The 115,343-nt window shown below is 70.4% G+C and carries 83 protein-coding genes and 2 pseudogenes (1 of these 85 running past the window's edge); 59 read left to right on the top strand and 26 right to left on the bottom strand.

What is annotated here, in order from left to right:
* Together ACH47Z_RS35675 and ACH47Z_RS35670 are read right to left on the bottom strand one after the other, a co-directional pair.
* Positions 1 to 1,016, bottom strand: partial view of a methylmalonyl-CoA mutase family protein gene (locus tag ACH47Z_RS35675; RefSeq protein WP_399081282.1) — the 5' portion only. Its footprint begins 784 nt before the window's first position; 1,016 of the gene's 1,800 nt are visible here — the first part of the coding sequence; the start codon lies at positions 1,014 to 1,016; its stop codon lies beyond the left edge, outside the window.
* 106 nt (positions 1,017 to 1,122) lie between these two features.
* Positions 1,123 to 1,626 carry a MarR family winged helix-turn-helix transcriptional regulator gene (locus tag ACH47Z_RS35670; protein ID WP_399081281.1) on the bottom strand — a complete coding sequence of 168 codons (504 nt, stop codon included), beginning with the start codon at positions 1,624 to 1,626 and terminating at the stop codon, positions 1,123 to 1,125.
* 135 nt (positions 1,627 to 1,761) lie between these two features.
* On the opposite strand from ACH47Z_RS35670, the gene ACH47Z_RS35665 reads away from it, so the two are divergent.
* Positions 1,762 to 2,277, top strand: coding sequence for a YceI family protein (locus ACH47Z_RS35665; protein ID WP_399081279.1), 516 nt, complete (start codon positions 1,762 to 1,764; stop codon positions 2,275 to 2,277).
* A gap of 33 nt (positions 2,278 to 2,310) precedes the next feature.
* Here ACH47Z_RS35665 and ACH47Z_RS35660 read toward each other — a convergent pair whose 3' ends face one another.
* The gene (locus tag ACH47Z_RS35660) at positions 2,311 to 4,074 is read right to left on the bottom strand and encodes a hypothetical protein (protein WP_399081277.1); all 1,764 of its coding nucleotides are present in this window, start codon (positions 4,072 to 4,074) and stop codon (positions 2,311 to 2,313) included.
* A gap of 225 nt (positions 4,075 to 4,299) precedes the next feature.
* Here ACH47Z_RS35660 and ACH47Z_RS35655 point away from each other — a divergent pair, with 225 nt between their 5' ends.
* The 4 genes from ACH47Z_RS35655 (at position 4,300) to ACH47Z_RS35640 (ending at position 7,058) form a co-directional block, all read left to right on the top strand.
* A complete protein-coding gene (locus ACH47Z_RS35655; RefSeq protein WP_399081275.1) occupies positions 4,300 to 4,689 on the top strand; it encodes a cell division protein SepF in 390 nt (129 codons plus the stop codon).
* 93 nt (positions 4,690 to 4,782) lie between these two features.
* The gene (locus ACH47Z_RS35650) at positions 4,783 to 6,051 is read left to right on the top strand and encodes an AAA family ATPase (RefSeq protein ID WP_399081273.1); all 1,269 of its coding nucleotides are present in this window, start codon (positions 4,783 to 4,785) and stop codon (positions 6,049 to 6,051) included.
* Positions 6,035 to 6,403: a nucleotide pyrophosphohydrolase gene (locus ACH47Z_RS35645; RefSeq protein WP_399081271.1), complete on the top strand. Its 369-nt coding sequence runs from the start codon at positions 6,035 to 6,037 to the stop codon at positions 6,401 to 6,403. The genes ACH47Z_RS35650 and ACH47Z_RS35645 overlap by 17 nt, the downstream gene beginning before the upstream one ends.
* Positions 6,404 to 6,569: 166 nt before the next feature.
* Positions 6,570 to 7,058 carry a DUF6099 family protein gene (locus ACH47Z_RS35640; RefSeq protein WP_399081269.1) on the top strand — a complete coding sequence of 163 codons (489 nt, stop codon included), beginning with the start codon at positions 6,570 to 6,572 and terminating at the stop codon, positions 7,056 to 7,058.
* A 63-nt stretch (positions 7,059 to 7,121) separates the two neighbouring features.
* Here the strand turns inward: ACH47Z_RS35640 and ACH47Z_RS35635 are convergent, their stop codons facing one another.
* Complete coding sequence (locus ACH47Z_RS35635; RefSeq protein WP_361187078.1) at positions 7,122 to 7,268, bottom strand: hypothetical protein; 147 nt, start codon at positions 7,266 to 7,268, stop codon at positions 7,122 to 7,124.
* Between the two features lie 237 nt (positions 7,269 to 7,505).
* On the opposite strand from ACH47Z_RS35635, the gene ACH47Z_RS35630 reads away from it, so the two are divergent.
* The 5 genes from ACH47Z_RS35630 (at position 7,506) to ACH47Z_RS35610 (ending at position 14,631) form a co-directional block, all read left to right on the top strand.
* Positions 7,506 to 8,429, top strand: a complete 924-nt coding sequence (locus tag ACH47Z_RS35630) for an LLM class F420-dependent oxidoreductase (protein WP_399081267.1) — start codon at positions 7,506 to 7,508, stop codon at positions 8,427 to 8,429.
* A 74-nt stretch (positions 8,430 to 8,503) separates the two neighbouring features.
* Complete coding sequence (locus tag ACH47Z_RS35625) at positions 8,504 to 9,442, top strand: CbrC family protein (RefSeq protein WP_399081265.1); 939 nt, start codon at positions 8,504 to 8,506, stop codon at positions 9,440 to 9,442.
* Positions 9,443 to 9,541: 99 nt separating this feature from the next.
* Positions 9,542 to 10,477 (top strand): hypothetical protein, encoded by a 936-nt coding sequence (locus tag ACH47Z_RS35620; protein ID WP_399081263.1) that lies wholly within the window; start codon positions 9,542 to 9,544, stop codon positions 10,475 to 10,477.
* A gap of 84 nt (positions 10,478 to 10,561) precedes the next feature.
* Positions 10,562 to 12,040 carry a 3' terminal RNA ribose 2'-O-methyltransferase Hen1 gene (locus tag ACH47Z_RS35615; RefSeq protein WP_399081261.1) on the top strand — a complete coding sequence of 493 codons (1,479 nt, stop codon included), beginning with the start codon at positions 10,562 to 10,564 and terminating at the stop codon, positions 12,038 to 12,040.
* Positions 12,037 to 14,631 (top strand): polynucleotide kinase-phosphatase, encoded by a 2,595-nt coding sequence (locus ACH47Z_RS35610; RefSeq protein WP_399081259.1) that lies wholly within the window; start codon positions 12,037 to 12,039, stop codon positions 14,629 to 14,631. Before ACH47Z_RS35615 ends, ACH47Z_RS35610 begins: the two co-directional genes overlap by 4 nt.
* A gap of 6 nt (positions 14,632 to 14,637) precedes the next feature.
* Here the strand turns inward: ACH47Z_RS35610 and ACH47Z_RS35605 are convergent, their stop codons facing one another.
* Positions 14,638 to 15,528 carry a hypothetical protein gene (locus ACH47Z_RS35605; protein WP_399081257.1) on the bottom strand — a complete coding sequence of 297 codons (891 nt, stop codon included), beginning with the start codon at positions 15,526 to 15,528 and terminating at the stop codon, positions 14,638 to 14,640.
* A complete protein-coding gene (locus tag ACH47Z_RS35600; protein WP_399081256.1) occupies positions 15,525 to 16,700 on the bottom strand; it encodes an SPFH domain-containing protein in 1,176 nt (391 codons plus the stop codon). The genes ACH47Z_RS35605 and ACH47Z_RS35600 overlap by 4 nt, the downstream gene beginning before the upstream one ends.
* A gap of 142 nt (positions 16,701 to 16,842) precedes the next feature.
* Here ACH47Z_RS35600 and ACH47Z_RS35595 point away from each other — a divergent pair, with 142 nt between their 5' ends.
* The 3 genes from ACH47Z_RS35595 (at position 16,843) to ACH47Z_RS35585 (ending at position 20,761) form a co-directional block, all read left to right on the top strand.
* Positions 16,843 to 18,066: an arginine deiminase gene (locus tag ACH47Z_RS35595; protein WP_399081254.1), complete on the top strand. Its 1,224-nt coding sequence runs from the start codon at positions 16,843 to 16,845 to the stop codon at positions 18,064 to 18,066.
* 98 nt (positions 18,067 to 18,164) lie between these two features.
* Positions 18,165 to 19,181 carry an ornithine carbamoyltransferase gene (gene argF, locus ACH47Z_RS35590; RefSeq protein WP_399081252.1) on the top strand — a complete coding sequence of 339 codons (1,017 nt, stop codon included), beginning with the start codon at positions 18,165 to 18,167 and terminating at the stop codon, positions 19,179 to 19,181.
* Positions 19,182 to 19,294: 113 nt separating this feature from the next.
* Positions 19,295 to 20,761, top strand: a complete 1,467-nt coding sequence (locus tag ACH47Z_RS35585; protein ID WP_399081251.1) for an amino acid permease — start codon at positions 19,295 to 19,297, stop codon at positions 20,759 to 20,761.
* Here ACH47Z_RS35585 and ACH47Z_RS35580 read toward each other — a convergent pair.
* Complete coding sequence (locus tag ACH47Z_RS35580) at positions 20,718 to 21,173, bottom strand: ATP-binding protein (protein WP_399081249.1); 456 nt, start codon at positions 21,171 to 21,173, stop codon at positions 20,718 to 20,720. The two genes, ACH47Z_RS35585 and ACH47Z_RS35580, sit on opposite strands and share 44 nt — an antisense overlap.
* 331 nt (positions 21,174 to 21,504) lie before the next feature.
* Between ACH47Z_RS35580 and ACH47Z_RS35575 the strand changes: the two genes are divergently transcribed.
* Both ACH47Z_RS35575 and ACH47Z_RS35570 read left to right on the top strand, forming a co-directional pair.
* Positions 21,505 to 22,332, top strand: coding sequence for an enoyl-CoA hydratase family protein (locus ACH47Z_RS35575; protein WP_399081247.1), 828 nt, complete (start codon positions 21,505 to 21,507; stop codon positions 22,330 to 22,332).
* A 6-nt stretch (positions 22,333 to 22,338) separates the two neighbouring features.
* A complete protein-coding gene (locus ACH47Z_RS35570) occupies positions 22,339 to 24,606 on the top strand; it encodes a bifunctional salicylyl-CoA 5-hydroxylase/oxidoreductase (RefSeq protein ID WP_399081245.1) in 2,268 nt (755 codons plus the stop codon).
* Between the two features lie 16 nt (positions 24,607 to 24,622).
* Here ACH47Z_RS35570 and ACH47Z_RS35565 read toward each other — a convergent pair whose 3' ends face one another.
* Positions 24,623 to 25,435, bottom strand: a complete 813-nt coding sequence (locus ACH47Z_RS35565; protein WP_399081243.1) for a PaaX family transcriptional regulator C-terminal domain-containing protein — start codon at positions 25,433 to 25,435, stop codon at positions 24,623 to 24,625.
* A gap of 15 nt (positions 25,436 to 25,450) precedes the next feature.
* On the bottom strand, positions 25,451 to 27,043 hold the full coding sequence (locus tag ACH47Z_RS35560; protein WP_399081241.1) for an AMP-binding protein: 1,593 nt from the start codon (positions 27,041 to 27,043) through the stop codon (positions 25,451 to 25,453).
* A 536-nt stretch (positions 27,044 to 27,579) separates the two neighbouring features.
* Here ACH47Z_RS35560 and ACH47Z_RS35555 point away from each other — a divergent pair.
* Positions 27,580 to 28,716, top strand: coding sequence for an acyl-CoA dehydrogenase family protein (locus ACH47Z_RS35555; RefSeq protein WP_399081239.1), 1,137 nt, complete (start codon positions 27,580 to 27,582; stop codon positions 28,714 to 28,716).
* Entirely contained in the window at positions 28,713 to 29,111 is a 399-nt protein-coding gene (locus tag ACH47Z_RS35550) for a RidA family protein (RefSeq protein WP_399081237.1), read from the top strand. Before ACH47Z_RS35555 ends, ACH47Z_RS35550 begins: the two co-directional genes overlap by 4 nt.
* A gap of 4 nt (positions 29,112 to 29,115) precedes the next feature.
* Here the strand turns inward: ACH47Z_RS35550 and ACH47Z_RS35545 are convergent, their stop codons facing one another.
* Positions 29,116 to 29,310, bottom strand: coding sequence for a DUF5999 family protein (locus ACH47Z_RS35545; protein ID WP_399081235.1), 195 nt, complete (start codon positions 29,308 to 29,310; stop codon positions 29,116 to 29,118).
* A 254-nt stretch (positions 29,311 to 29,564) separates the two neighbouring features.
* Between ACH47Z_RS35545 and ACH47Z_RS35540 the strand changes: the two genes are divergently transcribed.
* On the top strand, positions 29,565 to 29,993 hold the full coding sequence (locus ACH47Z_RS35540; protein WP_399081234.1) for a DUF6299 family protein: 429 nt from the start codon (positions 29,565 to 29,567) through the stop codon (positions 29,991 to 29,993).
* Positions 29,994 to 30,201: 208 nt separating this feature from the next.
* On the opposite strand, the gene ACH47Z_RS35535 is transcribed toward ACH47Z_RS35540, so the two are convergent.
* Entirely contained in the window at positions 30,202 to 30,696 is a 495-nt protein-coding gene (locus tag ACH47Z_RS35535; protein WP_399081232.1) for a hypothetical protein, read from the bottom strand.
* A gap of 254 nt (positions 30,697 to 30,950) precedes the next feature.
* Between ACH47Z_RS35535 and ACH47Z_RS35530 the strand changes: the two genes are divergently transcribed.
* Positions 30,951 to 32,852 (top strand): galactose oxidase-like domain-containing protein, encoded by a 1,902-nt coding sequence (locus ACH47Z_RS35530; RefSeq protein ID WP_399081230.1) that lies wholly within the window; start codon positions 30,951 to 30,953, stop codon positions 32,850 to 32,852.
* 112 nt (positions 32,853 to 32,964) lie between these two features.
* Complete coding sequence (locus ACH47Z_RS35525; RefSeq protein ID WP_399081228.1) at positions 32,965 to 35,271, top strand: Dyp-type peroxidase; 2,307 nt, start codon at positions 32,965 to 32,967, stop codon at positions 35,269 to 35,271.
* 14 nt (positions 35,272 to 35,285) lie between these two features.
* Here the strand turns inward: ACH47Z_RS35525 and ACH47Z_RS35520 are convergent, their stop codons facing one another.
* Positions 35,286 to 36,020: a GntR family transcriptional regulator gene (locus ACH47Z_RS35520; protein WP_399081226.1), complete on the bottom strand. Its 735-nt coding sequence runs from the start codon at positions 36,018 to 36,020 to the stop codon at positions 35,286 to 35,288.
* 292 nt (positions 36,021 to 36,312) lie between these two features.
* Between ACH47Z_RS35520 and ACH47Z_RS35515 the strand changes: the two genes are divergently transcribed.
* The 14 genes from ACH47Z_RS35515 to ACH47Z_RS35450 all read left to right on the top strand — a co-directional run bounded on the left by ACH47Z_RS35515 (position 36,313) and on the right by ACH47Z_RS35450 (position 60,460).
* Positions 36,313 to 37,593, top strand: coding sequence for an extracellular solute-binding protein (locus ACH47Z_RS35515; protein WP_399081224.1), 1,281 nt, complete (start codon positions 36,313 to 36,315; stop codon positions 37,591 to 37,593).
* An 82-nt stretch (positions 37,594 to 37,675) separates the two neighbouring features.
* Positions 37,676 to 38,674 (top strand): carbohydrate ABC transporter permease, encoded by a 999-nt coding sequence (locus ACH47Z_RS35510; RefSeq protein ID WP_399081222.1) that lies wholly within the window; start codon positions 37,676 to 37,678, stop codon positions 38,672 to 38,674.
* Positions 38,671 to 39,501, top strand: coding sequence for a carbohydrate ABC transporter permease (locus ACH47Z_RS35505; protein ID WP_399081220.1), 831 nt, complete (start codon positions 38,671 to 38,673; stop codon positions 39,499 to 39,501). The genes ACH47Z_RS35510 and ACH47Z_RS35505 overlap by 4 nt, the downstream gene beginning before the upstream one ends.
* 8 nt (positions 39,502 to 39,509) lie before the next feature.
* Positions 39,510 to 41,000 (top strand): glycoside hydrolase family 3 protein, encoded by a 1,491-nt coding sequence (locus tag ACH47Z_RS35500; protein WP_399081218.1) that lies wholly within the window; start codon positions 39,510 to 39,512, stop codon positions 40,998 to 41,000.
* Positions 41,001 to 41,120: 120 nt separating this feature from the next.
* Positions 41,121 to 42,155 carry a phytanoyl-CoA dioxygenase family protein gene (locus ACH47Z_RS35495; RefSeq protein ID WP_399081216.1) on the top strand — a complete coding sequence of 345 codons (1,035 nt, stop codon included), beginning with the start codon at positions 41,121 to 41,123 and terminating at the stop codon, positions 42,153 to 42,155.
* Positions 42,152 to 43,465 (top strand): DUF6271 family protein, encoded by a 1,314-nt coding sequence (locus ACH47Z_RS35490; RefSeq protein WP_399081214.1) that lies wholly within the window; start codon positions 42,152 to 42,154, stop codon positions 43,463 to 43,465. The genes ACH47Z_RS35495 and ACH47Z_RS35490 overlap by 4 nt, the downstream gene beginning before the upstream one ends.
* Positions 43,462 to 44,646: a type III PLP-dependent enzyme gene (locus tag ACH47Z_RS35485; protein ID WP_399081212.1), complete on the top strand. Its 1,185-nt coding sequence runs from the start codon at positions 43,462 to 43,464 to the stop codon at positions 44,644 to 44,646. Before ACH47Z_RS35490 ends, ACH47Z_RS35485 begins: the two co-directional genes overlap by 4 nt.
* A 1-nt stretch (position 44,647) precedes the next feature.
* Positions 44,648 to 45,151 (top strand): GNAT family N-acetyltransferase, encoded by a 504-nt coding sequence (locus ACH47Z_RS35480; RefSeq protein ID WP_399081210.1) that lies wholly within the window; start codon positions 44,648 to 44,650, stop codon positions 45,149 to 45,151.
* Entirely contained in the window at positions 45,151 to 46,353 is a 1,203-nt protein-coding gene (locus tag ACH47Z_RS35475) for an MFS transporter (protein WP_399081208.1), read from the top strand. Before ACH47Z_RS35480 ends, ACH47Z_RS35475 begins: the two co-directional genes overlap by 1 nt.
* Before the next feature lie 128 nt (positions 46,354 to 46,481).
* Positions 46,482 to 46,763, top strand: coding sequence for a polyprenyl synthetase (locus ACH47Z_RS35470; RefSeq protein WP_399081206.1), 282 nt, complete (start codon positions 46,482 to 46,484; stop codon positions 46,761 to 46,763).
* A complete protein-coding gene (locus tag ACH47Z_RS35465; protein ID WP_399081204.1) occupies positions 46,756 to 47,808 on the top strand; it encodes a polyprenyl synthetase family protein in 1,053 nt (350 codons plus the stop codon). Before ACH47Z_RS35470 ends, ACH47Z_RS35465 begins: the two co-directional genes overlap by 8 nt.
* Before the next feature lie 59 nt (positions 47,809 to 47,867).
* Positions 47,868 to 49,031 (top strand): oxygenase MpaB family protein, encoded by a 1,164-nt coding sequence (locus ACH47Z_RS35460; protein ID WP_399081202.1) that lies wholly within the window; start codon positions 47,868 to 47,870, stop codon positions 49,029 to 49,031.
* 229 nt (positions 49,032 to 49,260) lie between these two features.
* Positions 49,261 to 59,796, top strand: a complete 10,536-nt coding sequence (locus ACH47Z_RS35455; protein ID WP_399081298.1) for a LamG-like jellyroll fold domain-containing protein — start codon at positions 49,261 to 49,263, stop codon at positions 59,794 to 59,796.
* 40 nt (positions 59,797 to 59,836) lie between these two features.
* On the top strand, positions 59,837 to 60,460 hold the full coding sequence (locus ACH47Z_RS35450) for an SMI1/KNR4 family protein (RefSeq protein ID WP_399081200.1): 624 nt from the start codon (positions 59,837 to 59,839) through the stop codon (positions 60,458 to 60,460).
* Positions 60,461 to 60,645: 185 nt separating this feature from the next.
* On the opposite strand, the gene ACH47Z_RS35445 is transcribed toward ACH47Z_RS35450, so the two are convergent.
* On the bottom strand, positions 60,646 to 61,659 hold the full coding sequence (locus ACH47Z_RS35445) for a carbohydrate kinase (protein ID WP_399081198.1): 1,014 nt from the start codon (positions 61,657 to 61,659) through the stop codon (positions 60,646 to 60,648).
* Entirely contained in the window at positions 61,652 to 62,710 is a 1,059-nt protein-coding gene (locus tag ACH47Z_RS35440; protein ID WP_399081196.1) for a LacI family DNA-binding transcriptional regulator, read from the bottom strand. Before ACH47Z_RS35440 ends, ACH47Z_RS35445 begins: the two co-directional genes overlap by 8 nt.
* A 149-nt stretch (positions 62,711 to 62,859) precedes the next feature.
* Between ACH47Z_RS35440 and ACH47Z_RS35435 the strand changes: the two genes are divergently transcribed.
* From ACH47Z_RS35435 to ACH47Z_RS35420, 4 genes are all read left to right on the top strand, one after another.
* Positions 62,860 to 63,987, top strand: a complete 1,128-nt coding sequence (locus ACH47Z_RS35435) for a substrate-binding domain-containing protein (protein WP_399081194.1) — start codon at positions 62,860 to 62,862, stop codon at positions 63,985 to 63,987.
* Positions 63,988 to 64,135: 148 nt separating this feature from the next.
* The gene (locus ACH47Z_RS35430) at positions 64,136 to 65,170 is read left to right on the top strand and encodes an ABC transporter permease (RefSeq protein WP_399081192.1); all 1,035 of its coding nucleotides are present in this window, start codon (positions 64,136 to 64,138) and stop codon (positions 65,168 to 65,170) included.
* The gene (locus tag ACH47Z_RS35425) at positions 65,167 to 65,949 is read left to right on the top strand and encodes an ATP-binding cassette domain-containing protein (protein WP_225095757.1); all 783 of its coding nucleotides are present in this window, start codon (positions 65,167 to 65,169) and stop codon (positions 65,947 to 65,949) included. Before ACH47Z_RS35430 ends, ACH47Z_RS35425 begins: the two co-directional genes overlap by 4 nt.
* Before the next feature lie 17 nt (positions 65,950 to 65,966).
* Complete coding sequence (locus ACH47Z_RS35420; protein ID WP_399081190.1) at positions 65,967 to 66,974, top strand: aldose 1-epimerase; 1,008 nt, start codon at positions 65,967 to 65,969, stop codon at positions 66,972 to 66,974.
* Between the two features lie 49 nt (positions 66,975 to 67,023).
* On the opposite strand, the gene ACH47Z_RS35415 is transcribed toward ACH47Z_RS35420, so the two are convergent.
* Entirely contained in the window at positions 67,024 to 68,127 is a 1,104-nt protein-coding gene (locus ACH47Z_RS35415) for a sugar ABC transporter substrate-binding protein (RefSeq protein WP_399081188.1), read from the bottom strand.
* Complete coding sequence (locus ACH47Z_RS35410) at positions 68,114 to 70,654, bottom strand: SpoIIE family protein phosphatase (protein ID WP_399081186.1); 2,541 nt, start codon at positions 70,652 to 70,654, stop codon at positions 68,114 to 68,116. Before ACH47Z_RS35410 ends, ACH47Z_RS35415 begins: the two co-directional genes overlap by 14 nt.
* A gap of 287 nt (positions 70,655 to 70,941) precedes the next feature.
* Between ACH47Z_RS35410 and ACH47Z_RS35405 the strand changes: the two genes are divergently transcribed.
* The 4 genes from ACH47Z_RS35405 (at position 70,942) to ACH47Z_RS35390 (ending at position 75,342) form a co-directional block, all read left to right on the top strand.
* Positions 70,942 to 72,030: a substrate-binding domain-containing protein gene (locus tag ACH47Z_RS35405; RefSeq protein ID WP_399081184.1), complete on the top strand. Its 1,089-nt coding sequence runs from the start codon at positions 70,942 to 70,944 to the stop codon at positions 72,028 to 72,030.
* A 36-nt stretch (positions 72,031 to 72,066) separates the two neighbouring features.
* Positions 72,067 to 72,846 carry an ATP-binding cassette domain-containing protein gene (locus ACH47Z_RS35400; RefSeq protein WP_399081182.1) on the top strand — a complete coding sequence of 260 codons (780 nt, stop codon included), beginning with the start codon at positions 72,067 to 72,069 and terminating at the stop codon, positions 72,844 to 72,846.
* Positions 72,847 to 72,851: 5 nt separating this feature from the next.
* Positions 72,852 to 74,123 carry a sugar ABC transporter permease gene (locus ACH47Z_RS35395; protein WP_399081180.1) on the top strand — a complete coding sequence of 424 codons (1,272 nt, stop codon included), beginning with the start codon at positions 72,852 to 72,854 and terminating at the stop codon, positions 74,121 to 74,123.
* 115 nt (positions 74,124 to 74,238) lie between these two features.
* Entirely contained in the window at positions 74,239 to 75,342 is a 1,104-nt protein-coding gene (locus tag ACH47Z_RS35390) for a sugar ABC transporter substrate-binding protein (RefSeq protein ID WP_399081178.1), read from the top strand.
* A 49-nt stretch (positions 75,343 to 75,391) separates the two neighbouring features.
* On the opposite strand, the gene ACH47Z_RS35385 is transcribed toward ACH47Z_RS35390, so the two are convergent.
* Positions 75,392 to 76,285 (bottom strand): alpha/beta hydrolase, encoded by an 894-nt coding sequence (locus tag ACH47Z_RS35385; protein WP_399081176.1) that lies wholly within the window; start codon positions 76,283 to 76,285, stop codon positions 75,392 to 75,394.
* 67 nt (positions 76,286 to 76,352) lie between these two features.
* Between ACH47Z_RS35385 and ACH47Z_RS35380 the strand changes: the two genes are divergently transcribed.
* Positions 76,353 to 76,829, top strand: coding sequence for a MarR family winged helix-turn-helix transcriptional regulator (locus ACH47Z_RS35380; protein WP_399081174.1), 477 nt, complete (start codon positions 76,353 to 76,355; stop codon positions 76,827 to 76,829).
* Positions 76,830 to 76,924: 95 nt separating this feature from the next.
* Here ACH47Z_RS35380 and ACH47Z_RS35375 read toward each other — a convergent pair whose 3' ends face one another.
* Positions 76,925 to 78,454, bottom strand: a complete 1,530-nt coding sequence (locus tag ACH47Z_RS35375) for a helix-turn-helix domain-containing protein (RefSeq protein ID WP_399081172.1) — start codon at positions 78,452 to 78,454, stop codon at positions 76,925 to 76,927.
* 346 nt (positions 78,455 to 78,800) lie between these two features.
* On the opposite strand from ACH47Z_RS35375, the gene acnA reads away from it, so the two are divergent.
* Entirely contained in the window at positions 78,801 to 81,518 is a 2,718-nt protein-coding gene (gene acnA / locus ACH47Z_RS35370; RefSeq protein ID WP_399081170.1) for an aconitate hydratase AcnA, read from the top strand.
* 140 nt (positions 81,519 to 81,658) lie between these two features.
* Positions 81,659 to 83,230 (top strand): ATP-binding protein, encoded by a 1,572-nt coding sequence (locus tag ACH47Z_RS35365; protein ID WP_399081168.1) that lies wholly within the window; start codon positions 81,659 to 81,661, stop codon positions 83,228 to 83,230.
* Positions 83,231 to 83,262: 32 nt separating this feature from the next.
* On the opposite strand, the gene ACH47Z_RS35360 is transcribed toward ACH47Z_RS35365, so the two are convergent.
* A complete protein-coding gene (locus ACH47Z_RS35360) occupies positions 83,263 to 85,956 on the bottom strand; it encodes a SpoIIE family protein phosphatase (protein ID WP_399081166.1) in 2,694 nt (897 codons plus the stop codon).
* Between the two features lie 397 nt (positions 85,957 to 86,353).
* Here ACH47Z_RS35360 and ACH47Z_RS35355 point away from each other — a divergent pair.
* Positions 86,354 to 86,521 (top strand): annotated as a pseudogene (locus tag ACH47Z_RS35355) (transposase); the annotation flags it as partial.
* A gap of 100 nt (positions 86,522 to 86,621) precedes the next feature.
* A pseudogene (locus ACH47Z_RS35350) lies at positions 86,622 to 86,926 on the top strand (hypothetical protein); the annotation flags it as partial.
* Positions 86,927 to 86,976: 50 nt separating this feature from the next.
* Here ACH47Z_RS35350 and ACH47Z_RS35345 read toward each other — a convergent pair.
* Positions 86,977 to 90,780, bottom strand: a complete 3,804-nt coding sequence (locus tag ACH47Z_RS35345) for a GH92 family glycosyl hydrolase (RefSeq protein WP_399081165.1) — start codon at positions 90,778 to 90,780, stop codon at positions 86,977 to 86,979.
* Positions 90,781 to 91,130: 350 nt separating this feature from the next.
* On the opposite strand from ACH47Z_RS35345, the gene ngcE reads away from it, so the two are divergent.
* From ngcE to ACH47Z_RS35300, 9 genes are all read left to right on the top strand, one after another.
* Positions 91,131 to 92,576, top strand: coding sequence for an N-acetylglucosamine/diacetylchitobiose ABC transporter substrate-binding protein (gene ngcE, locus ACH47Z_RS35340; RefSeq protein WP_399081163.1), 1,446 nt, complete (start codon positions 91,131 to 91,133; stop codon positions 92,574 to 92,576).
* Between the two features lie 30 nt (positions 92,577 to 92,606).
* Positions 92,607 to 93,533 (top strand): carbohydrate ABC transporter permease, encoded by a 927-nt coding sequence (locus ACH47Z_RS35335; RefSeq protein ID WP_399081162.1) that lies wholly within the window; start codon positions 92,607 to 92,609, stop codon positions 93,531 to 93,533.
* Positions 93,534 to 93,538: 5 nt separating this feature from the next.
* Positions 93,539 to 94,465, top strand: a complete 927-nt coding sequence (locus ACH47Z_RS35330) for a carbohydrate ABC transporter permease (RefSeq protein WP_399081160.1) — start codon at positions 93,539 to 93,541, stop codon at positions 94,463 to 94,465.
* Between the two features lie 201 nt (positions 94,466 to 94,666).
* Positions 94,667 to 95,878: an ROK family transcriptional regulator gene (locus ACH47Z_RS35325; RefSeq protein ID WP_399081158.1), complete on the top strand. Its 1,212-nt coding sequence runs from the start codon at positions 94,667 to 94,669 to the stop codon at positions 95,876 to 95,878.
* Between the two features lie 121 nt (positions 95,879 to 95,999).
* Entirely contained in the window at positions 96,000 to 97,118 is a 1,119-nt protein-coding gene (locus tag ACH47Z_RS35320; protein WP_399081156.1) for a substrate-binding domain-containing protein, read from the top strand.
* Positions 97,119 to 97,333: 215 nt separating this feature from the next.
* On the top strand, positions 97,334 to 98,125 hold the full coding sequence (locus ACH47Z_RS35315; protein WP_399081154.1) for an ATP-binding cassette domain-containing protein: 792 nt from the start codon (positions 97,334 to 97,336) through the stop codon (positions 98,123 to 98,125).
* Positions 98,122 to 99,432, top strand: a complete 1,311-nt coding sequence (locus tag ACH47Z_RS35310) for a sugar ABC transporter permease (RefSeq protein WP_399081152.1) — start codon at positions 98,122 to 98,124, stop codon at positions 99,430 to 99,432. Before ACH47Z_RS35315 ends, ACH47Z_RS35310 begins: the two co-directional genes overlap by 4 nt.
* A 127-nt stretch (positions 99,433 to 99,559) precedes the next feature.
* Complete coding sequence (gene dxs, locus ACH47Z_RS35305; protein WP_399081150.1) at positions 99,560 to 101,488, top strand: 1-deoxy-D-xylulose-5-phosphate synthase; 1,929 nt, start codon at positions 99,560 to 99,562, stop codon at positions 101,486 to 101,488.
* A 151-nt stretch (positions 101,489 to 101,639) separates the two neighbouring features.
* The gene (locus ACH47Z_RS35300) at positions 101,640 to 103,148 is read left to right on the top strand and encodes an amino acid permease (RefSeq protein WP_399081148.1); all 1,509 of its coding nucleotides are present in this window, start codon (positions 101,640 to 101,642) and stop codon (positions 103,146 to 103,148) included.
* Here the strand turns inward: ACH47Z_RS35300 and ACH47Z_RS35295 are convergent.
* The 5 genes from ACH47Z_RS35295 to ACH47Z_RS35275 form a co-directional block, all read right to left on the bottom strand.
* On the bottom strand, positions 103,145 to 103,561 hold the full coding sequence (locus ACH47Z_RS35295; protein ID WP_399081146.1) for an NTP pyrophosphohydrolase: 417 nt from the start codon (positions 103,559 to 103,561) through the stop codon (positions 103,145 to 103,147). The two genes, ACH47Z_RS35300 and ACH47Z_RS35295, sit on opposite strands and share 4 nt — an antisense overlap.
* Positions 103,562 to 103,834: 273 nt before the next feature.
* On the bottom strand, positions 103,835 to 105,964 hold the full coding sequence (locus tag ACH47Z_RS35290; RefSeq protein ID WP_399081145.1) for a 3-hydroxyacyl-CoA dehydrogenase NAD-binding domain-containing protein: 2,130 nt from the start codon (positions 105,962 to 105,964) through the stop codon (positions 103,835 to 103,837).
* A complete protein-coding gene (locus ACH47Z_RS35285; RefSeq protein ID WP_399081143.1) occupies positions 105,961 to 107,178 on the bottom strand; it encodes a thiolase family protein in 1,218 nt (405 codons plus the stop codon). Before ACH47Z_RS35285 ends, ACH47Z_RS35290 begins: the two co-directional genes overlap by 4 nt.
* A gap of 99 nt (positions 107,179 to 107,277) precedes the next feature.
* Entirely contained in the window at positions 107,278 to 108,315 is a 1,038-nt protein-coding gene (locus tag ACH47Z_RS35280) for a LacI family DNA-binding transcriptional regulator (RefSeq protein WP_399081141.1), read from the bottom strand.
* 25 nt (positions 108,316 to 108,340) lie between these two features.
* Positions 108,341 to 110,725 (bottom strand): glycoside hydrolase family 2 protein, encoded by a 2,385-nt coding sequence (locus tag ACH47Z_RS35275; RefSeq protein WP_399081139.1) that lies wholly within the window; start codon positions 110,723 to 110,725, stop codon positions 108,341 to 108,343.
* A 181-nt stretch (positions 110,726 to 110,906) separates the two neighbouring features.
* Here ACH47Z_RS35275 and ACH47Z_RS35270 point away from each other — a divergent pair, with 181 nt between their 5' ends.
* Genes ACH47Z_RS35270 through ACH47Z_RS35260 form a run of 3 tightly spaced genes read left to right on the top strand, consistent with a single transcriptional unit; the run spans position 110,907 to position 113,916 of the window.
* On the top strand, positions 110,907 to 112,226 hold the full coding sequence (locus ACH47Z_RS35270) for an extracellular solute-binding protein (protein WP_399081138.1): 1,320 nt from the start codon (positions 110,907 to 110,909) through the stop codon (positions 112,224 to 112,226).
* On the top strand, positions 112,226 to 113,089 hold the full coding sequence (locus tag ACH47Z_RS35265; protein ID WP_399081136.1) for a carbohydrate ABC transporter permease: 864 nt from the start codon (positions 112,226 to 112,228) through the stop codon (positions 113,087 to 113,089). Before ACH47Z_RS35270 ends, ACH47Z_RS35265 begins: the two co-directional genes overlap by 1 nt.
* Positions 113,086 to 113,916, top strand: a complete 831-nt coding sequence (locus tag ACH47Z_RS35260) for a carbohydrate ABC transporter permease (RefSeq protein ID WP_399081134.1) — start codon at positions 113,086 to 113,088, stop codon at positions 113,914 to 113,916. The genes ACH47Z_RS35265 and ACH47Z_RS35260 overlap by 4 nt, the downstream gene beginning before the upstream one ends.
* Before the next feature lie 2 nt (positions 113,917 to 113,918).
* Here the strand turns inward: ACH47Z_RS35260 and ACH47Z_RS35255 are convergent, their stop codons facing one another.
* Positions 113,919 to 115,211, bottom strand: a complete 1,293-nt coding sequence (locus ACH47Z_RS35255; RefSeq protein ID WP_399081132.1) for an HRDC domain-containing protein — start codon at positions 115,209 to 115,211, stop codon at positions 113,919 to 113,921.
* Positions 115,212 to 115,343 lie beyond the last annotated feature (132 nt).

Raw genomic sequence — 115,343 nt, 5'->3', positions numbered from 1 at the left:
AGCACGGTGACGGAGTCGGCGCCGCCCACCCCGGCGGCCAGCGTCGCGACCGTCGTACGGAGCATGTTCACCCACGGGTCGCGGCGGCTCATCATCACCGGCGAGGTCACCACGTGCTGCACCTGGGCACCGGGCGCGCCGCAGACCTCCGCGACCCGCGCCCACAGCCGGCGCGCGGCGCGCAGCTTGGCGACGGTCAGGAACTGGTCGGCGGTGGCCGCGTACCGGAACTCCAGCTGCCCGGCCGCCTGTTCCACGCTCAGCCCGGCCTCGGTCAGCGCGCGCAGATAGGCCACACCGGTGGCGAGCGAGGCACCCAGCTCCTGCGCGGCCGAGCCGCCCGCCTCGTGGTACGGCAGCGCGTCCACCGTCAGCGCGCGCAGACCCGGGAACTCCGGGGCGCAGCGCGCGGCCAGGGCGGCGTACGGCGCGAGGTCCAGGGCGGTGCCGGTACGGGCCTCGTACCCGAGCGGGTCGCCGCCCAGGTTGCCGCGTACGGCCTTCGGGTCGACGCCCTTCTCCGCGTACAGGCTCAGCAGCGCCTCGGCGGCGGCCTCGGTGTCCCGGCCCGCGTCGAGGACGACCGGCGCCAAGTCCAGGTAGACGCCCTCGAGAGCGCGCGGGAGGTCGGTGACCGGGAAGCCGCCCTCGCCGAGCACCAGCCACAGGGAGGTGCCGCCGTTCTCCAGGTCGGTCAGGACGGCACCCTCGCCGAGCGCCGCGTGCCGCTGCCGTACGTCCCAGCCGCCCGCGGTGGTGCCCTCGGGGCGACTGCCACGCACATACGGGGCGAAGCCGGGCAGACCGGCGTCGGGCGCGGTATCGCGCGCGGTGTAGAGGGGCCGGGTGCGCAGCCCGTCCTCCAGTGTCGTGGACAGGGCGTCCTCAGCTGCCGCGCCCGAGACTTCCTCGCCCGACTTGCGCAGTACGCCCTCGACCAGGCGTTGCCACTGCTCGTGCGTCGCGTCAGGGAACTCGGCGGCCAGTGAGAGCCCGTCGTCAGGCAGGACCGTCATGTTCGGATGCTAGGGCAGGGGGCTCAAGTGAGGGTGATGCGTGGGCTGTGAGGTTTCCCTCCTTGCGCCTGTGACCTGCGCCTCCCGGCCGACGGCCGACGGTCTTTCAGTCCTCTGTGTCCGCTACGTCCGGTACGAGCGCGCACATCGCCGCCCGCTGCTCGGTGCCCATCGAGTCGACGAGGGCCTGCCGCACGGTCCCGGCGAGCAGGGCCGACGTCTCGCGCAGCAGCTCGCGTGCCTTGTCGGTGAGCGCGACCTCCACGCCCCGCTTGTCGCCGCACACGGAACGGCGGCTGACCAGGCCGGCCCGCTGGAGGCAGGCGATCTGGTAGGTGAGCCGGGTCTTGGGGCGGCCGAGGAGGTCGGCGACCTGGGTCATGCGCAGTCCGGTGCGCGGCCGTTCGGCCAGCAGACACAGGATCAGGAACTCGTCGTGGGAGACATCGAGGGTCTCCTTCACGACCGTACGCATCCGCTGCTCCACCGCTCCGGTCGCGGCCAGCAGCACCATCCACGCGCGCAGCTCGTCCGGGAGCAGCCGCTCACCGCTCTCGGCCAAGGGACACGCGGGCTGCTGGTCGGCGGGGTGTGCGTCGGGCGCGGACATGCGTCGAGTGTACCCGTTGTGCAAATTTGGACGACTGGGTTGTTCAAATTTGGATGAGGGGTTAGCGTGTGCCCCTCGAGTAATCCAAATTTGAATCACCAGCTGGAAGCAGCTGGCAGAACCGGGAGTACGACCATGACCGTCGCCGTCGAAACAGGCACCTGGCAGCTCGACCCCGTCGCGTCCACCGTGGCGCTGCGGCACAAGACCATGTGGGGCCTGGTCACCGTGACGGGCACGTTCACCGCGATCAGCGGCGTGGGCGAGGTGCGGCCCGACGGCTCGGCCACCGGCACCGTGACCCTGGACGCCACCTCCCTGGACACCCGGCACGCCAAGCGGGACACCCACCTGCGCTCGGCGGACTTCTTCGACACCGACCGGCACCCGGAGATCACCTTCGCCGTCCGGGGCGCCGACCGCCTGGACACGGACGGCGTACGGGTCACCGGCCAGCTGACGGTACGGGGCATCAGCCGGCCGCAGACCTTCACGGCGCGCCTGGCCTCGGCGGAGGCCGACGGGGTCACCCTGGAGGCCGAGTTCGCCGTGGACCGCGAGCAGTTCGGCATGGGCTGGAACCAGCTCGGCATGATGCGGGGCCTGACCGCGGTGACGGCCACGCTGCGCTTCACCCGTACGCAGGCGTGAGGACGCGTACCGCGCCCGGGGCCGGGCCTGGGGTCAGCGCTTCAGGCCCAGCTCGGCCCGCGGCACGTCCTTGGTGGAGAGCGTCTGCGGGGTCGCCGTGAAGGCGCGCAGCCGGAAGTGCGTGCTCCTCTTGGCGGGCAGCGGATAGCTGCCCTCGGGCGCCCGCAGCACGACGGTCGCCGTGCCGTGCGCGGGGATCGTGGCCGGGCCGCGCGCGAGCGACCAGTACTTGCTCATGCCCTGGCCCGTCGTGAGCATGTAGTGCGGGGTGAGCGGGCTGCTCCCCGTGTTGGTGACCCTCAGGGTCAGCGCGGACAGCGAGTCCGCCTTGTCGTGCCGGGCCTTGGTGATGTCCATCCGCAGCGGCGGCCTGCCGGTCGCCGCCAGGGTCGCGCTCACCAGCGCGGGCAGCACCAGCACCACCACGGCCGCGGCCAGGGTCTGCCTGCGGCGCGGGCCCGTCAGCCACTTCGGCCGCGGCTGCCACGCGCGCGAGAACTCCGACAGGGGCGTGGTGATCGCCGCCGTGAGCCACAGCGGCGTCATCATCAGGTAGTAGCCGTCCTGCGAGCGGGTCGCCAGATAGAAGGCGCACCAGGGCAGCACGGTCGCGGCCGGGCCGAGCCGCCGGACGAACAGCACGAACAGCGCCAGCAGGGCCGCGGCGAGCAGCATGCTCGCGTGGCCGTACCAGTCGAGCCGGTCGCTGCCGTGGGTGAAGTACAGGGAGATGCCCACCAGGCCCTGACCGTGCAGCACCGCGCCCTGGATCAGCGGCAGGGCGATGCCCCGGATCCAGGGGCCGGGCTCGGTCACGATGAAGTACGCGTTGATCACGAGCCAGGTGAGCACCGCGATGCCCGTGATCCGCAGCACGACCCGCGCCGCCTCGCGGCCCCCCAGCTCACCGCGGCGTACGCAGTAGATCCCGGCCAGCAGGAACGGCGTCACGAACCACGGCAGTTGCTGTGCCGCGCACGCGGCCCCGAGGCAGACGGCCCGGGTGATCCCCCAGGCACCCAGCCGGCCCTCGGCGCCGAGCCGGGTCCAGCCCACGACCACGGGCACCAGCAGGACCATGCCGACGATCGCCGGGTAGCCCTGACGGGCGTACATCGGCAGGAAGCCGAACCCCAGGAGGACCATCGTGCCCGCCGAGCGCCACTGCACCGGCAGCAGCCGCCACATCAGGACCGCGCCCACGACCAGCACGACGGTCACCGCCGCCGTCGCCGGGATGCCGCCGTGGCCCACCCACAGGAACGGCAGGGTGAGCAGCGGGGTCAGCGGCGGATAGCCGTACGTGAAGTCGTACCCGCCGTTCACGGTCGGCGTCAGCGCGACGCTCGGGTCGCGGAACAGCCACGGCCAGGGATGGTCGTACACCTGGTGGCCGTTCATGATCTCGCGCGCGGCCTGGGTGCTGAGGACCGCCTCGTCGCCGCCGGCGTGGTTGAGCGCCCAGGTGCACAGGACGAGCACGATCGCCGTCACCAGGACCACCAGGTCCAGGCGGGCCAGCGAGCGCGCCCGGCGTACCGTGAGCGCGAGCACGCCGGTCACCAGGATCGCGGCGTAGCACACCGAGATGACGGCCGCGAGGACCAGCCGGTGCGTGGCCGCCTGGGTCCACACCGTTCGGGTGCCGATGAACAGGCTGACGTCGGCGAGCAGGGTCAGCACGCGATGCCACTGCGCGGGTGCCCCGGGGGCCTCGGCGCGTGGTCCGGGAACGGCGGACACCGCCGACTGCGTCTGCCGGCCGGGTGTCACCTGCGGTGTTTCTGCCAAGTGCACGGCCCGGACGGTAGCGGCGGGACATGAGCGGCACATGGACGCGCATGAAGATTTCGGTGAGGGGGAGGTGACGAGCGGGCGCACATCGCACATGTGCCCCGGATTGCGTCGGTGTGCGGGGCACCGGATCGGTCGCAGACCGTGTCGTTGTTGGGCCGAACGGGTGACTTGGCGTAAGAATTGACCGGTGCAGGCATTGAGTGCGAGTCAGGTCGGGGGGAGCCGGTGAGCCGTTACGACGTCACCGATGAACAGTGGGAAGGGCTCGCCCAGGTCGTGCCGCTGCGGGGCCGGGACGCCTGGCCGTCCGCGGTGAACCACCGCGCGCTTCCGGACGCCGAGACCGAGACCCGGCGCCGCTTCGTGGTCCTCCGCGTCAACGTCTTCGCGGACGCCCGGGAGGTCGCCGAGACGCTGATGGCCGGTGCGCCGGTCCTGCTCGACCTGTCCGGCGCGGAGACCGAGGTCGCCAAGCGCGTCCTCGACTTCAGCACGGGCGTCGTCTTCGGCCTGGGCAGCGGCATGCACCGCGTCGACCGCAACGTGTTCCTCCTCACCCCGCCCGGCACCGAGGTCAGCGGGCTGATGGAGGGGGCGGGGATCTCCGGGGGCTGAGCGTTCCCCGTGAGTCCGGGGCTGTCCCCCGATCGTAGGAAGGTCCACGGGACAAAACGGTTCGCCGGTCGGGCGGAGTTCTACCGTCCGCACATGGCCGTGCCTTCCGTCCCCGCCCAGTCCCGCGAGTCCCTCGACGTGCGGACCACCTCCGCGCAGTCCCGCGAGGCCCCCGGTGTGCGGGCATCCTCCGTTCAGTCCCGCCGTGCTGCCTCCGTGCAGGCCTCCGGGGCCGTCGATGTGCGGGCCCGGATCACCGAGTTGCGCCTGTCGGCGTTTGCCGGGCATCGACGGGTCGGGTTTCCGCTCGGGCCCGTCACGCTGTTGGCGGGGCCCAGCGGTGCGGGGAAGACGACCGCGTTCCTGGCGTTCGAGGCCCTTGCCCGGCTCGGCGGCGGGGCTCCGCTCGCGCGGGCGTTCCCGGATCCGCTCGCCTGTGTGCCGCAGCGGGCGCGGCCCGACGCCGGCGGGCGGCGCGGCTTCCGGATCGGGTGTACGGCCGACGGGGTCGAGGGTCCCGTCCGGCTCGACATCGCCGTACAGGCCGAACCCGACCTCAGGATCGCGGGGGAGCGGCTGAGCGCGGGCGGGGTCGTCCTGCTGCAGACCGCGTTGCGCGACCCGTCCCGGCGGACCGTGCAGGCCGCCTGGCACACCGCGGGCTCCGCCTCGGTGACCCGCGCCCCGCTCCCCGACGACCGCCTCGGCACCGCCCTGCTGCCGCTGCGCGTGGCCGGCAAGACGGACGGGCAGCGGCAGGTGCTCGCGGCGGCCGAGCAGATGCTGGTCGCCCTGCGCTCCGTCTTCCCCTGTGACCCGCACCCCGAGTACATGCGCACCCCCGTCCCCACCGGCTCCGGCCGGCTGCTGCAGGGCTGCGACAACCTCGCCGACGTGCTGTGGCGCACCCGCGCCGAGTGCGCGCGCCGGCACGGCCTGCTGGTCGAGGCGCTGCGCGCGGGCTGCGCCGGGCCGGTGTCCGACCTGATCGCCGAGCCCATGGCCGACGGCACGGTACGGGCGCTGCTCGACCGCGGCGACGGCCACCGCACCGAGCTCGCCCGGCTCGGCGACGGCGAACTGCGCTATCTGGCACTGGCGTTGGTGCTGCTGACCGGTCCCGGCGTACTGGACCTGGACACCCCCGGCGAGGTGCCCGACGCGCTGCGCAGCCTCACCGTCCTCGCCGACGGCTTCGACCGCAGCCTCGATCCGGCCCAGCGAGTGGCCCTGCTGCGGACGGCGGCCCGGATGGGGGAGCGCGGGCACATCCGGTGCCTGGGCGCGGTGAGCGACGGCTCATGGGCCACCGGGACGGACGGGGTCACCGTGGTACACCTGGACCGTGACACGTCCCCCTGACCTCGCCCGACTCCAGCGCAGGCTCGCCGAGTTCGCGGCCGCGCGGAACTGGCAGCCGTACCACACCCCCAAGAACCTCGTCGCAGCCCTCTCGGTGGAGGCCTCCGAACTGGTCGAGATCTTCCAGTGGCTGACCCCGGAGGAGTCGGCCCGGGTGATGGACGACCCCGGCACCGCGCACCGCGTCCAGGACGAGGTCGCCGATGTCCTCGCCTATCTCCTGCAGTTCTGCGAGGCCCTCGGCATCGACCCGCTGACCGCCCTGGACGCCAAGATCGAGCGCAACGAACGGCGTTTTCCGGTCGCCGGGGAGCAGGACGGTCGGGAGCCGGGCCAACTCCCGGAATCCTGAAGTCCGTTATCACCTTCCGTAGTCAAATCGCCTGCCGAATCCGAATTGTTGTCCACAAATTTCCGTTCAGCTCTGGCTTTCCGTCTCACGCACCCTCACTCTGGGTAGTGGATACGGTAGTCCACACGGACGTGCGAGAAAGCATGTGGAGGGACGGGGGCGACGTATGGATGCGATACGGCTCATCCTCACGAGCAGGCGAGCCCTGGCGAACGGCGCGGACGCAGGCGAAATCATGGCGGAGGTCTGGCAGGCCCAGTCCCTGGCCCAGGCGATCGGCAGCCGGCTCGCGGTCTCCGGCCCGCCGGAGCTGCGCGGCGAGGCGCTCGGCCTGACGGAGCTGGCGGGCCGGGGCTGTGGCGTCCTCGACCCGCCCGAACTCGACCCCGGCGATCTGCGCGCCGCTCAGCTCACCGAGCTGGACGACGCCCGCGAGACCCTGCTCTGCCTCGGGGGTCTGCTCGCCGAGGTCGGCATCGCCCTGGTCGGCGTCGCGAGCGCCGCCGCCGACGAGACGACGTACTGGCAGTGCATGGAAGCCATCGACGCGGCCGACGAGTCCCGCGACCGCGTCCTGGAGATGCTGCGCAAACTGGCCGCGCGGGAGGAGGTGTTACGGGAGAACGGGAACGAGAACAGCCCGTCCGGCGTGTGAGGACGGACGAGGGCCGCAAGGCCCGAAGCGGGGGTCTGCGGGCGGCCGCCCCCGGACGGTGCCTCAGCCGAGGCCGGCTTCCTCGGTGCCGCTCTGACCGGCGTGCAGATCCGCCAGCTCCGACAGATCCGCGTTCAGCGCGGCCATCAGCTCTTCCATCTGTTCCAGCAGCCCCTTCGGCTGACCGGCGGAGCCACTCTCTTCGGACACTACGGCCTCCTCGGCCCCCGGCCCGGCAGGGCCGGCGCGTTGACGCGCGACGGCGGCCACCGCCCGGCGCGGGTGCCGGACGGCCCGGCTCCGACGTCCCAACGATCATCACCGGGGCCGGTCACTGGCCCACGCGGCGCCCACGGCGCCCCGCTCCCGAATTTCACCCGACCGGGGACCGCCGCACCTGGCGGTACCGGCGAGGTTGACACGGGCCGCGGCAGGCAGGATGGGTGTATGGACCTTCGAATCTTCACCGAGCCCCAGCAAGGGGCCACCTACGACACCTTGCTCACCGTGGCGAAGGCGACCGAGGACCTCGGCTTCGACGCCTTCTTCCGCTCCGACCACTACCTCCGCATGGGCAGCGTGGACGGCCTGCCCGGCCCCACGGACGCCTGGATCACCCTGGCCGGCCTGGCCCGCGAGACCCGGCGGATCCGCCTCGGCACCCTGATGACGGCCGGCACCTTCCGGCTGCCCGGTGTGCTCGCCATCCAGGTCGCCCAGGTCGACCAGATGTCCGGCGGCCGGGTGGAGCTGGGCCTCGGCGCCGGCTGGTTCGAGGAGGAGCACAAGGCGTACGGCATCCCGTTCCCGAAGGAGAAGTTCGCCCGGCTGGAGGAGCAGCTCGCCATCGTCACCGGGCTGTGGGCCACCGAGGTCGGCAAGACCTTCGACTTCCACGGCACCTACTACGACCTCACCGAGTCGCCCGCGCTGCCCAAGCCCGCCCAGGGCAAGGTCCCGGTGCTCATCGGCGGCCACGGTGCGACCCGTACGCCGCGGCTGGCCGCGAAGTACGCCGACGAGTTCAACATCCCGTTCGCCTCGATCGAGGACAGCGAGCGGCAGTTCGGCCGCGTGCGGGCCGCCGCCGAGGCGGCCGGCCGGGGTGCGGACGAGCTGACGTACTCCAACGCGCTCGTGGTCTGCGTCGGCAGGGACGACCAGGAGGTCGCCCGGCGCGCCGCCGTGATCGGCCGTGAGGTGGACGAGCTGAAGGCCAACGGCCTGGCGGGCTCCCCGGCCGAGGTCGTCGACAAGATCGGCCGGTACGCCGCGATCGGCTCCCGGCGGATCTACCTGCAGGTCCTGGACCTGGACGACCTGGACCACCTGGAGCTGATCTCCGCCCAGGTGCAGTCGCAGCTGTCGTAGGTCTGCCGTGGCCGGGGCTGCCCGGGCTGGTCCCTGGGGAGCCCTGCCGGTACCGGTGTGATGGAGTAGGGGACATGGGATACGGCATCTACGTCCACGCGTTCCGCGACGGCGACGTCGTGCCGATGGATGCCGCGGCCGTCCGCGAGGTGCTGATGCCGTACGCCCCGTACGACGTCCCCGACGGTGAGCCGGTCGAGTGGGTGCGGGCCGCCGACGGCAGTCACGCCGACGTGTATCTGCACCACGGGGTGTCGTTCGACCGGCCGGGTGCCGGCGTGCTCGACATCGTCGCCGAACTGGCCCGCCGCACCGGCGCGGCGATCGTGCTGCTCGGGGATCCGACGGTGATCGTGACCAGCGGGGAGGACGTACGGCACCTGCCGGAGGAGCTGCGGGAACGGGCGGTCGTGGTGCCGCCCGCCGCGCTGACCGGACAGGCGATCGAACAGGTGGTCAACCCGCGGCCGGAGCCCCGGCGCCGGCCGATGCTGCCGCCGTTCCCCTACCACCCGGACCCGGTGGCCACCGGATCGGTCACCGCCGCCGACGAGCCGTGCGCGTGCTGCGGACACGATCAGGGCTGGCTCTACACCGGCCCGGTCCACGGCGAGGACGTACCGGACGGGCGCCTGTGTCCCCACTGCATCGCGTACGGCACCGCGGCCAGGCGGCTCGGCGTGTTCTTCAACGACGTCGAGGCGGGCGGGATGCCGGACGAGGCGGCCCGGCGGATCTGCGAGCGCACCCCCGGCTTCGCCACCTGGCAGGACTGGGGCTGGCCGGAGCATTGTGGCGACGGCGCGGTGTTCCTCGGCCCGGCGGGCGCCCGGGAACTGCGGCCCCACCCGGACGCGCTCGACCATCTGCGCGGGCAGTGCGCCGAGTGGGGCTGGGCGGCCGGTCCCACCGAGGAGTTCCTCGCGGCGCTGGACAAGGAAGGGCAGCCGACCGGCTACCTCTTCCGCTGCCGCGTCTGCGGGACGCATCTCGCGCGGGCCGACTTCACCTGACCCATGAGGCCGGGCGATGGCGGAGCGACTGTGCGGTCCTTGTAGCGGAACTGTGGGCTCCATCACGGCGCCCATGATCCGCGCCTGATGGAATGCCCCGTGCGCAAAGTCCTGCCCCTTGCCCTCACCGCCCTCTTCGCGGTGTCGGCCTGCCACTTCGCCGGAAGCGACGACACCGCCGGCGACGCCCACCGCCTCAACACCAGGGCGGCGTTCCCGCTGCACGAGTACCTCCCGGAATCCGACTCGGCCGACGACAAGGCCGTCAGCAGGGCCCAGTGGATCCTCGCCAAGAAGTGCATGGTCGGGCTCGGTTTCGCCGGCTTCGCGGTGCTCGACACCAGGAACCTGGAGTCGACCGACCCGATCCGGCCGGGCACGCTCGACCTCACCAGCGTCAGTGACGACAGCCCGTACGGGGTGGACGACCCCGACCTGGCGTCCGAGCACGGCTACCACCACCGCAAGACCGCGGACTCCACCCACAGCCAGGAGTGGCCGGTCGACCAGTTCCTCGCCCTCACCGGCGAGTTCCAACCCGGCGACAGCCACCTCGCGCACGCAAACCGCATCCCCGAGGGCGGCTGCCTGGGACAGGCGATGCGGAAGATCTACGGCGCCCCGCCCAAGGCGACGAAGGTCGGCGACATCAGGGTCCGCATGTACAACTCGCTCGCCCTGGCACTCTGGTACGAGTCCCGCAAGGAGGCCCAGAAGGACCCGGCCTGGAAGAAGGCCGACCGGGCCTGGTCGGACTGCATGAAGAAAAAGGGTTTCCACTACGCCGACCCTGACAAGGCGTCGACGGACTTCGCCTGGTACAGGACGGATCACCCCTCCGACAAGGAGAAGAAGACGGCCGCCGCCGACGCGACGTGCAAGCTCGACACCGGGTACATCCCGGCCGCCCACGACCTCGAGGTGCGCAGCCAGAAGACCGCCATCGACAGGAACAAGCGGCAACTGGACGACCTGCGCGCCGCACAGAGGCAGGCCACACAGAACGCGCGCACGATCATCGCCAAGGAGTCGTGACGGACCCCGGCAGGAGGCCGTAGCCGGGGCGGTCTCCGGGAAATCCGGTGGTCACCGGGGTCGGGGCCCGGAAGAATCAGACGGGTGTTCCTGACGATCTCGACGCGCGGCGACGCCGCCCACCCGGCCACCGACCTCGGGTACCTGCTGCACAAGCACCCCGACAAGGCGCAGAAGTTCTCCACGTCCTACGGCACCGCCCATGTCTTCTACCCCGAGGCGGACGACCAACTCTGCACGGCCGCGCTGCTGCTGGAGATCGACACGGTCGCGCTGGTCCGGCGGGGCAAGGGCAAGGGCCGTGGCGGCGCGCCCGACGCGGCGCTCGCGCAGTACGTCAACGACCGCCCCTACGCGGCCTCCTCGCTCCTCGCGGTCGCGCTGAGCGGCGTCTTCTCCAGCGCCGTGCGCGGGGTGTGCGCCGCCCGCCCGGAACTTCCCGGGCAGGCACGGCCGTTGCGCGTGGAGGTGCCCGCGCTGCCCGCACGCGGCGGCCCGGACCTCGTCCACCGGCTCTTCGAGCCCCTCGGCTGGACGGTGTCCGCGGTACCCGTGCCGCTCGACAGCGAGTTCCCCGAGTGGGGCGACTCGCGCTACGTCCGTCTCGTCCTGGAGTCGGAGAAGCTGACCCTCGCCGAGGCGCTGCGTCATCTGTACGTGCTGCTGCCGGTCCTCGACGACGCCAAGCACTACTGGGTCTCCTCCGACGAGGTCGACAAGCTGCTGCGGGCGGGCGAGGGCTGGCTGCCCGGACACCCCGAGCAGCGGCTCATCACCACCCGGTATCTCACCCGCCGCTGGTCGCTGACCCGGCAGGCGACCGAGCGGCTGGAGCTGGTCCGGCTCGCCGAGGCCGACGACAGCGAGGTCGAGGAGATCGACAACGCGGTCGCCGAGGAGACGGAGACCGAGGAGAAGCCGACCCCGCTCGCCGTGCGGCGCCGGGACGCGATCCTCGCCGCGCTGCACGCTCACGGTGCCGCCCGCGTGCTCGATCTCGGCTGCGGAGAGGGCCAGTTGGTGCAGGCGCTGCTGAAGGACGCGCGGTTCACGGAGATCGTCGGCGTCGATGTGTCGGTGCGCGCCCTGACCATCGCCTCCCGGCGGCTGAAGCTGGACCGCATGGGGGAGCGGCAGGCCTCGCGCGTCACGCTCTTCCAGGGCTCGCTCGCCTACACCGACAAGCGCCTCAAGGGCTACGACGCCGCCGTGCTCAGCGAGGTCATCGAGCACCTCGACCTGCCCCGGCTGCCCGCCCTGGAGTACGCGGTGTTCGGCGCGGCCCGTCCGCGCACGGTCCTCGTGACCACCCCGAACGTCGAGTACAACGTCCGCTGGGAGACCCTCCCGGCCGGCCACGTCCGGCACCGCGACCACCGCTTCGAGTGGACCCGGGAGGAGTTCCGGGCGTGGGCGGACGCGGTGGCCGAACGGCACGGCTACGACGTGGAGTTCGTGTCCGTCGGACCGGACGACCCGGAGGTCGGGCCGCCCACCCAGATGGCCGTCTTTGAAATGAACACAGCTGACATGACCACAGAGAAGGAGGCGAAGGCGGCATGACCGAGGCAACCGAGAAGGCGACGGAGCGCAGGGGACGGGTCCTCCCCGTCACCGACCTCTCCCTCGTCGTCCTCGTCGGCGCCTCCGGCTCCGGCAAGTCCACCTTCGCCCGCCGGCACTTCAGGCCCACCGAGGTGATCTCCTCCGACTTCTGCCGCGGCCTCGTCTCCGACGACGAGAACGACCAGAGCGCGACCCGGGACGCCTTCGACGTGCTGCACTACATCGCCGGCAAGCGGCTGGCCGCCGGCCGTCGCACGGTCGTGGACGCCACCAGCGTGCAGCAGGACAGCCGGCGCCAGCTGATCGAGCTGGCGAGGAAGCACGACGTGCTGCCCATCGCCATCGTCCTCGACGTGTCCGAGGAGGTGTGCGCCGAGCGCAACGCGGCCCGTACCGACCGCGCCGACATGCCCCGCCGGGTCATCCAGCGTCACATCCGCGAACTGCGCCGTTCCATAAGGCACTTGGAGCGCGAGGGTTTCCGTAAGGTGCACATCCTGCGCGGTGTCGAGGAGGTCGACGCCGCCACCGTCGTCACCGAGAAGCGCTTCAACGACCTGACGCACCTCACCGGCCCCTTCGACATCATCGGCGACATCCACGGCTGCGCCCTTGAACTGGAGTCGCTGCTGGCCAAGTTGGGCTATGCCGAGGGGGTGCACCCGCAGGGCCGTACCGCCGTCTTCGTCGGCGACCTGGTCGACCGCGGCCCCGACTCCCCGGGCGTGCTGCGCCGCGTGATGTCCATGGTCGGGTCGGGCAACGCGCTGTGCGTGCCCGGTAACCACGAGAACAAGTACGGCCGTTACCTCAAGGGCCGCAACGTCCAGCACACCCACGGACTCGCCGAGACCATCGCCCAGATGGAGGGCGAGAGCGAGGAGTTCAGGGCCGAGGTCCGGACCTTCCTCGACGGCCTGGTCAGCCACTACGTCCTCGACGGCGGCAAGCTGGTCGTCTGCCACGCCGGCCTGCCCGAGAAGTACCACGGCCGCACCTCCGGCCGGGTCCGCTCGCACGCCCTGTACGGCGACACCACCGGCGAGACCGACGAGTTCGGGCTGCCGGTGCGCTACCCGTGGGCTGAGGACTACCGGGGCCGCGCGGCGGTTGTCTACGGTCACACCCCGGTTCCGGAGGCGACCTGGCTCAACAACACCATCTGCCTGGACACCGGCGCCGTCTTCGGCGGCAAGCTGACCGCGCTGCGCTGGCCGGAGCGCGAGCTGGTGGACGTACCGGCCGAGCGGGTCTGGTACGAGCCGACGCGCCCGCTGCGTTCCGCGGCGCCCGGCGGGCACGACGGCCGGCCGCTGGACCTCGGCGACGTGCACGGCCGCCGGGCGGTCGAGACCCGGCACGCGGGCGTGGTGGCGGTCCGCGAGGACAACGCGGCGGCCGCCCTGGAGGTCATGAGCCGGTTCGCGATCGACCCGCGCCTGCTGCCGTACCTCCCGCCGACCATGGCCCCGACAGCGACTTCGATGGTCGAGGGCTACCTGGAGCACCCCGAAGAGGCCTTCGCCCAGTACGCGCGGGACGGTGTCACGCGGGTCGTGTGCGAGGAGAAGCACATGGGCTCGCGGGCCGTGGCCCTGGTGTGCCGGGACGCGGCGGCGGCCGCGCGCCGCTTCGGGGTTGGGAGTACCTCCCGCTCCAGCGAAGCCGAGAGCGGGGGAGGACCCACGGGTTCCCTGTACACCCGTACGGGGCGGCCGTTCTTCGACGACGAGCGGGTGACCGAGGAGATCCTCGGCCGGCTGCGCTCGGCGATCGAGGAGGCCGGACTCTGGGACGAACTGGCCACGGACTGGCTGCTGTTGGACGCCGAGCTGATGCCGTGGTCGCTGAAGGCCTCGGGGCTGCTGCGCGGCCAGTACGCGGCCGTGGGCGCCGCCTCGGGCGCGGTGTTCCCGGGCGCGCTGGCCGCCCTGGAGGCCGCCGCGGCTCGCGGCACCGACCTGGGCGGCCTGCTGGACCGCCAGCGCGAACGCGCCGCCGACGCGGCCGCGTTCACCGACGCCTACCGCCGCTACTGCTGGACCACGGACGGCCTCGACGGCGTACGCCTGGCCCCCTTCCAGCTGCTGGCCGTCCAGGGCCGTAGCCTCGCCGCGCTGCCGCACGACGAGCAACTGGCCCTGATCGACCGGCTGGTGGAGCACGACGGCACCGGGCTGCTGCAGACGACCCGGCGGCTCCACGTCGACACCGGCGACCCGGAGTCGGTCCGCGCGGGCGTCGACTGGTGGCTGGAGATGACCGGCCGCGGCGGCGAGGGCATGGTGGTCAAGCCGGTCGGCGCGCTCGTCCGCGACGGGGACGGCAGGCTGGTGCAGCCCGGCATCAAGTGCCGGGGCCGGGAGTACCTGCGGATCATCTACGGCCCCGAGTACACCCGGCCGGACAACCTGGCTCACCTGCGCAAGCGGTTCCTGAACCACAAGCGGTCCCTCGCCCTGCGCGAGTACGCCCTCGGCCTGGAGGCACTGGACCGGCTCGCCGAGGGGGAGCCGCTGTGGCGGGTGCACGAGGCCGTGTTCGGGGTGCTGGCCCTGGAGTCGGAGCCGGTCGACCCACGGTTGTGAGGCAGGTCAGCCGACCAGCCGCAGCCGCTGCTCGCACACCCCGACCCGGACCGTCTGCCCCCAGGTCAGCTGGAGTGCGTCCGTCTCGATGCCGTCGCCGAAGGCGATGAGGCGGTCGGACTCGACGGTGAGCGTCAGCGCCGCCGAGGCGCCGAGCTCGCCGGCCACCAGGCTCGTCCCGGTGGCCGGCGACGGCCAGGCCTCGCGGACGAACCACACCAGCCGGTCCTCGGTGGGGGAGGGCAGCGCGATCCGGCTGCTCCGCTCCTGCCACACGGAGCGGAGCCAGCCGGTCGCGCCGGTGCCGGTTCCCACCAGCACCCCGGAGGAAGCCTGGGCCTCGACAACACCCCCGTCGTCCTCGAGACCCAGGCGGTAGCGGGCGGTCTGATGACCGGGTGTGCCCAGAAAGATCTCGTTGAGCGCGAGCAGCCGCTGGGTGTCGTCGGCGACGGCCTCCACCATGGTGAGTTCGTCCACCGAAGTGCCCGTCGACGCCAGCAGTCCGGCCGCGTCGTCCGGCCCGTGCCGTACCAGCACGCCCGGGTTGCGGCCGGGGTCGGTGTCGATGCCGATCACCGGCTGGCCGGTCAGGTACTTGGCGGCGTTCGCGACCAGCCCGTCCTGGCCGATCACCACGACCACGTCCTCGGGAGCGAACAGGAACCGGTCCAAGTCGCCCCGTTCCACCCGGGCCTGACGCCAGGGCAGCGGGACCGCAGAGGTCACCTCGGCCAGCGCGGCGCGGGCGCGGCGGTGGCGTGCGGCGACCTCCTCGATGTCCCGGCCCCGGGAGGCGAGGAAGAACGCGGCCTGGCCGTGCGTGCCGTGCCGGGCCACCAACTCCTCGTACTCCGTGGTGCGGTGGACCAGTACGGCGCGCGGGGCGAGGCTCACTCGGATCCTGCCGTGAGCCTGGCGAGCAGTCCGGTCAGCACGTCCGGCGAGACGGTCACGCTGTCGATGCGCGGCAGGTTCTCCGCGAGCTTGGCCGTGGTCAGCGCGTGCAGGGTCGTCGCGCCGTCGACGCCGGCCTCGGCGTGCGCCCGCAGCCAGGCGGCCTGGGCCTGCGCCCGCGCCTCGCCGACCTCGCGCGCGCCCTCGGCCTCGGCCCGGGCGACCCGTACGGCCCGCGTGGCCTCGGCGTCGGCCAGCAGGGCGGTCCGCGCGGCTTCCGCCTCGGCGAGCTGCCGGGACCGGGCGGCCTCGGCCTCCGTGAGCTTCAGCGAGCGTGCCGCCTCGGCCTCGGCGAGCTTCACCGACCGCTCGGCCTCGGCGTCGGCGAGCAGTACCGAGCGCTCCGCCTCCGCCCGGGCGCGCACCGCGTCCGCCGCGGCCTGCTCCTCGGCCTCACGCCGGGCGTTGGTGCCCCGCTGCTCCACCAACTGCTCCTCGCGGCGGGCGAGTTCGATGCGGCTGGCGAGTTCGTTCTCGGCGATGGTCCGCTCCCGCTCGACCGCCACGGCCCGCCGCTCGTACGTCGCCCGGTCGGCCTCCTGCTGGATCTGCTCCCGGGCCGGGGTACGCAGCGCCCGCTCGACCTCCGGCTCCGGCCGCAGCGCCATCACGCGGACGGCCACCACCTCGATGCCGGTGGCGGGCAGCCGCGGCTCGGCCGCGAGGCCCGACGCGATGCGCTCGCGTATGGCCGTCACCCCGTCCACGAGGGCCACCGACAAAGGCGTACGGGCGAGCACGTCCAGCGCGTGCTGCTGCGCCGTCTCGGTGAGAAGGGTGCCCAACTGCTCCAGCGGGGTGCCGCGCCAGGCGCCGGTGTCCGGGTCGACGGAGAAGTCCAGGCGGGCGGCGGCCACGGCCGGGTCGGCGACCCGGTAGGTGACCGTCGCCTGTACGGACACGTCCTGGAAGTCGGCCGTACGGGCATGGAAGGTCATCGCCAACTCGCGGTCGTCGACCGGCACTTCGGAGATCGCCGCGCTCAGCGGGCGGAACCAGAAGCTCAGTCCGGGACCGTCGTGCACCAGGGTGCCCGAGCGGTGGTGCCGGATGTGTGCCGTCGGCGCGCCGCGCAGATGGCGCCAGCCGAGGCGCCGGGTGATGTCGGCCATGGATCCCCCTCGTTTTTCGTCGTTGCGACGATAAGCGGAGACTCCGCTTCTCGTCAATAGGACGAGAAAAGGGCGAGAACAGGAAGCGACAGAAACGGCCGACAAGAGCGTGAAGTCGGTCGGCTGCGGCCAGGATGGAGGCATGACCTACCGTGTCGACTCCGAGGCCGGGCGCTTGCGCCGCGTGATCCTGCACCGGCCCGACCTGGAGCTCAAAAGGCTCACCCCCAGCAACAAGGACGCCCTGCTCTTCGACGACGTGCTGTGGGTGCGCCGGGCGCGCGCCGAGCACGACGGGTTCGCCGACGTCCTGCGTGACCGCGGCGTCGCCGTCCACCTCTTCGGCGACCTGCTCGCCGAGACCCTCCAGCTCCCCGAGGCCCGCGCGCTCGTCCTCGACCGCGTCTTCCACGAGAAGGAGTACGGGCCCCTCGCCGCCGACCATCTGCGCGCCGCGTTCGCGGCCCTGCCCGCGCGCGAGCTGGCCGAGGCGCTCGTGGGCGGCATGACCAAGCGGGAGTACCTGGAGGCGCACCCGGAGCCGACATCGGTCCGCTTCCATGTGATGGAACTCGACGACTTCCTCCTCGGCCCCCTGCCCAACCACCTGTTCACCCGCGACACCTCCGCCTGGATCTACGACGGGGTCGCCATCAACGCCATGCGGCTGCCCGCGCGACAGCGGGAGACCGTGCACTTCGAGGCGATCTACCGGCATCACCCGCTGTTCCGTGACGAAACGTTCCACGTCTGGTCCCAGGGGCAGGCCGACCATCCGTCCACCATCGAGGGCGGTGACGTCCTGGTGATCGGCAACGGCGCCGTCCTGGTCGGCATGAGCGAGCGCACCACGCCGCAGGCCGTGGAGATGCTGGCCTACCAGCTGTTCGCGGCCGGCTCCGCGCGCACCATCGTCGCGCTCGACATGCCCAAGCGGCGCGCCTTCATGCACCTGGACACCGTGATGACCATGGTCGACGGCGACACCTTCACCCAGTACGCGGGCCTCGGCATGCTGCGCTCGTACACCATCGAGCCGGGCGTCGGCGAGAAGGAGCTGAAGGTCACCGACCATCCCCCGGAGCACATGCACCGCGCCATCGCCGCTGCCCTCGGCCTCGGTGAGATCCGGGTGCTCACCGCCACCCAGGACGTGCACGCCGCCGAGCGCGAGCAGTGGGACGACGGCTGCAACGTGCTCGCCGTCGAGCCCGGCGTCGTCATCGCCTACGAGCGGAACGCGACCACCAACACCCATCTGCGCAAGCAGGGCATAGAGGTGATCGAGATCCCGGGCAGCGAGCTGGGCCGGGGCCGCGGCGGCCCGAGGTGCATGAGCTGCCCGGTGCAGCGGGACCCCGTATGACCGGTGAGATGAGGCGGAGGACACGCGACCGTATAGAAATTCAGGACGTCGTATAGAATTCCAGAGTTCCTGTTCCCCGTACCCCCGGAGCGCCCACCATGGCGACAGTCCCGACCGCCCTCGCCGGCCGCCACTTCCTCAAGGAGCTCGACTTCACCGACGAGGAGTTCAGCGGCCTGATCGAGCTGGCTGCCGAGCTGAAGGCGGCCAAGAAGGCGGGGGCCGAGACGCAGTACCTGCGGGGCAGGAATATCGCGCTCGTCTTCGAGAAGACCTCGACGCGCACCCGCTGCGCGTTCGAGGTCGCCGCCGCCGACCAGGGCGCCCGCACGACCTTCCTCGACCCCTCCGCCTCCCAGATCGGGCACAAGGAGTCCGTGAAGGACACCGCCCGGGTGCTCGGCCGGATGTTCGACGCGATCGAGTACCGCGGGCACGGCCAGGGCGTCGTCGAGGAGCTGGCCGCCCACGCCGGGGTCCCCGTCTACAACGGCCTCACCGACGAGTGGCACCCCACCCAGATGCTCGCCGACGTGCTCACCGTGACCGAGCACACCGACAAGCCGCTGAACCGGGTCGCCTTCGCCTACCTCGGTGACGCCCGCTACAACATGGGCAACTCCTACCTGGTCACCGGCGCCCTGCTCGGCATGGACGTACGGATCGTCGCGCCCCGGGTGCTGTGGCCGGACGAGACGATCGTCCAGGTGGCCCGGCAGCTCGCCGCCGCCTCCGGCGCCCGGGTCACGCTCACCGACGACGTGAAGGAGGGCGTGCGCGGCGCCGACTTCATCGCGACCGACGTCTGGGTGTCGATGGGCGAGCCCAAGGAGGTCTGGGACGAGCGCATCGCCCTGCTGGGCCCGTACGCCGTCACCCTGGACGTCCTCGCCGCCACCGGCAACCCGGACGTGAAGTTCCTGCACTGCCTGCCGGCCTTCCACGACCTCGGCACCAAGGTCGGCCGCGAGATCCACGAGCGGTACGGACTGACCGAGCTGGAGGTCACCGACGAGGTCTTCGAGTCCGAGCACTCAGTCGTCTTCGACGAGGCGGAGAACCGGATGCACACCATCAAGGCAGTGCTGGTCGCCACACTCGCAGAGCGACCCTAGGCACCGCCCCCGACCAGGCCTTATCCTGATCGGCGGCCCGAAACCACCCATTTCGTGCCGCCGCCGCGACCTCACATGGTCGCCCGCACCACCGAGAAACGAGCACCACCCGCATGCCCGCTCCCCGCATCAAGTCCCCGCATCTGCTGGTCGCCGAATCCGGCGCCGACCGCGAGGGACACGGCCTGAAGCGCACGATGGGCCTCTTCCAGCTCATCTGCTTCGGCGTCGGCGCCATCATCGGCACCGGCATCTTCGTCGGCCTCTCCGACTCCGTCGCCCAGGCCGGTCCGGCCGTCGTCGTCTCCTTCATCCTCGCCGCGATCACCTGCGTGTTCACCGCCTTCTCCTTCGCGGAGCTGGGCGGCGCGATCCCGGTCTCCGGCTCCTCGTACTCCTTCGCCTACGCCGGCCTCGGCGAGTCCACCGCCTTCCTGGTCGGCTGGTGTCTGCTGCTGGAGTACGGCATCTCGATCTCGGCCGTCGCCGTCGGCTGGAGCCAGTACGTCAACGAACTGCTGCACAGCCTCACCGGCGTCCAGCTCCCGGCCGCGCTGTCCGCCGGCCCCGGCGACGGCGGGATCATCAACCTCCCCGCCGTGATCGTCATCGCCATGGCCTCCGTGCTGCTGGTGCGCGGGGTGCGCGAGAGCGCCCGCGCGACCGCCGCCATGGCCGCCGTGAAGCTCGTCATCCTGGTGGCCTTCTGCGCCATCGGCTACAGCGCCTTCAAGCACGGCAACCTCACCCCGTTCTCGCCGGCCGGCCTCGGCGGCATCGGCGCGGGCACCACGGCCGCGTTCTTCTCCTACATCGGCTTCGACGCGATCACCACGGCCGGCGAGGAGGCCAAGAACCCGCGCCGGGACATCCCGGTCGCGATCATGGTCTGCATGGGCATCGTGACCCTTCTGTACTGCGCGGTCGCGCTCGCCGCGATCGGCGCCATCGGCGGCAAGCAGGTCGCCGGCCGCCCCGCGGCCCTCTCCTACGTCGTCAACGAGGTCACCGGCTCCGCCGTAGGCGGCGGAGTCATCGCCTTCGGCGCGGTCGTCGCCATCGCCTCGGTCGTCCTCGCGGTGATGTACGGCCAGACCCGCATCCTGATGTCGATGTCCCGGGACGGCCTGATCCCGCGCGTCTTCGAGAAGGTCAACCCGAAGACCTCCACCCCGGTCGCCGGCACCCTGATCGTCGCCGTCGTCTTCGCGGTCCCGGCGGCCTTCGCCTCGCTGGACGCCGTGATGAACCTGTGCACCATCGGCACGCTCGCCATCATGGCCGTCGTCAACATCGCGGTGATGGCCCTGCGCCGCCGCGAACCGGGCCTCAGCCGCAGCTTCCGTGTGCCGCTCTACCCGGTCGGCCCGCTGCTCGGCATCGGCTTCTGTCTGTACCTGATGTACGAGACGGGCTGGCAGACCTGGGTCCAGTTCGCCGTGTTCCTCGCGGTGGGCCTGGCGATCTACGCCGCCTACGGCCGCCGGCACTCCACGCTGGCCCGCACGGCCCCCGAGGACCCGGAGGCCCTCGAGGTCACGCCGGACGCCGCCGCTGAGCGGGAATCGCTGGCAGTGTGAACCACACCGCCTTGCCCGACGGGGTGGGGCGGTGTCCGCAGGAGGAGCTGAGGGCGCGGATCAGCAGCAGCCCGCGCCCGTCCTCCTGCCAGGGGTCGGGCACCTCGATCACCGGCCGGGTCAGATGGCCGGGCGGCGCCGGGTCCGGGTCGTGCACCTCGACCTGGCAGCCGGTCGGCAGCAGCTGCACCACCAGCTCTATCGGGCCGCGCCCGGCGGTGTGCTCCACCGCGTTGGCCACCAGCTCGGCCGTGAGCAGCTCCGCGGTGTCACTGTCGGCCGCGTGCTCCACCTCGGCCAGGGCCGTGCGCACCAGAGCGCGCGCCACGGGCACCGCCGCGGCGGTGTGCGGCAGCGCGATGCGCCAGGAGGCCGATTCGGTGGGGCGTTCGTGCAAGGCGAGTCCGTTCATGGAGCAGGCTGTCCTGCTTTCGACTGTAGGAATGGTACGGGCCCCGGCCACAGGGACGGTCGACGGGCTTCGCCCGGGACCCAGGCCCTGTCGGCCCGCGCCCCGGTACCGGCGGCTTACCCAGGCGACCGTCCCGCCTCGCCCGCCGGCGCCCACTGTTACGGGCCTGTCGCCGATCGGTGACGCCCGTGACCGGACTCGGCCGAACGGCGTACGGCAGGCGACAGCCGGCGTACGGGCTGTCGCGTACCCGTGACGACAGTCACAAATAGGTGATAACTTCATGGGACAGAGCAACGTACGGCACCGCCGCCCTAGGAGGCCGCACGTCATGAGTCCCTTCACCGGCTCCGCCGCCCGCACCTCCGACTGGGAGCATCTGCGGGTCCATCGCGCCGACGGGGTCGCCACCGTCACCCTCGCGCGCCCCGACAAACTCAACGCCCTCACCTTCGGCGGCTACGCCGACCTGCGCGATCTGCTCGCCGAGCTGTCCCGGGAGCGCTCGGTGCGCGCCCTGGTGCTGGCCGGCGAGGGCCGCGGCTTCTGCTCCGGCGGCGACGTGGACGAGATCATCGGCGCCACCCTCGCGATGGACACCGCCCAGCTGCTCGACTTCAACCGGATGACCGGCCAGGTGGTGCGCGCGATCCGCGAATGCCCCTTCCCGGTGATCGCGGCCGTCCACGGGGTGGCGGCGGGCGCCGGAGCGGTGCTCGCCCTCGCGGCCGACTTCCGGGTGGCGGACCCCTCGGCCCGCTTCGCCTTCCTCTTCACCCGCGTCGGCCTGTCCGGCGGCGACATGGGCGCGGCCTATCTGCTGCCCCGGGTCGTCGGCCTCGGCCACGCCACCCGCCTGCTCATGCTGGGCGAACCGGTCCGCGCCCCGGAGGCGGAGCGCATCGGCCTGATCAGCGAACTGGCGGAGGAGGGCCGCGCCGACGAAGCCGCCCAGGCCCTGGCCCGCCGCCTGGCCGACGGCCCGGCCCTGGCGTACGCCCAGACCAAGGCCCTGCTGACCGCCGAGCTGGACATGCCGCTGGCGGCCGCGATCGAACTGGACGCCTCGACCCAGGCACTGCTGATGAACGGCGAGGACTACGCCGAGTTCCACGCGGCCTTCAGCGAGAAGCGCCCCCCGAAGTGGCAGGGGAGGTGAGCTGTCGTGCGCGTGGCGATCATCGGCGGTGGGCCCGGAGGGCTGTACGCGGCCGCGTTGCTGAAGCGGCTCGATCCCACCCGTGACGTCACCCTCTGGGAGCGCAACGCCCCGGACGTGACCTTCGGCTTCGGTGTCGTCCTCTCCGACGAGACCCTCGGCGGCATCGAACACGCCGACCCCGTGGTCTACGAGGCCCTGCAACGGGACTTCGTCCGCTGGGACGACATCGACATCGTCCACCGGGGTACGGCACACCGTTCCGGGGGGCATGGTTTCGCCGCACTGGGCAGGAAACGCCTCCTGGAGATCCTGCACACCCGCTGCCAGGACCTCGGCGTACACCTCGACTTCCGTACCGAAGCCCCGCCCCCGGACGTGCTGTCGGCGGAGTACGACCTCGTCATCGCCGCCGACGGTGTGCACAGCGCCACCCGCGAGGCCTACGCCCCTGTGTTCCGCCCCCATGTGGCGACACACCACTGCCGCTATATCTGGCTCGCCGCCGACTTCGCCTTCGACGCCTTCCGCTTCGAGATCGCCGAGACCGAGCACGGCGTGATGCAGCTGCACGGCTATCCCTACGCGGCCGACGCCTCCACCGTGATCGTCGAAATGCGCGAGGAGGTCTGGAAGGCGGCGGGACTCGACGAGGTCAGCCCGCACGAATCCATCGAGCGCTGCGCCAAGATCTTCTCCGAAGCGCTGCGCGGCCGCCCCCTGCGCTCCAACAACTCGGCCTGGACGACCTTCCGTACGGTGGTCAACGACCGCTGGTCGCACGGCAACGTCGTCCTGCTCGGCGACGCCGCCCACACCGCCCACTTCTCCATCGGCTCCGGCACCAAGCTCGCCGTGGAGGACGCGCTGGCCCTCGCCGCCTGCCTGGCGGAACAGCCCGACGTACCAGGGGCGTTGGCGGCGTACGAGGCGGAGCGGCGGCCCGTCGTCGCCTCCACCCAGCGGGCCGCCCGCGCCAGCCTGGAGTGGTTCGAGAACCTCCACCTCTACCGCGACCAGCCGCCGCGCCAGTTCGCCTTCAACCTGCTCACCCGCAGCCGCCGGGTCACCCACGACAACCTCCGGCTGCGCGACTCCCGTTTCACCGGGGCCGTCGAGCGCGAGTTCGGCTGCCCGCCGGGCACGCCCCCGATGTTCACCCCGTTCCGGCTGCGCGGACTGACCCTGCGCAACCGGGTCGTCGTCTCGCCGATGGACATGTACTCCGCCACCGACGGCGTCCCCGGCGACTTCCACCTCGTCCACCTCGGCGCCCGCGCCCTCGGCGGGGCCGGGCTCGTCATGACCGAGATGGTGTGTGTGAGCGAGGAGGGCCGGATCACCCCGGGCTGCGCCGGTCTCTACACCGGCCGGCAGGCCGAGGCGTGGCGGCGGATCACCGACTTCGTGCACCGGCAGGCGCCGGGTACGGCGATCGGGGTGCAGCTCGGCCACTCCGGCCGCAAGGGTTCCACGAAGCTGATGTGGGAGGGCATCGACGAGCCGCTGCCCGAGGGCAACTGGCCGCTGGTGGCCGCCTCCCCGCTGCCGTACAAGCCGGGCAGCCAGACTCCGCGCCAGCTCTCCCGGGCCCAACTCACCGACATCCGCGAGCAGTTCACGGCGTCCGCCTGGCGGGCCGCGCGGGCCGGGTTCGATCTGCTCGAACTGCACTGCGCCCACGGCTACTTGCTCTCCGGCTTCCTCTCCCCGCTCACCAACCACCGCACCGACGCCTACGGCGGCTCGCCGGAGAAGCGGCTGCGGTTCCCGCTGGAGGTCTTCGACGCCGTCCGCGCGGTGTGGCCGGCCGAGCGGCCGATGACGGTCCGCATCTCCGCCACCGACTGGGCCGAGGGCGGTACGACCGCCGAGGACGCCGTCGGGATCGCCCGTGCCTTCGCCGCGCACGGTGCCGACGCGATCGACGTCTCCACCGGGCAGGTCGTCGCCGAGGAACGGCCGGAGTACGGGCGGTCGTACCAGACGCCGTTCGCCGACCGCATCCGGCAGGAGGCGGGCGTCCCGGTGATCGCGGTCGGCGCGATCTCCTCGTGGGACGACGTGAACTCCCTGATCCTCGCCGGGCGCACCGACCTCGCCGCGCTGGCCCGACCCCATCTGTACGACCCGCACTGGACCCTGCACGCGGCGGCCGAGCAGGGCTACGACGGCCCGGGTGTCGCCTGGCCCGCGCCCTACCGGGCGGGCAGCCGCCGCCCGCAGACCGGCCGCACGGACGCCCCGAAGCCCCGGCTGAGCCTGGACGGTTGATGGGGTCGGCTTCCCCTCACACCCCGGCGAACTCCGCCCCCGCGTCCCGCAGCCGCGCGTGCAGCCCGTGGAAGACCTCCGCCGAGCGCACGCCCGGCCAGCCCGCGGGCAGCAGGTGGGTGGGCAGGCCGGGGTCGGTGTACGGCAGGTGGCGCCAGGAGTCGAGGGCGAGGAGATAGTCGCGGTAGGCCTCCGCGGGCGGGGTGCCCGGGCGGTGTTCCCAGGCGTGCAGCACCGGGGCGTGCGCGTCCAGGAAGCGCTCGTGCTCCTTGGCGATCGCGGTCAGGTCCCACCAGCGGGCGACCGCCTCGGCCGTCGGTGCGAAGCCCAGGTGCTCGCCGCGGAAGAAGTCCACGTACGGGTCCAGGTGGAGCCGGCGCAGGGTGTGTTCCGTCTCCTCGTACAGCCGGGCCGGGGCGATCCACACTCCGGGGGCGGCCGTGCCGAAGCCCAGGCCGGACAGCCGGGAGCGCAGCACATGGCGCTTCTGCCGCTCCGACTCGGGGACGGAGAAGACCGCCAGCACCCAGCCCTCGTCCTCGGGGGGCGCCGTCGCGTAGATGCGGCGGTCGCCGTCGTCCAGCAACTGGCGTGCCTCGGGGGAGAGCTCATAGCCGGCGGCGCCGCTGTCCGTGCGGGCCGGCAGCAGCAGGCCACGCCGTTTGAGCCGGGACACCGAGGATCGGACGGACGGCGCGTCCACGCCGACCGCGGCCAGCAGCCGGATCAGCTCCGCGACGGGCACGGGGCCGGGCATGAAGCGGCCGTACGCGCCGTAGAGCGTGACGATGAGGGACCGGGGGGCGTGCTGCTCGGACACGTTGATCATTTTAGGTCTTCTGCATCACTGCTGGTCACCATCGGTGCGCAGGCGGAACCGCTGCAACTTGCCGGTGGCCGTGCGGGGCAGCGCGTCGAGGAAGACGAACTCGCGCGGGCATTTGTACGGCGCCAGCTCGGAGAGGAGGAAGGCGCGCAGGGCCTCGGGGTCGCGCGGCGCCCCCTGGCGCAGCACCGTGTAGGCCACGGCCGCCTGTCCGCGCCTTTCGTCCGGGCGACCCACGACCGCCGTCTCCACCACGTCCGGATGACGCAGCAGCGCGTCCTCCACCTCCGGACCGGCGATGTTGTACCCGGCGGAGATGATCATGTCGTCGGCGCGGGCCACATAGCGGAAGTAGCCGTCGGGCTCGCGGACGTAGGTGTCGCCGGTGACGTTCCAGCCGCCGCGCACGTACACGCGCTGGCGCGGGTCGGCCAGATAGCGGCAGCCGACCGGGCCGCGCACGGCCAGCAGACCGGGCTCGCCGTCGGGCACCGGCCGCCCGTCCGTGTCCTGGACGCGCGCCTGCCAGCCCGGCACCGGAACCCCCGTGGACCCGGGTCTGATGTGCTCGTCGGCGGCGGAGACGAAGATGTGCAGCAGCTCCGTCGCGCCGATGCCATTGATGAGCAGCAGGCCGGTGCGTTCGTGCCAGGCCCGCCAGGTGGCCGCGGGCAGGTTCTCGCCGGCCGACACACAGCGCCGCAGCGACGAGATGTCGTGGCCGTCCAGCTCCTCCAGCATGGCGCGGTAGGCGGTCGGGGCGGTGAACAGCACCGAGACCCGGTGCCCGGCGATCGCGGGCAGCAGGTGCTTCGGGCCCGCCTGCTCCAGCAGGAGGCTGCTGGCACCGGCCCGCATCGGGAAGATCACCAGGCCGCCGAGGCCGAAGGTGAAGCCGAGCGGGGGACTGCCGGTGAAGACGTCGTCCACATGGGGGCGCAGCACATGCCGGGAGAAGGTGTCGGCAATCGCCAGCACATCCCGGTGGAAGTGCATACACCCTTTCGGGCGACCCGTCGTACCGGAGGTGAACGCGATCAGGGCCACGTCGTCGGCCGCGGTGTCCACCGCCGGGTACGGCGTGCCGGGCGCGGGGCGGTGCAGGAGGTCGTCGGGGCCGTCGCCGCCGTACGTCATGATCCGCAGCCCGGGTATGTCGGCCTTCGCCAGGTCCTCCACCGACCGGATGTCGCACAGCGCGTGCCGCACCAGGGCGATCTCGCACATGGTCGCCAGCTCGTGCGGGCGCTGCTGAGCCAGCACCGTGACCGCTATGGCGCCCGCCTTCAGCACGGCCAGCCAGCAGGCGGCGAGCCAGGGCGTGGTGGGGCCGCGCAACAGCACCCGGTTGCCGGGGACCACGCCCAGCTCGCCGGAGAGCACGTGCGCGATCCGGTCGACGCGGTCGCGCAGCTCTCCGTACGTCCAGCTGGAGCCGTCCGGGGTGTGGAACACCGGGCGGTCGGGGTCCGCGTGGTCCAGGAGTTCCGCCGCGCAGTTCAGCCGATCGGGGTAGCGCAGCTCCGGCAGATCGAAGCGCAGCTCGGGCCACTCGTCCGGCGGAGGCAGATGGTCGCGCGCGAAGGTGTCGACGTGGGCCGAGACATGCATGGCGGTTCGCCCCCTTGCCGTGCCACGTGTCCGTACGGGCTTTCTGGTGGGCTCGCGCCTCGAGCGTATCGTGTTGGTGACGGCAGTCAACCGCACGCGATAACGTCGGAGGAAGACGGGACTTGGCCGGGCCGGCCGGCCTCGGCGAGCACCGGGACGGGCCGGTGCGGCCGTCCCGGCCGATGAAGGGAGGCGGGCTGTGTGTGGCTCGCCTGGGAAGAACGCGAGAGGGTCCGACGTGGCCTCTCCCGAGGGTGACGGGTGGGCTATTTGGCTCGGCCGGGAAGAAGGCGGGAGGGGCGTGGCGGCCTCTCCCGGACGGTGACGGGAAGGGCCGTGGTGGTCTCTCCCCGAGGGTGACGGGTGGGCTGTGTGGCTCTCTCGGATGGCGATGGGGTGGGCTGGGTGGCTCGCCCGGATGATGGCGGCGTGGGCTGTGTGGCTCGGGCCGGGAAGAAGGCGGGACGGGTCGTGGTGGCCTTTCCCGGACGGCGATGGGGAGGGCCATGGTGGTCCGCCCCCGGAGGGAGGACGGCGTGCCCGCATTCTCGCTCGAACCGGAACAGACCGCCTGGTGTGCCGAACTGCGCGCACTGGCCGCCGAGCGGCTGCGCCCGCTGGCCGACAAGGGCGAGCCGGGGCACGTCAACCGGCCCCTCCTCGCCGAACTCGGCGGGCTCGGCCTGCTTCAGCGGCTGTTCACCTCCGGCGCGCTCGATCTGTGCCTGATGCGGGAGTCCCTCGCCCAGGCCTGCACCGAGGCCGAGACCGCCCTCGCCCTCCAGGGCCTTGGCGCCCATCCGGTGCACGCCCACGGCAGCCCGGCCCAGCGTGAGCGCTGGCTGCCCGGGGTCGCCGACGGCAGTGCGGTCGCCGCCTTCGCGCTGAGCGAGCCGGGAGCCGGTTCGGACGCGGCCGCGCTGTCCCTCGCGGCCGAGCCCGACGGCACCGACGGCTGGCGGCTCACCGGCGAGAAGTGCTGGATCTCCAACGCCCCCGAGGCCGACTTCTACACCGTCTTCGCCCGCACCGCCCCCGGCGCCGGAGCCCGGGGCGTGACCGCGTTCCTCGTCCCCGCCGACCGGCCCGGACTCACCGGCAGCGCACTGGAGATGCTCTCCCCGCACCCCATCGGCGCCCTCGCCTTCGACGCCGTACCCGTCACCGCCGCCGACGTCCTCGGCGAGGTGGACCGCGGCTTCGCCGTCGCCATGGGCACCCTCAACCTCTTCCGCCCCAGCGTCGGCGCCTTCGCCGTCGGCATGGCCCAGGCCGCCCTCGACGCGACGGTCCGCCACACCCGCCGACGACAGGCGTTCAACGGCAGGTTGATGGACCTTCAGGCCGTCGCCCACCAGGTCGCCGAGATGGCGCTGCGCACCGAGGCGGCCCGGCTGATGGTGTACGCGGCGGCCACGGCGTACGACCAGGGCGCCCCCGGTGTCCCGGGGCGCGCCGCGATGGCCAAGCTGCTCGCCACCGAGACCGCGCAGTACGTCGTCGACACCGCCGTCCAGCTGCACGGCGCCCGCGCCCTGCGTCGCGGCCACCTCCTCGAACACCTCTACCGCGAGGTGCGCGCACCCCGCGTCTACGAGGGCGCGAGCGAGGTCCAGCGGGGCATCATCGCCAAGGAGTTGTACGCCATGACCCAGGACCGGGAGGCCCAGTGACGACCGAGCGCGTCAACCCGCCCGAGCTGTCCCCGCCCACGGGCTTCTCGCACGCCGTCGTCGCCTCCGGCTCCCGCGTGGTGTTCCTCGCGGGCCAGACCGCCCTCGACGCCGACGGCAAGGTCACCGGCGGCACGCTCCCCGAGCAGTTCGAGAAGGCGCTCGGCAACCTCCTCACCGCCCTGCGCGCGGCCGGCGGCACCCCCGCCGACCTCGCCCGGGTCACGGTCTACGCCACGGACGTCGCCGCGTACCGCACCCAGGCGAGCCAACTGGGCCGTATCTGGCGGGACTTGGCGGGCCGGGACTATCCGGCGATGGCCGTCGTGGAGGTCGTACGGCTGTGGGACGAGCAGGCGATGGTGGAGCTGGACGGGTTCGCCGTACTGCCGTAGCCGCTCAGGCCGCCACCGCGAGGCGGTCCGCCGGGACGCGGCACGGCGGGACCACGCTGCCGTCCGGGTGCAGTTCGCCGCTGTCGTCGAAGACGATCGAGCCGTCGCACAGCAGGGTCCAGCCCTGTTCGGGATGGGCGGCCACCGGGTGCCGCGTGGTCGGGTCGGACGCGGGGCACGAGGACCGGCAGGAGCACATGGCGCACCTCCACAGCGGAGCGTGAGGGGGGGCCGGCGGGATCGCCCGCCGCCCGTCATGCATAGACCATGCGCTCGTCGTGAACGCGCCGGAACCGCTCGCCGTGAAGCGTGACAACACCCGGACAACTCCCGGACGGTTCCATGACGCGCCACCGTTGGAGTGACGGTCACGCCCCTGGGCGCGGCCGCCCGGTATCCAGTGGAGCCCTCGACCCCATGCATCCTCTACCCCATGGAACCGGGAGGTACCCCATGCCCGTCCGCCCCGCCCTCGTCGCGGCCCTCGGCGCCGCCGCCCTGCTGTGCGTCGCCGCAGCCCCGGCCGGCGCCGACCCCTCCGAGACCGTCACCGTCGACCCCACGGGCTCGCTCGCGGCCGACGGCACCGTCACGCTCTCCGGCACCTACCGCTGCCTGCCCGGCACCGGCCCGGTGTTCGTCAGCTCCGGTCTCAGCCAGAGCGACTCGCGCGTCAAGCACGGCATCGGCGGCAGCACCGCCCAGTGCGACGGCGCCGAGCACCGCTGGCAGAACTCCGGCAAGGTCTCCTCGGAGAACCTCAAGGACGGAAACGCCCATGTGCAGGCCACCCTCATGGAGATGCGGCCCTCGGGCTTCCCGCCGGTGCTGCCCGTCTTCCACGCGGTCGACGACCAGGACATCACGCTCTTGAACCGGTGAGCTCCGGCCGTGCGCCGGGCGGCCCGGGCGTGGGGCGGGCCGGGCCGCCCGGTGTCGTGGCGGCACGCCGGTCGATGAGAACCCGCCGGCGGAAGACGGACGAAGGGGCCGACGGCCGCCGGGACTTCTCCCGGGCCGGAGACCCGGGCGAGCCATGCCGAGCCGGTGCGGGGGAAGTTCCTGTCGGTGGCCGCCGTCACACGCCGTGTCACATGCCGTGCATCTCCGCGTCGTCGCTGCACGTGAGATGGATCGTCAGATCGGCCGGACCCGCCTCGTGCTGCTTCTTGTCCTTGTCCTTGTCCTTGTTCTTGTCCGTGCCGTCCGGCCAGTGCTGCTCGTGCTGCCCGTGCTGCCCGTGCTGCTCGTTCGACGGCTGCTGCTGCCACCACGTGGTCTTGCGCACGGTGACGATCCAGCCGCTGGCGTTGTCGTTGGGCCGGTTCTCCCACACGTCGGCGGGGGCGTCCTCGGAGAGCCGGGTGCCCTTGGGGGCGGACAGGGTGTAGCCGCCGCCGTAGGCGTGCTGTGTCGCGGGGCAGAACACCTCGTGGCGGGTGCCGTCGGCGCCGCCGGGGATGAGCGTGGCGGCGATGTGCTGCGGCGGCTCCGGCGGGTCGGCGAGCGCCGAGGCCGGCGCGGCGGCGTAGCCGAGCAGGGCGAGGGCCCCCGCCGCGGCGAGGGGGACACGGGTTGCGGTCATGCGTAAGGCTCCTCGGAAAATCCTCGGGGTGAGGGGGAGGGGGACTGGGCCCGCCCATTGGAGCCCGCCGGTCCTGGCCTGCCCCCATGGACACGCAGCGTTACCGCTTATCGGGGTAAAACGGTCAATCTTTCGAGCGGGCAACCACATATCGCTACGGTGTGTGATTAACTTCGGGTGTTCCGTCACTCTACGTGGTCGCCTCGTGCTGCCCCGCGCCACGCACGGCGTCCCGTGTTCTCCCGAGGAGTCCCATGTCCCGCAGAGGGATCCCCCGCAGCCGGAGATGGACGTTCGCGGCCGGCTGCGCCGTGGTCGTCCTGTCCGTCACCGCCCCCGCCGCGCTCGGCTCGACCCCGGCCAACCGGCACCACTTCGACCCCCATCCGGGGGGCGTGCACATCACCCAAGAGCAGATCGCCAAGGAGGTCCGCCCCGACGAGGTCAAGGCCCTCGGCCGGGCCCGCGCGGAGGACCTGGCCCGCGACCGCATCGGCCTGCGCGCCGTCGACACCGGCTATCCGCAGCCGACGCGCAACCGCAGCCTGAAGGAACACACCGACTCGCAAGCGGAAGCGAACGCGGGCTTCGACGCGTCGGTGTACGGGAAGTTCGCCCAGTACATCGGCAGCCCGGACTACGGCGACCACGTCGCCCTGCTCCCCACCGGCAAGGTCCTGCTGTTCTCCTTCGAGGCCGTCGAGGACAACCCGAACAAGGAGACGGCACCCACCCAGGTCATCGGCCGCCAGAACGCCGGCCGCGCCTACGTCTGGACCCCGCCCGCACCCGACGACCACACGGGCACCGGCACCTTCAAGGCCGTACCGCCGCCGACGGTACCCATGGACGACGGCCTGAACGAACCGCGCCCGGCCCCGATCTTCTGCGCCGGACATGCCTACCTGCCCAACGGCATGGTCGGCATCTTCGGCGGCAACCTCGGCGGCAACCACGGCACCGGCGCTCACCTCGCCTTCGTCTTCGATCCCTGGACCGAGACCTGGCACCAGCAGAAGGACATGGCCGAGGGTCGCTGGTACCCGTCGGTCGTCACCGGCGCCGACGGCCGGCAGTTCATCACCTCCGGCCACGGCGACGTCGGCTGGGGCAAGCTGTCGAAGTCCATCGAGCGCTTCCCGGCCAAGAACACCGCCGTGACGTACGCCCCGAACTCCGCGCCCGACCAGCAGTCGCTGGACAAGTGGCCGATCAAGGCCCAGTACTCGACCGACTACCCGCACCTGTTCTCGCTGCGGGACGGCAAGATCTACGGCTTCGGGCGCACCTACAACGAGCAGTACGCCTTCGACCCGCAGAACGAGACCGTGCAACAGCTGAAGGACCGCACCGACGGCGGGGAACGCAAATACGGCTCCGCGGTGGCCCTGCCCAACCCCACCCCGGGCAGCGGTCCCGACTCCGTGCTGGTGCTCGGCGGCAACCACGCCGACAAGAGGACGTTCCGGTTCGACGGCAGCAACTGGCAGGAGGACAGCCCCCGTGCCTTCGGCCGCACCATGGACGACACGCTGATCTTCCCCGACGGCCGGCTGTGGACCGTCAACGGCGCCTTCGACATCCGCGACTACGGCAACGGCGAGTACAACCCGACCGCCGACGACAAGTGGCGCCAGACCGAGCTGCGCGGTACCGACGGCACCTGGAAGCTCGGCCCGCAGCAGCGGCTGCCGCGCGGCTACCACTCCAACGCGGTGATCCTGCCCGACGGCCGCATCATGATCACCGGCGACGAGCTCCAGGAGATCGCCAACAACCCGGACATCAAGTCCGGCAACAACGGCTCGATCGAGATCTTCGAGCCGCCGTACCTGCTCCAGGGCGGCGCGCGGCCCGGGGTGCGCACCATGCCGGACGGGCCGATCGGGTACAACACCGACTTCCAGATCGACACGACCGACGGCAAGCTGGCCCGCAAGGTCGTGCTGATGGCGCCCATCACCTCCACCCACTCGGTGGACACCAGCCAGCGCCGCATCGAGCTGCAGATCAACGGGCGGGCCGGCAACACGCTGGACCTGCAGAGCCCGCTGTCCACCAAGGACGCCCCGCCCGGCTACTACCTGCTCTACGTCCTCGACAGCAGAGGCGTGCCCAGCATCGGCAAGTGGGTGCAGCTGCGCCCTGGCTCCTGACCCTCCCGAACCGTCCCCTGCCACCGGACCCGGGCGGCCGGCCCACGGGTCGCCCGGAGACGTCCGGTCACCGAAGTCCGTCCCCGTCCCCCCACCAACAAGGGAGACCCCCATGGCGCTGCGCGACAGCACCGAGATCCAGGGCGACATCCTCGCCGGATTCAAGAAGGACCACATGACCCTGCTCTTCTTCCGCTTCGGCGACGCGCCCGCCGCCCGGAGCTGGCTGAAGGACCTGGTCCCGCAACTGGCGACGACCCAGCAGGTCGCCGCCTTCAACGCCAGGTTCAGCGAGGGCAAGGACAACCTGCAGGGCGCCGACCCGGACCTGAAAGCCATCTGGGTGGGCCTCAGCCTCACCTATCCGGGGCTGACGACCCTCACCGGCAAGCAGGACCTGCTGCCGGAGAACGACGGCATCGACACGGTCGGCGCCTTCGTCCAGGGTGCCGCCCGCCGTGCCAAGCCCCTGGGTGACGTCGACAACAACAAGCCCGACAACTGGCTGTTCGGCGCCACCCAGAACCAGGTCACGCATGCCGTGCTCACCGTCGCCGCCGACCGCAAGGACGACCACGACAGGGAACTCACGCGCCAGACGGATGCCGCCACACGGGCCGGCATCGTGATCGTCCACGCGCAGAGCGGCGCCACCCTGCCCCCACCCCGGCGCGGCAAGGAGCACTTCGGCTTCAAGGACGGCGTCAGCGAACCGAACGTGGAGGGCATCGAGGAGAAGCCCGAGCCGGGCGCCCGGCTCCTCTCCGCCGACTTCTTCGTCCTCGGTGCCACCGGCAGTGCGCTGCCCGAGGGCGTGCCCGAGTGGATGCGCAACGGCTCCTTCCAGGTCGTACGGCGGCTCGGCCAGGACGTGCCCGGCTGGTGGGCGCAGGTCGGCACCGAGCTGAAGAAGCTGAAGGACGCCAAGGTGGTGGGGGAGAAGACGTCGATGGAATGGCTCGCCTCCCGCCTGGTGGGCCGCTGGCGGTGCGGAGCGTCGGTCCAGAACCACCCCGACGCCACACGGGACCCGTTCATCGACGACCCGAGCATCAAGCCGGACAACGTCATCAGCTACAAGAACGACCCGGACGGCGTGATCACCCCGCTCTTCTCCCATCTGCGCAAGACCAATCCGCGCGACGGGCTGATCGACGAGGGACCGGTGGACGAGCAGAAGTTCCTCGACCGGCGCCGCATCATCCGCCGCGGCATCCCCTACGGCGCCCCGTTCGACCCCACCTCCCCGGGCGGCGGCCCCGACGAGGAGCGCGGCCTGGTCTTCATCTGCTACCAGTCCGACCTGGTCGACCAGTTCGAGTTCATGCAGCGGAACTGGGTCAACACCCCCAACTTCCCGCCGGGGCGCAACCCCAAGCCCGGTCCGGACACGATGATCAGCGGGGTGCTGAGCAAGATCGGGAACGGTGACGTCGCCTTCGAGACGAACACCGACGGCAAGCACGACATCACCATGCTGAACTTCAAGCCCTTCGTACACACCGAGGGCTCCCTCTACGCCTTCACCCCCTCGATCTCCACCCTGCGCAAGCTGGGCGAGGGCCGGCTGGACGGCGCGGCGGTGGCGGGAGGCCAGACCGGGACCCAGACGCAGCAGCCCAAGCCGCAGCCGCAGGTCCAGCCCGGCCCGGTCGACGAGATCCTGCCCTGGCTGGACGTCCAGGGCCGGTACTGGGTCTTCTCCGGCAACAAGGTCCGGGTCGTCGGCGTCGGTGCAGAGGAAGTGGACCAGCTCACCACCGGCACGGACGACGCCACGGGGATCGTCTTCGGCGATCCCGTGGACCTGTCCACCTGGCCCGCGTTCCAGGGCGTGGAGCGGGTCGACGCGATCTGGCCGGTGCCGGACGAGCAGAGCCTGAACGGCGAGAGCAGCTACTGGCTCTTCCACACCCTGAACGGCACTCAGGTCTACCGGCGGATCTGGATCGCCCTCAACAGCCGCCACACCAGCCGTACCATCGGCGGCGACATGCCGCTCACGAACTGGCGGACGGCCTTCGGCGGAGGCACCCGCGTCACGCATGTCGACGCGGTCCTGCCGGTGCCCGACATGCAGCACGTCAACGGCAGGTCGCAGTACTGGCTCTTCCACACCACCGCCGCGGGTCAGCGCTACCGGCTCGTGTCCGTCGCCGAGGAGCCGTTCCACACGGACAGCCTCGACCGGGACGACCGCGAGCTGTCCCAGTGGCAGTCCCTGAGCGGCATCACCAAGGTGGACGCGTTCGGGCTCGTCCTCGGCAAGTACCGGGCCGGCGGCAAGACCTGGTGCTGGGTCCAGCATGACGGCGGCAAGTACCGCACCATCTCCGTCTCCGACGGCTTCGGCCACCAGGACACCCCGGTCGGCAACCGCGGCTCGCGCCCGAACGCCGCCTGGTTCCGCCGCGGCTGAGCCTTCCCCGCGGGTCAGTGGCCGCCCGGCCGGCGCAGGGCGGCCACGAACTTGTACCGGGACCCCCGGTACACCGAGCGCACCCACTCCACCGGGGTGCCCTCCGCGTCCCGCGAGTGGCGGGACAGCAGCAGCATCGGCAGCCCCACGTCGGTGCCGAGCAGCTGCGCCTCGCGCGGGGTCGACAGCGAGGTCTCGATGGTCTCGTCGGCCTCCGCGAGATGGACGCCGTACACCTGGGCGAGCACGGTGTACAGCGAGGGCTGCGCCGCGAGTTCGCGGCGCAGCCCGGGGAAGCGGCGGACCGACAGATGGGTCGTCTCGATCGCCATCGGATCGCCGCTGGCCAGCCGCAGCCGCTCGACGCGCAGCACCCGCTCGCCGAGCCCGATGCCGAGCAGGCCCGACAGCTTCTCGTCCGCGGGGATCTCCCCGATGTCCAGCGTCTGCGAGGCCGGGGTGAGGCCCTGGGCGCGCATGTCCTCGGTGTGCGAGGTCAGCTGGAGCGTGCGGTAGAGCTTGGGCTGGGCGACGAAGGTGCCCTTGCCCTGGATCCGGTCGAGGCGGCCCTCGCCCACGAGTTCCGTGAGCGCCTGCCGGATCGTGGTCCTCGACGTGTCGAACCGGACCGCGAGCAGACGCTCCGCGGGCACGGCCGAACCCGGCTGCAGCGCCTCGGTCATGGCGAGCAACTGCTGCTTGATCCGGTAGTACTTCGGCACGCGCGCGCTGCTGACGTCAGTGGTCATGCCTGCCTTCCCGGCTGTGTGAGTGGTCTCCCGTTATAGCGACCCGCCGCCCATTGGTCTAGTCCAACCGGAGAAGCCCGGCAAAAGGGGACGGAGGCCCTCCGGTGACTTTCTCGTAACGGCCTTCACCGGCTTTCTGAACCACCCTTGACACCCCGAAAGGTCTAGGCCAAGCTCCACCGTACTGGTCTACACCACTAGTGGCCAGGTCCCGAGCCCTACGTGCAACAGCGTCGTACGCAGGTCACCGCCGAGGGCGTGGGGGGTAAGTGGCATCCCTGAGGAGGGTGGCGTGAAGCGCAAGCTCGCTGCCGCGATCGGAATCGCGGGCATGATGGTCTCCGTTGCGGCGTGTGGCGGAAACAGCGGCAAGGACAGCGGCAAGGACGCGGGACCGGACAGCTGGAAGGGCCAGACGCTGACCGTCTGGACCATGGACGGCTCCGCGCCGCCGCAGTGGACCAAGGACGTCCAGGCCGCCTTCGAGAAGAAGACCGGCGCGAAGCTGAAGTTCGAGATCCAGAAGTGGGACGGGATCCAGCAGAAGATCACCACCGCCCTCTCGGAGGACAACCCGCCGGACGTCCTGGAGGTCGGCAACACCCAGACCCCGGCCTACGCGGCCACCGGCGGCCTCGCCGACCTCGCCGACGTCAAGCAGGCCATCGGCGCCGACTGGACGCCGTCGGTCTCCCAGTCCTCCGTCTTCCAGGGCAAGCAGTACGCCGCCCCCTGGTACTTCGCCAACCGTGTCGTCATCTACAACAAGGCGATCTGGGCGAAGGCCGGCATCAAGGACACCCCGAAGACCCGCGACGAGTTCCTCAAGGACCTCGACACCATCGGCAAGAAGACCGACGCCGAACCGCTCTACCTGCCGGGCCAGAACTGGTACTTCCTCGACGGCCTGATCATCGGCCAGGGTGGCGAACTGGTGAAGAAGCAGGGCAGCACGTACGTCTCCAACCTCGCCGACCCGAAGGTCGCCGCGGCCATGGAGGTCTACAAGAAGTACGCGTCCTACTCCAAGGCCCCCAAGGACAAGGACGAGGCCACCCCGCAGCAGGCCACCATCTTCGCCAAGGGCAAGACCGGCGCCATCATCGGCATGGGCTGGGAGGCCGGCACCGCCGTCCAGACCAACAAGGCCATCGAGAAGGACCTCGGCTACTTCACCATCCCGGGCGAGAGTGCCGGCAAGCCCGAGGGTGTCTTCCTCGGCGGCTCCAACCTCGCCGTCGCCCAGAACAGCAAGAAGCAGTCCCTGGCCAAGGAGTTCCTGAAGATCGCCCTGTCCGACCAGTACGAGGGCGAACTGGCCAAGCTCAACGGCATCGTCCCGAACAAGACGGCCTTGGAGAGCAACCTCAAGGGCAACGCCGCCGCCGAGGCCGCCGCGCCCGGCGCCGCGGCTGGCGGCACCACCCCGCTGATCCCGGAGTGGGCCGCGGTGGAGAACACCCCGAACCCGATCAAGTCGTACATGACCGCGGTCCTGAACGGCAAGGACCCCGCGGCGGCCGCCAAGGACGTCGAGGGCGAGATCAACAAGCGCCTGGCCCAGAAGAACTGACGACCCGCGCCGGGGGCGTCGGACCACGCCCCCGGCTCAGTCGTCCGTACGGCCGGTTCGGCCATGGAAGAGATGGCAACTCATGTCAGTGCAGACCCACGGCACGGACACGGCCGGGGAGCCCGCTGTCCGCAAGGCCCGGATACCCAGGCCGCCCAGGGGTGCGGACCGTGACTCCGGATCCCCGCCCCGCCGCGGTGCCGCCGCCCCCTATCTCCTGCTGCTGCCGGCGCTGCTGGCCACCCTGATCCTGCTCGGCTGGCCGCTGGTCAAGAACGGCATGCTGTCGTTCCAGAACCTCAACCCGCGGCAGCTCATCCAGCACCTCACCGAGTGGAACGGCGTCGACAACTACAAAGAGGTCCTGACGGGTTCGGACTTCTGGAAGGTCGTCGAACGCTCGGTCTTCTTCACCGCCGCCAACGTCGTCCTGATCATGCTCTTCGGCACCCTGATCGGGCTGCTGCTGGCCCGCCTCGGCAAGAAGATGCGGCTGACACTCCTGGTGGGCCTCGTCCTCGCCTGGGCCATGCCCGTCATCGCGGCCACCACCGTCTACCAGTGGCTGTTCGCCCAGCGTTACGGCGTCGTCAACTGGGTCCTGGACAAGCTCGGCTGGCACTCCATGGCCGACCACAACTGGCTGGGCACCCAGTTCTCCACCTTCTCCGTGATCACCCTGCTCATCGTCTGGATGTCGATCCCCTTCGTGGCGATCAACCTCTACGCCGCCACCACCACCATCCCCAAGGAGCTGTACGAGGCCGCGTCCCTCGACGGCGCCGGCGCCTGGCAGAGCTTCACCTCGGTGACCCTGCCCTTCCTCAGGCCGTTCCTGTACTCCACGACCTTCCTCGAGGTCATCTGGGTCTTCAAGGCGTTCCCGCAGGTCTTCGCCATGAACGAGGGCGGACCCGACCGCCTCACCGAGACCCTGCCGGTCTACGCCTACGTCGAGGGCGTCGGCAACCAGCACTTCGGGGTCGGCGCGGCGATCTCCTTCCTGACCATCCTGGTGCTGCTCGTCATGACCTCGTCCTACCTGCGCATGGTGCTCAAGCAAGAGGAGGACGAGCTGTGAAGCGCTCGCTCTTCGGCCGTATCTGGCCCAACGCGACCGCCGTCGTCCTCTTCGTCGGCTTCGTGTTCCCCGTCTACTGGATGTTCGCCACGGCCTTCAAGCCCACGGGCGACATCATCGCCGACACCCCGGTGTGGTTCCCGACGAACGTCACCCTCAGCCACTTCAAGAAGGCGGTCGACGCCGACCACTTCTGGACGCTGGTCGGCAACTCCGTCACCGTCACGCTCTGTTCGGTGCTGTGCTCGCTCCTCATCGCCCTGTTCGCCGCGTTCGCCCTGGCGCGGATGCGGTTCAAGGGGCGGCGCGGTCTCGTCGTCACGTTCATGCTGGCGCAGATGGCCCCCTGGGAGGTCATGATCATCGCCATCTACATGATCGTGCGTGACAACGACATGCTGGACAGTCTCGTCCCCCTCACCATCTTCTACACGATGATGGTGCTGCCCCTCACCATCCTGACGCTGCGTGGCTACATCGCCGCCGTGCCGAAGGAACTGGAGGAGTCGGCGATGGTCGACGGCTGCACCCGCATCCAGGCCTTCCGCAAGGTGATCTTCCCGCTGCTGGCGCCCGGTCTGATGGCCACCTCGCTGTTCGGGTTCATCACCGCCTGGAACGAGTTCCCGCTCGTGCTGATCCTCAACAAGGACATCGAGAAGCAGACCCTGCCGCTGTGGCTGTCGCAGTTCCAGACCGCCTTCGGTGACGACTGGGGCGCCACCATGGCCGCGTCCTCCCTGTTCGCGCTGCCCATCCTGATCCTCTTCATCTTCCTGCAACGCAAGGCTGTCAGCGGTCTCACCGACGGCGCCGTGAAGGGATGACCCCGCCGATGACCACACTCGCCACCGGCCCTGACACCCTCACCCGGGACGCCCTCGCGGTACTGCAGCCGGGGTTCGACGGCACCACCGCGCCCGACTGGCTGCGCCGCCGCCTCGGTGAGGGCCTCGCCTCCGTCGCCCTGTTCGGCCGCAACGTCGTCAGCGAGGAGCAGGTCACCGCGCTCACCGCGCAGTTGCGGGCCGAACGGGACGACCTGCTCGTCGCCATCGACGAGGAGAGCGGCGACGTCACCCGCCTGGACGTGCGCACCGGTTCCTCCTTCCCCGGCAACCACGCGCTCGGCGCCGTCGACGACCCCGGCCTCACCCGGGCCGTCTCCCGCGAGCTGGGCCGGCGCCTGGCCGCCTGCGGCGTCAACTTCGACTGGGCGCCGTCCGCCGACGTCAACGCCAACGCCGACAACCCCGTCATCGGCGTGCGCTCCTTCGGCGCGAGCACCGACCTGGTCGCCCGGCACACCGCCGCCTGGGTCGAGGGCCTGCAGTCCACCGGCGTCGCCGCCTGCACCAAGCACTTCCCCGGCCACGGCGACACCAACGTCGACTCCCACCACGCCGTCCCCCGCATCGACGTCGACGCCGACACCCTCCACGCCCGCGAACTGCCCCCGTTCCGCGCGGCGATCGCCGCCGGCACCCGGGCGATCATGAGCGCGCACATCCTCGTCCCGGCCCTCGACCCCGACCGCCCCGGCACCCTGTCCTCCCGCATCCTCACCGACCTGCTGCGCGGCGAACTCGGCTACCAGGGCCTGATCGTCACCGACGGCATGGAGATGCGCGCCATCTCCGGCACCTACGGCCTGGAACACGGTGTGGTCCTCGCCATCGCGGCCGGCGCCGACGCCATCTGCGTCGGCGGCGGACTGTGCGACGAGGGCACCGTCCTGGGGCTCCGCGACGCGCTCGTGGCCGCCGTACGCTCCGGCGAACTGCCCGAGGAGCGCCTCGCCGACGCGGCTGCCCGGGTACGCGACCTGGCCCGGTGGACGGCCGCATCCCGCAGCGCCGGGGCGGACACCGAGCCGAGCCCGGAGATCGGCCTGATCGCGGCCCGCCGCGCGCTGACCGTGACCCGCGTCGACAACGCCGTGGTACCGCTCAACTCGCCTGTGTACGTCGCCCAGTTCGAGCCGGAGCGCAACATCGCCGTCGGCGACCAGACCCCATGGGGCGTGGCCGCCGAGCTGGAACGGCTGCTGCCCGGCACCACCGCCGGCTCCTTCACCGGCGAGGGTGCCGGCCCGGACGTGCTGGCGGCGGCCGGCGGCCGGCGGATCGTCGCCGTGGTCCGCGACGAGCACCGCCACCCCTGGATGGGCTCCGCCCTCGACACCCTGCTCGCCGCCCGCCCCGACACCGTCGTCGTGGAGATGGGCCTGCCCCAGGCCGCCCCGCGCGGCGCCCTGCACATCGCCACCTACGGTGCCGCCCGGGTCTGCGGGGTGGCGGCGGCCGAGGCCGTCGCCGCCGGCTGACCGAAGCGGCCACCACCGGCCGCCCGCCTTTTCGCGGGCGGCCTGCTCGATCTTGCTCTTTTCCCGGATCTCAACCGCACGTGCTCGCACTTGTTCGTCCGTGTTTTCCAGAGGAATCGCATGCAGACGCCCCACCCCTTCCTCCACCGAGCCGCCTCCGACCGCCCCTACTTCAGCGCCGACGGCGAGACCTACCTCGCCCCGACCCCGCTCCGGGACCTGAAGAAGTCTCGCCCCCTCAGGGTGCTCTCGGAAGAGGACTTCACCTTCTGGCAGACGTACGGCTATGTCGTCGTCCGCGAGGCCATCACCCCCGGCGAGGCAAAACAACTCCTGGACTTCGCCTGGCAGTTCCAGGGCCTCGACCCCGACGACCCCGAAACCTGGTACAGGGAACCGGAGTTCCGCTCCGAACTCGACCGGCACCTGTTCATCTACGGCTTCGTCGAGGCCTACCACCACCAGCTGATCTGGGACAGCCGCCAGACACAGCGCGTCTACGACGCCTTCGTGGACGTCTGGGACTGCGCGGAGCTGTGGGTCACCCTGGACCGGCTCAACCTCAACCCGCCCAACACACACACCCGTTCACGCTCCCTGATCGAGCCCACCGACGAGGGCTTCGACATCGAACTGCACTGGGACGTCGACACCACCCTCGCCGTCCTCCCGCAGCGCGTGCAGGGCATCATCGCCCTCAACGACACCCGGCCCGACCTCGGCGGCTTCCAGTGCGCCCCGGAACTCTTCCGCCGCTTCGAGGAGTGGCGCGTGGGCCGGCCGACCGGCCGCGACCCGGTCCGTCCCGGCACCGACCGCACCGAGTTCCCGGTGATCCGCCCCGACCTCCAGGCCGGTGACCTGCTCATCTTCAACGGGCTGCTGGCGCACGGCGTCGCACCGAACCTCTCTGACAACGCTGTCCGAGCCGTCCAGTACCTGTCGATGATGCCCGCCCTGGAGGAGCACAGCACCCTGCGCGACTCCCGTGTGGAGTCCTGGCGCACCCTGGCGACCCCCGACTGGAACGCCACCCTCCTCGGCGACGCCCGCGCACCCGAGGCCCACCGCTACGGCCCCGCCACACTCGACCCGCTCGGCAGAAAGCTCCTCGGACTGGACTCCTGGACCGCCGCCGGGGGAGCGGCCCGGTGAACCGCATCTGCCTCTGCCTGCCCACCAACCGCGCCTGCGCCGCCACCCTCACCGCCATCCACGCCGAAGCCGCCTACGCGGCCGAACACTTCGGCGCCGACGTCCAGCTCCTCGTCCTCGACTCCTCGGACGCCCACACCCGCGCCGAGCACGCCCGGGTCATGGCAGGCCTCCGCCGGGTGGCCGGGGTCACCGTGCACCACCTGGACGAATCCGAGCAGCGCACCTTCCTCCGCCGGACGATCGAGTACGCGCGCCTCTCGGACCCCGACCGGCTGCTCCACCTCATGCTCCCGCCCGCCGTCTCCTACGGGGCCTGCACCAACCGCGCCTTCCTGCTCGCCGCCGCCCTCGGCTGCGCCTCCCTGCACCGCCGCGACTCCGACAGCGCCTACCAACTCCACGCCGGGCAACCGGTGTTCCCCGTTCACCATGAGCTGCCACACCTCGGCCGGCCGGCTCTCGAGGCCACCGCCACGGTCACCCGTACCGACCTCGCCCCGGAGCTGCTGCACCGCCCGGTGTCCCTCGCAGGCGCCTCCTTCATCGGTGAACTCTCCGTCGACATAGGGGAGATACGGCGACTGGACGAGGGCGTCCACCACGACGTGGTGAGCCTCTGGGCGCCGGGTGACTGGCCCGAGGACCGCAAACGGGACCTGGTGGAGGAGTCCTTCACCGGCGCGGGCACGGCACCCTTCACCGCCGACCGGGCGACCCTCACCGTGGTCGACCCGATGCGCGTCGACATGTGCAACGTCGCCTTCGACCGCGCGGTCTACGAACGGATCCCGCTGCCGCCCGCCACCGACACCATCGGCAGCGACTACTTCCTCCTCCACCTGGTCCACGGCGCGGGCCTGCCCGGCATCCTGCACAACCGCCACATCGAGAACTTCCACACCCCCGAACGCCGTACCGACACCGGCTTCCCGGCCTACCAGCGGCGGTTCGTGAAGTTCCTGCTGTCGATGCTCTACTTCCACCACGTCTACGACCGCATGGCTGCCGAAGGCGCCGGGCTGCTGGACGAGCGGCATCAGGTGCGGGCCGAGGCCGTCACCGCATTCCTGCGGGAGAGCACCGCCCTGGACCGCGCCGAGAACATCTGGCGCTTGGACCGCGTCGACACCGCGTACCGCAAACTCGGCGGCCGCTACGCCACGTTCGCCGACCAACTCGCCGTGGACCGTGGCCGGTTACTGAACAAGGCCCAGTCGGACATCGAGGACTGCGCGCACCTGGTCGAGGCCTGGCCGGCGTTGGTCGGTGCCGCCGCCGCACTCGGGCTCGGGGACGGCCGACCGTGAGGATCGGTTCTGCCCTGGCCACCGCACTGAGCTCCGCCCCGAGTGACCGCGTCGTCTACGACCTCACCGGCATCGAGCACCAATACGACACCCTCCTCACCGAGCTGCCCGGCATCCAAGTCCGCTTCGCCCTCAAGGCCTGCCCGGTCGACGAGGTCCTCCGCTGTCTCGCGGAGCGCGGCGCGGGGTTCGACGCCGCCGGCCCCGCCGAGATCGAGCAGGCGCTCCGTACCGGCGTGGACGCCGACCACATCCACTACGGCAACACGGTCAAGTCCGACCAGGACATCGCCGAGGCCCACCGGCTCGGCATCCGCACCTTCGCCACCGACAGCGTCGAGGACGTCACCGCGATTGCCCGACACGCTTCAGGTTCCCGGGTGTTCTGCCGTCTCGCCACCAGCGGGGAGGGCGCCCTGTGGGGCCTGAGCCGCAAGTTCGGCTGTACCCCCGAGGACGCCGTCCGCGTCCTGGTCACGGCTCGCGCGGCCGGACTCACCCCGGCCGGGCTGTCCGTGCACGTCGGTTCCCAGCAGATGACCTGCGAGGCCTGGCAGCAGGCCCTCGACACCCTCGCCGAGACCCTGACGGCGCTGGCCGTGCGGGGGATCGTGCTCGACCACGTCAACCTCGGCGGCGGCCTGCCCGCGCTCGGCTACCAGGACCGCCACGGCACCCCGCTCGACCCGCCCCTGGACAAGATCTTCACCGTGCTGCGCGAGGGCATGGACCGCCTGCGCGACCTCAGCTCCTCGCCCCTGGCCTTCGTGCTGGAACCAGGCCGCCACCTGGTCGCCGACCACGGCGCCGTCCGCGCACACGTCTCCCGCCTGACCCGCCGCCGCGGCCCGGACGGCGCCGACTCCCACTGGCTCTACCTGAGCTGCGGAAAGTTCAACGGGCTGTATGAAATGGACCAGTTGACGCACAGGATGGTCTTCCCCGGCCACCTCGACGCGCCGGAGCACGTCTCCGCGATCGTCGCCGGACCCACCTGTGACAGCGACGACGCCTACGGCGACGGCCGGCACCCGGTGCGCGTCCCCGCGTCCGTCACCTCCGGCGACCCGGTGTGGATCCTCTCCGCCGGCGCCTACGCCACCAGCTACATGACCCAGGGATTCAACGGCATCCGCCCGCTGCCCTGCGTCTGCGTACGCGGCCAGGAAGGACACCACTGACATGACAGACCGCATACGGGCCGTCGCCGAGGCCGACTGGCCCGAGATCGCGGCCCTGGAGGTGGGGGCGTACGCGGACACCTCGCTCACGGAGGGAGAGGCCGCGCTGCGCTCCCGGGCCTCGGCGGGCACCTGCTTCGTCCTGGACCGCGACGGCCGGATCGCGGGCTACGCACTGGCCCTGCCGTACCCCAGGTTCCGCTACCCCGACCTGACCCGCCCCGAGGAAGCGATCCACTGCTCCTCCAACCTCCACCTGCACGACCTCGTCATCACCACACCCCTGCGCCGCAGAGGACTTGGCACCCGACTGGTCCGCCACCTCACGGACGAGGCCCGCACCCGGGGCTTCACGACGATGTCGCTGGTCGCGATCGCCGGCAAGGAGCCCTTCTGGCGCGCCAACGGCTACCACCCCCACCCCGAGGCACGCCTGCCGGCCGGTTACGGCAGCGGCGCGGTGTACATGTCGGCGCGGCTGGCCGCGCTGCGGGAGGCGGTCTGATGCCCGGCCCCTCGTTCGGGCGCGCCAAGTGGTCGATCGCCGCGCTCTTCTGCTTCCTCGGCCTCCAGTACGGCACCTGGGTCTCCCGCCTCCCCGCGCTGAAGACCCGGCTGGACCTGGGAGCCGGGGAGGTCGGCCTGCTGCTGATGGCCTGCGGGGCCGGCGCGGCGGCCTCCTTCCCGCTGGTCGCCGTCCTGATGCGGCGCCTCGGCTCCCGCCGGCTGTCCCTGGCCTCGGCCGTGGGCCTGGTGGCCGTACTGGCCGCCCTGTCCGTCGTACCGAACTACCCCCTGGCACTCCTGACCGTCTGCGCGGACGGGGTCGCGGTCGGCTGCCTCAACGTCGCCATGAACGCCCAGGGCGCGGCGTTGGAGAAGGCGTACGACCGTACGGCCATGTCCCAGCTGCACGCCACCTTCAGCGCCGGCCTGCTCGCCGCAGCCCTGCTAACGTCCGGTGTGACGACGCTGACGGCTTCCGTCCCGACTCATTTCGCCCTCGCCGGAGCCCTGTTGCTGCTCCTGCTCGCCGCGTCCCGCCGGGCCCTGCTGCCCGAAACGGAACCGGAGAGGACCAACGAACCGAAGCCGAACCGCAGTTGGACCCTCCCGTCCTGGACGACCCTGTTGATGGGGTGCGCGATGGCCTTCGGCACGATCACCGAGGGCGCGATGAACGACTGGTCGACGCTCTACCTGAAGGACGTCGTCAAGGCGTCCGCGACCGTCGCGCCCCTGGGTATCGCGGTCGTCTCGGTGATGATGCTGCTGGCCCGGGTGTGCGCCGACCGCTGGCGCACCCGCTGGGGCGACGGCCGGGTGGTCCGCGTCGGCAGCGCGGTGGCCGCCGCCGGCCTGGCCCTGGCCCTGCTCACCGGCGGCGTCCTTCCCACCCTCCTGGGCTTCGCCTGCGTCGGCCTCGGCGCGGCCGCCGTCACCCCGTGCGTCTACGTCGCGGCCGCGGGCCACGGCTCGGACGCCCTGGCCCTGGTCGCCGCGATGGGCACCACGGGCCTGCTGGCCGGCCCCGCCCTGATCGGCTTCGTCGCGAGCGCGGCGAACCTGACCCTGGGCATGGCCACGGTGGCCGCCTCGGCCCTGGTCGTCACCCTGACGGCACTCTGGATCCCCTGGCGCGCCCGGGAATCCGCCGACGAGGAGAGGGGCGACCGACCGTCGGTTCCGGCGGGCGAGCACGCGTAGGCAGAGCAGGTCCGGTTCCCACGAAGGGGTGGTTTGGGGCTGGGTGGACGGGTCCAACCGCTTTCGATCGAGTGTCCTGGGAACCGAGCGGTGTGAGCCTGCGAACGCCGACGATACGGGGGGATCGGATGACCCACACTCCGGGCAACGGCCAGCGGCTGGACGAGCAGGCCGTGCTGCTCGTGGCGGGGCTGGCAGACCTGGCGGTGAGCGCCGTCAGCTCGGCCGCCGGAACCGTGCAGCACCTGCTGCGTCGGTCCGACGGGCCCGAGCTGGCACGGGATGCCCAGCAGGACCTGATGGCACGCGGCCGTATCGCACTGGATCGCCTCGCGGCGCCGCCGGCCCATCTGGAAGTGCTGGCCCAAAGCGCTGTTGCCGGGCGGGCGGCGCCTGGTGGCGATGTCTGAGCGCTGGGACCCGGTCAGGTTCAAGGGCCGTGTCGACACCTTGTTGGCTGACTTCCTGTCCCGGGAGGCCGAAGAACTTCTCGCGATCGATGCCCGGTTGAGGCCGGTGGCCGAGCAGTTGCGGGCGGCGGCCGGGCACGGCAAACGGTTACGGGCGGCCTTTTGCTACTGGGGTTGGCGCGCGGCCGGCCAGCCCGACAACGAAGCGATGGTCCGTGCGGCTGCCTCGATGGAACTGGTCCATGCCGCGGCGGTCGTTCACGACGATCTCATCGACGACAGCCCGTTGCGTCACCACCTGCCCACCGCGCACATCGCCCTGCGGGCCGCCGTCACCGGGCACCCACGGGCGTGCGCTGCCGCCCGGTCGCTGGCCATGCTGGTCGGGGACCATCTGATGGCGCTGGCGGGTCAACTGTTCGCCACCAGCGGTCTCCCCGCCTCCTACCTCGCCAGGGCCCGGCCCATGTGGGGAGAACTCGCCCGGGAGCTGATCGCGGGCGAATGTCTGGAGATCCTCAGCACCGGCACCCGCCCGGACCCCGGCGTGTCATTGAAGGTCGTCCGTTACAAGACCGCCAAGTACACCGTCGAGCAGCCCCTGCTCATCGGCGGCCTGCTCGCGGGCGCCGCCCCCGAGCTGCGTGCCGGCCTTTCCGCGTACGGACTGCCGCTGGGGGAGGCGTTCCAGCTACGCGACGATCTGCTCGGCCTGTTCGGCGAAACCGACCGTACGGGCAAAGCCGGCCTGGACGACATTCGCGGCCACCGGCCCACCACCTTGCTCGCCCAGGCGTGGCAGGCCGCGCTCCCCGATCAGCGTGAGCGACTCGCCGTGTTGCTGGGACGCCCTGACCTCGGCGAGGCGCATCTGCGGGAGGTGCGCGAGCTGATACGCGCGCTCAAGGCGCCGGAACAGGTGGAGGACATGATCGCCTCCCGGATGCGGGAAGCCGTCGGCTGCCTGGGCGGGCTCGACATGCCTGGGCAGGCGCGGCGGGCCCTGACCGAGCTGGCCCACCTGGCCACCGACCGTCACCACTGACCGACTGCGCGGAAGGCCCACCCGCCATGCGGTGCGGCCTGCCGAGAAGGACTGCTGACATGACCTACACCGAGGCCTCGATGGATGCCCTGCGCCGGTCCGGGGACGAACTCGCGGACGCTGTCGTAGCCACCCTGTTCGAACGCGGGGAGGTCGGTAAGTTCAACACCCTGATGCGCCACGTCTCCACCGCGGGCTCACCCCTGCCCGAGGGACTGCCCGACATCGCCCGCGAGTACCTCCAGGCCACCAGCGTGTCGCCGGACTGGGTCGACTGGGGGGAGATGGAGAAGGCGCGGCTGTTCTTCATCGACAACAACGTCCACATCTCGACCGCGCTGTCCTTCGCCTCCATGCCCGCCTGCTACGTCGTCCCGCACGTCGCGAAGCTGCTGTCAGCGACCCACGGGCTGAACTACCCGTCCAGGCGGATGGCGGAGACCGGGCAGTTCACCGTCTACCTGATGCGGCCCGACGCCTTCGAGGCCGGCAGCCGCTTCATTCCGGCCGCGCAGAAGGTACGCCTGCTGCACGCCTCGATCCGTCACCACCTCAGGCGCGAGAACCGCTGGGACACCGAGACGCTCGGGACGCCGATCTGCCAGGAGGACATGATCGGCGGCCAGATGTTCTTCTCCCTGCTCGTCCTCGACAGCCTGCACCGCCTGAACATCCACATGTCCACCGAGGGTGCCGAAGCCTACTTCTACGCATGGCGCGTGGTCGGAGCGATGCTCGGCGTGGACCAGGAGGCCGTCCCCCGCGACCTGGAGCAGGCCCGGCAGTTCCTCGACCGGTACATGCTCCGCCACATGGGCCCCTCCGAAGAAGGCGCGTACCTGACCCGGCAGTTGATCGACCTCTACGAGGAAGTCGTCCCCGGCACCTTCTTCGACCCCGTCGTCTCCGCCCTCATCCGCTACCTGATCGGCGACACCTGCGCCGACTGGCTCCAGGTGCCCCGTACCGCCTGGGACAACGTCACCAGGATCGTGCCGACCTTGCTCGGCGTCCTGGAAACGATCGAGGACCGCTCCCCGCTCGGCGCGTGGGCCCTGGACCGTCTCGGCCACCTCACCACGATCTTCGAGCTGTCCTCCCTCACCCGCGGCCGCGTCATGCACTACGCCATTCCCGAACAGCTGAAGAAGGACTTCGGCGTCAGCGGCACCGTGCCGCGCACCCGGCGCTGGACTCCGCCCGCACCGACTGTGGCTGGTTGAGGTCATCGTGTGTCCGAGTCATGCAGCCGTCCGCCCCGCTCGTGATCAAGTTGCATGAATTTGGCGAGAATTGATCCGTGATCTGTAACACGTTGACGCCAAAAAGGCATGTGCATGTCTTGTGTGTGTCTCGTGAGATCACTTAGTAGTTGCCCTCATCTTGTCTTCAAGCAGGTGGGGGAAAACCTTGCGCCCGGCACGTCCGCTCGCTGTCACCGTTGCCCTGGTGATGGCCGTTCTGACCGGAACCCAGCAGGCCGCGCTGGCCGTGGACCGCTGGTCGGGCGCTTCCGCCCAGGGCGTCCCCGGTCAGCACTGGGGTTCGGCGGCCGGCCGCCGGCACATCGCTTCCGCCGCGGCCACCGAAGCGTCCGTGCGGGGCGGTCACACCGGACCCCGTACCGGGCGCGGCGAGCTGCCCGTCGAGGGGCAGACGGGGACGACCCGGCTGAACCCGGGCGGGCCCAAGCTGCCGGAGCCCGGGCCGGTGCGGCGGACCACGGCCCCCGGGACGGCCATCCCCAAGGGCTTCGACCCCAAGCGCAGCAAGGAGCTCACGGCTCAGCGCCAGGAACGCCGGCGCATCTTCCGGAACGCGGACGGCACCTACACCACCCGCTTCTACGACCAGCAGGTCAACTTCCGTGCCAAGGACGGAAGCTGGAAGTCCGTCGACACGACTCTGGTCCGCCAGGCTCCGCAGGGCGGCCCGGGCTGGCAGACCCGGGCCACCCGGTCACCGCTGGACTTCGCCGGCACGGCCGACGCCGCCGACGTCGTACGGATGCAGATCGGCGACGGCCTCTCGGTCGGCTACGGCGTCGCGGGCGCCGCCCCGTCCGCCGCCCGGGCCGACGGCAGCACCGTCACGTACCCGGACGTACGCCCGCACGCGGACCTGCAGTTCCTGGCCGGCAACGACTCCGTCAAGGAGACCCTCGTCCTCAAGGACGCGCACGCGCCCACCGAGTGGCACTTCCCGCTCGACCTGCGCGGACTCACGGCCCGCGGCGACGGCCACGGCGGCATCGAGTTCACCGACGCGGACGGCGGGCAGCGCGCCTGGACCCCCGCCGGATGGATGCAGGACTCCCACGTCACCGACAACTCCCACGAGGGCGCCGTCTCGTCCGGGGTCACCTACAGCCTGGGCCGGGAGAACGGCCACCAGGTCCTCGTCGTCAAGCTGGACAAGGACTGGCTGCACTCTTCCGACCGGGTCTTCCCGGTGCGCGTCGACCCGTCCGTGAAGTCCTTCGCCTCGACCTCGGGGACGTACGTCGAGTACCCGTACGACCAGAACTTCGCCTCGGACACGGTGGTCAAGGCCGGCACCTACGACGGCGGCAGCCACAAGGCCGCCGCCTTCCTGCACTTCTCCGGCGTGGAGACCACGCTGAAGAACGCCTGGATCCTGGGCGCCGACCTCGCCCTCTACAACACCTGGTCGCAGTCCTGCTCCGCCCGTCCGGTGACCGTGTCGCCGATCACCTCGAACTGGTCGGAGTCCACCACCACGAAGTGGCCGGGCCCGGCCACCGGTTCCTCGCTCGCGTCGAAGAGCTTCGCGCACGGCTGGCGTCCGGAGGGCACGACGACCTGGTCCTGCGGCCCCGCCTGGGAGAGCATCAAGCTCGGCTCGGCCGGCCGCAATCTGGTCGACGACTGGACCCACGGCCGCAAGAAGAACTACGGCCTCGCGGTGAAGGCGTCCACGACGGACTCCAACGGCTGGAAGCAGTTCGGCTCCGACGACTACCCGAACGGCGTCCCCAGCCTGGACATCACCTGGACCAAGTACGGCGCCACCTACAGCCTCGGCGACTTCACCGCGCCGGTCACCGCCACCTCTCAGGGCGTGGAGAAGGTGACCGTCAGGAACCAGGGGCAGGAGACCTGGCCCAAGGGCGGCACCTACAAGCTGCGCTACAACCTGTTCGACTCCTCGGGCAAGGAGATCACCGACAGCTCGAAGATCGCCTGGACGGACATGCCGCAGGATGTCGCGCCCGGTGACAGCGTGACCCTGGACGCGAAGATCGCGCCGCTCGATCCGGCCACGTACACCGTGCAGTGGACGATGGACGACTACGGCACCAGCCGCTTCACCTCCGCCGGTGTTCCCGGCCCGGCAGTCAAGATCACGGCGGTCAACATCCCGCCCCAGCTGACCGCCGAGTCACCCGGCAGCGGCGTCACGGCCGACTCGCTCACCCCGACCCTCTGGGCCGAGGGCTCGGACGCCGACGACTACCCCAAGTCGACGCTGCAGTACACCTTCGAGGTCTGCGAGGTCGAGGGCAACAACGTCCGCAAGAACTGCAAGAAGGGCACCGACAGCTCCGAGCAGCAGTGGGCGGTGCCCTCCGGCTGGCTGTCGTGGGGCAGGACGTACGCCTGGTACGCGTACGCGAGCGACGGTGACGCCTCCTCGGCCCGGCCCGGCCCCGCGCTGCTGACCACGCAGGTGCCGCAGCCGACCGTCACCAGCCACCTCGGCGGCGCCGACGACGGCAAGGAGATCGGCACCCACGCGGGCAACTACGTCACCGCGGCCACTGACGCGGCCCTCGCCACCGTGGGCCCGGAGCTGTCCGTCACCCGCACCTACAACTCCCTGGACCCGCGCCGCGACGGAGCCTTCGGCACCGGCTGGTCGACGTCCTGGGACATGAAGGTGCGCGAGGAACCGGACACCTCGTCGGCGCTGGTGACCCTGGCGGACGGATCGCAGGTGCGGTTCGGCAAGAACAGCGACGGGACGTACGCCGGCCCGCCCGGCGGTTCCCTCACGCTGACCCATGGCACGGACGGCACCTGGGTCCTGCGGGAACGTTCCGGTACGACGTACCACTTCCTGTCCGGCGGCGCACTGGACCGGATCGCGGACGTGGCGGGCCGCACGCAGACCGTCACGCACGCGACCACGACCGGCGGCCCGGTCCAGAAGGTGACCGACAACCTCTCCGGCCGCTCGCTGACCTTCACCTGGACCGGCGGCCACGTCACCTCCGTCACGACCAGCCAGGTCGGCGCGAACACCCCCGGACTGACCTGGACCTACACCTACACCGGCGACCGCCTGGCCACGGTCTGCCCGCCGGCGTCGGCCACCAAGTGCACGGTCTACGGCTATGGCGACGGCACCGTGTACCGCAGCGGCGTCCTCGACGCGGCCCCCACCTCGTACTGGCGGCTGGGCGAGAGCGACGGCTCCGCGGCGACCAGCGAGGCGGCCTCGGCCACCGGTCTGAACGAGGCCGTCTACCGGGACGTGCAGCTCGGCACCGACTCCGCGCTCGGCGGGACCACGGACACCTCCGTCGGCTTCGACGGCACGGACTCGGTCATCGAACTGCCCGCGGACACTCTGAAGGCCACCGCCTACCCGGCGATCGAGCTGTGGTTCAAGACGAGCACGCCGTCCGGTGTCCTCGTCGGCTTCCAGAACGCCGAGATCGGCGACAAGCCGAGCTCCTGGCGACCGGTGCTGAACATCGACGGCGCGGGCAAACTGCGCGGTGAGTTCTACCTCTCCGGTGCCACCGGCGCGACCCCCATCGTGTCCTCGCAGACCGTCACCGACGGCCAGTGGCACCACGCGGTGCTCTCCGGCGGGGCCACGGCGCAGACCCTGTACCTGGACGGAGCCAAGGTCGGTTCGCTGACCGGAGCCATCACCGAGCAGTCCCGTGACCACGCCTACCTCGGCGGCGGCTACGGCAGCTCCGGCTGGATGGGGCTCTCCTCCGGCACGTACCACTTCAAGGGCGAGATGGACGAGGTGGCCGTCTACGACCACCCGCTCGACGCGGCCACCGTCGCCGAGCACTACGCCGCGCACACCGCCATCGGGCAGCTGACCAAGGTCACCCTGCCCTCCGGCCGGGTGCACGCCACCGCGGCCTACGACCCGGTCAGCGGGCGGCTCACACAGTCCACCGACGAGAACGGCGGCACCTGGAAGGTGTCGGCACCCTCCTACTCGATGGCCTCGTCGTCCTACGCGGACACGATCGAGCGCAGCGGGCCGACCGGTTACTGGCGGCTGGGCGAGCACAGCGGTGCCGTGGCGGCCAGTCCCCTGGGAGACGCGCTGGCCGGTGAGTACCTCGACGGCGTCCGGCTCGGCAGCGCCGGCATCTTCGCGGACGGCGACGACACCTCGGCGAGCTTCACGGGCGACGGCGCCGTGGAGGTGCCGGCGGAGGGGATGGGCACCGGCACCTCGATGTCCGTCGAGTTGTGGTTCAAGACCACCCGGCCCGGTGTCCTGGCGACCCATCAGGACACGGAGTTCGGTGACACCCCGAGCAGCTGGCGCCCCATCCTGCTGATCGACGCCGACGGCAAGGTGCGCGGCAGGTTCACCCCCGGCGCGACCAGCATCATCTCCGGCAGGACGGTCACCGACGGCACCTGGCACCATGTGCTGCTGACCGGCAACGAGGGGATCCAGGCGCTCTTCCTCGACGGCGACTACCAGGGCTCCACGGCCAGCGGTGTCGACACCGTCCGGCATCCGCACGTGTTCATCGGCGGCGGCTACGCCTCCCCCGGCTGGGACGGCCAGACCGCCGGCTACCGCAACTTCACCGGGCAGATCGACGAGGTCGCCTTCTACGACAAGGCGCTGGTGCCCTTCATGAAGGTCACCAACTCCGACGGCACCACGTCCTGGAAGTACCTGCAGAACAAACTGCCCGGCTACGCCGACACGCCCACCCTGCACGTCCAGGCCCGCACCGCCCTGGTGCAGGGAACGGGCGACCAGTACCGGGCGGTGGCCGTCGCCGACGCGCCCGCCGCCTACTGGCGGCTCGGCGAAGGGGACGGCACCGGTCTGCACAGCGAGGTCGGCGGCACGGGCATGACCGCCACCTTCGACGTCGACGCGAGCACCACCCACGCCTCCAGGCTCGGCGCCACCGGCGTCTTCGGCCCCGGCGACAACTCGGCGGCGCTGCTCGGCAACGGCGGACACGTCCAGATACCCGGCTCGGTGGTCCAGGGCACCACCAGCCTCTCGGCCGAGATGTGGTTCAAGACCACCACCGCCCCGGGCGTCCTGATGAGCTTCCAGAACGCGCCCCTCGGCCAGACCCCGACCTCCTGGCGCCCGGTGCTGAACATCGACGGCGACGGCAGGCTCCGCGGCGAGTTCTACCTGTCCGGCGCCTCCGGGGCGACCCCCATCGTGTCCTCGCAGACGGTGACGGACGGCCAGTGGCACCACGTCGTGCTCTCCGGCGCCGCCACCACCCAGACCCTGTACCTGGACGGCGTCAAGGTCGGCTCCCTGAGCGGCACGATCGACGAGCAGTCACGCCCGTACGCCTACATCGGCGGCGGCTACGCCAGCACCGGCTGGACGGGGCTGACCGCGGACACCTACTACTTCCAGGGCACCGTCGACGAGGCCGCCCTCTACCGGGAGGCCCTCACCGCCGACCAGGTCTCCGCGCACTACCGTGCCCAGGCCGAGGCCGCCGCCTCCGGCCTGACCGACACGGTCACGGTCACGGACCCGCAGCAGCACACCAGCACCACCAGCTACGACGCCCTGCACGGCCAGCGCGAGGTCGCCCACACGGACGAGACCGGCGCGACCACGACGTACGCCTACGACATCGCGGGCAACCTGCACACCGTCACCGACCCCGACGGCCACTCCACCGTCACCGGCCACGACGCCCGCGGCAACATCGTGTCCACCACGACCTGCCGTGACGCGGACTCCTGCTGGACGAGCTTCCGCAGCTACTACCTCAACACCGCCGACCCGCTCGACCCGCGCAACGACAAGCAGCTCAGCTACAGCGACGCGCGCTCGACCGACTACCAGGACAGCCGCTACCGCACCACGTACACCTACAGCACCCTGGGCCTGCCGACCTCCGCCGTCCGCCCCGACCAGAGCACCGCCTCCACCACCTACACCACCGGCTCCGAGGCCGCCGCCGACAGCGGCACGGTCCCGGCCGGCCTGGTGCTGCAGCGCACCACCCCCGGCGGCGGGACGACGTCGTACCGCTACTACGCAGGCGGTGACGTGGCCCAGGTGACCTCCCCGTCCGGGCTGGTCACGAAGTACACGTACGACGGGCTGGGCCGGAGGACCTCCGAGACGCAGGTCTCCGGCAGCTTCCCGAACGGCGTGACCACCACCTATGCGTACGACGCCGCCTCGCACGTCGTCACCGAGACCGGCGCCGCCGTGAAGAACGAGATCACCGGCACCACCCACACCGCCCAGATCACCCGATCGTACGACGACGACGGCAACCTCCTGTCGGATACGGAGAAGGACACCACCGGCGGCGACACGGCCCGCACCACCACGTACCACTACGACGCGTACGGCCTCAACGACAGCACCACCGACGCCGAACAGAACACGACCCTCTTCGAGCACGACCAACTGGGCCGCGTCGACGGCATGACGGACCCGGCGGGCACGCACTTCACATACACCTACACACCCCGGGGTGAGCACGCGACCACCGTGCTGAACGGCTGGACCGGTGACCCGTCGGGCACCGTCCACGACCTGACCGTCGTCTCCCACGCCTACGACCCCGCCGGCCGTCTCGCCTCCACCACGGACGCGATGGGCGCCACGACGGCGTACACGTACTACGACGACGGCCTGCCGGCCACGACCACCGCCGAGCAGGTCACCCAGGCCGACGGCAGCAAGCACGACATCGCCCTGGAGAGCGACACCTACGACCCGGCGGGCAACCTCACCCAGCAGGTCACCGGCGGCGGAAAGACCACCCGTACCTTCACGGTGGACGCCCTCGGCCGCACCCAGCGCACCGTCCTCGACCCCAGCGGCCTCGACCGCGTCAGCACCTTCGCCTACGACGGCGACGACCGCGTCACGCAGGAGACCGACTCCATCACCGGTGACACGCAGCTCGCCGTCTCCTCCCAGTACGACACCGCCGGCGACCTGACCAGGCAGTCCGTCACCGACGGCACCACCACCCACGTCACCACTCACACCTACGACGACCGCGGCCTGCCGCTGACCACCGTCGCCCCGCGCGGCAACGAGACCGGTGCCGACGCCTCCGCCTTCACCACCACCTACCGCTACGACGAGCTGGGCCGCCTGGTGGCCCGGACCGCCCCCGCGGTCCAGGCCGAGGAGAACGGCAACGCGCCCACCACGGTGCACCCCACCACCCTCACCGGCTACAACACCTTCGGCGACGCCACCGAGACCAAGGACCCGCGGGACCAGGTGATCCGGCTGGAGGTCGACCGCCTCGGCCGTACGACCGCGACGACCCTGCCCGACTACACCCCGCCGGGCGCCACCAGCGCCCTGACGGCGACGACCCGCACCACCTACGACGCGCTGGGCCTGCCCGCCTCGGTCACCGACCCGCTGGGCCGGGTCACCCAGTACGCCTACGACCAGTTCGGCCGGCTCAGCAGCAGGACCGACCCGGTCGCCGACCCCGCGACCGCGCTGACGGCCCAGTCCACCTCCACCTCCGGCCTGGTCCAGGGTCCGGCCACCGACACCAGCGGTGCCGGAGTCAGCCACTACTCCTGGACCCCGACCGGAACGCAGCTCTCGGCCACCGACCCGACCGGCGCCCGCACCGAGGCCACGTACGACGAACTCGGCCGGCAGCTCACGGCGACGACGGTCGAGCGCTACCCCGCGACGCAGAACCTGACCAGCCGCTACACCTGGGACGACGCGGGCGACCAGAGCGCCTCGACCAGCCCCGGCGGGGTCACCACGACCGCCGGCCACGACCCGGCGGGCGAGCTCACGTCCGTGACCGACCCGGCCGGCACCACCCGCTACGGCTACGACGGCCTGGGCCGCCGCACCGATGTCACGGACGCCACGAACCGCAGGACGACGACCACGTACGACGCCCTCGGCGACATCACGGCCACGACGGACTACGGCACGGGCAGCACGGCCCAGCGCACGGCCGCGGCCGAGTTCGACGCCGACGGCAACCGCACGGCGGTGATCGACCCGCAGACCAAGGCCCGCACCACGTACACGTACGACGCCCTGGGCCGGCCGACCAAGCAGGTGGAGCCCGTCTCGGACACCAAGTCGATCACCACGACGTTCGGCTACGACGCGGCGGGCAACCGCACCCGCCTGACCGACGGCCGCGGCAACACCACCGTCTACACCTTCACCAGCTGGGGCCTGCCCGAGTCGACCGTCGAACCGGCCACCGACAGCACCCCCGCCGCCGCGGACCGCACCTGGACGACCGTGTACGACAAGGCGGGCCAGACCGTCACCGAACTGCTGCCCGGCGGGGTCCGCCGCGACCGCACCTACGACGGCCTCGGCCGGCTCACCCACGAGACCGGCACCGGCGCGGAGGCGGCGACCACCGACCGCAAGCTGGGCTACGACCTGGCGGGCCGCCTGACCTCGGTCACCGCGGCGGACGGCTCCGGCCAGAACACGTACGCCTACAACGACCGCGGCGAACTCCTGACCGCGTCCGGCCCCGCGGGCAACGCGAGTTACACCTATGACGCCGACGGCGACATGACCGAGCGCAAGACCACGGCGGGCACCACCGACTACGGCTACGACAGCGCCGGCCGCCTCGACCGGGCCGCGGACTCGATCACCGGCACCCAGGTCCGCTACGACTTCGACGCGGCCGGACGCCCGAGCACGGAGCAGTACGCCACCCAGCCGGACGGCTCGGGCCAGTACACGGTCACGGCCAAGCGCGGTTACGGCTACGACGACCTGGGGCGCCTCGCCTCCGACACCGTCACCAGCCCCGACGGCACCACCACCGTCGCCTCCACCACGTACGGCTACGACCTGGACGACAACCTGACGTCCAGGACGACGACGGGCACGGCGGGCGCCAGCGGCAACACCTATGCCTACGACAACGCGGGCCGCCTCACGTCCTGGACGAGGAACGGCACCACGACCGCGTACGCGTGGGACGACGCCGGCAACCGCACCAAGGCGGGCGCGACCACGTCCACCTATGACGCCCGCAACCGCCAACTCACCGAAGGAGCCACGAAGTTCACCTACACCCCCCGTTCCACCCTGGCCTCGGTGGACGACGGCAGCGGCACCGTCCGCACCCTGGCCTTCGACGCCTTCGAGCGCAAGACCACCGACGGCGGTACGGCCTACACCTATGACTCGCTCGACCGCGTCCAGACGCGCGGGGCGACGTCCTTCACCTACGACGGAGGCTCGGACAACCTCGCCGGCGACGGCTCCACGCAGTACGACCGCACCCCGGAGGGCGCCCTGCTCTCCTTCGCCACCGGCACCACCAAGCAGTGGGCCGTCACGGACCGGCACACCGACCTGGTCGCCGGCCTCAGCGCCAACGGCACCCAGGTGACCGGCTCGACGTCGTACGACCCGTTCGGCACCAGGACGGCCACCGGCGGCACCACTCCCGCCGTCGGCTACCAGTCCGGCTGGACCGACCCGGCCTCCGGGGACGTCGACATGGCCGCCCGCTGGTACCAGCCGGGCACGGGCACCTTCGCCTCCCGCGACACCTGGCAGCTGGACCCGACACCGTCCGCACAGGCCAACCGCTACCTGTACGGCGACGGAAACCCGCTGAACCGGACCGATCCCACGGGTCACGCGAGCATGTGGGACATCTTCGATCCGGCGGAGGCCATCGCCGAGGAGGTCTTCATGGAGGTCTACATGGCCGGCAGCAACTCCATCGTCGACGACTGCCCCGGCACGTCGTGCGACTTCAGCCAGCAGGGACCCTCGGCCCACGACCTCTTCTGCGACGACCACTCCTGGACCGTGCAGTGCGGCGGCAACGGAGTGAGCTGGTACGCCGCAGGCAACAGCGGCTCACACTCGGGTGGCGGCTACCGCGGCGGTGGAGGCTCCTACGGAGGCGGCTACGGGGGCGGCGGCCGGTGCAACGTCTCCTGCATCACCCGTCCGACCGTCCCGCCGAAGCCGCCCATCGACCAGAACCCCAACAACGGACCGCACCCCGTCCCCGCACCCACCCGTCCCAAGCCCGCGCCGGACTGGACGCCCGCGATCTGGACGGCGGGATCGGGGGTCACCACCACCGTCACGGCCCAGGCCATGGTGGACCTGGCGGGTCTGGCGACCTACCTGCCGATCAGCGCGCTGCAGAAGCTGATCATGCCCCAGGACACGCCCGGCGGTAAGAACAAGGGGCGCGACCGCCAGGACAGGAAGTGCGACGACGGCCCCGGCGTCAGCCCCACCGGACACGCCGTGTACCTGCCGCGAGAGCGCTACTTCGACACCTTCGAGGACCGGTGGGAGTGCCGGGCGACGGGTGTCTACGGTCTGCTCGACAAGAGCGACCTGAACCCGGGACGCAAGGCACCCGGCACCAACACGAACAGCTCCACCCAGCCTCCGGGGATGGCGGAGATCGAGTCGCAGGGCCATGTGGCCGCCAACGGCCACCTGATCCCCGCCGCGGCGACGGGCTCCGGGATCGACCTGCGGAACCTGGTCGCAGAGTACGAGAAGACCAACAGCCCGTACCTCAACTACGGCGTCGAGAAGGAGATCAGGAACGGCATGAGGTCGGGCAAGCACGTGCAGGTCTCCGTGATCCCGCACTACGGCAACCCCGGGAGCGGCATCCCCACCACCATCGAGTACAACTACGGGACGCTGGAGGATGACAAGATGAAGCATTGCGTGATCACCCAGTCGCCCACGGGCGGGACCACTCGGGGCAGCGCGGACTGCCCGAGGAGGTGACCGGGTGAGCGGAGGTGACGGAATGAGCGGAGGTGACGGAATGAGCGGAGGTGACGGAGTGAGCGAGAACCATCTCCGGCGCGTGCTGGAGATGCTCGGCGAGCCGACGTGGCGCCACCGCGACCCCGAGGCATGGCTGGGGCTCGAGAGCGAGCTGGGGGTGAGCCTCCCGGCCGACTACAAGGAGATCGTCGACGCCTACGCTCCCGTCCAGCTCAACGGCCACCTCTCGCTGCACCACCCGGCGACCGAACGCTGGAACCTGGGCGAGTGGATCCGCAGCACGTCCGAGGCGTGGTCGGAGATCGAGTTCGAAGAGGGGGAGCCCGAGGGCGACCCCCGTGCCTCACTCGGCGTCCGCGAGCTGGTCTTCGGCACTCCGGACGGTCTGATCCCGATCGCCGGCACCGACCGAGGCGAGACGGTCTTCTACGCGCCTCGGGGAGCCCGCGGAAGAGCGTCGCTCTTCGTCGAGAACGGCGAGGGCGAGTTCTTCGAGTACTCCATGGGGTTCGCCGAGTGGATGTGGCGCTGGCTCGTCGGCGAGGAGGTGACGGGACCGGGCGGCAGTGCCTTCTACCCCGGACCCGTGGCCCTGCGGAACCTGCCGATGACCCCGCAAGAGCGCCCGGAGACCCGGTACGGCCCGCCGCGCGGCATGTGACGCCGACTGATCGTCAGTGTTCGGTGGCGGCCCGGAATTCCCGGGTCAGGGAAGCCATCTGCTGGACGTCGAGGCCGCTGGTCACGTTGCTCACGAGTCCGCCGACGGTCCCGGAGTCGGCCCGCTGTCGATCATGTTCTGGCCTCGCGCGCCTTGTTCCCAGGTCACGGTGAACGCGGGCGAGGTCAGCGTGCGAAGGCCAGATCCGTCGCCGTCAGGGGCGCTTGGGCAGGCAGGTGGAGGCGGGGCAGGGCGGTGGGCGGGTCGGCGCCCAGGCGCTCGCAGGTCAGCGCGGAGACGAGGATCGCGTCGTCCACGGCGGTCGCCAGCACGTCCGGGTCGGCCGTGGCCAGTGCCTGCGGGGTGTCCAGGCCGTGGCGGAGAAGGGCGCCGAGCAGCCCGGCCGTGAACGCGTCGCCCGCGCCGACGGTGTCCACCACCGAGACCTTCCGCCCGGGACGGCTCAGGCTTCCCGCACTGGCGTGGAAGGCGTGGGCGCCGTCGGGACCGTCGGTGATGACGACGAGGAGCGCGCCGAGGTCCAGCCAGCGGGCGGCGATCTGCTCGATGGGGGTGCCGGGGTAGAGCCACTCGACGTCCTCGCGGCTGGCCTTGACCAGGTGGGCGGTGCCGACGCTGCGTTCGACGGCCCGCCTGCCGCGCTCCGGGTCGCCCAGGAGGGCGGGGCGGACGTTGGGGTCGTAGCTGATCAGCGCCGTGCCCTCGGCGCGCAGGCGCTGGGCGACGGAGTGGATGTGCCCGTCGGCCGGCGACGTCCAGGAGGCGACCGAGCCGAAGTGCAGCACGGCGGTGTCCCGCGGGACGAGGGCTGTCTCCGTCTCGGTCCACTGCCAGTCGGCGGTGCCGTCCAGGTAGAAGTCGTAACTCGCCCTTCCCTCCGCGTCCATGGAGACCACGGCGAGCGTGGTGGGCTCGGCGGCTGCCGGTGCGTACGCCAGGTCGACGCCCTCGGCGGCGGCGTGCGTGCGCAGCATCCGGCCGAAGGTGTTGTCGGCCAGCCGAGCCATGAGCGCGGTGCGGTGTCCGAGCCGGGCCAGGCCGACGGCGACGTTGAACGGGCTGCCGCCGGGCTGGGCACGGTAGTCGCCGGGCGCGTCGAGCTGGACCAGGTCGATGAGTGCTTCGCCGATCACGGTCACGGCCGGGAGCGGTGCGGCGGCTTGTACGGCTTCAGTCATGGCTGGGTCCTTCGGCTGTGATCTCGCCGGAGCCCCGCTCGATCAGCCGGGTCGGCACGCTGACGGTGCGGGTGGGCGACTCGTCGCCGTCCAGCCTGTGGAAGAGCATTTCGGCAGCTGTCCTGCCCACCTGCTCGACGTCCTGGGCGATGACGGAGATGCCCGGGCTGAGCAGGTCGGCCAGGGGGAAGTCGTCGAAGCCCACCTGGGCGACGGTCTCTTGCAGACCCATGGCGCGCAGCGCGCGGACGGCGCCTATGGTCACGAAGTTCTGGCTGGTGAACAGCGCCGTCGGCGGATCGGGCAGCGACAGCACCTGCTCGGTCGCGGCGATGGCCGCCTCCTCACTGGACCCGACGTGGCGCACGATCTCCTCGTCGTATGCGATGTGCGCGACTTCCAGGGCGTGCCGGTAGCCGTCGAAGCGCTGGGCGGCGGTGGGGATGGAGGCGCGGTCGCCGAGGTAGGCGATGCGGCGGTGGCCGGCCTTCAGCAGGTGGTTGACGGCGGTGACGGCGCCCTGCCGGTTCTCGGAGACGACGGCGTCCGCGTCCAGCAGGCCGGCCTCGCGGTCGACGAAGACCATGCGGGTGCCGGTGTGCTGCTCGTTGATGAGATAGCTCTGGTCGCGTCCCGCGGGGACGATCACCAGCCCGTCGACCCGGCGGTCGACGAGTGCCTGAGCCAACTCCCGTTCGCGCGCCGGGTCTTCGTCGAGGCTGCCGACCAGCACCAGCACTCCGCGTTCCCGTGCCACGTTCTCCACGGTGCGGGTCAGGACGGCGGAGAAGGGGTTGGCCGCGTCCTCGACGAGCATGCCGATGGTGGCGGTGCGGCCGTCGCCGCGGCGCAGGCTGCTGGCCGTGAGGTTGGGACGGTAACCCAGTTTGTCGGCGGCCTCGCGGACCCTGGCGACGATCGCCGGATCGACGGTGGGGACGCCGTTGAACACGCGCGAGACGGTCTTGATGGCCACTCCGGCCAGCGCCGCGACCTCACGCATGGTGGGGCGGCTACGGGTGGACCGGGGCGCGGCCTCGCCCTGAGTCATCGTTGTCTCCAACCGGTTGTGCGTTACCTACTCGTTGCCCGCGCATGTCTATCAGCGTCTTGACGGGCTCGTCCATAGAGGCCCAGTATCTCGCCCAGTCAACGTTGTCTCAGCGTCGGCCAAGGGACGGCTCCGAAAGGGATCAAGCGATGAACATCTCCTCCAGCCAGGTGTCGAGCCGCCGGAGTCGGCGTACCGGAGTGGCCGCGATCGGCGTCAGCATCTGCCTCGGCGCCACGCTCGCGGCCTGCGGTTCTTCGAACGGAAGCTCCTCTTCGTCCGCGTCGGGGGGCGGCGGCAAGGTGGGTGTCTCGCTGATCCTGAAGACGCTCAGCAACCCCTACTTCGTGAGCATGGAGAAGGACGCCAAGACCCAGGCGGCCAAGGACAACGTGAGTCTCACGGTGGCGGCGGGCAACACCGACGGCGACACCCAGACCCAGATCACCGCCATCGACAACGCCATATCGCGCGGCGACAAGGGCATCCTGATCACCACCAACGGCGACGCCGTGAACGCCGCCCTGAACCGGGCCAAGCAGGCCGGCCTGTTCGTGATCGCCCTGGACACCGCGCCCAACCCGGCCGGCGTCGCGAACATCACCTACGCCACCGACAACGAGCAGGCGGGCAAGCTCGACGGCCAGTACGCCGCGGCCGCCCTGAACGGCAAGCCGGCGGTCATCGCCATGCTCGACCTGTTCAACAACCAGGTCGTCTCCGTGGACATCAACCGCGACCACGGCTTCCTGGAGGGCATGGGCATCGACCCGGGCAGCAAGACCGAGAACGGCAAGGAAGCCAAGTCCGGCAAGTACACCGGCGGCAAGGGCGGCAGCTACACGATCGCCTGCCACCAGCCCACCCAGGGTGCCATCGACGGCGGCCGCACCGCGATGGAGAACTGTCTGTCGGCCAACCCGAACATCAACGTCGTCTACGCGATCAACGAGCCCGCGGGCGAAGGCGCGTACAACGCGCTGAAGGCGGCCGGCAAGGAGAAGAACGTCGCGATCTACGCGATCGACGGCAGCTGCGCGGGCCTGAAGAACGTCACCAGCGGCGAGTTCGCGGCCGACGCGGTGCAGTACCCGGGCAAGATGGCGGCCCTCGGCGTCGACTCGATCGCCAAGCTGGCCCGCGGCGGCAGCAAGCCCAGCGTGACCGGCGGCAAGTCCTTCTACGACACCGGCACCGCTCTCGCCGCCGCAAAGCCCCTCGGCGGCCTGACCGTCCAGTCCCCGTCGCAGGCCGCCTCCGCCTGCTGGGGCAACTGACACCCCGAGCAGGAGCGACCGCCCCTCGACCGGGCGACTGCCCCCGAGCCGGGTGCGGCGCCGGAAGCCACCGTGATGGCACCGGCGTTGCACCCGCACCACACGAGCCCATGAGCCCGTACCAGGGAAGACACCGGAAGGACCCCCTGTGACCACCCACGTGGACCCTCAAGCCACACCGGCACCGGCGGAGGAGCTCCTCAACCGGCCCGCCACCCTCACCCAGCGCATCCACTCGGTGCTGCACCGCCAGCCCGCACTCAGCCCGGCGATCGTCCTGGTACTCGCCGCTGTGGTGTTCTCCCTGGTCAACGACCGCTTCTACGCGCTGCAGAACCTCTCGCTCGTCATCCAGCAGGTAGCCGTCATCGGCTCACTGGCCGTCGGGCAGACGGTCATCATCCTCACCGCCGGCATCGACCTGTCCATCGGCGCGGTCATGGTGCTCGCCTCGCTGCTGATGTCGAAGCTCGTCGCGGACAACCACTGGCCGGGCGTCATGGCCCTGCTCGCCGGGGCGGTCGTCGCCATCGCCGCACAGGCCGTCAACGGGCTGCTGGTCACCAAGATCAAGCTACCGCCGTTCATCGTCACCCTCGGCACCCTCAGCATCTTCACCGCGATCACCCTCATCTACGCCAAGGGCCAGACCATCGCCCTGCAGCCCGGCAACATCCTGATGTGGACCGCCAACACGGTCTCGCTCGGGCAGCTGAACCTGACCAACGGCGTCCTGATCATGATCGCCCTGTACGCGGTGATCGGCTACGCCCTGCGCTACACCGCCTGGGGCCGGCACCTGTACGCCGTGGGCGACGACGTCGAGGCGGCCCGCCTGGCCGGCATCTCCGTCAACCGGGTGCTGCTCAGCGCCTACATGGTCGGCGGTTTCGCCATCGCCGTGGGCGCCTGGATCCTGGTCGGCCGCGTCGGCGGCGGCGACCCCAACAGCGGCCTCAACGCCAACCTGCAGTCCATCACGGCGGTCGTCATCGGCGGCACCAGCCTGTTCGGCGGACGTGGCGTGGTGCTCGGCTCGCTGATCGGCGCGCTCATCGTCCAGGTCTTCGTCAACGGCCTCGCGCTGGCCGGCATCGACCCGAACTACCAAGTCCTCGCAGTCGGCATCCTGGTGATCGCGGCTGTCTCCGTCGACCAGTGGATCCGGAGTGTGAAGTCGTGACCACCGCCACCGCCCCCGTCCTCGAAGCCAAGGGCCTGGTCAAGCTCTTCGGCAAGGTCGTCGGTCTGAACGACGTCGACCTCACCCTCCACCCCGGCGAGGTCCTCGCCGTCATCGGCGACAACGGCGCCGGCAAGTCCACCCTGATCAAGTGCCTGTCCGGAGCCCTCGTCCCCGACCAGGGCAGCCTCTTCGTCAATGGCGAGGAGGTCCACTTCAAGCGGCCCCAGGACGCCCGCGAAGCAGGCATCGAGACGGTCTACCAGACCCTGGCCGTCGCACCCGCGCTGGACATCGCCAGCAACCTGTTCCTCGCCCGGGAAGTCCGCCGCAAGGGTGTGCTCGGCTCGGTGTTCCGCATGCTCGACACCAGCGAGATGAAGCGTCAGGCCGCCGACCACATCAAGCGGCTCGGCATCGGCACCCTGCAGAACATCAACCAGGCCGTGGAGACCCTGTCGGGCGGCCAGCGGCAGTGCGTGGCCGTCGCCCGCACGGCGGCCTTCGGCGGCCGTGTCGTCATCCTCGACGAGCCCACCGCCGCCCTCGGCGTCCGCGAGACCGGACAGGTCCTCAAACTCGTCCGCGACCTGCGCGACCAGGGCCTCGGCATCATCCTCATCAGCCACAACATGCCCAACGTCTTCGAGGTCGCCGACCGCATCCACATCCAGCGACTCGGCGGCTGCGCGGGCGTCATCACCCCGCAGTCGCACTCCATGGAGGACGCGGTGGCCATCATGACGGGCGCGAAGAAGCTCGCCCCCGAAGCGAGCTGAAGGGGACACCTGGGGACATGACCGCCGAGTACCGGATCGCCGAGGACCGCCTCGGCGGCGAACCCACCCTTGTCGTCTCCGCGCCGGACGGTTCCGCACGCGCCGTCCTCGCCCTGCGCGGAGCGACGCTGCTGAGCTGGCAGGTCAGGCACGGAGCAGCCGGCCGGCTGAAGGAGCTGACGGACGGCTACCGCGACGAAAGGGAACTCCTCTCCCAGGACGGCGTACGCGCCGGCCTGATGGCCCCCTTCACCAACCGCATCGCCGACGGCCGCTACCGCTACGACGGACACGACCACGACCTGCTGCCCGGCCACCACGGGGACCGCACGATCTACCATGGCTTCGCCCGCGAGACACCGTTCGAACTCGTCCACGCCACCACGACGGCCGACTGCGCCCGGCTGCTCCTGCGCACCACGAGCATCAGGCCGGGCCGACACCCCGGCTACCCCTTCGCCCTCGACCTCGAAGCCGAATTCACCGTCACCGCACGGGAGCTGAGCATCGAGATCCGCGCGACGAACGTGGGTGACACCACCGCCCCCTACGCGGCGGGCTGGCACCCGTACTTCACCCTGTCGCGCCCCATCGATGACCTGGTCCTGCAGATCCCCGCCCACACCCTCATCCGCACCGATGCTTCCCTCATCCCACTGTCCGGCGATGCCGCCCTGCTTGCCCTGGACGACTGCCCCGACCTGGACTTCCGGGTACCGAAGCGACTCGGCGACGCGGTCATCGACGCCTGCTACGCGGACCTTGGCGGCTCCGGCAGCCGGATCGAAACGGTGCTGACCGACCCGGCGACCGGCGAGGAACTGCGGGTGTGGCAGTACGGCGGACACATGCACGTCTTCACCGGAGACACGCTGGCCCGCGACCGGCGCGACTCCATCGCACTCGAACCCGTCGAGACGATGACCGACGCCTTCAACCGCCCAGAACACGCCGCCGCCCTCGCCTTGGAACCCGGCCGTAGCCGCGCATTCGGCTTCGGCGTCGTGTACGGCCGCATCAGCTGAGGCGGAGTCGGACGCGAGGCGGCTCTCCGGTCATCCGGTACCCGCCCGTCTACGGAGTCAGCCCTGCCTTCGCACAAGCGGCCCGCAGCTGGGGTGTGCAGATCTGGGCGATGGTGTACACACCGTCCTTGACGAGGGTCTGCTTGATGTTGGCGGTTGTCACGGCGACCGGGGTGAGGAGCACGGACGGGATGTCGTGGGTGGTGGGGCTGTCGGTCGTCGTGGTGGCGATGGTGTGCAGCTTCTCGCCGCGGCCCAGGGCGACGGCCATGGCAGCGGCTGCTTCGGCTTCCGCGTGGAAGGACTTGTACACCGTCATGGACTGATCGCCGTTGACGATGCGCTGCACCGCGTCGAGGTCGGCGTCCTGGCCGGTGACCGGTGGAAGGCGCTTGACGCGGGCGGTCTTGAGTGCGGAGATGACGCCTGCGGCCATGGCGTCGTTGGCGGCCAGGACGCCGTCGATCCGGCCCGGGCCCAGGGCCGAGATGGCGGCGGACATGTTGGCGTTCGCGTTGTTCGGGCTCCAGCCCGGGGTGTCGTAGGAACGGCCGATCCTCACCTTGCCCCGCAGGACGGACAGGGCACCCCTCTTGAACGACGCGGCGTTGGAGCTGGTCGGGTCGCCGTTCATCATGACGATGGTCCGGTCCTCGGCCGGGGCGTGCATGGCCTTGAGGAGAGCCCGGCCCTGCAGCATGCCGACCTGTACGCCGTCGAAGCTGACGTAGCCCGAGATCGGGCCGTCGGCGAGCCTGTCGTAGGCGATGACGGGGACGCCCGCGTTGTGCGCCGCCTCGACGGAGGAGCGCTGCGCCCTGTTGTCGGTGGCATCGAGGATGACGACCCTGACCCCTTTGGTGATCATGGCGGTCATCTGTTGCCGCTGCGCCGTCGAGTCGCCGCCGGCGTTGGCATAGGCGACGTTGCAGTGCGGGCAGAGCCGTTTCACCTGTTGCTCGATCAGTGGCTTGTCGGAGCTCTCCCAGCGTGGCGCCTCCCGGCTCGGCAGCAGCAGGCCGACGGTGAAGCTGTCCGTGGTGGCTGTCCGGTCTCCTGTGCAGGCGGCCGACGGCACGGTCAGCAGGCCCGCGACAAGCGCGCTGACGACATATCGCGTACGGAGCGTCACGCGTCGCCTACGACACGTCATGACCGGTCCCCGTCCTTGCGCCCGGTTCCGCACCCACCGAAGCCGGTGCACGACGCGGTACCGCTATCTCGCTGCACACCTGCTTGCCGCCGGCCACCGGCACCGTGCCGAAGGACTCCGACATCGCCTCGACCAGGAGCAGACCCCGGCCGCCGGTCGACTCCCAGTCCACGATCACGGGCTTGGCGGGTGCCCGCGGAGAGGAGTCGCTCACGCAGACACGCACCCGGTCCCCGCGGAGCATCAGGTCGAGACGGACCGGGCCCTGGGTGTGCACCAGGGCGTTGGTGACGAGTTCGGACACCACCAGCAGCACCGGGTCGGTGGCTTCTTCGACCTTCCAGCGGCGCAGCGTGCGCGCGGTGAACCGGCGGGCGTGCATGACGGCGTCGGGCAGCCGCCACACCACCCAGCCCGACCGGATCGGCCGGGTCTTCATGCCGTCGTAGCGCAGCAGCAACAGCGCCACGTCGTCCTCGCGGCGGCCGACGTCGCCCAGCAGGTCGTCGGCCACCTGCCCGGGATCCGACGGGTCGGCCGCGGCGAGGGTGGCGCGCGTGCGGCGCATGCCCTCGTCCAGGGACAGGTCGGCGGCCTCGATCAGCCCGTCGGTGACCAGGGCGAGCATCGTTCCGGGCGCCAGTGCCACCGCGGTCATCGGGAAGTCCGCCTCCATGGAAATGCCCAGCGGAAGGCCACCCTCGACCTCGACCTCCTCGGTGCTGCCGTCGGGATGGCGCAGCAGCGGTGCGACGTGCCCGGCCCGGACGAACAGGGCATCGCCCTCGTCCATGTCCAGTTCGGCGTAGCAGCAGGTGGCGAAGAGATCCGTCTCCATGCCGACGAGGAGGCGGTTGGCGTGCGAGACGACCACGTCGGGCGGGTGGCCCTCCACCGCGTACGCCCTGACCGCGGTACGCATCTGGCCCATGATCGTCGCGGCTGCGGCGCTGTGGCCCTGCACGTCGCCGACGACCAGCGCCACCCGGTCCTCGGAGAGGGCGATCACGTCGTACCAGTCGCCGCCCACCTGCAGTCCTCGCCGGGCGGGCAGATAGCGGGCGACGGCGATCCCGCCGGGAAGCTCCGGCAGACGTCGCGGCAGCAGGCTGCGCTGCAGCATCGTCGCGAGTTCCTGTTCGGCGTCATAGGCGTGGGCGCGGGTGAGGGCCTGGCCGGCCAGTGAGGCGGTGGCGGTCAGCAGCGAACGTTCCTCGGGGACGAACTCGTGCGGCCGGTCCCAGCCGATCAGGCACACGCCGACGACCCGGCCCTTGGCGGGCAGCGGCAGGACGGCAAGGCCTCCGGGGCCGATGCCGTCGAGTCCCGGTTCGAAGGCGGTGCCTGTCGGCCACAGGTCCATACGGCCGTCTCGCAGAGCCATCTGCAGGGTGGGCAGGGCACTGAGGGGTGCGTCGGGCCACTCCGAACGCCACTGGAGACGCCATGTCCGCGGCCAGGCAGCGGGCTGCGGCGGGTCGAGCAGGGTGACCTGGAGCCGTTCGTGCTGCAGCTCGGCGAGCGCCACCCGGTCGGCGCTGAGGGGCTCGCGCAGGGCGGTGACCACCACGTGGCTGACGTCGCGCACGGTGGTGGCCTTGTCGAGTGCGGCGGTCAACCACTGGATCCGGGAGACGTCGTCGGCGCCCCGGTGCAGGAGCGAGGTCGCCGTCACCACGCCCAGCACCTGCTCCGGCCGGTCGTCGGCACCCGCCGCCACGCGGCACCTCAGGTTCAGCCAGCGCATCTCACCAGCGGGGCAGCGGACGCGGAAGTCCAGTTCCCGTCGGCCGAACGTCTGGGTGGACGGCTCCAGCACCGACATCAGCGCGTGCACGTCCTCCGGCAGTGCGTGCGCGAGCAGGGAGTCCGCCCTGCCGTCGAAGTCGTCCGGCCTGATGCCGACCAGTTCGCGCAGCGTCTCGTCGGCGTCGATCACGCCGGTTTCCGGCACCAGGACGAAGGAGCCGACGCGCATGCGGCGCAGTGCGGAACTCAAGGGTGCCGACGGCGTCCCTCCCCCGGCTCTGGCCTCCAGCACTCCGGCGACCGCGTCGGCATAGCGCTCCAGGAAGCGCTGCTGCTCGGCTTCGAAGCCGTTCTCACCGGCGCCCACGACCACGAGGCAGCCGAGCCGCCTGCCCTCGGCGCCGAGGGGCAACGCACCGAGCGATGTCCGGGCCCGCGGCGGCGCCGGACATCCCTCGGGGTAGGAGGCGAGTGCCGCGGGGGTCAGCCACACGGGGTGGGGGGCGCGGAAGGCGTGGGCCGCGGGTGAGCCGCCGGACAGGGCCAGGTGCTCCGGCAGCCCGTACTCGGCAGGGGCGCATCCGGCCGTGTCCACCGACCGAAGGTCGTCAGAACCTGCGCCGGGCACATAGAGCACTGCCAGCTCCGCTCCGGCGAACGTCAGGGCGCGGACGCTCACGGGGGTCTCCGGCCCCGGTGGTGAGCTGGTGTCCGCGACGCCGGCCTCGGCTGTCCCCGGCTGCGAGAGTCCGGCCCGGGCACTGCCGTCGTGAGGCATGTCCGCATCTACCTCCCGTCCGCGCCGGGGTGCCGACCGGCTACCGCTTGGGCATCCCCCTACCAGAATCGCATAGTGGGATGAACCGGACAGATTGGTGTCGTGTCGGCTGCGCGGTACCGGGTTCGCAGTTCACCATGGCCGGTGCCACACTGACGACGTGGTTGTTGTGCCACTTTCGCCCGAGTTGGGCGGGTGTGGGCCGAGACCCCTCCTCGCCCCGGTGGGCCACGCGGCTGCACCGCGGTCGCAGCCGCGTGGCTCCAGGGAGGAGGGAGGCCTCGCGTATGAAAGCCTGCGTTCGGGACACCGCCCTTGCCCTGGCCGCGGTCTCGACGGCCGTGTCCCTCACCGCCTGCGGATCGGGCGCCGGGAACACCTCCGGCCCAGGGGGCGCGCGGAAGATCGGCGTCCTGCTGCCGGACTCCACCACAGCCCGCTGGGAGACGCAGGACAGGCCCCTGCTGGAACAGAGGATCCGGCAACTGTGCGGCGACTGCACGATCGAGCACGCCAACGCCAAAGGTGACGTGGCCATCCAGCAGGAACAGATGGACTCGTCGATCGCCGACGGGGTCGATGCCATCATGCTGGTGGCCGTCGATGCCAGAGCCATGAGCGCCTCGGTCGGAAAGGCAGCTGCCGCGCACATCCCGGTCATCGCCTACGACCGCCTCGCGGAGGGCCCGATCTCGGGCTACGTCTCCTTCGACGGCCAGGAGGTCGGCAGGCTCCAGGGCAAGGCGCTGCTGACGGCCATGGGCGCCAAGGCGCAGGGCGGCCGGATCGTGATGATGAACGGCGACCCCGGCGACCCCAACGCGCTGTCGTTCAAGCAGGGCGCACTGACCGAACTCCAGGGCAAGGTGACGATCGCCAAGGAGTACGACACACCCCAGTGGAGCGGGGAGGCGGCGTACCACAACATGTCCGGAGCCATCTCCGCCCTGGGCGCCGGCAGCATCAACGGCGTCTACGCCGCCAACGACGGCCTCGCCGCCGGCAGTATCGCCGCCCTCAAGGCCAACAAGGTCGGCCCGCTGCCCCCCGTCACCGGGCAGGACGCCGAGCTCGCGGCCGTACGGCGCATTGTCAGCGGCGATCAGTACATGACGGTCTACAAGCCGTTCGGACCCGAGGCTGCCGCCGGCGGCGCCATGGCCGTGGCCGCCGCGCGTGGTCAGCGCCTGGACGGGGTGGCCACCAGGCGGGTGAAAACCCGCAGCGGCGCGGAGGTTCCGGCTGTGCTGCTCACCCCGGTGCCCGTGACCCTTGCCACCATCAAGAACACCTTGGTGAAGGACGGCGTGTACACGCTCGAACAAATCTGCGCCCCGCCACTCGCGGGCGACTGCCACAAGGCCGGGCTGACCTGACAGGCGGGACCGGCCGGCCCCAGGCCCGGGAAGGAGATGATTCTCTTGCCGTCCCCCTTGCTCGCCCTGCACGGCGTGTGCAAGCGCTTCGGTGTCGTCGAGGTCCTCCGGGACATCGAGCTGGAGATCCACGCCGGCCAGGTCCTCGCCCTGCTCGGCGACAACGGAGCCGGCAAGTCCACCCTGGTCAAGGTGATCTCCGGGGTCGCTCCCGCGGACGAGGGGACCATCGAGTGGGAGGGCCGGCCCGTTCACATACGGCGTCCCCAAGAAGCCCGGGACCTCGGCATCTCCACCGTCTACCAGGACCTGGCGCTGTGCGGAAACCTCGACGTCGTCGGCAACCTCTTCCTCGGACGGGAGATCCGCAGGTTCGGCTTCCTCGACGAGGTGGAGATGGAGCGCCGCACCAGGCAGCTGCTGGAGCGCCTGACCCGGAGCGTCCTCGATCTGCGCGGTCCCCTGGTGTCACTGTCCAGCGGCCAGCGGCAGACCGTCGCCATCGCCCGCTCGCTTCTCGGCGACCCGCGCGTCCTCCTTCTGGACGAACCGACCGCGGCGCTGGGGTTCGAGCAGACCACCGAGGTCCTCGACCTCGTCGACCGTCTCCGCGACCACGGCCTGGGGATCCTGCTCATCAGCCACAACATGGGCGATGTGAAGGCCCTCGCGGACCGGGCCGCCGTGCTGCGGCTCGGCCGCAACAACGGCTTCTTCGACGTGAGCATCACCTCCCAGGAGCAGATCATCTCCTGCATCACGGGCGCCACGGACAGCGCGCCCCGCCGGCCGGCCCACCCCGAGGCCGAGTGGTGAAAGGGATGCGTGACATGCCGGACGAGACGCGGGCCGATCCCGCAGCAGCCGTCGCAGAAGCCCGTCAGCGCCGCGGCGGGCGGGCCGTCACCCGTGCCGTGGCGGGCTGGATCGCCGTCCGGCGGCGCAGGCTGAGCGCCGGTGAGCTGGGCTACCTTCCCGTCACCCTCGTCCTCGCCGCGGTCTGGATCATCTTCCAGTGCCTGAACTCCACCTTCCTCTCGCCCCGTAACCTGTCCAACCTCAGCGTGGACATCGTGGGCACGGGCTTCATCGCGGTCGGCATCGTCTTCGTGCTGCTGCTCGGTGAACTCGACCTGTCGGTCGGCTCGATCAGCGGGCTCGCCGCCGCGGTCTTCGCCGTGCTCAGCGTCAACAACGGCGTGCCGGAATGGCTTGCCCTGATCGCCGCCGTGCTGACGGGCACCGTGGCAGGCGCCGTCCAGGGGTACTCCGTCGCCAGGGCCCGGGTGCCGGCCTTCGTGGTCACCCTCGCCGGGCTGCTGACGTGGAACGGCCTGATGCTCGCCATCCTCGGCACCAGCGGCACCGTCAACCTGGACGAGAACGGGCTCGTCGCCCACCTGACCAGCTACTACTTCTCCAACGCCGGCGTCGCCTACGCGGTGGCGGCACTCGCCACAGCTCTGGTCTTCCTCGCCTCCTACCTGAACAGGCGTCGTCGCAGGGCCGTCGGCATGCCACACCGCCCGCTGCATACCATCGGGGTGCGCACAGGAGTGGTGGCGGTGATCGCGTTCGCCTCCGCCTATCTGCTGAACCAGTTCCAGGGCCTGCCGCTGGCTCTGCTGATCTTCCTCGCCGTGGTGGCGGGCCTCGACATCATGCTCCGGCGCACGCCCTACGGACGGCAGGTCTACGCACTGGGGAGCAGCGTCGAGGCGGCCCGTCGCGCCAGCCTCAGCGTGACCGGCGTACAGACGGCCGTGCTCGCGGTCTCCGGCACCCTGGCGGCGACCGGCGGCCTGTTCCTGGCCTCGCGCATCACGTCGGTGAGCCAGAACTCCGGCTCCGGCGTCCTGCTGCTCGACGCCATCGCTGCCGCCGTCATCGGCGGCACCAGCCTGTTCGGAGGACGCGGTACGACCTGGTCCGCAGTGCTCGGCATACTGGTCATCCAGTCGATCGCCTCGGGCATGGCCCTCACCGACACGCCCACCGCCGTCCAGCAGGTGATCACGGGTGGGGTGCTCTTCGCCGCGGTGGTCATTGACTCACTGTCCCGACACACGCAGCAGGCGCACGGGCGCGCCTGACATGCAAGGTAAATGACTAGATATGATAGATAAATAGTCAATTTGATGTCGGCCGGGTGGCATGTGTCTGCCGGCCAAGTGAGCCCGCCACCATCCCATGTCCGAGTGAGTACCGATGAGGCGCAGATCCGTCCTCTGCTCCACTGCTTCCGCCCTCTGTGCACTGGTGCTGCTCGGCGCCTGCGGCGGCGGTTCCGGCATCACGACCACGTCGACCGGCGGCAAGCCGCTGGTCGGCGTCGACTACCCGCGCTCCGACACCGACTTCTGGAGCGCGTACATCAAGTACACGCCGGAGTACGCCAAGCAGCTCGGCCTCTCGCTCAAGACCACCAACTCGCAGAACGATGTCGCCAAACTCGCCGCCAACGCGCAGACACTCATCCTCCAGGGCGTCAAGGGCATCGCGATGGCCCCGCAGAGCACATTTGCCATCGCGCCGATCCTGGCGCAGTTGCAGGCGGCGAAGATCCCGGTCGTCACCATCGACACCCGCCCCGACACCGGCAAGGTCTACATGGTGGTCCGCGCCGACAACCTCGCCTACGGCGAGAAGGCATGCAAGTACCTGGGCACCAAGCTGGGCGGCAAGGGCAAGGTCGTGATGCTCGAGGGCGACCTCGCATCGATCAACGGCCGTGACCGCACCGAGGGATTCAGCGACTGCATGAAGAGGAACTACCCGGGCATCAAGGTGTTCGGCGAGGCCACCAACTGGGACGGCGCCGTCGCCGCGCAGAAGCTCCAGAGCGACCTGACAGCCCACCCGGACATCAAGGGCATCTACATGCAGGCCAGCTTGGCCCTGTCCGGCACGCTCCACGTGCTCAAGCAGGAGGGGCTGCTGGTCGGCCCGAAGGACAAGAAACACGTGTTCGTCGTCTCCAACGACGGCATCCCCAGGGAACTCAAGAACATCTCCGACGGCAACATCGACGCCACCGTGTCCCAGCCGGCCAACCTCTACGCCAAGTACGCCCTGTACTACCTGAAGGCCGCGATCGACGGGAAGAGGTTCAAGCCCGGCAAGACCGACCACGAGAGCACCATCGTGCGGGTCCGCGACGGACTTCTGGAAGACCAGCTCTCCGCCCCGCTCGTCACCGTCGACGGCGGCACGTACGGTGGCGTCCCCAGCCTCAAGAGCACCGACCCGTCTCTGTGGGGCAACAGCCTCGGGTCCGTCCAGCCAACGGCCCCGTCTCGCATTCGGTCCTGACGGAGCGTGCCGCTGTGCACGCCCTCGAACTGCCGTGGTCCGTATGAGGTCATCCGATGCGCTGGCTGAGAAAGAGAGCGGCGCGCTCCAGTGCCTCGTCGGCTTCGTCCAGGACGCCGGCGAACGCCTGGAAGACATGTGGAACGTCAGCAGTGATGTCCAGGATGACGTCCACTCCGGCTTCCCTCGCGCGCGTGGCCATGCGTGTGGAGTCGTCCAGGAGTATTTCGTTGGTGCCCGCCTGCAGAAGCATCGAGGGGAAACCGGTCAGGTCGGCGAGGGTGGCGGGGCTGAGCATGGGCTGGTGCGGGTCCTGTCCCGCAAGGTACATGGCCCCGGTGTGTTCCAGGCCCTCACGCGTGAAGAACGGGTCGATGCCCGCCTTGCTGTCCATGCTCTCGCCTGTCCGGGTCATGTCGAGTCCGGGGGAGAACGCCACGATCGCGGCGGGCATGGGCAGGCCCGCGCCGCGGGCGGCGAGGCAGGTGGCGACAGTGAGGCCGCCACCGGCGGAGTCCCCGGCGAACGCGATCGCCGAAGGGTCTTCGCCGCTGTCGAGCAGTGCGCGGTAGGCGCTCAGCCCGTCCTCGATCGCGGCCGGGAACGGGTGCTCAGGGGCGAGCCGGTAATCCAACGAGAACGCCCTGAACCCTGTTTTGGTCACCAGGTTCCCCGTCAGCGACATCGCCGTCTCCGGTGAACCGACCACGTAGGAGCCGCCGTGAAAGTAGAGGATCGTCCCGGCCTTCGGAGTGCCGGCCGGCTCGACGAGCACCGCGGGCCGGTCGCCGAGCGTCGCAGTCCGGGTGCGGATCCCGGCCGGGACGATCATTTCGGACATCATCGCCCTGAACCCGGCACGGAGTTCCTCCACCGACCGAGGGCCCTCGGGCCGGGGCCGCCGGACCATCGCGTCGATCTCCGCGCGCTGTTGCCTGCTCATCGTCGCCTCCATCGCAAGTGCATGCCAAGGAACTATATGCCTAGGCATCTAGGCTAAGATATATGCCATGGCATCTAAGTCAAGCGGTGGCCGGGTCGACCTCCCGGGCTTCTTCGCCGATCTCGTCCGCTGTGAGACGCGCCTCTACAACGCGCTGAACGCCCGTCTTCGCGAGCGGCACGGGATCGTCACCTCGCAGTTCGAGTTCCTGCGCTTCCTGCGCGACCACCCCGGGTCCCGGGTGGCGGACCTCGCCGCCGAGTTCGCCATCGGGATCGGTGCGACCAGCAAGGGCACTGACCGCCTGGAGAAGCGGGCATGGGTCATACGGCGAACCAATCCATCGGATCGTCGCTCATCACTGCTGGACCTGACCGATGACGGCCTGCAACTCGTCGAGGCGGCGGAGGCAACCTTCACCGAAACGCTGGCCGAGCTGACCGCAGGCGCTCTCGGCGGCCCGTCAGGACTGGCCGCCGTACAGGTCCTTTCGGAGCTCCGCTCCGCACTCGAACGCGACCAGATCGGCCTGCCCACAGGCTGACCGGCATGCGCATCCAGTGCGATTGCCGGCCGGCCGTGTGATCAGCCTTTGTTGCGAGGCGAAGAGGGGTGTGGTGGCACCTTTTCCGAAGAACTTCAGATGTCCCGGAAGATCTCGATCTGCGCCCCGATGGAGTTCAGTCGCTCGGCGAGATCCTCGTACCCCCGGTTGATGACGTACACGTTGCGCAGTACCGACGTGCCCTCGGCCGCCATCATCGCCAGCAGGACGACCACGGCGGGGCGCAGGGCGGGTGGGCACATCATCTCGGCGGCGCGCCAGCGGGTCGGGCCCTCGACCAGCACCCGGTGCGGGTCCAGCAACTGCAGTCGGCCGCCGAGGCGGTTGAGGTCCGTCAGGTAGATCGCGCGGTTGTCGTAGACCCAGTCGTGGATGAGGGTCTTGCCCGAGGCGACCGCCGCGATCGCCGCGAAGAACGGGACGTTGTCGATGTTCAGGCCCGGGAAGGGCATGGGGTGGATCTTGTCGATCGGCGCCTCCAGCTTGGAGGGGTGGACCGTGAGGTCGACCAGGCGGGTACGGCCGTTGTCCGCGCAGTACTCCGGACTGCGGTCGTGGTCGAGGCCCATCTCCTCCAGGACCGCCAGCTCGATCTCCAGGAACTCGATGGGCACGCGGCGCACCGTCAGTTCCGACTCCGTCACCACGGCCGCGGCCAGCAGGCTCATCGCCTCGACCGGGTCCTCGGAGGGGGAGTAGTCGACGTTGACGTCGATGTTCGGCACGCCGTGCACGGTCAGCGTGGTGGTGCCGATACCCTCGACCTTGACGCCGAGGGCCTCCAGGAAGAAGCACAGGTCCTGGACCATGTAGTTGGAGGAGGCGTTGCGGATGACCGTCACGCCGTCGTGCCGGGCGGCGGCCAGCAGCGCGTTCTCGGTCACCGTGTCGCCGCGCTCGGTCAGCACGATCGGGCGGTCGGGGCGGACCGTGCGGTCGACCCGCGCGTGGTACTGGCCCTCGGTGGCCGCGATGTCGAGGCCGAAGCGGCGCAGCGCGATCATGTGCGGCTCGATGGTCCGCGTGCCCAGGTCGCAACCACCGGCGTACGGCAGCTTGAAGGCGTCCATGCGGTGCAGCAGCGGGCCGAAGAACATGATGATCGAGCGGGTGCGTACGGCGGCGTCCGCGTCGATCGCGGCCATCTCCAGCTGGGCCGGCGGCACCAGCTCCAGGTCGACGCCGCCGTTGATCCAGCGGGTGCGCACGCCGATGGAGTTCAGCACCTCCAGCAGGCGGTACACCTCCTCGATCCGCGCGACCCGGCGCAGCACCGTGCGCCCCTTGTTGAGCAGCGAGGCGCACAGCAGCGCCACGCAGGCGTTCTTGCTCGTCTTCACGTCGATGGCACCGGACAGCCGGCGGCCGCCGACGACACGCAGATGCATCGGGCCCGCGTACCCCAGCGACACGATCTCACTGTCCAGGGCCTCACCGATGCGGGCAATCATCTCAAGGCTGATGTTCTGGTTCCCCCGCTCGATGCGATTGACCGCACTCTGGCTGGTGCCGAGCGCCTCCGCGAGCTGCGTCTGTGTCCAGCCACGGTGTTGCCTGGCGTCACGGATGAGCTTGCCGATGCGCACGAGGTAGTCGTCTGCCATGAGGTTGAGGCTATCTCAGATATGAGATGGCGCCCGTCAAGGGGGTCCATTCGGGTGACGGCACGTCAGTGACCTGCGGAAGTGCGGGGGATGTCGGACGTTCGGGTGATTCATCCGTTAGCAACCGATATGGGTCGCCGAAAAGCGGCAGTGCCCGGCCCGGCCGGGCATGACCATCCAGCCCCCATGTACTAGAGTTATCTCGACATCGAGATATCTGCCGAGGCGCACCGTAGCCGCCACTCCGGTAAGGGTGACCTAACTTAGCCTTACCTTGCTGGATCGGCCAAGTAGGCGTGGCGGCACGATTGACGGTGGTACGCGCACATCAATGAAGGAGACTGTCGTGTCGGCGAACAGCTTCGACGCCCGCAGCACGCTGCAGGTGGGCGACGAGTCGTACGAGATCTTCCGGCTGGACAAGGTGGAGGGCTCGGCCCGCCTGCCGTACAGCCTCAAGGTCCTGCTGGAGAACCTGCTCCGCACGGAGGACGGCGCGAACATCACCGCCGACCACATCCGTGCCCTCGGCGGCTGGGACTCCCAGGCCCAGCCCAGCCAGGAGATCCAGTTCACGCCGGCCCGCGTGATCATGCAGGACTTCACCGGCGTCCCCTGCGTCGTGGACCTCGCCACCATGCGTGAGGCCGTGAAGGAGCTCGGCGGCGACCCCGCCAAGATCAACCCGCTGGCGCCGGCCGAGCTGGTCATCGACCACTCCGTCATCGCCGACAAGTTCGGCACCAACGACGCCTTCAAGCAGAACGTCGAGCTGGAGTACGGCCGCAACAAGGAGCGCTACCAGTTCCTGCGCTGGGGCCAGACCGCCTTCGACGAGTTCAAGGTCGTCCCGCCGGGCACCGGCATCGTCCACCAGGTGAACATCGAGCACCTCGCGCGTGTCGTCATGGTGCGTGACGGCAAGGCCTACCCGGACACCCTGGTCGGCACCGACTCGCACACCACCATGGTCAACGGCCTCGGCGTCCTCGGCTGGGGCGTCGGCGGCATCGAGGCCGAGGCCGCCATGCTCGGCCAGCCGGTCTCCATGCTCATCCCGCGCGTCGTCGGCTTCAAGCTCACCGGTGAGCTGCAGCCCGGCACCACCGCCACGGACCTCGTGCTCACCATCACCGAGATGCTCCGCAAGCACGGTGTGGTCGGCAAGTTCGTCGAGTTCTACGGCGAGGGCGTGGCGGCCACGAGCCTCGCCAACCGTGCCACCATCGGCAACATGTCGCCGGAGTTCGGCTCCACCGCCGCGATCTTCCCGATCGACGACGAGACCCTGAACTACCTGCGCCTGACCGGCCGCTCCGAGCAGCAGGTCGCCCTCGTCGAGGCCTACGCCAAGCAGCAGGGCCTCTGGCTGGACCCGAAGGCCGAGCCCGACTTCTCCGAGAAGCTCGAGCTGGACCTGTCCACGGTCGTCCCGTCCATCGCCGGCCCGAAGCGTCCGCAGGACCGCATCGTCCTCGCCAACGCCGCCGAGCAGTTCAAGCTGGACGTCCGCAACTACGTGGAGGAGGCCGACGAGGCGGGCAAGGAGTCCTTCCCGGCCTCCGACGCCCCGGCCGTCCACCCCAACGGCTTCCCGACCAACCCGGTTCCGGTCACCGCCCCCGACGGCACGACCTACCAGCTGGACCACGGTGCGGTGACCGTCGCGGCCATCACCTCCTGCACCAACACCTCCAACCCGTACGTCATGATCGGCGCCGCCCTGGTCGCCAAGAAGGCGGTCGAGAAGGGTCTGACCCGCAAGCCGTGGGTCAAGACCACCCTCGCCCCGGGTTCGAAGGTCGTCACCGACTACTTCGAGCGGGCCGGCCTCACGCCGTACCTGGACAAGGTCGGCTTCAACCTCGTCGGCTACGGCTGCACCACCTGCATCGGCAACTCCGGCCCGCTGCCGGAGGAGGTCTCCAAGGCCGTCAACGAGCACGACCTCGCGGTCACCTCGGTCCTCTCCGGCAACCGCAACTTCGAGGGCCGCATCAACCCCGACGTCAAGATGAACTACCTGGCGTCCCCGCCGCTGGTCGTCGCGTACGCCATCGCGGGCTCCATGAAGGTGGACATCACCCGCGACGCCCTGGGCACCGACCAGGACGGCAACCCGGTCTACCTCAAGGACATCTGGCCGACCGAGGCCGAGGTCAACGAGGTCGTCGCGAGCGCCATCGGCGAGGACATGTTCGAGAAGTCGTACTCGGACGTCTTCGCGGGCGACGCCCAGTGGCAGGCGCTGCCGATCCCGACCGGCAACACCTTCGAGTGGGACGCCGAGTCCACCTACGTCCGCAAGCCCCCGTACTTCGAGGGCATGGGCATGGAGCCGGCCCCGGTCACCGACATCGCCGGCGCCCGCGTCCTCGCCAAGCTGGGCGACTCGGTCACCACCGACCACATCTCCCCGGCCGGCGCCATCAAGGCCGACACCCCGGCCGGCAAGTACCTCACGGAGCACGGCGTCGAGCGCCGCGACTTCAACAGCTACGGCTCCCGCCGCGGCAACCACGAGGTCATGATCCGCGGCACGTTCGCCAACATCCGCCTGCGCAACCAGATCGCGCCGGGCACCGAGGGCGGCTACACCCGCGACTTCACCCAGGCCGACGGCCCGGTGTCGTTCATCTACGACGCCTCGCAGAACTACCAGGCGGCCGGTGTGCCGCTGGTCGTCCTGGCCGGCAAGGAGTACGGCTCCGGCTCGTCCCGCGACTGGGCCGCCAAGGGCACCGCGCTCCTCGGCGTCAAGGCCGTCATCGCCGAGTCGTACGAGCGCATCCACCGCTCCAACCTGATCGGCATGGGCGTGCTCCCGCTGCAGTTCCCGGAGGGTGCCTCCGCCGAGTCCCTCGGTCTGACCGGCGAGGAGACCTTCTCCTTCACCGGCGTCGAGGAGCTCAACAACGGCACCACCCCGCGCACGGTGAAGGTCACCACCGACAGCGGTGTCGAGTTCGACGCGGTCGTCCGCATCGACACCCCCGGTGAGGCCGACTACTACCGCAACGGCGGCATCATGCAGTACGTGCTGCGCAACCTGATCCGCAAGTAAGCGGTCACGGCACAGCCGTAGCGGGCCGCATCCCCGGAACACCGGGGGTGCGGCCCTTGCGTCTACCCGCCTTTCGTACCCATCGCCCCTGCCCAGACGGAGCACAGGCTTCCCTCAGCCAACCGGCACAGAATCGCTACATGCCAGGCACCCCCGGGCCGCACGCCCGCCGTACGCACAGCCGTCGCACCCGTCCCCGGCCGCTGCGCACCCGCCTGGCGCTTCTCGTCACCGGCACCCTCGTCGCCGTCTGCGCCGTGCTCGCCCTCACCACCGTCCTCGCCCAACGCGCCTTCCTCATGGGCGCGTTGGACGACCGCGTCAACGACGTCGCCACCAACGGCGTGACCGGCGCCGCCCACCACCCCGGCAGCCTCACCGACCTCACCTTCCTCGGCACCGGCGGCCACCCGGACGGGCTGCTCGCCGCCCGGTTCGACACCGGCGGCACCATCCTCGCCGCCGCCGTCGTCCACGGGGACGACGGCCCGCGCCCGCTCACCGCGACCCAGCGCAACGCCCTCACCGGCGTCCCCGACGACGGCTCCGCCCACACCCGCACCGTCCCCGGACTCGGCACCTACCGCGTCACCGCCCTCGACGCGAGCGGCATCCGCGTCCTGGCCGGCCTGCCCCAGGACGACGTACGGCACACCCTCGACCAGCTGACGCGCATCGAGGCAGCGGCCACCGGCGCCGTACTCCTCCTCGCGGCCGGCGGCTGCGCCCTCGCCGTCCGGCGCCAACTGCGCCCGCTCGGCCGCATCGCCGCCACCGCCGGCCAGGTCACCCGGGCACCGCTCACCCCCGACCGGCCCGCCCCGCTCGCCCGAGTGCCCGCGCCCGACGCCGACCCCGGCACCGAGACCGGCCAGGTCGGCGCCGCCCTCAACCGCATGATCGAGCAGGTCGAGACCGCCCTCGCCGAGCGCCGGCGCGACGAGGAACGCATGCGCCGTTTCATCGCCGACGCCGGCCACGAACTGCGCACCCCGCTCGCCTCCATCGCCGGCTACGCCGAGCTGATGAACCGAGCCCCCGGACCGGGCGGACTCGGTGCCGACCTCGCCTGGCGCCGGGTCAGCACCGAGTCCGCCCGGATGACCGGCCTGGTCGAGAACCTGCTCCTGCTCGCCCGCCTCCCCGAGGCCCGGCCCTCGCAGACGGCCGAGGTGGACCTCGCGGTCCTGCTCGCGGAGGCGGTACGAGAAGCCCGTACGGCCGCCCCGGACCACGTCTGGCACCTCGAACTCCCCCTGGAGTACCTGGTGTCGGTCACCGGTGACGCCCTCCGCCTGAGGCAGGCGGTCACCGCCCTGCTCACCAACGCCCGCGTCCACACCCCGCCCGGTACGACGGTCACCGCCCGCATCGAGTCCGCCGCCGGCCATCACACGGTGCACATCCGCGACGACGGACCCGGCATCCCGCCCGCCCTCCTGCCCACCGTCTTCGACCCCTTCACCCGAGCCGACACCTCCCGCACCCGCCAGGGCCTCGCCGAGGGCGGCTCGGGGCTCGGGCTCGCGGTGGCGGCGGCGATCACTCGGGCACACGGCGGCTCGGCCCGCGTGGACAGCACCCCCGGCCGGACCGAGTTCACGGTTGAGTTCCCGGCGGCCGGTCCGTCGTTCCCGCCCGGACAGCTCGCGCAGGACCGCCTGCCCGCCGCCGGGCGCGACACCTCCCGGGCGCTCGGCAGCTCTGCCTGACCCCGGGTACGCCTCGGCCCGACCGGTCCGGCTCAGTCCGTGAGGAGTGCGCCGAGATCCGGCACCGCCAGCTCGGCCCAGATCACCTTGCCCTGCGGGGTGTACCGGGTCCCCCAGCGCTCGGCCACCTGCGAGACCAGGAACAGGCCGCGTCCACCCTCGTCGGTCGCCGCCGCGTACCGCAGATGCGGCGAGGTGCTGCTGCCGTCGGCCACCTCACAGATCAGCGAACGGTCGTGGATCAGCCGTACATGGACGGGATCGGAGCCGTAGCGGATGGCATTGGTGATCAGCTCGCTGAGCACCAGTTCCATCCCGAAGCCCAGCTCGGACAGATCCCACTGGGCCAGTTTCTCGGACACGGCGGCGCGCATCCCCGACACGGCGGCCGGCTCGCGCGGCACGTCCCACTCGGCGACCTGGTCGGCCGACAGTGCCCGGGTCTGCGCGATGAGCAGGGCGACATCGTCCCCGGGACGCTCGGGGAGCAGCTCCTCCAGCACCGCCCGGCAGCTCTCCTCCGGCGGCCGGTCGGGATGTCCCGCCAGCGACCGGCGCAGCAGCTCCATCCCCACGTCCAGGTCGCGCGAGCGGTCCTCGATCAGGCCGTCGGTGTACAGCACCAGTCCGCTGCCCTCCGCGAGCTCGAACTCCGCCGCCTGGAACGGCATGCCTCCCAGGCCCAGCGGCGGCCCGGCCGGCAGATCGAGGAAGGAGACGCTGCCGTCGGGCGAGACCAGCGCGGGCGCGAGATGGCCGGCACGCGCCATCGCACAGCGGCGCGTCACCGGGTCGTAGATCGCGTACACGCAGGTGGCCCCCACGATCTCGCTGGGCGTCTGTGAGCAGTCCTCTTCCTGGTCGATCCGGCCGACCAGGTCGTCCAGGTGGCTGAGCAGTTCGTCGGGCGGCAGGTCGAGGGTGGAGAAGTTGTGCACCGCGGTCCGCAGCCGGCCCATCGTCGCCGCGGCGTGCAGACCGTGACCCACGACGTCACCGACGGCCAGCGCCACTCGGCTCCCCGACAACGGGATCACATCGAACCAGTCGCCGCTCACACCCGACTGGGCGGGGAGATAGCGATAGGCCACGTCGAGGGCGCTCTGCGCGGGCAACGTCCTCGGCAGCAGGCTGCGCTGCAGGGTCACGGCCATGGCGTGCTCGCGGGTGTAGCGGCGGGCGTTGTCGATGCTCACCGCGGCGCGGGCCACCAGCTCCTCCGCCAGCGACAGCTCCTCCGTGTCGAAGGGCTCCCGCTTGGAACGCCAGAAGTTGACCACGCCCAGCACGCTGCCGCGGGCCTGGACGGGGGCGGAGATGAGCGAGTGGATGCCGTAGTCCAGGATCTGCCGGGCACGCTGCGGATCCTGCGCGGTCCAGCCGTCGGCGTCCGACAGGTCGGTCACCAGCTCGGAGCGGCCGGCGCGGTAGCCGCGGGCCGGCGGGGTGGCGGGCAGGAAGTCGATCAGCTGCCCCTTCTCGTGGAGCGGGTGATCGTCGCGGATACCGCCCACGGCGACCCGCCGCAGGTCCGTCGCCGTCGGCGCCGCTTCCTCGCCGCGCAGCACGGCATCGGCCACGTCCACGGTGACGAAGTCGGCGAACCGGGGGACGGCGACCCGCACCAGTTCGTCGGCCGTCTGGACCACGTCGAGGCTGCTGCCCATGCCCAGGCCCGCGTCGTACAGCAGCTCCAGCCGCGCCCGCGTCACCTCCGCACGGCCGGATATGGCCTGCAGCTCGGTGCAGTCGCGGAGCGTCACCACCGTCGCGCAGGGACTGCCCGCGCGGGTCGTGGGCCGCTGGTTCACCGCCAGCAGCCGGCCCCCGGCGAAGTGCACCTCGTCGGAGGCGTCGCGCCCGGAGACGAGCAGGTCCACCGTCGCGGCGTCGAGCCCCGGCAGGTCCCGCACCGCGCGCCCCTCGGCGTCGGAGGGCAGCTCCAGCAGCCGCGCGGCCTCGTCGTTGACCAGCAGCAGCCGCCCGTCACCACCGACGATGAGCACGCCCTCGCGCACCGAGTGCAGCACCGTGTCGTGGTGCTCGTACATCCGGGTCATCTCGTCCGGGGCCAGGCTGTGCGTCTGCCGTCGCAGGCGCCGGCCCACCAGTGCCGTACCGCCCGTCGACACCACGAGCGCGCCGGCCCCGGTGGCCAGGATGATCGGGAGCTGCCGGTACACCTCGCCGGTCACGTTCTTCACCTTGAGCCCGGCGGAGACGAGGGCGACGACCCTGCCGTGCGTGTCGTCGACCGGAACGGTCGCCTGTTCCTCGTGGCCGAGCGGCCCGTGGACCGTCTCGGTGTAGACCTTCCCGGCCAGTGACGGCCCGATCGTGCCCACGAACCGGTGCCCGATCTTGCTCGGGATGGGATGGGTGAAGCGGATGCCCTTGGTGTCCATGACCACGATGAAGTCGACGCCCGCTGCCCTGCGTGCCGCCTCGGTGAGGGGCTGGAGCACCTTGGACGGCGCCGGAGTGCGCAGGGCCTGCAGGATGCCGGGCGAGTGCGCGAAGGTCTGCGCGACGGCGACGGACCGGCGCCTGGCCTCACTGGTGGTGTCACGTTCCGACTGCACGACGAGAGCGATGACGCCGCAGACCACGAGCAGTGCCACCAGCGCCACTTGCAAAAGGAAGACCTGCCCGGCGACGCTGCGCGGGCTCCTGCCGGCTCTGATGCGCCGGAAGTGACGCCTGAATCGGGCGAATGCGTCCGACATGCGGCATTTGTAGCACCCATTTGCCCGGCTGCCTATGGCCGGTCCGCGAAGTGGAGAGGCTTTCTGCACCTCATGCGTCACGCGAGAAAACTCCCGCCCCTTGAGTCACGGTGGGGACGGGACGGTTTGTCTGTCCGCACGGTCGCTCTGGGCGGACCCGGTGGCGGTGCGCACCGGGTCCGCGAGCCGGGCGGGTGAGGGGGGTGGACATCCGCCCGGGTGGTGCCGGCTTGTGAGGGCGGGCTGTGGGATCGTCTGAAATCGACCGAGGGCGACAACGTTGTCTATGGCCTCAACCGACAACGATGTCAACCCACTTGAGGTAGCCCGACCGAGTGATCCATCGCGGCCTGCCGGGGTACACGTGATCTTCCGTGGTACGGGTGGCGCACGTTAACAGAAGGGATCGAAGAACCGGGCCAAGGCCCGCCTGAAAGTCGCCCGCGCCCACGCGAAGGTGGCCGACGCACGCCGGGAGTTCCACCACCAGTTGTCCACGAGGCTGATCCGTGAGAACCAAACGGTCGCTGTGGAGGACCTGGCGGTCAAGGGCCTGGCGCGCACCCACCGCATCAGGCGCGCAGGCCAGAATCTCCCTCTCTTCATGAGGGAGAGCAAGTCAATCCCGCCAGGCCCTCGCGGGCCGGACTCACCCCCGGGCGACCAACTCGCCCGACGGGCGCCCGGACAACGCCTCGGCGAACGGCCGAACATCCAACTAACCACACCTGTAAGCCAGTCTGCCTTCATCTGCAGCGCGGTCAACGGGAACCAGCAGACCACCCCGACCGTCGCCTGCACCGACTGGACGGCCGGCGGGGGAGGCGGCGGCGTCCAGTACGGCAACGAGGTCGTCGCCAAGGCCGCGTACCGCAATGTCTCGGGCGTCGGCCAGGGCCCGGTTGCTCTCTACGTCTTCGCCACCAAGCCGTTCACGGCTCCAGCCGGCAAGACCATCGCAGGCGTCCAGCGTGCAAGGGGGCGGGCCCGATCAGGTCCGCCCCCTTCTCCGTGCCGGTGTCAGGCCAGCAGTTCCACCTCCGCCAGTGTCGACGCACCGTTCAGCACCAGCCGGTACCTGCTGTACGTGCCCGGTGTGGCGATGGTGAACGCCCGGGTCTGGTGGGCCCAGGGGAACGTTTCGCCCGTGCGGTTGTCCAGGGTCTTCCACGTGGTGCCGTCGGTCGAACCCTGGAGGGTCCAGCCCGTTGGCGCCCTGGTGTGATCGGCCGAGGACGTCAGCGTGTACTGGGCGGGCTTCACCGCGTGGTCGACCGGGAGGTCCGCCGAGGTGAACGTCGCGTCCGTCGCCGAGGTGTTGTCGAACAGTGGCCCCTCGCCCTTCAGGACGTCCGAGCGGGGCGTCGGCACCTTGTCGTCCTGGGTGAGGGACACCGGCGCCGCGTCCTTGCCGGTGCCCCAGGTGGACGGCTTGGCGCCCATGAAGAACTCCAGCACCCCGCCCCTGGACAGCAGCGAGTGGGGGAGCGACGTGGACGTCCAGGGGCGGCCGTTGAAGGTCACGCCCTGTACGTACACGTTCTTCGCGCTGTTCCCCGGGGCCTTGATCACCAGGTCACGGCCGTTCTCCAGGTGCACGGTGACCTGCTGGAAGAGCGGGGAGCCGATGGAGTACTCGCCGCTTCCCATGACCAGCGGATAGAAGCCGAGCGCCGAGAAGAGGAACCAGCCCGACTGCTCGCCGTTGTCCTCGTCGCCGTGGTAGCCCTGCCCGATCTCGCTGCCGGCGTAGAGCCGGGAGAGGATCTCGCGGACCGTCGCCTGGGTCTTCCAGGGCTGGCCGGCCGCGTCGTACATGTACGGGATGTGGTGCGCGGGCTGGTTGGACTGGCCGAGCATGCCCATGCGGACGTCCCGGGCCTCGGTCATCTCGTGGATGACACCGCCGTAGGAGCCGACGAAGTCCGGGGAGGCCGTCTCCGGGGTGGAGAGGAACGTGTCCAGCTTGTCGGCGAGGCCCTGCCGGCCGCCGTAGAGGTTGGCCAGGCCCCGGCTGTCCTGCGGGACGGTGAACGCGTCGCCCCAGCCGTTGGTCTCCGTGTAGTCGTAACCCCACACGCGCGGGTCGTACTTCGAGGGATCCAGGCGCCGGTTGCCGTCGCCGTCGCGGCCCTGGAAGAAGCCGACCTCGGGGTCGAACAGGTTCACGTAGTCCCGGGCGCGGTTGAGGAAGTACTCGGACTCCTCCTTGTAGTGCTTCTCGCCGGTCTTCTTGTACAGCGCCGCGCCCATCCGCGCGATGCCGTAGTCGTTGACGTATCCCTCCATCGCCCAGGACAGGCCCTCGCTGGTGGCGGTGCTGGTGTAGCCGAGGAACGGGGAGGTGGTCATGCCCTTGCGGCCGACGCCCGCCATCGGCGGGACCACGGTCGCGTTCTTCAGGGCCGCCTGGTAGGCCGCCTCGGCGTCGAACCGCACGCCCTTGACGTACGCGTCGGCGAACGCCACGTCGGAGGAGGTACCGGTCATCAGGTCGGCGTAACCGGGGGAGGACCAGCGGGAGGTCCAGCCGCCGTCCTTGTACTGCTGTATGAACCCGTCGACCATCTCGCCCGCCTGAGTGGGCGTCAGCAACGCGTACGCCGGCCAGGTGGTCCGATAGGTGTCCCAGAAGCCGTTGTTGACGTACACCTTGCCGTCGACGATCTTCGCGCCGGTGTGGGTCGGGGTGTCCTGGCTCGGCATGGGGTCGAAGGGCGAGGCGTACTGGTCCTCGCCGTTCACCTTCTCGAAGCCCGAGTCGGGGTACAGGTACAGCCGGTACATGCTGGAGTACAGCGTGGTCAGCTGGTCCGGGGTCGCGCCCCGCACCTCGACCTTGCCGAGCAGCCTGTCCCAGGTGCGCTGGGCCCCGGCCTTCACCGCGTCGAAGGAGGTGCCGTCCGGGATCTCCTGGCGCAGGTTGTCCTTCGCCTGGTCGAGGCTGATGAGCGAGGTCGCCAGGCGCAGCGTGACGGTGTGGTCCGTGCCCGCGTCGAACCGCAGATAGCCCTTCACCCCGCTCGTTCCGGCGTCCGTCACCGGCTTGTCGAACACCCCGTAGACGAACAGCCGGGTCGCGCCGGTCGACAGGCCGGACTTCACGTCCGAGAAGCCCGTGACGATCCCGTGCTCCTGGTCGAGGGTCAGGCCCGCCTGCTCGGTGACGTTGTCGAAGAGCACGCTCGCGTCCTTGCCGGGGTACGTGAAGCGCAGCACCGCCGCATGGTCGGCCGGGGTCATCTCGGCCTTGAGGCCGTTCTCGAAGCGGACCCCGTAGTAGTACGGCCGCGCCGTCTCGTTCTCGTGCCGGAACGGCAGCGCGCGCTCCTGCCGGATGGTGTCCGGGGTGCCGGACGCGGCCGACGGCATCACCTGGAAGGTCTGCCGGTCACCCATCCACGGGCTCGGCTCATGGCTGGCGCTGAACGCCTGGATCGTGGGCAGGTTGGCCTCGTTGTTCGCGCGCGCGTACTCGTACAGCCAGCTGAGCGAGGACGCGTTGGTCACCGGGGTCCAGAAGTTGAAGCCGTGCGGAAGCGCGGTCGCGGGGAAGGTGTTGCCGCGCGAGAAGCTGCCGCTGGAGTTGGTGCCCCGGGTGGTCAGCACATAATCCGACAGATGGGCCTTCGGCTTCTCCGGCGCCACGGACTTGAGGGCCACGTCGTCGATCCAGCCCCGGAACTTCGCCGGCCCGGCGGGGGAGTCGTACGCCACCAGGATCCGGTCGACCGTCTTGCCGGCCGCCACCGAGCCGATCCGCGAGGCCACGTTGTTCCACTGGTTGACGTACAGCGACTTCGACGCGCCCTGCCCGCGCGGGGACAGCGGGAACCCGTGCTGGTCCAGCGCGCCCAGGTCGCTGAGATAGGTGCCGTCGGTGAAGGCCAGGTCCACGGCGACGTTCGTGGCGTCGTAGTCGCGGTCGCCGTCCGCCATCGACGGGAAGACGCGGTACGACAACCGGGTGTCGGCGCCGACCTTCACGTTCACGTCGTAGACCTTGTTGTACGAGTACGCCCGGCCGGCCGCCGTGTGCCGCCCGGCGTAGCGCAGGGCCCTCTTTCCGGTGAACCCGGCCCGTGCCTTGGCCGTCGGCGAGCCGGTCGGGCCCTGGTCGACCAGCGTCAGCATGTCCTGCGGCACCGGGCCGCCCCCGCCGCCGGTGGAGAACTGCACATCGGCGAGCTGCAGAATGCCCAAGGCGCCGTTGTTCTTCGTGATCTCCAGCCGGAAGTGCTGGTACTCGCCCGGCTGGGCCAGGTCGTACGACGTCGTCTGGAACCGCGCCGAGAACGTTTCGTCCGCGCGGGTGTCGAGTGTCTTCCAGTCCTTGCCGTCGGTGGAGCCGAGCAGGGTCCAGTCCCTGGGGTCGCGCTCGGCGACGTCGTTGGCCGAAGTGAGCGCGTACGTCGCCAGCCTGACGGGTTTGTCGAGGTCGAACTCCACCCAGCCGGTGGGCTCGAACGTCAGCCACTTGGTGCCGGGTTCGCCGTCGACCAGGTTCTCCTTCACCTCGCCGGCGCCCGTGTTCTCGCCGCTGGCCCGGACATCGGTGACATGGTCCGTCACGTTGCCCGGGATGCCGGCGCTGTAGCCGCCGTCGACGCCCGAGGCGCGCTTGCTGCCGTCGGGTGCGGTGTCCACGGTGTCGATCCAGTTCGGCGCCGGATCGCCCGTCTCGAACGAGGATGCGAACTCCCGGTCGACGGCCGGAGCCTTGGCGGGCAGGGCGACCGCCGCGCCCTGTGCGCCGACGGCCATGACAAAGGCGGCCGTGAGGACGGCCGCCGGACCCCATCTGTGCCGAGTTCTCCGCTGCATCTACGGATTCCCCTCCTGCGCCCCCATCGGACAACGTTGTCAAGCTCGGGGCGCAGGAACCAGTAGGGCGTCAAGTGGCCGGTGATGTCAAGGGTGTTGGGTGTGGCATTCAGGGACTTATGCCGCGAATTCCACTGTCGGGCCGTCCATGGCGGCTCACGTTTCCCCGAGGTCTCAACTCGGAAAAGACCCATCGCGAACCCTGCATTCGATCTTGCTCAGGCGACGGAAAGTGGACTATACCTGTCGGCACTTCCAGCGTGACCCTGCACCACCCAGCTTGACCCGACAGCGGTGCCGGGGAGGATCCGGTTCACCGCCTGAGTCCTGGAGAAGGCGAGGACTTGAGCATGGGATCCACCTCGAACAACAGTGCCGAAGGCGTCGGCCGTAGAGATCTGATCAAGCGGTCCGCGGCGCTCGGCCTGGTCGCGGCCCCGGGTATGGGACTGCTGTCCGCCTGTGCGAGCAGCGGCGGGGGCGGTCAGAAGAAGGACAAGGCGGGGAAGAAGACCGCCAAGAACCCGCTCGGGGTCAACGACACCGCGAAGATGGAATTCGTCCTCTTCGACGGCGGGTTCGGCAAGGAGTACGCCGAGGACGCGGTGAAGATCTATCAGAAGGACTTCCCCAAGGTCACGGTGAAGTTCTCCGCCACCCAGAAGATCCAGTCCACCCTCCAGCCCCGCTTCAACCAGGGCACCCCGCCGGACCTCATCGACAACTCCGGTGCCGAGCAGATGGACATGGGCGTGCTCGTCGGCAAGCAGCAGCTCGCCGACCTCACCCCGCTGCTGGACGCGCCGTCGTACGACGACCCGGCCAAGAAGGTCCGCGACACGCTGCGCCCCGGCATCGTGGAGATGGGCCAGTTCGACGGCAACCCGGTGTGGATCCTGTACTACGCCTACACGGTGTACGGCGTCTGGTACTCGCAGAAGGCCCTGGACTCGCTCGACGCCGAGTACCCGAAGACCTGGGACGAGATGCTCGCGGTCTGCGAGAAGGCCAAGAAGAAGGGCATGGCGGGCTGGACGTACGCGGGCAAGTACCCGTACTACCTCCCCTTCTCGCTCTACCCGATGATCGGCAAGGTCGGCGGCCGCGAGGTGCTCGACGCCATCGACAACCTGGAGCCGAACGCCTGGAAGCACCCGGCCGTCAAGGCCTGTTTCGAGGCGTACTACGAGCTCTACCAGAAGGGCTACATCCTCAAGGGCACCCCGGGCCTGGACCACATCCAGTCGCAGACCGCCTGGGCCAAGGGCGAGGCGCTGTTCATCCCGAACGGCTCCTGGGTGGAGAACGAGTCGGCGAACGTCATCCCCAAGGACTTCAACCTCGCGGTCTCCGCGCCCACCGGCATCGACGGCTCCGACAAGATGCCCTTCGGCACCATCTGGGCCTCCGGCGGCGAGCCGTTCATCGTGCCGGCCAAGGCGGCGAACCCCGAGGGGGGCATGGAGCAGCTGCGCATCATGCTCTCCGAGGCGTCCTCGAAGAACTTCACCGCCAAGGTGAAGTCGCTGACCGCCTACAACGGCGGTACGACCGGCATCACCCTCACCCCGGGTCTGAAGTCGGGTGTGGCCGCACTCCAACTGGCCGGATCCAACGTGGTGAATCCGCGGCTTCAGGACTGGTACGTGCAGCTGCAGAAGGAGAAGATCGGGGTGGCCGGTCTCGGCGAGATGATGGCGGGCCGGCTCACCCCGGCCGAGGCCGTCAAGAAGATCCAGGGATTCGCCGACGAAACGGCCAAGGACACCACCGTCAAGCACTACAAGCACCAGTAATCAGCACCCCCTGACCGCACCGGAGTGGCGATGCAGCACGGCAAGTACCGGTTCATTGTGGGGTTTCTGGCATTGCCCCTGGGACTGTACGCGCTCTTCGTGGTCTGGCCGTTCATCCAGTCCATCTACTATTCGTTCACGGACTGGACCGGCCTGAGCCCCGAATTCAAGATGGTCGGCTTCGACAACTACACGAGGATGTTCCACGACGACATCTTCTGGAAGTCGCTGGAGCACAGTCTGCTGTTCGCCCTGGTGCTGCCACTGGTGACGATCAGTCTGGCGCTGTTCTTCGCCTTCATGATCAATGTGGGCGGACGGCGGAGAAGGGGCGGCCCCGTGATCTCGGGTGTCCGGGGCTCCTCCTTCTACAAAATCGTCTATTTCTTCCCGCAGGTGCTGTCCATCGCGATCGTCGCGCTGCTGTTCCAGTTCGCGTACAACCCGGACAGCGGCGCGATCAACTCGATCCTGCGCGGCATCGGCCTCGACAGTGTCCAGCCGCTGTGGCTGGGCGACCCGAACCTCGCGCTGTGGTGTGTGATGGCCGTGCTCGTCTGGTCCACGGTCGGTTTCTTCGTGGTCCTGTTCTCGGCCGGCATGGCCTCGATCCCGACCGAGCTGTACGAGTCGGCGCTGCTCGACGGCGCGGGCCGGGCCGCCACCTTCTTCCGCATCACCCTGCCGCTGCTGTGGGACACCGTGCAGTCCGGCTGGGTCTACATGGGCATCCTCGCGCTCGGCGCCGAGTCGTTCGCGGTCGTACAGATCATGACGACCGGTCCGGGCGGGCCCGACTACTCGACCACCGTGCTGGTCCTGTACGTGTACCAGAAGGCGTTCCGGGACGGTCAGGCCGCCTACGCCACCACGATCGGCGTCGCCCTGCTCGTCGTCACGCTCGCGTTCGCGGCGATCGTGATGCGGCTGGGCCGTCGCGAGCGGCTGGAGTTCTGAGAAGGATGAAGACGACCGAGACCCCCGCACCGCTGCCGGCCGAGTCCGGCGCGGCCGTCTCCAAGATCGACGTACCGGCGCCCGGGCCCGCCGGGAAGAAGAAGAGGGAGGGCGGTGTCCTCAACGTCTTCTCGCACGGCGTGCTGATCGTCTGGGCGATCATGGTGGTCACGCCGCTGCTGTGGGCGGTGATGACGTCCTTCAAGAGCGACAGCTCCATCTTCGGCTCGCCCTGGTCGCTGCCGGACAAGCTGCACTTCGACAACTGGTCGCGGGCCTGGACCCAGGCCAACATGAGCGACTACTTCCTCAACACCGTCCTGGTGGTCGGCGGCTCGCTCATCGGCACCCTGGTCCTCGGCTCCATGGCCGCCTACGTCCTCGCCCGCTTCGACTTCCCGGGCAACCGCTTCATCTACTACCTGTTCGTCGGCGGCATGAGCTTCCCGATCATGCTCGCGCTGGTCCCGCTGTTCTACGTCGTGAACAACATGGGCCTGCTGAACACGATCCACGGGCTGATCCTGGTCTACATCGCGTACTCGCTGCCGTTCACGGTCTTCTTCCTGACGGCCTTCTTCCGCACCCTGCCCACCTCGGTCGCGGAGGCGGCCTTCGTGGACGGCGCCTCGCACACGCGTACGTTCTTCCAGATCATGCTGCCGATGGCCAAGCCGGGCCTGATCAGCGTCGGCATCTTCAACTTCCTGGGCCAGTGGAACCAGTACATGCTGCCCACGGTCCTCAACACCGACCCCGACAAGAAGGTCCTCACCCAGGGCCTGGTCCAGCTGGCGGTCAGCCAGGGCTACAAGGGCGACTGGTCCGGCCTCTTCGCGGGCCTGGTGATGGCCATGCTGCCGGTGCTCGGGGCGTACATCGTGTTCCAGCGCCAGGTCGTCCAGGGCCTGACCGCGGGGGCGCTGAAGTAGGCCCGACACCCTGTGCGACCGACCATGTGCACGCCGTTCCGGCTCTCCGGGGCGGCGTGCGCCGCTGTGTCCCCCGTTTCCGGCGGACCCGGAAACGGTTCAACCTCTTGACGTAAGACGCCCCGAACGGCTCAGCTTAGAGTTCACTAGTTGGACATACGCGGGGCCTCGCTGAAGCGGCCTCGCGCTCAGGAGGTCGTTGTGGAGACTCCAGGGTCGCAGTCGTCGCTGCACCGAGCCAACCTGGAGCGGGTCGTACGGGCCGTTCGCCTGGCCGGATCCCTCACACAGGCGGAGATCGCGCGGACGACCGGTCTGTCCGCCGCGACCGTCTCCAACATCGTGCGGGAGCTGAAGGACGGCGGAACCGTCGAGGTCACGCCCACGTCGGCCGGTGGCCGGCGGGCCCGCAGCGTCAGCCTCAGCGGGGACGCCGGCATCGTGATCGGCGTGGACTTCGGGCACACCCATCTGCGCGTCGCGATCGGGAACCTCGCCCATCAGGTGCTCGCCGAGGAGTCCGAGCCGCTGGACGTCGACGCGTCCGCCGCGCAGGGCTTCGACCGGGCCGAACGGCTGGTCAGCCGGCTGATCGCGGCCACCGGGGTGAACCGGTCCAAGGTCGCCGGGGTGGGTCTCGGCGTGCCGGGCCCGATCGACGTCGAGTCGGGGACGCTGGGGTCGACCTCGATCCTGCCGGGCTGGGGCGGCACCAAACCGGCCGAGGAGCTGCGCGAGCGGCTCGGTGTGCCCGTGCACGTGGACAACGACGCCAACCTCGGCGCCCTCGGGGAGCTGGTCTGGGGCAGCGGGAAGGGTGTGCGCGACCTGGCGTACATCAAGGTCGCGAGCGGTGTCGGCGCCGGACTGGTGATCGACGGGAAGATCTACCGAGGCCCGGGCGGCACCGCGGGCGAAATCGGGCATATTACGCTGGATGAATCCGGCCCGGTCTGCCGCTGCGGCAACCGCGGCTGCCTGGAGACCTTCGCGGCCGCACGCTATGTGCTCCCGCTGCTCCAGCCCAGCCACGGCCCCGACCTCACGCTCGAGGGCGTCGTACGGCTGGCCAGGGAGGGTGACCCGGGCTGCCGTCGGGTGATCGCCGACGTCGGCCGCCACATCGGCAGTGGAGTGGCCAATCTCTGCAATCTGCTGAACCCGAGCCGAGTGGTCCTCGGCGGTGATCTCGCCGAGGCCGGTGAGCTGGTGCTCGGCCCGATCAGGGAGTCCGTGGGGCGCTACGCCATCCCCAGCGCGGCACGCCAACTGTCCGTGCTTCCAGGGGCACTTGGGGGCCGCGCGGAGGTGCTCGGGGCGCTCGCCCTCGCCCTGAGCGAGATGGGTGATTCGACCCTTTTGGACGGGAATGTCACGGGCGCCCTGTCCGTGGTGGCACCTGCCTTCACTTAGAGAACGGATGGCACCGTTGCCATCTCGTTAAGGATTTACTTCTTGACGTCGAACTCGCGGCCGAGTTGACTTCCAGCCACCTCGGCCGCAACGACGCGGCCTCGTCAGGGAGGTTTCTGAAGTGAACGCACGTATGCGTCGTGCCGCCGTTGTCGTTGCCGCTGGTGCGATGGCCGTCACACTGGCCGCCTGTGGCAGCGCCAAGGAGTCGAAGAGCAGCAGCAACTCTTCCTCCTCGTCCGCCGCCAAGAAGGGCGACAACATCAAGGTCGGTCTCCTGCTTCCGGAGAACAAGACCGCGCGTTACGAGAAGTTCGACCGGCCGCTGATCGAGAAGAAGATCAAGGAGCTGACGAACGGCAAGGCGACCCTGGAGTACAACAACGCCCGCCAGGACGCGAACCTGCAGGCCCAGCAGGTCGACACCATGATCACCAACAAGGTGGACGTCCTGATCCTGGACGCGGTGGACGCCAAGGCCATCCAGAACTCCGTGCAGAAGGCCGTGGACGCCGGCATCAAGGTCGTCGCCTACGACCGCCTGGCCGAGGGCCCGATCAGCGCCTACACCTCGTTCGACAACGAGGAGGTCGGCAAGACCCAGGGCCAGGCCCTGCTGAAGGCGCTGGGCAGCAAGGCCACCACGGCCTCCAAGATCGTCATGGTCAACGGCTCGGTCACCGACCCGAACGCCGCCCAGTTCAAGAAGGGCGCCCACGACGTCCTCCAGGGCAAGGTCACGATCGCCAAGGAGTACGACACCAAGGAGTGGTCGCCGGACAACGCCAACTCCGAGATGGAGGCGGCGATCTCCGCGGTCGGCAAGGGCAACATCGCGGGTGTCTACTCCGCCAACGACGGCATGGCCGGCGGTATCATCACCGCCCTCAGCGCGGCCGGCATCAAGGTCCCGGTCACCGGCCAGGACGCCGAGCTCGCCGGTGTGCAGCGCATCGTCGCCGGTACGCAGTACATGAGCGTCTTCAAGTCCTACCCGCAGGAGGCGAACGTCGCCGCCGAGCTGGCGGTCGCCGTCGCCAAGGGCCAGGACCTGAGCTCCGTCGCCAAGGACAAGGTCTCCAGCGGCAGCGCCAAGGACGTCCCGTCGGTCATCGTCCCGGTCGTCTCGCTGACCCAGGACAACATCAAGGACACGGTCATCAAGCAGGGCTACTACACCGTCGCGGACATCTGCACCGCCGACTACAAGGCGGCCTGCGACAAGATCGGCCTCAAGTAAGCAGCGCCAAGTCCCTTCCCGCACACCGGCGTTCGTCCTTGAATGCCGGTAGGGAAGCCGACTGACCGCCCCCAAGGCTCCTCCGGCGTCCCGCGTACAACACGAAGCCCCGCAAGCTCGGCGCGGGGCGCCGGACGGAACCCCCCACAGGGTTGCTCCCAACCCACCCACCCAGATTTCTGCACAACCTCCCGCCGGGTCAGGCGGCGAAGGAGATGGTTCACGTGTCCGCTACGCCCGTGCTGGCGTTGCGCGGGGTCTCCAAGCGGTTCGGTGCCGTTCAGGCGCTCACCGACGTAGAGCTTGAGGTCCACGCCGGTGAGGTGGTCGCCCTGGTGGGCGACAACGGCGCCGGAAAGTCCACGCTGGTCAAGACGATCGCCGGCGTGCACCCGATCGACGAGGGTGTCATCGAATGGGACGGCAAGCCCGTCGCCATCACCCGGCCGCACGACGCCCAGGCGCTCGGCATCGCGACGGTCTACCAGGACCTCGCGCTGTGCGACAACATCGACGTCGTCGGCAACCTGTTCCTCGGCCGTGAGCTGAGGAAGTGGGGCGTCCTGGACGAGGTCGAGATGGAGCGCCGCTCGCGCGAGCTGCTCACCACGCTCTCGATCCGCATTCCCAGCGTCCGTATCCCGATCGCCTCGCTCTCCGGCGGTCAGCGCCAGACCGTGGCCATCGCCCGCTCCATGCTCGGCGAGCCCAAGCTGGTCATCCTCGACGAGCCCACCGCCGCCCTCGGCGTCGAGCAGACCGCCCAGGTCCTCGACCTCGTGGAGCGCCTGCGCGAGCGCGGTCACGCCGTCATCCTCATCAGCCACAACATGGCGGACGTGAAGGCGGTGGCCGACAAGGTCGCCGTCCTGCGCCTCGGCCGCAACAACGGCGTCTTCGAGGTCAAGACGACCTCGCAGGAGGAGATCATCTCCGCCATCACCGGCGCCACCGACAACGCCGTGACCCGCCGTGCGGCGCGCACGAACGGGGAGGTTTCCAAGTGAGCATCGACAAGACCTCCGCGAGCGAGCAGACCCCGGCGCAGGACGACCCGCCCGTCGTGGAGAACCCCGAGGCCGCGGCCGCCGCGGTCACCGCGGTCGACCCGCGTCTGCTGGTCCAGCAAGAGGGCCTGCTCGGCTACTGGCACGAGTTCAAGCGCAAGATGAAGGCCGGCGAGCTGGGTTCCCTCCCGGTGATCCTGGGCCTCGCGGTCATCTGCGTCATCTTCCAGGTCCTGAACTCCAACTTCCTGTCCGCGCAGAACATCAACGACATCACGATCACGATGGTCGGCACGGGCATGATCTCGGTCGGCATCGTCTTCGTGCTGCTGCTCGGCGAGATCGACCTGTCCGTCGGCTCGGTCAGCGGCGCGGCCAGTGCCCTCGCCGGTGTCCTCGCGGTCAACCAGGGCTGGCCCGAGTGGGCGGCCGTGCTCGTCGCCCTCGCCGCCGGTGTCGCCATCGGCGCGCTGCACGGCTTCTTCTTCGCGGTGCTCGGCGCCCCCGCCTTCGCCGTCACGCTGGCCGGTCTGCTGTTCTGGCTGGGCTTCATGCTGAAGGTGCTGGGCGCCGACGGCACGATCAACCTCGACCCGAACGGTCTGGTCGGCAAGCTGACCACGTACTACTTCTCGGACGTGGCCGCCGCCTACGGGCTCGCCGTCGTCGTGGTCGCCGTGTTCTTCCTCACCTCCTTCCTGGGCAACCGGCGCCGGGAGGCCGCGGGCGTGCCGTCCCGGCCGCTCAGCGACACGATCCTGCGCTCGGCGCTGCTGGCCGTGATCGCCTTCGCCGCGGCCTACATGTACAACCAGTACAAGGGCCTGCCGCTGGCCACGGTGATCTTCCTCGCCTTCCTGATCGCCACGGACTTCGTGCTGCGGCGCACGTCGTACGGCCGCAAGATCTTCGCGCTCGGCGGCAGCGTCGAGGCGTCCCGGCGTGCGGGTATCAACGTCACCGCCGTACGGATCTCCGTGTTCGCCGTCTCCGGCGGTTTCGCGGCGGTCGGTGGTCTCTTCCTGGCCTCGAAGATCGCGTCGGCGAACCAGAGCGCCGGTACCGGTGACCTGCTGATGAACGCGATCGCCGCGGCCGTCATCGGCGGTACGTCGCTCTTCGGCGGCCGGGGCCGCACCTGGAACGCGCTGCTCGGTGTGCTGGTGATCGTGTCGATCCAGTACGGGCTGCAGCTGGAGTCCATCGCGGAGCCGGTGAAGTACATGATCACCGCCGCGGTTCTGCTCACCACCGTGGTGATCGACTCGATCACCCGGAAGACGCAGAAGACCGCAGGGCGCGCATAACGCCGTTGGCTACCAGCAGTGCCCGGCACATCGAAACGTGCCGGGCACTGTCATGTCTGCCAAAGCAAGAACATTAGACTCGGGCGAGCCCGGCAAAGCTCGATCAGCTCAACGCAAGGAGGCACGGGTGCCGCTGCTGACCCGCATCAGGGGACCGCGCGATCTGGACCGGCTCACCCCGGAGGAGCTGGACCAGCTGGCGGGGGAGATCCGGACCTTCCTCGTGGACGCCGTCTCCAAGACCGGCGGCCACCTCGGCCCCAACCTCGGTGTGGTGGAGCTGACCATCGCCCTGCACCGGGTCTTCGACTCGCCGAAGGACAAGGTGCTCTGGGACACCGGTCACCAGTCCTATGTGCACAAACTGCTCACCGGCCGGCAGGACTTCGCCAGGCTGAAGCAGAAGGGCGGCCTGTCCGGCTACCCCTCGCAGGCCGAGTCCGAGCACGACGTCATCGAGAACAGCCACGCCTCCACCGTCCTCGGCTGGGCCGACGGCATCGCCAAGGCCAACCAGCTCAGGAAGCGGGACAGCCATGTCGTCGCCGTCATCGGTGACGGCGCCCTGACGGGCGGTATGGCCTGGGAGGCGCTGAACAACATCGCCGACGCCAAGGACCGCCCGCTGGTCATCGTCGTCAACGACAACGAGCGGTCGTACGCCCCCACCATCGGCGGACTCGCCAACCACCTGGCCACGCTGCGCACGACCGACGGCTACGAGCGGTTCCTCGCCCGCGGGAAGGACCTGCTGGAGCGCACGCCCGTCGTCGGCAGGCCGCTCTACGAGACCCTGCACGGCGCCAAGAAGGGGCTGAAGGACTTCATCGCCCCGCAGGGCATGTTCGAGGACCTCGGCCTGAAGTACGTCGGCCCGATCGACGGCCACGACATCGAGGCGCTGGAGTCCGCGCTGGCGCGGGCCAAGCGGTTCGGCGGGCCGGTCATCGTGCACTGCCTCACCGAGAAGGGCCGCGGCTACCAGCCCGCCCTGCAGGACGAGGCCGACCGCTTCCACGGCATCGGGCCCATCCACCCCGACACCGGCCTGCCGATCAAGGCCGCGGGCGCCGACTGGACCTCCGTCTTCGGCGACGAGATGGTCGAGCTCGGCAAGGAGCGCGACGACATCGTGGCGATCACGGCGGCCATGCTGCAGCCGGTCGGCCTGAAGAAGTTCGCCGACACCTTCCCGGACCGGATCTACGACGTCGGCATCGCCGAGCAGCACGGCGCCGTCTCCGCCGCGGGCCTCGCGTACGCCGGGCTGCACCCCGTCTTCGCCGTGTACGCCACCTTCCTCAACCGCGCCTTCGACCAGGTCCTCATGGACGTGGCCCTGCACAAGTGCGGGGTGACGTTCGTGCTGGACCGGGCCGGTGTCACCGGAACGGACGGCGCCTCCCACAACGGCATGTGGGACATGTCGATCCTGCAGGTCGTGCCGGGCCTGAGGCTGGCCGCCCCGCGCGACGCCGAGCAGGTGCGCGCGCAGCTCAGGGAAGCCGTCGCCGTCGAGGACGCGCCGACCGTGGTCCGCTTCTCCAAGGGCGCCGTCGGCCCCGCCGTACCGGCCGTGGGCCGGGTCGGCGGCATGGACGTGCTGCGCGAGCCCGGTACCGACAAGCCCGACGTGCTGCTCGTCTCGGTCGGCGCCCTCGCCCCGATGTGCCTGGAGATCGCCGGCCTGCTGGACCAGCAGGGCATCTCCACCACCGTCGTCGACCCGCGCTGGGTCAAGCCCGTCGACGAGGCCATGGCCCCGCTGGCCGAGCGGCACCGGGTCGTCGTCACCGTCGAGGACAACAGCCGCGTCGGCGGTGTCGGCTCCGCGGTCGCCCAGGCCCTGCGCGACGCGGGCGTGGACGTGCCGCTGCGCGACTTCGGCATCCCGCCGCGCTTCCTCGACCACGCCTCCCGCGGCGAGGTCCTCACCGAGATCGGCCTGACCGCCCCGGACATCGCCCGCCAGGTCACCGGACTGGTCTCCAGGCTGGACGGCCGGTTCGACCGTACGGCCGCCGAGGTGGACTCGGTGGAGCCGGCGCGCGACTGACGCCGAACGCGCCCCCACGGGCCGGTCACGCCACTCCCTGCGGTGGCGGAACCGGCCCGTTTGCGTGAACCTGCCCGTACCGGGGCATACGCTTCCCGACCCGCCCGATCATGCCGGGCGTCGGGAACCCACGGGCGTGGGAGGTAAGGCATTGAGCAGCGCGCTGTTCAGGACGAAGAACGTCGAGCAGTCCATCCAGGACACCGAGGAGCCGGAGCATGCGCTCAGGAAGTCCCTCTCCGCGCTCGACCTGACCGTCTTCGGCGTCGGTGTCATCATCGGCACCGGCATCTTCGTCCTCACCGGACAGGTCGCCAGGAACAACGCCGGACCGGCGGTGTCCCTGGCCTTCGTGGCGGCCGGCGTGGTGTGCGCGCTCGCCGCCCTCTGCTACGCCGAGTTCGCGTCCACGGTCCCCGTGGCGGGCTCGGCGTACACGTTCAGTTACTCCTCCCTGGGCGAGCTGCCCGCCTGGATCATCGGCTGGGACCTCGTCCTGGAGTTCGCGCTCGGCACGGCGGTGGTCGCGGTCGGCTGGTCCGGCTACATCCGCTCGCTGCTGGACAACGCCGGCTGGCACCTGCCGGACTACCTGGCCGGCCGGGACAACGCCACCGGCTTCGGCTTCGACATCCTCGCCGCCGCCCTGGTCCTCGTGCTCACCGGCATCCTCGTCCTCGGCATGAAACTCTCGGCCCGGATCACCTCGCTCGTCGTCGCCATCAAGGTGGTCGTCGTCCTCATCGTGATCGTGGCCGGCGCCTTCTTCATCAAGGGCGGCAACTACAAGCCGTTCATCCCGCCGGCGCAGCCGGTGCCGGCCGGCGGCAACCTCAAGGCCCCGCTCATCCAGCTGATGTTCGGCTGGGCGCCGGCCAACTTCGGTGTGATGGGCATCTTCACGGCCGCCTCCGTGGTGTTCTTCGCCTTCATCGGCTTCGACATCGTGGCCACCGCCGCCGAGGAGACCCGCAACCCCCAGCGGGACATGCCGCGCGGCATCCTCGGCTCGCTGTTCATCTGCACCGTGCTCTACGTCGCCGTCTCCATCGTCGTCACCGGCATGCAGAAGTACTCCAAGCTGTCCGTGGAGGCCCCGCTCGCCGACGCCTTCAAGGCCATCGGACACCCCTGGTACGCGGGCGTGATCAGCTTCGGCGCCGCCGTAGGCCTGACGACGGTCTGCATGATCCTGCTGTTGGGCCAGACGCGCGTCTTCTTCGCGATGAGCCGTGACGGCCTGCTGCCGCGCTTCTTCTCCCGCGTCCACCCGCGCTTCCGGACCCCGCACCGGCCGACCATCCTGCTCGGCGTGGTCATCGCGATCGTCGCCGGTTTCACCAGCCTGAGCGAACTGGCCGAACTGGTGAACATCGGCACGCTCTTCGCGTTCGTGGTCGTCGCGATCAGCGTGGTGATCCTGCGCCGGACCCGTCCGGACCTGCCCCGCGCCTTCCGCACCCCGTGGGTCCCGGTCATCCCGGTCCTGTCGGTGTGCGCCTCGCTGTGGCTGATGCTCAACCTGCCGGCCGAGACCTGGCTGCGGTTCGCCATCTGGATGGTGATCGGTTTCGTCGTCTACTTCCTCTACGGCCGCACACACAGCGTTCTCGCCCTGCGGGAGAAGGAGGCTCAGCAGACCGCCGGGAACACCCCCTAGAAGGTTCGGCCGAGCACCGCGCGCGGGCCGGTGACCTCCGCGCCCAGTTCGGCCACCCTGCGGCGCAGTTCGCGGTCGGCGGTGACCACCAGGCAGGGGCGTTCACCGGCGGCCGCCGCGATCTCCACGATGCGGTCGTCGCCGCTTCCGGGTGCCTCCTCGACGCGTACGCCGGGCACGGAGGCCACACCCCGGGCCGCGCCCTCGACCACCAGGACCAGCTCCAGCGGCCCGGCCAGAGTGGCCACACCGGACCGCGCGTACGGCACCAGCCGGTCGCGCAGCCGCTCGGCGGCCCCCCGCCGGTCGCGCCACCAGCCGTCGGGCACGGATCCGACGACGTTCGCACCGTCGACGACGAGCAGCGGAAGGGTCGCGCGCGCCGTACCCGCCGGATCCGCTGCGTCCGTCATGGTGGTAACTGCCCTACTCTGTCGTGGTGGTGAGGTTCTCAGTCTGTCATGGGCGGGGAAGCGCTCGGCGGCGGTGAGAGGCCGGGCGCGGGGCGTCTTCGGCCAGGGCGCCGACCGGCGGCCCTTGCCACCTCGGCCGAGAGCTGCTGCCTTCGGCCGGCCACGGCCCGGTCACGGCGGTCCGCTGTGACCTCGACCGAGTCGGGCCCGACTTCCCCTGAGCATGCGAAAGGGCCCCCGCCGCCGCGGGGGCCCTTCACACGGTCACCGGTGTTACGCCGGAACCGACGCCACGCCCGGCGCCAGGAACTTCTTGCCGTTCACGCGCTCGGAGACACCCTCACGGTCCAGGTACGGCGTGATGCCGCCCAGGTGGAAGGGCCAGCCGGCGCCCGTGATCAGGCAGAGGTCGATGTCCTGGGCCTCGGCGACGACACCCTCGTCGAGCATGAGCCCGATCTCCTGCGCCACCGCGTCGAGCACCCGCGCCCGCACCTGCTCCTCGGTCAGGACGGAGTCGCCCTGCTTCAGCAGCGCGGCGACCTCCGGGTCCAGCTCCGGCTTGCCGCTGTCGTACACGTAGAAGCCACGCTTGCCCGCCTCCACGACCGCCTTGAGGTTGGGGGAGACCGTGAAGCGCTCCGGGAACGCGCCGTGCAGCGTCTCGGAGACGTGCAGGCCGATCGCCGGGCCGACAAGCTCCAGGAGGACGAGGGGAGACATCGGCAGGCCCAGCGGCTCCACCGCCTTCTCCGCGACGTCGACCGGGGTGCCCTCGTCGATGACGTTCTGGATCTCGCCCATGAAGCGGGTCAGGATGCGGTTCACGACGAACGCCGGCGCGTCCTTGACCAGCACCGCGGTCTTCTTCAGCTTCTTGGCGACGGCGAACGCGGTCGCGAGCGACGCGTCGTCCGTCTGCTCGCCGCGGACGATCTCCAGCAGCGGCAGCACCGCGACCGGGTTGAAGAAGTGGAAGCCGACGACCCGCTCGGGGTGCTTGAGCTTCGACGCCATCTCCGTCACCGACAGCGAGGAGGTGTTGGTCGCGAGGATCGCGTGCGCCGGGGCGACCGCCTCGACCTCCGCGAACACCTGCTGCTTGACACCGATCTCCTCGAACACGGCCTCGATGATGAAGTCCGCGTCCGCGAAGCCCTCGGCCTTGTCCAGGACACCGGTGACCAGCGCCTTGAGGCGGTTGGCCTTGTCCTGGTTGATCCGGCCCTTGCCGAGCAGCTTCTCGATCTCGGCGTGGACGTAGCCCACACCCTTGTCGACGCGCTCCTGGTCGATGTCGGTCAGCACGACCGGCACCTCCAGGCGGCGCAGGAAGAGGAGGGCGAGCTGCGAGGCCATCAGACCGGCGCCGACGACGCCGACCTTGGTGACCGGGCGGGCCAGGTTCTTGTCCGGGGCGCCGGCGGGACGCTTGCCGCGCTTCTGGACCAGGTTGAACGCGTAGATACCGGCGCGCAGTTCGCCACCCATGATCAGGTCGGCGAGGGCGACGTCCTCGGCGTCGTATCCCTGCTGCAGGTCGCCGTTCTTGGCGGCGGCGATGATGTCCAGGGCGCGGTAGGCGGCCGGAGCGGCGCCGTGCACCTTGGAGTCGGCGATGAAGCGGCCCTTGGCGACGGCCTGGTCCCAGGCCTCACCGCGGTCGATCACCGGACGCTCGACGGTGACGTCACCCTTGAGGACGTTCGCCGTCCAGATCAGCGACTGCTCCAGGAAGTCGGCGCCCTCGAAGAGGGCGTCGGCGATGCCGAGGTCGAAGACCTGCGCGCCCTTGAGCTGCTTGTTCTGGTTGAGGCTGTTCTCGATGATGACCGAGACGGCCTTGTCGGCGCCGATCAGGTTCGGCAGCAGCGTGCAGCCGCCCCAGCCGGGGACCAGGCCGAGGAAGACCTCGGGCAGCGAGAACGCCGGGATCGCCTTGGAGACGGTCCGGTAGGAGCAGTGCAGACCGACCTCGACGCCACCGCCCATCGCCGCGCCGTTGTAGTACGCGAACGTCGGGACGGCGAGGGCCGACAGGCGCTTGAAGACCTCGTGGCCGCCCTTGCCGATGGCCAGCGCGTGCTCGTGCTCCTTGAGGATCTCCACGCCCTTGAGGTCGGCGCCGACCGCGAAGATGAACGGCTTGCCGGTGACACCGACACCGACGATGGTGCCCTCGGCCGCCTCCTTCTCGACCTGGTCGATCGCGGCGTCGAGGTTCGCCAGCGAGGCCGGGCCGAAGGTGGTCGGCTTGGTGTGGTCCAGGCCGTTGTCCAGCGTGATCAGCGCGAAGCGGCCCGCGCCGAACGGCAGCTCGAAGTGGCGTACGTGGGCCTGGGTGACGACCTCGTCCGGGAACAGCTCCGAGGCCTGCTTCAGAAGCTCGGTGGTGGTGCTCACTTGTCCCCCTCGAAGTGCGGGTTCTCCCAGATGACCGTCGCGCCCATGCCGAAGCCGACGCACATCGTGGTCAGGCCGTAGCGGACGTTCGGCTGCTCCTCGAACTGGCGGGCCAGCTGCGTCATCAGACGGACGCCGGAGGAGGCCAGCGGGTGGCCGAAGGCGATGGCGCCGCCGTACTGGTTGACGCGCGCGTCGTCGTCCGCGATGCCGTAGTGGTCGAGGAAGGCCAGCACCTGGACGGCGAAGGCCTCGTTGATCTCGAACAGACCGATGTCGGAGATGGACAGACCCGCCTTGGCGAGGGCCTTCTCCGTGGCCGGGATCGGGCCGTAGCCCATGACCTCCGGCTCGACGCCCGCGAAGGCGTACGAGACGAGGCGCATCTTGACCGGCAGGTCGTGCTCGCGGGCGAAGTCCTCGGACGCGATGATCGACGCGGTGGCACCGTCGTTCAGACCGGCCGCGTTACCGGCGGTGACCCGGCCGTGCACGCGGAACGGCGTCTTGAGGCCGGAGAGGTTCTCCAGGGTGGTCCCGGGGCGCATCGGCTCGTCGGCGGTGACCAGACCCCAGCCGGTCTCGCCGCTGTCCGGGTTGGTGCGGCGCACCGAGATCGGCACCAGGTCCTGCTGGATCTTGCCGTCGGCGTACGCCTTGGCGGCCTTCTCCTGCGAGCGCACCGCGTACTCGTCGGCGCGCAGCTTGGTGATGTGCGGGTAGCGGTCGTGCAGGTTCTCGGCGGTCATGCCCATGAACAGCGCCGACTCGTCGACCAGCTTCTCGGAGACGAAGCGCGGGTTCGGGTCCACGCCCTCGCCCATCGGGTGGCGGCCCATGTGCTCGACGCCACCGGCGATGACGGCGTCGTAGGCACCGAAGGCGATCGAACCGGCGGTGGTGGTGACGGCGGTGAGGGCACCGGCACACATACGGTCGATCGAGTAGCCCGGCACGGACTGCGGCAGGCCCGCGAGGATGCCGGCCGTGCGGCCGAGGGTCAGACCCTGGTCACCGATCTGCGTGGTCGCGGCGATGGCGACCTCGTCGATCTTCTTCGGGTCCAGACCGGGGTTGCGGCGCAGCAGCTCCCGGATCGCCTTCACGACAAGGTCGTCGGCGCGGGTCTCGTGGTAGATGCCCTTCGGGCCCGCCTTGCCGAACGGGGTGCGGACGCCGTCGACGAAGACGACGTCCCTGACGGTACGAGGCACGATGGCTCTCCTCCAGAATGGGACGCTGAGCGCTTGCTCACAACCATGCTACTTGTGAGTAATGTAGCTGCCCAGTCCCCCCGGCCGTAGCGGCGAACGTCACACCTGCGGAGGGGCCGTCGACCCCCTCGGCGTCAGCACCGGCGTCGGCACCGGATGCGACCCCGCCCCCTCCCCGGTGATCACCCCGAACAGCGTCCGGGCCACCTCCGCTCCAAAACCGTGCACGTCGTGACTCATCGCCGACAGGGTCGGATGAGTCAGCCGGCACAGCTGGGAGTCGTCCCAGGCCAGCAGGGACACGTCGGCAGGTACGCGCAACCCCATCTCCGCCGCCACCGCGAGCCCCGCCACCGCCATGATGTCGTTGTCGTACACGATGGCCGTCGGCCGGTCCTGCGGCGCGGCTATCAGCAGAGACCGCGTAGCCCGCGCCCCCGACTCGCCGGAGAAGTCGGTCGCCACCTGCCACGCCCCGGCCAGCTCCAGCGCCCGCGTCGCCTCGTCGAAGGCCGCCGCGCGGATGCCGGTGTGGCCGAGGGCCGCCGCCCCGCCGACGCGGGCGATCCGCCGGTGCCCGAGCGCCGCGAGATAGCGCACGGCCTCGGTGACGGCGGTGGTGTCGTCGGTCCACACGGAGGTGAGCCCGCCGGTCAGGGACGGATGCCCGACGGCGACGGCGGGCAGTCCGAGCCGCCGGGCCACCGGCACCCGGGGGTCGTCCGCGCGCAGGTCGACCAGGATCGAGCCGCCGATGTGCCGCCCCTTCCACCACGACTCCAGCAGCCCGGCCTCCTCCTCGGGGCCGCGCACCAGCCGGAGCAGCAGCGAGCAGGAGTGCTCGCTCAGCACGCTCTCCACACCCGAGACGAACTCCATGTAGAACGGCTCCAGACCGAGCAGCCGGGCCGGCCGGCAGATCGCCAGCGCCACCACGTCCACCCGCGCCCCGGCCAGCGACCGCGCGGTGCTGTTCGGCGCCCACCCCAGCTCCCGGGCCGCCGCGAAGATCCGGTCCCGGGTGGCCTCCGACAGCCCCGGCTTGTGGTTGAAGGCCAGCGACACGGCCCCCTTGGACACCCCGGCACGCGCGGCGACGTCCTTGATCGTCACGCGGGCGGGCGGCGGCGAGGTCATCAGACGGGCTCCACACGATCGGGCTTCATGCGTCGGACTCCGTGCGGTCGGGCTCCATGCAGTACAGGGCGCGGCGGGCGGCGGACGGATCGGGAGTCCGCCCGCCGGTCACCCCGATCGTGACCCGTTCCCCGGGCAGCAGCGTGACCAGCCCGCGGTCGGCCCGCGCGGCCGGGTCCAGCCGGTCGGCCTGGAGCAGCAGATCGCGCACCAGCGTACGGGCCGTGACCGTCACCGACCCGGGGGCCACCTCCACGTCGAACTCCGGCCACGGGTACGGGATTTCGCGGTCCGGTGCCGGGAAGTACAGCGCCCGAAGCACGTCCGCGTCGGCGACCAGGAACTCCTTCGGTCCGTCGGGCCGCAGTTCGCGTGGTACGGCGAGGTCCGTGACCGCCCTCGGCCCCGCGTCCAGCGCCATGCTCGCCCCGCCCAGCACCTCCCCGTCGACACTCATCCGGCGCAGGGTCACCGACCCGGACCAGGCGTCGGCGGACTGGTTGACGGCGGCCAACACCAGCTCACCGTCACGCACTTGGAGCGTGAGCAGCCGGTCCGCGTACAGCCGCCTCAGCTCGTGGTAAAGGGGCTTCTCGCGTCCGTCGCCGTCGATCGCCGCCCACGAGGTCACCGGCCAGCAGTCGTTGAGCTGCCACACGACCGTGCCCGCGCACACCGGCCAGTGCGCCCGCCAGTGCTCGATCCCGGCGGCCACCGCCCGCGCCTGGTTGACCTGGGTGAGGTAGTGCCAGCGGGCGAAGTCCCGTACGGGAGTCGCGAAATGACGGGCCAGTCCGCGCTCCAGCTTGCCGTTGCCGTCGTCGGCCTTCTGGTGGTGCAGCATGCCGGGGGAGTCCGGCGCGAGATCCTCTCCGGGCAGCGCGCGCCGCAGCGTCGCGTACGCGGGCGGTGCCTGCCAGCCGAACTCGGCCACGAAACGCGGCACTTCGGCGCGGTAGACGGCGTAGTCCTCGCGGTTCCACACCTCCCACGAGTGATGCGTGCCGTGGGCCGGGTCGTTCGGATGGTGGTCCCAGGATCCCGACCACGGACTGCCCGCCGTGTACGGCCGCGTGGGGTCCAACTCGGCGACCACGCGCGGCAGCAGCCCCAGGTAGTACCCCTCGCCCCAGGACTCCCCGGCCAGCCGCCGCTCCCAGTTCCAGTCCCTGAAGCCCCACAGGTTCTCGTTGTTGCCGTTCCACAGCGCCAGCGAGGGATGCGGCATCAGCCGTACGACGTTCTCGCGAGCCTCCGCCTCGACCTCGCCGCGCAGCGGCTGCTCCTCCGGGTAGGCGGCGCAGGCGAACGGGAAGTCCTGCCAGACCAGCAGGCCCAGTTCGTCGCAGGCGTCGTAGAAGTCCTCGCTCTCGTAGATCCCGCCGCCCCACACCCGGACCAGGTCCACTCCGGCGGCGGCCGCCTGTCCGAGCCGCTCCCGGTACCGCTCGCGTGTCACGCGCGACGGGAACGCGTCGTCCGGGATCCAGTTGACGCCCCGCGCGAACAGCCGCTCTCCGTTGACGACGAGGGTGAACCCGGTGCCGTGCGGGTCCGGCCGCCGGTCCAGCTCCACCGTGCGGAAGCCGACGCGCCGCCGCCACACGTCCAGCGGCGCCTCCTCGTTCAGGAGAGTCAACTCGACGTCGTACAGCGGCTGTTCACCGTATCCGCGCGGCCACCACAGCCGTACGTCCGGCACCCGCAGCCGTACGACTCCGGCACTGCCGTCCAGCCCGGCCCGCACCGTCTGCCCGCCCGCCCGGGCCTCCACGGCGAGCCGCGCCGCCGCGTCCGTCCGCCCCACCTCGACGTGCAACTCCACGACGCCCGCGCCCTGTTGGACGGTGACGAGCGGGCGCACCCGGCTGATCCGGGCCGTGGACCAGTGCTCCAGCCGCACCGGTCGCCAGATCCCGGCCGTGACCAGGGTCGGTCCCCAGTCCCAGCCGAAGGAACAGGCCATCTTGCGCAGGTACGGGTAGGGCTCGGGGTAGGCGGCGGGCCGCTCGCCCAGCCGGTCGCGGACGGCCTCGGCCTCCGTGTAGGCGGACGCGAAGCGCACCGCCAGCCGGCCCTCCAGTCCGGTCACGTCGAGCCGGTACGACCGGTGCATGTTCCGTGTCCGGCCCAGGAGTCGACCGTCGAGCGTGATCTCGGCGGCGGTGTCGAGCCCCTCGAAGACGAGATCGGTCCGCTCATGCCCCGGCACCACGCCCAGCCCGGTCGCGTACCTCCACGCCCGCCGCCCGACCCAGGCCACCTCGGTCTCGTTCCGCCCGAGAAGGGGGTCCGGGATCACCCCGGCGGCGAGCAGATCGGTGTGCACGCATCCCGGTACCGCGGCGGGCAGTTCGCGTCCCTCGTGCTCCAGGATCCATCCCTCGCCGAACGGCGTGACCTCCAGCATGCGCACTCCCTAAACCGCTCTACTCCAGCACTGGGCGTACTTTCCGCATCCTTGGCGGGATTGGGACTTTACCGGTTGAGGAAAGCGCTGTCAGAGTGCCGAATCAGCCAACCCCGCACGTGCTCTTCCGTCACCGCGTCACTTCGGCGCGTCGTCACTTCGAGAACGGGAGCTGATGCACATGAACCGCCGTACGACCGCCCTCGCCACGGCCGTGGGAGCCGCCGCTCTCCTCCTCGCGGGCTGCACCGGTACCGGGGGCACCACGAAGGCCGCGGACGCCAAGGCGCCCACCGACCCGGCGACGGTGAGCGGGACCATCACCGTCCTCACCCAGCGCACCGACCTCGTCCAGGACGGCACGATGGACCGGTACGCGGCCGCGTTCAACCGGACGTACCCGAAGGTGAAGGTGAAGTTCCAGGCCCTCACCACCTACGAGTCCGAGGTCAAGATCCGGATGAACACCGAGAACTACGGTGACGTCCTGATGATCCCCGGCGTCGTCAAGAAGAGCGACTACCCGAAGTTCTTCGCCTCCCTCGGCACCCAGGCCGAGCGGTCGAAGAAGTACCGGTTCACCGACTTCACCGCCGTCGACGGCAAGGTGTACGGCCAGAGTCCCATCGGCGTGATGCCCGGCTTCGTCTACAACAAGCGCGTCTGGAAACAGGCTGGCGTCACCCAGTGGCCCACCACCCCGGCCGATTTCCTCGCCGACCTCAAGGCGATCAAGAAGAAGACCGGCGTGGTGCCGTACTACACCAACTTCGCCGCCCAGTGGCCGCTCACGTCCTGGACGTTCGTCAACGGCTCGGTGCACTGTGACACCGGCGCCACCACCAAGCTCGCCGACGGCAACCCCTGGGCCGAGGGCGCCGACCTGCGCGTCGGCGACACCCTGCTCTACGACATCGTCCACCAGGGCCTCGCCGAGAAGGACCCGACGACCACCAACTGGGAGGCGTCCAAGGGCCAGTTGGCCAAGGGCAAGATCGCCACACAGTGGCTCGGCACCTGGGCGATCATCCAGTTCCAGGACGCGGCGAAGAAGGCCGGCCAGAACCCGGACGACATCGGCTTCATGCCCTTCCCGGCCCAGGTGGGCGGAAAGTTCTGCGCGGTCGTCGGACCGGACTACAACCAGGCCGTCAACATCCACTCGAAGCACAAGGAAGCGGCCCGCGCCTGGATCGACTGGTTCACCGACAACTCCGGCTACGACAAGGACAACCTGGCGATCTCCCCGCTCAAGAACGCGTCCCTGCCGACGGTTCTGAAGCCGTACGAGGACGCGGGTGTGAAGCTCATCGAGCTGAACGACACCGACGGCGCCAGAGTCAAGCTGATCGACTCCGAGTCCGAGGTCGGCATCAACACCCCCGACTACCGGCAGAAGCTGGTGGACCTCGCCCGGGGCGTCGGCTCCGGCAGCCTCGACGACTTCCTCGCCGGCCTCGGCAGGAAGTGGACCGAGGCCGAGAAGCGGGTGGGCTCCTGATGAGGTGGCGCACGGTGACCCCCTGGCTGTTCCTCCTCGCGCCCCTCGCCCTGCTGATCACGTTCACCTACGCGCCGATCGCCAACATGATCGCGTACAGCTTCACCGACTGGGACGGCGTCAGCCCCGAACTCCACTACACCGGCGGCCACAACTACGCCGAGATCTTCACCCGGCAGGACCTCTTCGAGGTCTTCTTCGTCAGCGGCTACTACCTGGCCGCCTCGGTCATCCAGATCGTCGCCGCGCTCTACTTCGCGACCATCCTCAGCTTCAAGGTCCGCTTCCGGAACTTCTTCAAGGGCGTGCTGTTTTTCCCGTCCCTGATCAACGGGGTCGCCATCGGCTTCGTCTTCCTCTACTTCTTCCAGGACGGCGGCACCCTCGACACCGTGCTGCGCCTGTTCGGCGTCCACACCGACCACGCCTGGCTCGGCACCCCCGTCTCCGCGAACGTCTCCCTCGCCGGTGTCTCGGTGTGGCGTTACATGGGCCTGAACTTCGTGCTCTTCCTCGGCGCGATCCAGTCCATCCCCGGCGAGCTGTACGAGGCGGCCGAGCTGGACGGCGCGAGCCGCTGGCAGCAGTTCCGGTACATCATCGCGCCCGGCATCAAACCGGTGGTCACGCTCACGGTGATCCTGTCCGTGTCCGGCTCGCTGTCGGTCTTCGAGGTGCCGTACATCATGACCGGCGGCGCGACCGGCACCGAGACGTTCGTGACGCAGACGGTGAAGCTGGCCTTCCAGTACAACAAGACGGGGCTCGCCTCGGCCGCCGCGGTGGTCCTCCTGCTGATCGTCCTCGCGGTGACCTGGCTGCAACGCCGGCTGGTCCCCGACGACCGGGCGGACCTCGTATGACCCGCCGCCGCCTCGTCCGCGCCCTCGTCTACGCGACCCTGACCGCGGCCACGCTCGTGGTCCTGCTCCCGCTCGGCGTCGTCCTGCTCACGTCACTGAAGTCGTCCCAGGAGATGACGGACGGCAGCGGCGCCCTCACCCTCCCCGACGACCTGCTGAACCCGCACAACTACGTCACGGCGTTCCAGGACGGCCGGATGCTTCAGGCCTTCGGCAACACGCTCTTCATCTGCGCCTTCGCCATCGGCAGCACGGTCCTGATCGGCTCGATGACGGCCTACGCCATCGACCGCTTCACCTTCCGCCTCAAGAAACTGGTCGTGGCCCTGTTCCTGCTGGCCGCGCTGGTCCCCGGGGTGACCACCCAGGTCGCCACCTTCCAGATCGTCAACAGCTTCGGCCTCTTCGACACCCGCTGGGCGCCGATCGTGCTCTACATGGGCACCGACATCGTCTCGATCTACATCTTCCTGCAGTTCATCCGCTCGATCCCGCTCTCCCTGGACGAGGCGGCCCGCCTGGACGGCGCGAACGCGTTCACCATCTACTGGCGGATCATCCTGCCGCTGCTGAAACCGGCGATCGCCACGGTGGTGATCGTGAAGGGGATCGCCGTCTACAACGACTTCTACATCCCCTTCCTCTACATGCCGTCCCAGGATCTTGGCGTGATCTCGACGTCCCTGTTCCGTTTCCGCGGCCCCTACGGCGCCCACTGGGAGATCATCTCGGCGGGCACGATCCTGGTGATCCTGCCCACCCTGATCGTCTTCCTCGCGCTGCAGAGATTCATCTACAACGGGTTCATGCGAGGGGCGACGAGGTGAGGTCAGGCGCCCTGGGCGGACAGCGCCTTCACCAGGACCGGCGTCACCTGCTCCACCTGCCACGGACGCGCGCCGTACCCCGCCAGCGCGGCCTCCACGGACCCGGTGTCCACCATCTTCGGCGGTTCCCAGCAGATGCGCCGCACCGTGTCCGGGGACACCAGGTTCTCCTGAGGCAGGTTGAGCTGCTCGGCCAGAGCGGTCACCCCGGCCCGGGCGGCGGACAGCCGGGCCGCGGCGGCGGGATCCTTGTCGGCCCAGGCACGCGGCGGCGGAGGCCCGGCCACGGGCTGACCCGGCTGCGGCAGCGCGGCATCCGGCAGGGCCCGGGCCCGGTCGACCGCGGCCTGCCACTGCTCCAGCTGCCGCCGCCCCATCCGGTGCCCGAACCCGTTCAGCGCGGACAGGGCGTGCACCGTGCCCGGCACAGCGAGCGCGGCCTCGACGATGGCCGCGTCGCTCAGCACCTTCCCCGGCGACACGTCCCGGCGCTGGGCGATGCGATCACGCGTCTCCCACAGCTCCCGTACGACACCGAGCTGCCGGCGCCTGCGCACCTTGTGCATCCCGGACGTACGACGCCACGGATCCTTCCTCGGCTCGGCCGGCGGCGCGGCCGCGATCGCGTCGAACTCCTGCAGGGCCCACTCCAGCTTGCCCTGCCGGTCCAGCTCCTTCTCCAGGGCGTCGCGCAGGTCGACGAGCAGTTCCACGTCGAGGGCGGCGTACCGCAGCCACGGCTCGGGCAGTGGGCGGGTCGACCAGTCGACGGCGGAGTGGCCCTTCTCGAGGACGTACCCGAGCACGTTCTCGACCATGGCGCCGAGGCCGACCCGGGGGAACCCGGCGAGCCGGCCGGCCAGCTCGGTGTCGAACAGCCGGGAGGGGAGCATGCCTATTTCGCGCAGACACGGCAGGTCCTGGGTGGCGGCGTGCAGCACCCACTCGGTGCCGGAGAGGGCCTCGCCGAGCCCGGACAGCCGGCCGCCGACCGCCACCGGGTCGATCAGCGCGGTCCCCGCGCCCTCGCGGCGCAGCTGCACCAGATAGGCCCGCTGGCCGTAGCGGTAGCCGGAGGCGCGCTCGGCGTCGACGGCGACGGGGCCGGAGCCGGCGGCGAAGGCGGAGATCACCTCGGCGAGGGCGGCCTCGTCGGCCACCACGGGCGGAATGCCCTCGCGGGGTTCCAGCAGCGGTGTCGGCGCCCCCGTCACAGAAGATCCGGCGTCGTCCGGAGGAGTGCCTCCGGTGGTGCGCAGGGAGCTGTCTGCTGCGGTGTCTTGGGCGTCGGTCACCTGTCAAGGGTATCCGTGTATCGACGGCGCCCCGCGACGGGAACGTGCGGGGACGGGGGCCGGAGGGGCGGTAAACCGTCAGCCCCGGGGCACACCCCCCGGGCGGGGGGGGGGCGGGGGCGGGGCCCCACC

Source organism: Streptomyces sp. NPDC020192 (assembly GCF_044388685.1).
GTDB lineage: Bacteria > Actinomycetota > Actinomycetes > Streptomycetales > Streptomycetaceae > Streptomyces.
This window is presented reverse-complemented; position numbering and strand designations above follow the sequence as displayed.

What these genes read in the sequence shown, in the direction of transcription:
- ACH47Z_RS35670 (WP_399081281.1), bottom strand. Translation starts at nt 1,626, where the DNA reads ATGTCCGCGCCCGACGCACACCCCGCCGACCAGCAGCCCGCGTGTCCC.
- ACH47Z_RS35665 (WP_399081279.1), top strand. Translation starts at nt 1,762, where the DNA reads ATGACCGTCGCCGTCGAAACAGGCACCTGGCAGCTCGACCCCGTCGCG.
- ACH47Z_RS35650 (WP_399081273.1), top strand. Translation starts at nt 4,783, where the DNA reads ATGGCCGTGCCTTCCGTCCCCGCCCAGTCCCGCGAGTCCCTCGACGTG.
- ACH47Z_RS35640 (WP_399081269.1), top strand. Translation starts at nt 6,570, where the DNA reads ATGGATGCGATACGGCTCATCCTCACGAGCAGGCGAGCCCTGGCGAAC.
- ACH47Z_RS35630 (WP_399081267.1), top strand. Translation starts at nt 7,506, where the DNA reads ATGGACCTTCGAATCTTCACCGAGCCCCAGCAAGGGGCCACCTACGAC.
- ACH47Z_RS35625 (WP_399081265.1), top strand. Translation starts at nt 8,504, where the DNA reads ATGGGATACGGCATCTACGTCCACGCGTTCCGCGACGGCGACGTCGTG.
- ACH47Z_RS35610 (WP_399081259.1), top strand. Translation starts at nt 12,037, where the DNA reads ATGACCGAGGCAACCGAGAAGGCGACGGAGCGCAGGGGACGGGTCCTC.
- ACH47Z_RS35600 (WP_399081256.1), bottom strand. Translation starts at nt 16,700, where the DNA reads ATGGCCGACATCACCCGGCGCCTCGGCTGGCGCCATCTGCGCGGCGCG.
- ACH47Z_RS35595 (WP_399081254.1), top strand. Translation starts at nt 16,843, where the DNA reads ATGACCTACCGTGTCGACTCCGAGGCCGGGCGCTTGCGCCGCGTGATC.
- argF (WP_399081252.1), top strand. Translation starts at nt 18,165, where the DNA reads ATGGCGACAGTCCCGACCGCCCTCGCCGGCCGCCACTTCCTCAAGGAG.
- ACH47Z_RS35585 (WP_399081251.1), top strand. Translation starts at nt 19,295, where the DNA reads ATGCCCGCTCCCCGCATCAAGTCCCCGCATCTGCTGGTCGCCGAATCC.
- ACH47Z_RS35580 (WP_399081249.1), bottom strand. Translation starts at nt 21,173, where the DNA reads ATGAACGGACTCGCCTTGCACGAACGCCCCACCGAATCGGCCTCCTGG.
- ACH47Z_RS35575 (WP_399081247.1), top strand. Translation starts at nt 21,505, where the DNA reads ATGAGTCCCTTCACCGGCTCCGCCGCCCGCACCTCCGACTGGGAGCAT.
- ACH47Z_RS35565 (WP_399081243.1), bottom strand. Translation starts at nt 25,435, where the DNA reads ATGATCAACGTGTCCGAGCAGCACGCCCCCCGGTCCCTCATCGTCACG.
- ACH47Z_RS35560 (WP_399081241.1), bottom strand. Translation starts at nt 27,043, where the DNA reads ATGCATGTCTCGGCCCACGTCGACACCTTCGCGCGCGACCATCTGCCT.
- ACH47Z_RS35545 (WP_399081235.1), bottom strand. Translation starts at nt 29,310, where the DNA reads ATGTGCTCCTGCCGGTCCTCGTGCCCCGCGTCCGACCCGACCACGCGG.
- ACH47Z_RS35540 (WP_399081234.1), top strand. Translation starts at nt 29,565, where the DNA reads ATGCCCGTCCGCCCCGCCCTCGTCGCGGCCCTCGGCGCCGCCGCCCTG.
- ACH47Z_RS35535 (WP_399081232.1), bottom strand. Translation starts at nt 30,696, where the DNA reads ATGACCGCAACCCGTGTCCCCCTCGCCGCGGCGGGGGCCCTCGCCCTG.
- ACH47Z_RS35530 (WP_399081230.1), top strand. Translation starts at nt 30,951, where the DNA reads ATGTCCCGCAGAGGGATCCCCCGCAGCCGGAGATGGACGTTCGCGGCC.
- ACH47Z_RS35525 (WP_399081228.1), top strand. Translation starts at nt 32,965, where the DNA reads ATGGCGCTGCGCGACAGCACCGAGATCCAGGGCGACATCCTCGCCGGA.
- ACH47Z_RS35520 (WP_399081226.1), bottom strand. Translation starts at nt 36,020, where the DNA reads ATGACCACTGACGTCAGCAGCGCGCGCGTGCCGAAGTACTACCGGATC.
- ACH47Z_RS35510 (WP_399081222.1), top strand. Translation starts at nt 37,676, where the DNA reads ATGTCAGTGCAGACCCACGGCACGGACACGGCCGGGGAGCCCGCTGTC.
- ACH47Z_RS35500 (WP_399081218.1), top strand. Translation starts at nt 39,510, where the DNA reads ATGACCACACTCGCCACCGGCCCTGACACCCTCACCCGGGACGCCCTC.
- ACH47Z_RS35495 (WP_399081216.1), top strand. Translation starts at nt 41,121, where the DNA reads ATGCAGACGCCCCACCCCTTCCTCCACCGAGCCGCCTCCGACCGCCCC.
- ACH47Z_RS35480 (WP_399081210.1), top strand. Translation starts at nt 44,648, where the DNA reads ATGACAGACCGCATACGGGCCGTCGCCGAGGCCGACTGGCCCGAGATC.
- ACH47Z_RS35475 (WP_399081208.1), top strand. Translation starts at nt 45,151, where the DNA reads ATGCCCGGCCCCTCGTTCGGGCGCGCCAAGTGGTCGATCGCCGCGCTC.
- ACH47Z_RS35470 (WP_399081206.1), top strand. Translation starts at nt 46,482, where the DNA reads ATGACCCACACTCCGGGCAACGGCCAGCGGCTGGACGAGCAGGCCGTG.
- ACH47Z_RS35465 (WP_399081204.1), top strand. Translation starts at nt 46,756, where the DNA reads ATGTCTGAGCGCTGGGACCCGGTCAGGTTCAAGGGCCGTGTCGACACC.
- ACH47Z_RS35460 (WP_399081202.1), top strand. Translation starts at nt 47,868, where the DNA reads ATGACCTACACCGAGGCCTCGATGGATGCCCTGCGCCGGTCCGGGGAC.
- ACH47Z_RS35455 (WP_399081298.1), top strand. Translation starts at nt 49,261, where the DNA reads ATGGCCGTTCTGACCGGAACCCAGCAGGCCGCGCTGGCCGTGGACCGC.
- ACH47Z_RS35450 (WP_399081200.1), top strand. Translation starts at nt 59,837, where the DNA reads ATGAGCGGAGGTGACGGAGTGAGCGAGAACCATCTCCGGCGCGTGCTG.
- ACH47Z_RS35445 (WP_399081198.1), bottom strand. Translation starts at nt 61,659, where the DNA reads ATGACTGAAGCCGTACAAGCCGCCGCACCGCTCCCGGCCGTGACCGTG.
- ACH47Z_RS35440 (WP_399081196.1), bottom strand. Translation starts at nt 62,710, where the DNA reads ATGACTCAGGGCGAGGCCGCGCCCCGGTCCACCCGTAGCCGCCCCACC.
- ACH47Z_RS35435 (WP_399081194.1), top strand. Translation starts at nt 62,860, where the DNA reads ATGAACATCTCCTCCAGCCAGGTGTCGAGCCGCCGGAGTCGGCGTACC.
- ACH47Z_RS35420 (WP_399081190.1), top strand. Translation starts at nt 65,967, where the DNA reads ATGACCGCCGAGTACCGGATCGCCGAGGACCGCCTCGGCGGCGAACCC.
- ACH47Z_RS35415 (WP_399081188.1), bottom strand. Translation starts at nt 68,127, where the DNA reads ATGACGTGTCGTAGGCGACGCGTGACGCTCCGTACGCGATATGTCGTC.
- ACH47Z_RS35410 (WP_399081186.1), bottom strand. Translation starts at nt 70,654, where the DNA reads ATGCCTCACGACGGCAGTGCCCGGGCCGGACTCTCGCAGCCGGGGACA.
- ACH47Z_RS35405 (WP_399081184.1), top strand. Translation starts at nt 70,942, where the DNA reads ATGAAAGCCTGCGTTCGGGACACCGCCCTTGCCCTGGCCGCGGTCTCG.
- ACH47Z_RS35400 (WP_399081182.1), top strand. Translation starts at nt 72,067, where the DNA reads ATGATTCTCTTGCCGTCCCCCTTGCTCGCCCTGCACGGCGTGTGCAAG.
- ACH47Z_RS35395 (WP_399081180.1), top strand. Translation starts at nt 72,852, where the DNA reads ATGCGTGACATGCCGGACGAGACGCGGGCCGATCCCGCAGCAGCCGTC.
- ACH47Z_RS35390 (WP_399081178.1), top strand. Translation starts at nt 74,239, where the DNA reads ATGAGGCGCAGATCCGTCCTCTGCTCCACTGCTTCCGCCCTCTGTGCA.
- ACH47Z_RS35385 (WP_399081176.1), bottom strand. Translation starts at nt 76,285, where the DNA reads ATGAGCAGGCAACAGCGCGCGGAGATCGACGCGATGGTCCGGCGGCCC.
- ACH47Z_RS35380 (WP_399081174.1), top strand. Translation starts at nt 76,353, where the DNA reads ATGGCATCTAAGTCAAGCGGTGGCCGGGTCGACCTCCCGGGCTTCTTC.
- ACH47Z_RS35375 (WP_399081172.1), bottom strand. Translation starts at nt 78,454, where the DNA reads ATGGCAGACGACTACCTCGTGCGCATCGGCAAGCTCATCCGTGACGCC.
- ACH47Z_RS35365 (WP_399081168.1), top strand. Translation starts at nt 81,659, where the DNA reads ATGCCAGGCACCCCCGGGCCGCACGCCCGCCGTACGCACAGCCGTCGC.
- ACH47Z_RS35360 (WP_399081166.1), bottom strand. Translation starts at nt 85,956, where the DNA reads ATGTCGGACGCATTCGCCCGATTCAGGCGTCACTTCCGGCGCATCAGA.
- ACH47Z_RS35345 (WP_399081165.1), bottom strand. Translation starts at nt 90,780, where the DNA reads ATGCAGCGGAGAACTCGGCACAGATGGGGTCCGGCGGCCGTCCTCACG.
- ngcE (WP_399081163.1), top strand. Translation starts at nt 91,131, where the DNA reads ATGGGATCCACCTCGAACAACAGTGCCGAAGGCGTCGGCCGTAGAGAT.
- ACH47Z_RS35335 (WP_399081162.1), top strand. Translation starts at nt 92,607, where the DNA reads ATGCAGCACGGCAAGTACCGGTTCATTGTGGGGTTTCTGGCATTGCCC.
- ACH47Z_RS35330 (WP_399081160.1), top strand. Translation starts at nt 93,539, where the DNA reads ATGAAGACGACCGAGACCCCCGCACCGCTGCCGGCCGAGTCCGGCGCG.
- ACH47Z_RS35315 (WP_399081154.1), top strand. Translation starts at nt 97,334, where the DNA reads ATGGTTCACGTGTCCGCTACGCCCGTGCTGGCGTTGCGCGGGGTCTCC.
- ACH47Z_RS35295 (WP_399081146.1), bottom strand. Translation starts at nt 103,561, where the DNA reads ATGACGGACGCAGCGGATCCGGCGGGTACGGCGCGCGCGACCCTTCCG.
- ACH47Z_RS35280 (WP_399081141.1), bottom strand. Translation starts at nt 108,315, where the DNA reads ATGACCTCGCCGCCGCCCGCCCGCGTGACGATCAAGGACGTCGCCGCG.
- ACH47Z_RS35275 (WP_399081139.1), bottom strand. Translation starts at nt 110,725, where the DNA reads ATGCTGGAGGTCACGCCGTTCGGCGAGGGATGGATCCTGGAGCACGAG.
- ACH47Z_RS35270 (WP_399081138.1), top strand. Translation starts at nt 110,907, where the DNA reads ATGAACCGCCGTACGACCGCCCTCGCCACGGCCGTGGGAGCCGCCGCT.
- ACH47Z_RS35265 (WP_399081136.1), top strand. Translation starts at nt 112,226, where the DNA reads ATGAGGTGGCGCACGGTGACCCCCTGGCTGTTCCTCCTCGCGCCCCTC.
- ACH47Z_RS35260 (WP_399081134.1), top strand. Translation starts at nt 113,086, where the DNA reads ATGACCCGCCGCCGCCTCGTCCGCGCCCTCGTCTACGCGACCCTGACC.